The organism is Bacillus sp. FSL E2-8887 (assembly GCF_038007205.1).
GTDB classification, from domain to species: domain Bacteria; phylum Bacillota; class Bacilli; order Bacillales; family Bacillaceae_G; genus Bacillus_A; species Bacillus_A mycoides.
The window spans coordinates 1,268,772-1,384,114 of the sequence record NZ_JBBOWS010000001.1 but is presented as its reverse complement, the minus strand read 5'-3'; the positions used below and the strand labels follow the sequence as shown (position 1 = coordinate 1,384,114).

Below are 115,343 nucleotides of genomic sequence, written 5' to 3'. Positions count from 1 at the left end.
CGTATACAGGTAAGTCTTGCGTAATTTGTTTTTCACCAGTTGGAATATTCCCTTTAATTGTCCCTTGCGATGTTCGAATACCACCAATTGCCGTCCCCATTGGAATTTGCAATGGGCCTGGAATACCAGATAAATCAACTTCACCAGTCGCCTCATTAGCAGGGTATGCGAATACGTATTGACCTTCTGTGTTCGTAATATAATAATCTGAAGATATTCCAAACGTACCTTTACGCGTAAATTCCATGTTTCCGCCTTTTGAATCACCTACAACGAAGAAACCATTACCTTCCATTGCAGCTTGTGTTTTGCCACCTGTTAACGTAATTGTACCATCACTATAATCCGTAACCGTACCACTCATTTTCACACCGTTACCGATACTTTTCGGATTCGTTCCTGCGTATTTACCGTCACCTTTTGCACCAATTGAATTGTTATATAGTAAATCATCAAACATTGCTTTTTGTTTTTTATAACCAACCGTTTGTGCATTGGCAATATTATTTGAAGTTACACTTAATGCATTTTGTGTTGCGTTCATTCCTGTAATACTTGTATATAACGCTTTAATCATAACGTATGTACACTCCTTATGAATTGGTAGTTTTTACTTCTTCAGTTACTTTTTGATCGTCTTTCTTTGCATCTTCTGGATTCGTTTCTCCAATCGGTTTATCAGACACCCTCTCAACAAAGCGAAGAGATACAATCTTATTATCAATAACGAGCTGTACATCATTATTTTCCGCAAGGCGAACTGTCTCTACTTGACCAGTTACTTTTTTACCGTCACCGTCGATCCCTCTTACGTATTTCCCTAAAAACTTCATTCCGCCATCAAGCGCTGTCGAATACATCGTCGTTCTTAAAGAATCAACTGCTTTTGTCATATTTTGCACTTGTTCCATAAGAGATAACTGCGCTGTCTGATTCATCATTTGATTCATATCCATCGCATTGAATGGATCTTGGTGCTGGAAACTTGATAAAAATAATTTTAGAAAATCATCTTTCCCCATTACACCAGGAGTCTTTTGCTCTCCTGCTGAAACTCCATTTGTTTGTTGAACTGGCGATTGTACACCGTTAACAGGTACATTACTTTTTTGCGCTCCTGCTTGTAACGGAATATGATTTGTACTCGTTGTATTTAATCCAACTGTTGGCACGCTTTATTCCTCCAATAATCCCGCAAATTCTTTTGACTGTTGTTTCTCATGTTTCGTATTTGCTAATTTTTGTTTTTGTCTTTGCTCTTGTTCTCGCTGTTCTTTACGTTGTTCATCTTTTTCTGAATAACTTATTTGAATATTAATTTCTTTTTCTTTTAATTTCAGCTTCAATTCGTCAAAAATTATTTCAACACGCTTTTTCGCATCGTGTTTTTCCATTTCTACATGCACTTCAATTTGATCTCCATGCTTTTTCATAAATACAGTTAATGAACCAAGTTTCTCTGGATTTAGCTGGAATAAGACACGTTCTTGTTTCACTACAAACTTTTGCAGAGCCTCTACTTGTGCTTCCATTTTCTTGCCTAAGTCAGGTAATGTAACCTTCTCAGCTCCACTATTTTGTTTTCCTATTTGATCAGTCCCAGTTGCTTTATTTAATAACTCAGCTCCGGCCGAACTTGAGTCATTTAACTGATCGACTTTTGGTAACTCTACCTTCACATCATCGCTCTCTGCTTTCGGGAGTTCTACTTCCTTAGACTCCTCTTGTTTCTTTGCAATATTACAAGTTTCTGATTCTACGACTTTTAATACTTGCAACGTCTGCTCTGGCATCGTCACCTTGTCTAGCGCCATTTGCATTGTGTCTTCTAAACATATGGCATTTTTAATATTCATGTTAGAAAAAAGCTCTTGTAATTGCTGTAATTCAGCTGCGGGCAATTCGTTCAGTTTAATATTTCCGTATTCTTTATATAACGCCTGTATTTTTTGTATGTATTGATATAACAATTCTGGCTGCACACGCAATTGCTCAATTGCAACCATCTGCTCAGATACAGCTAACAATAACTGTTCTGTCTCTTTCTTTTCTTCTTTCTTTACAATCGGCTCTTCTTTCGTTACCGTTTTTTTTGCGAGAATATATTCTTTCTTCTCTTCTTCTGGTGCTTCTTCTCGTTTCGTTTTCTCCGTTTTCGGCTGTTTTTTATTTTCAATTCTCATTGTATTATCGAATGAAGAATTTTCATTTTTCGATTGTACTTCTAGCCCTTTTTCTTTTTGCGGAGGTAAACTTTGCTGCACCGGTAATACAAACTGTATCACTACATCCACCTCATCCGTTCATACACATTTTTAAATCAAGAAGCATTTTTTCTTCCAGCTTTTCTTTTACTTTCGCAAGCTTCTTACAATCTTCTTCATACATTTCATCAATGACACGTTCTTTTTCTTTTATTTGCTCTAAAAAGCTTTCATTTTTTTGAATAAAACCTTCTGTTTTTTTAATTTTTCGATTCCATTCTTCTATTCTTTCAGGTGAAAATGTATGTGATGAAAGCATACCAGCCATAATACGTTGTCCCGTTTGTACAACCTTATTGCGTGATTTCACAACATATAGATCATATTCTTTTTTTTGTTCTATTTTTCTTTTTTCAGCTGTTAGTTCGTACACTTCTTTCAAGATATGTTCTTTCTCTTGATTAATCTGCAATTTAATCGTGTCGTACTGCTGCTTATCCACCCGTTTTCATAGCCCCTTCCTATTATAACGTTACCTTTTTCTATTATATAGTTTTTTTACAAAAAAATCTGTGAAATATTAAAATCAAAAAAATAAGACCTCAAAGGGCGAGGTCCTATACAATATGGTGCATCGCTTGGACAACATCTTCAAACTGAAAACTATCCGTTCGACCTTGTTTTAAAAACGTATTTATAGCTTCTACTTTATTTTTACATTTAAAAATATAAGCATTTTCTTCATTCTCTTGAATTGTTCCAAGTTTAAAATACAATTCATTCTCTTTATAAATAGATAGAATTTTTCTCATTTCATTTGCAAGTTGCCAATGATTCGGCGATACGATTTCTTCCATAATCCTACTTACCGAATCTAATACCGAAATGGCAGGGTAATGACTAAGAGTTGCGAGCTCACGTTTTAATACAATATGTCCATCTAAAATACCACGAGCTAAATCTGGTACAGGACCATTTAAATCATCACCATCAACGAGTACTGTATAAATACCTGTTATGGATCCTTTTTGTGTTTTTCCTGACCTCTCTAATAACTTCTTCATATAACTTTCCATTAACAGTGTTTTACCACCGATTGGTAATTCCTTTACTGCAATATCAACACTTCGGCGTGCGTCAGCAAAGCGTGTAACAGAATCCATCATAAGTAGTACGTTATTACCTTGATCGCGGAAATATTCGGCAATTGATGTTGCAAGCTTTGCAGCGCGAAGTTGCATAAGATGACTTTCATCTGACGTCGCTACAACAACGACACTTTTTTTCATACCTTCTTCGCCTAATTCTTTTCGAATAAAGTCTTTTACTTCTCGGCCACGTTCTCCTACTAAACTAATAACGTTAATATCAGCTTTTGCGTTTTTCGCAATCATTCCAAGCAAGGTAGATTTACCAACACCCGATCCTGCGAAAATACCAATCTTTTGACCAATCCCAATCGTTAACATGGAATCAATCGATTTAATTCCCGTTTCAAATACATCTGTAATTTCTTCACGCTCAAATGCATGAATCGGCGGTGCATCTAATTTTATTTTTTGTAGTGGAATGTTTTCAGTGTTCTCATTTAACACTTCACCATTCGCACTTAACACTTTCCCAAGTAAATGATTACCACGAGGTACAACAACATCTTCTTCAATTAATGTAACTGCATCTCCGTAACATACTTTTTCTGTCTGTCCAAATGGAAGTAGCATATTATTTTCTTTTTCAATCGCAATTACTTCACATAAGACGCTATGCTCTCCAACGAGACAAACATCGCCAATCTTCGCTTTTGGACCTTTCGCTACAAAAAACTGCTCTTGTACACTATGAACTTTGCCAACTTTCGTATAAAACGGTGTTTCAATAAATGTATTCCATTTATTATGCTCATTCATTAGCTCGTTGTTCATATGTTTTGCTCCTCAAACAACTTCTCTTCTTCCCATTTATGGCGAAGTTTCGCAAATATCGGTGCAAATTTAAATTCAAAAAACTCTTTCTCTTCTTCCAGAACAAATTCGCCAAACTGTAAAGAAAAATCATACTTCCATTCTACTAATTGTAGTAGCCAATACTCTTTCGTATTTTCTTTCTCTTCTTGTATACGTTCAAATGTTTCTGGATGAACCGTTATAATTAATTTTTCAAATGAAGTAGGCAATGTTTGCACGATGCCTGTTAAAATCGGCAAAACGTCTAATAAGCGCGAATCTACCGCTTGATTCACTACTTTTTCTGCTAACTGAAAAGATTGATTCCATAATAACTCTGTCCATTCGTATGCTGTTTCTTGTTGTTCTTTTTGAAACTGTATACGCGCTGCTTCCATCTGTTCCATTTGTTCATGAATATGCATTTGAAACTGTTCTTTATCTTGCAACAACTGCTGACGCTCTCGTTCTAGCATTTGCTGCTGCTGCCTTAGCTGATTCATTTCAATATGTAATGCATCTTGCTGTGCAAGAAGTTCTGCATGATCCACTTGTATCTCTTCTTCAATGTGAACTGATACTGGTTTCGGAAATTGTAATTCATACGTTTCTTCAGAAAAAGAAACAGAATTCTTCGGAATTCTGTTTTTAAATAAGGACATCATCTTCACCTCTTTGAACGATAATTCTTCCTTCTTTTTCTAACTTTTTCACCGTACCTGTAATCGTTTGTTGTGCTTTTTCAGCATCCGTCATCTTAAGCGGTCCTAAGCCATCTAACTCTTCAAGAATCATCTCTCTACGGTTTGAAGACATACATGTAAATAGTTTCTCTTTAATTTCTTCTTTTGCAATTTTAAGTGCTTTCGCGATAACACCGTTATCTGTAATTTCCTCTAATACACGGCGAAGCGCAAGATCCTCAAGACCAAGTAAGTCTTCAAAGACAAACATATTTTCTTTAATTTTCTCAGATAACGCATAATCGACTTCATCCAGCTTTTGAAAGACTGTTTTTTCAACACCTCGTGAAACATTATTTAAAATGTTCACTATTGTTTTCAATCCATCTGTTTTATTAATAGCACTAAATGCCATATTATTTAATTTTGCTTTTAATAACTCACCAATTTGATTAATTAATTCACCATCTACTTGTTCAAGCTTTGCAATACCCATTACCGTCTCTACACGTTTATGATCTGGTAATCTCTCAATTAATTGAGAAGCAAGTTGCGGCTTAATATAAGAAGCAATAATCGCTATCGTTTGTGGCGATTCATCATTAAGCACTGTAAGAAGTGGCTCTAAATCTGTAAGTGAATTTAAAAATTCAAATGGATTATCTTTGTTGTACCAAAGGTCTTCTAATAATTTTTCCAAATCGTCTTCTGGCATATTTTTAAATATACGACGAATGTATTCTTTATCTGGAGTTACTAAATTCAACTCTTTTACATTTAGTTCGTACAAAAACTCCCCTAGTACATTTTCTAACGTTTCTGGTTTATATACACGAAACTTCGCGATTTCGCGAAGTAACACTTCTTTTTCCTCAGCCGTCATATATTCAATGACTTTTGCTGCCACCTCTTCGTTTAATGTACGAATGAGGATGGCAGCTTTCTCTTTGGAGGAGATTTCATCTAACATTGTTTTTCCTCCCTTACTGTCCGTTTAACCATTTTTTAATTACTTTTGCAGTACCTTCTACATGCTCTTTCGTAGCTTCCTGCACTTGATCATCTAATGTAGGTTCTGATGGTTCTACCGGTTCTGGCTTTGGCTCTGGTACTATTTTTTCTTCAGGAATTTCCAGGATACTTTCATTACTTGCAGCAATTTCTTCTTCTGCTAAGTATTCTTCATATTCCTCTTCCTCTCTCTTTTTCTTACGTCTTGCTAAGAAGAACCATACTAGGCCAATTAGTGCTAGCAAGCCAGCTGTAATTCCACCGAATAACCACCAGTTCATACCACTTTTTTCTGGCTCTTTCTCTTTTTCAACTTTCGGCTGGTCGAACTGAACAGTTACAACGTTAACTTGACCGTTTGTAAAGTTTCCATTCGGATCAGCTTGCAGCCCAGCTGCTGTGCCAATCGCTTCTTTAAATGTTGTCATATCAATTTTTCGTTTTACTAACGTATCGTTATCTACCCATACAACAACATTTGTTTTTGTTAATTCCGGATGTTTCTTAATTGTTTCAACTGTTTTATCTATTTCATAGTTTTCAATTTTGTTACCATTTTTATTATCGTAGACAACTTTACCGTTTTGATTATTGTTCGTACCGTAGTTCGGCACTTCACCGTTCGCTGTAATACCCGCACCTTGCTTCGTATCTGCTCCTTCTTGCGCAGTAGAGCTTTCCTCTTGCTCTTGTTTACTGCGAAGTACACCTTTATCGCCATATTTTTCTGACTGACGTGTAACTTCATCGTAGTTTACAGACACTTTCGTATTCACTTTATATTCATTTGATTTAAACATCGTCATTAACGTTGCGTCAATATCTTGCTTTAATTTACCTTCAATTTGATGCTGCATCTCTACTTCCTTTTCATAAGAAGAGGAGCTGTTAGAATGCGCTTCATCTGCTCCTTTTGAGATGATACCTTTTTTACTATCAATAACACTTACTTCTTCTGCTTTCACGCCAGGAACTGCCGCACTAATCATTTGCTGTATACCAGCAACTTGATCAGCTGTTAATAATTGTCCACGCTTCACACCAACAGTAATCGCCGCTGTTCCTTTTGCTTTTTCTTCATCAAAAATTGTTTCTTTTTCAGGTAATGTAATTTGCACATTTGCCGTTTCAATCGTCGCAAAATTTCGTACAATATCTTGCTCCAATTGCTTTTTCGTACCGACAATCTGCTTCATTTTCTTATCTTGTTCACTTGAACCGAGCGAGCTTTCTAATAAAATTTCCTCACCGCTTTTTGAATTAAACGGTAAGCCCATTCCATTCATTTCTTTTCGAACCCATGGAGCATCATTCTTTTGCACTCGAATCGAACCATCGGCTGCTAATTGGTAATCAACACCTAGCTTCGATAATTCTGCTGTAATCTCTTGCTTATCTGTATCATTTAAATTTTGATATACAACAACATATTTATCTGGCAAGGTGAAGTATAAAAGTGCTCCTGTTGCAATCGCTAAAAGCGCAGCACCAATCACTAACTTATGCCACGTTTTCAACGATTGGAAAACATTTTTTATCTTTTCCATTTAAATACACCCGTCCATTTTCCTAAATTTGCATATTAATTAGTGACTTATAATTTTCAATAAGATTATCGCGTACGAGAGCAGCTGTTTTCATTTGTGATTCAGCTTTCTTCTGCTGAATTAAAACGTCATGCGTTTCTCCTACCCCTTTTGTCAGTAAATCATATACTGCTGTTTGGGCATTATTTTGCGTTTGATTCATATCTTCCAATAAATCAATAAACTTTTTGCCTTCAACTACAGATGTTTCTGAAGTTTTCTGTGTGCCAATCGGCTGAATCGCTCCAAATGGCTGTGTATTTAACATTGGTTGAATTTTCATATTTCCCCTCTTCCCTCTTATCCTCGGCCGATTTCTAAATCTTTATCGAGCATTTTTTTGTTCGCATTTAATACACTTGTATTTGCTTCATACATTTTTTGAGCAACCATTACATTCGTCATCTCAGCTGTCACATCAATGTTCGGATAACGTACATATCCTTCTTCATTTGCATGCGGATGCGTCGGATCATACACAAGATTTTCATTTCGATCCGTTTCAATACTTTTTATTTTCACTCCGTTAGTAGGAGCTCCATCTAGCATACTTGCAAAATTATTGTTTGATTCTAACACCACACTTCGACGGTGATACGGCTCTGCACCCGGTGCTCCCGTCGTATTTGCATTTACGATATTGTTAGAAGTAACTTCCATCCATTTTCTCGCTGTAGTTAGCCCTGAACCACTTGCATTAATTGCCTGAAACATCTTTGTCTCTCCTTTTACTATTAACGTCCACGTGCTGCTTGGTTAATAGCGTATTGCGTATTAATTGCATTAATTGAAACACCGTATAATTGGTTTGTTTTCATTAAATCTAGCATTTCTGTCGTTACATCAACACTGTTTCCATCTTTATTCGTTTGCATTGATTTCGTTTGAATCTTTGCGTATGTATTTTTCGTATTTGCTGTCGGTAAGTGCATTACATTCGTTTGATATAAATCTGGATTACTCTTTAAATCCGTAGCATTTTTTTTGTATAATGCACTGCTCATATTCATTTTCTCAGCAAATGTTACATCTTGTGCTTTATAGCCAGGTGTATTCGCATTTGCAATATTACTAGAAACGGTATTTCGCTTCGTTACTAAATAGTTCATATAATGACTTACATCACTAACTAAATCTGGCATATTCCACACCCTTCCTTTTCCATCATGCTCGTTTAGCGCATGATCATCCACTGATGGAAGTTTCACTTTATTATTCATTTTCCTATATGTATTTATTTATTAAAATATTATCTATTATGTACCCTTACATATTTTATTCCATTTTTCCATTGTTGTCTTTAGAAAAATACAAAAATATAAAAAAGAATATAAAAAACTGTATACGCGTAGTAATCCATGTAACATTTTGATATATAAACAATAAAAAAGAGCTTCCATACACTTCTCTCTATAAAATAAAGACATCTTATTTTTCATTGTTTGGATTATTACCATTCTTTTTATTACAGTCATAAAGTGAAACCTCAATCAGCGGAACGCCTTATTCAAACAATGGAATGGATCCCCTTTTAAAAGGGGTATCCATTTCCATACTTCCCTATTAAAATTTACCGTAAAACGAATTCGCTTTCATTCGTCCATCATTTGTCATAATCATTTCTTCCAAAATCTTTTGCTTATCTCGAATATGCTGTGCTGCCTTAATTATTAATGGACTCACTTCCGCCGCAACATCTGCGCGCGTCTCTTCATCCAATGTCATCATCCAGCGATTTAACATTGCACTCTTCTCAGCAAATTCCCCATCTGATACTTGCAATTCTCCGATTTCATTAAAACAGCCGACAAACGCTCGATAAATATCATTGTTCATTTTCAAGTGCTCCGCGGTAACCGTCTATTAAATCTTGTAACACTTGCACAATCGCATCCATGTCTTTTACTTCACGCGTTACTTTCATCGTCTGAATTTGAATGCTAATCCAATCGTATAAACCGAATAGACTATCATATAAATCCTTAGTAATCTCTGGATTTAATTGAAGTTTTAACTCTTCAAAAATACGTTCTAATTTTTCAAGAAGTGCATCTCCTTCTTGTAATTTAAAAGTATTTAAAAGCTCTTCTAAATTACGAAACTCAACGATACATCTTTCATAAATAAAAATTGTATTTTTAATTGGATTACTCGTCATAATATCATTTTGCATATAACGTTGCCATGCTTGCATACAATCACTTCCTTAACTTTCATTAATCATCACTTTTTTGTTTTGTCATTGCTTTAATTGTTTTTAGTTGGCTATCTAGCGCCGCTAATGTACTTTCTAGTTTTTGATACTTCTTCACAATTTCATCTTGTTTTTGCAGATTTTGTGTTTCAATATCTTTAATCTTTTTATCTAAATCACTTACACGAGAATCGATGTTTTTTACTCGCTCTCCAACTACACCTTTATCACCAAATAGTTTATCAAGTGGCTCTTCCATCATCTTCCCTAAACCGTTAGAACCAAAGAAAAATTGCTTCGCTGCATCCGGCTTGTCTTTTAACGCTTTTGTTAATTGTTCATCATTAACTTCCATCGTCCCGTCTTGCTTTAATTGAATTCCAAATGAAAACAAATAATTACCGTCTTGAGAAAATGTTACAACATTATTCATCGCTTGACGTACACTTTGCATAATAGCTTGACCTTGGAAAGCTCCACCTTTTCCAGCAAAAATATCTATTGTAGAAACAGCTTTATTATAATCCGCTACCATCTTTTTAATAATATTTGATGCGTCTGTTACATTTGAATCACTTACTGTAAATTTTAATTCTACACCTTTTGCTTTTGGATCTGTTGTTGTACCCGCATCTGGTGTTCCTTCTACTTTCGGCTCAGTCACCTTTAACAATTCAATTTTCACGCCCGGAAGAGCCTCAATTGTATTTGTAAAACTTTCAGCTCCAATACCATTAATACTATATTTGGCATTTTGCGCTTCATTAATTGTATTGACTGCTGTCCCATCCGCCTTAGCTAAACCAATATCTTGAAACAGTGTAGATGTGTTCCCTGAAAAATCAATTTCCCCATCTGTTCCTTCTTTTTTCGAGGACATAAAAATTTTATCTCCAAGTGTATAAGCCGATACGCCATAATCTCCATCATTAATTTTATTTATTAAATCTTTATATGTCATATCAGTTGTTACTTTTAGATCTTTATCGCCTAGTTTTAATGTTTCATCTTTAGGAAGTTTTGCATTTATATCAGTAATAGGATTAGAAGCTATTTGATGACGCTGTGCAAGCTGTGTAATCGTCATATTAAAAGTTCCTGCAATCGCTCCACCATCAGCTTTTACATTAATATAACTGTCTTGTGATGTTGTAACTTTTTTCTCATTCCCTTTAAAAGCCGCCAAGTTTTTAAAAGTTTGTGTGAAAGAACTAAATTCTGATTTTAAGCTTGTATATAATAGTTTATCTTGTGAAAGTTGGTTCTTTTCATTAGTATATGGTGTTTTCCTCATATCTAACGCTTGCATTTCTAATTCTACAAAGTTAGAAGTATCGATCATATTATTTCCGAGGTTCCAAATCTGTTGTCTACCACCAATACCTGTTAACGTCCCTGCCATATTTCTCACTCCTTATTGTTTACATGTAATCTAAAATGCTCGTTTTACTCATCGTACTAACTGCTTTAAGCGTTGCTTCATAAGTTGCATTAATATACGCTAGGTCAGAAATTGCTACCGCTAAATCAACATCTTCAATTTCTTTACGATTTTCTTGAAGCGCTAAATTTTGCTCGCTTAAAATCGTTTTAAACGTCTCCATCGTGTTCATAGTTGAACCAACTTCAGTTGTACGGTTAATGACGCTATCTAAGTTTTTCTTATTTTCTCCTAATAACGGTTGCAAAGATTTTTGATCACCGTTATTCAGTGCTTCACTCATCTGTTTTAACGTTTTTATAACTGGGGATAATAATTCTTCTCCGTTACGAAATGCTTTTAATTGATAACCGTCATTTAGTTGCCAGTTCACATCATTTTTTCCACCTTGATACGTACCATCTTCTGTAAATGGAGCTTGTTCAGCACTATCCCCACCGAAAATATAACGGCCTTGCTCTTTCGTATTCGCTAAATATACAACTTGTTTTAAAATTTGATCAATCTCTGCACCGATTGCCTTCAATTCTTTTTCGCTATTCGTTCCATTTAACGCTTGCACTGTTAATTGATCCGCTCTTGTTAAAGATTTAAAAACACCTTGTAAAGTATTTTCAGTTTGTGTTAATACATTTTTCGAATCCGCTAAATCTTTTTGCATTTGTTCAATATTTGCTAACGAATGCTGAATCGCAAATGATTTACTTGCCGCAAGTGGGTCTTCGCTCATAAAAAGATTTTTTTTCCCAGAAGTTACTTGATTTCGATGATATTGCTGCTGCACATTCAAATCCATCATCTGATTCTTTGCCCAGTTTGCATTTTGAAATGTGGATACTCTCATCTTTACCTTCTCCTTTATCTATATTTGAATTGGCGCGAAGAAGAAACCTCACCTATATACAGCTATCCTCTTCCCTCATAAAAAAAACTTTTTCGTTTTCATTTAATTTACATGGGGGAGGACGCTTGCTAAACATGGCTATTCTCCCCCTTAACTCCCCATTCAACCATCTCATATCTCTGGTCTAACATGGGTTGGTCCACTAAAAGGCTCTGTCCGCTTCTACCCTGCGCCGGATCCTCTCTTCCATCACAAAAAAAGCTTTTTCGATCCTTCTACATGTTATCTAATAATCGAAAACAAACTATCAAACACTTCATTCATCGTCGTAATAGCTTTAGAGTTTGCGACAAAATATTTTTGGAAAGCCATTAAATTAACCATCTCTTCTTCCATATTTACGCCTTCAATACTCATTTTTTCTTGTTGAATACCTTCTAATAAATCTTTATGAATATTTTGATAAGCATTCACTGCACTTTTATCAGAAGCTACACCAACTATAAATTGGTCTAATGCTTGTTTATAAGAAAGACCTTCTTTATAATCTCCATCCGTAATTCCTGCTAGTTTATTTGCTGTTTCAGCGGAGATTTTCATTTTCGAAACATCTTTTGCGAATTCAGGGTTTAACTGAATATCTTTCGCATGATCTCCAACGAAGAAATCTTTTCCCATCACTGTATTCACTTGACCTTTTACAGAACTCATTAATTCTTCAAGGTTTTTCTTATAACTAGCAATCTTCGCTTTCGTATCTATCGCTGATTGAATTGCTCCACCATTTAAAGGAATATCCGATCCATAAATCGCAACAGACATTGGTTCTTTTTCTTTATTTAATTGAAGTGGATATGTATCTTGTCCATTTACTGTTAAAACACCATTCATTCTAACACTCGCGATATTAGGATTCATAGATTCATAAGATACTTCGATATTGGCATACTTAGACATCTCTGTAACGATGCGATCACGTTCGTCTAATAGTTGATTAGGTACTTGTGTCCCCGCTTGTCCAATTTTTTTATTCGCCTCTGCTAAACTAGCACCAAGACGATTAAATTCATTCACATGTGCTTCAATATCTTCTGTCGTCTGTGCTTCTGCTGTATCTAAGTTTTTCGCAAGACGATTTATCTGACTTGTGAACTTCCCAGTTTCAGAAACTAATGTATCGTAGTAGTTTGGTTGTTCTGGATTTTTTGCAACTTCACGAAAAGCATTGAAGAATCCATCCATTAAACTAGACAATGAATTTTTCCCTGTCGTTCCTACCATAGACTCTACTCGTGATAAAGTAGAATTCATATATGCGTAGTAAGAGAACTGTGACAACTGATCATTAAATTGCTTCGTTTTCACTTCATCTGTAATACGGTCAACTCCTAATGTTTGTACACCATAACCGATTCTCTGTTCAGGCGTATGACCGTTACTTGCTCCAACAGATCCGTAATTTACCATTTGACGAACATAACCCGGCGTATGAATGTTAGATAAGTTTTGTTTTGTCGTTTGTAATCCCATTTGGGCCGCTAGCATACCAGATAACGGCGTATTATAATCAGATAATCTCATAATGCTTCACTTCTCCTTTACAATAGTTCATTCATAAAGATTTGCGAATTATTGTTTTTCTCCAAATTGTATTCAGAAACGGAATCCACAATACTTTCTGTAGTTTTTAATAGTACGTTTAAGTAATATTGATTTTTCAAAAGAATCATTTTTACATTTCCTTCTAATTCACTTAAGTTTTTTTGTAATTCTTCCATTTTTTCAATTTCTTCCTGAGAAAAATACAAAAATAGCGAACGCATACGCAAAGGTTCGATTTTCTTTTCCTTACAAAGCTGAACAACCATTTCCTCAAAAGATCGCGATAATCCTTTAACACCTTCTATGTACTGCAATTGCTCTACTTGCAACTTTTGAACTGCATTTACATTTTTATTTTTTAAATTCTCATATATTTGTTCCCCAAGCGTTTGAACATTTTCATATGCCTTTTGAATAATAACGAGCTTTTCATATAATTGTATGTACATATAGCTTCCTTTCCTTTACAAGACTAAATTTACAATCAAACCATGAATTTCTCCAATTTGATTTAACATTTCTAAATGCCCTGTTTTCGTATTAATTAAATTCATAACATCTTCTAACTCAGTTAATCCCATTTCAGCTTGTTTTACGATCGTCATTTTCTGCGAATATCCGTAACGCGGATGACGAGACATAACATCTTTATACTGCAATACGTTATCAACGTAAAAATTCAAAAATGATTTTACAGTATTTTTGTATTCCATTACATTATCGAGCGTTAACTCTAATTCGATTTTCTCTTTAATTTCTCCAATGTTATCAACAAGTGCTTCCATTTGTTCTAACAATTTATCGTTTTTCGGATCTGCATGCAAATTATCCGAAAAAGCAAGTCCTGTCCTGACATTTGCTTCTTTCGGCATTTGAGTAGCAGGCGGTATATGCGATAAAATTGGATTATGTGAGATAGAACGCAGCATATATATCACCTATTTATTTTTTTATTTCCTTCTAAACTTAATCGTAAAATCTAGTTATTTATAATTATACTCTGTACAATGATATTTTGCAGTTATTTTTTATAGAAGATATGTTACAATTTAGCATGAGGTGGCACAAATCTATGAATATTTTTCTTTGTGGTTCAAATCAATTAACAGCATTAGATCAGGAAGAAATAAAAAAATTTTTAATTGACTATGCTCACAAACATAAAATTTACATATTATGTTATAAATCTATTGAAAATGAAGTTCTTCGTTTCTTCATTGAAAACGAAAGACTTGCTCAAAATTTATGTCTTTACACACTACAACCGTTACAAGTATTAACAGACGAATTTCAAGAAGTCGTTGATTACTTAAAAAAACACGGAGCCGAGTATATTGCTTTTGATCATCCTTCCGACTCCATTTATCGATCAGATTATATGTTTTTTGTAAAGCAAATTGTCGAAGATACCGATTTAGTTCTCTGTTTTTATAACGGAGATAAACATACGTCTGTCATTCCCGTTGACGTTGCAAAAGAAGCAGGAATTGATGCTGTTATTTATGATTTACCAGGCTTACATGAAAAGCAGATGAAAAAAAGCTTTGAACAAAAAATTCGTATGATGTAAAGGGGGAGGCACAATATCGTTATTGTGCCTATTGTAAATATGAAAACTGAACAAGATTATAATCATTTTATTACGAGTTTTAAACAGCACTTTAATATGGATATCGCTTCCTATAAGCAAGATAGAATGCGCCGAAGAATCGACGCTTTCATTTCGAGAAAAGGTTTTGAAAATTACACAAATTTTTTAAATAATTTACGCACCGATCAAACGTTATTTTTAAGTTTTATTGACTATATTACAATTAACGTATCAGAGTTTTTCAGAAATAAAGAGCGCTGGCAAACGTTAGAGACGAAAGCTCTACCAAAGCTACTTGAACAAAATAACGGTAAATTAAAAATTTGGAGTGCTGCTTGCGCTGCCGGTGAAGAACCATATACACTTTCTTTAATATTATCGAAGCATCTAGCTCCGTTTCGTTATGATATTCAAGCAACGGATCTTGATTTTCATGTTTTAGAAACTGCAAAACGCGGTCAATATACAGAACGCTCTTTAAAAGAATTACCTAATGATTTGAAACAGCGTCATTTCACAAAAGAAGATGATACATATATATTGCACCAAAACATTAAACAACAAGTCATATTCAAACAACACGATTTATTAATGCAGTCATTTGATACGAACTACGATTTAATCATTTGTCGTAATGTAATGATTTACTTTACAGAAGAAGCAAGAGTAAAGCTCTATGAAAAGTTTAGTCGTTCATTACGAAAGGGCGGCGTACTATTCGTTGGTAGCACTGAACAAATTTTAACACCTGAACGCTACAATCTTCAGCGCTTTGATACATTCTTTTACGAAAAAGTATAAAAGAAGGTCGTCATAATTAAAATGACGACCTTTTTTTATTATATAATACGAATCAATATGATACCTATAACCCACATGAAGAGAAATAGAGCCGTAACAGACCATTTATGCTCTTGAATCGTATGTTTCAACGCATGAGATAATTGCGTCATATTCATTTCTGCAAGTGCTCTCCACACGCTCACATCACGTTCTTTAGAAATACGATCTGTACCGCTAATTAAGATTGTTTCATTAGACAATTTCGTCATGTAAGCTGTAATAACCGTTATCATTAAATTTATATTTCCTTCTGAAGAATCACTTTCCACTCTAGAAATGAGAGCACTTACGTCAAGTAAAGGAATATGTACTTTTCGCCCGAATGAAAGCTGTACTTCAGCGAAATCATACGTCCCATCGAGTAACGGAATATCTTTTATATACGCTTGCTTAATAATCCCTTGTAAACTTCTAACAATTTGTTCATATATTTTTTCCGATTGCTTTCCTTCCTCGGACAACATATGTAACTTTGAAAACAACTGCAACACCGTATCCATTTCCTTAGAAAGCATTTCTTTTACAATCTTTCCATCACCTAAACTTGCAAGCAACATCCCTATTTCATTGTTTTTCGAAATGATTTTGGGCTGCCCAGTAAACACAAGGTTACTCCGCTTTCGTTCTTTCTGAATTTCATGTTCTGAAATAGCTGCAGGCTGTTTTAATGGTTGTAGCGTCTTATTTTCAATTGTCGTACGTTTAATTTCCATTTAAGCGCCTCCACTACTATCAAATTATTAGCCCCATTCTTTATTACTCTTTAAAACTAAAAACAGTACAAATAATCCTGACATAACAGCAAACACATTAGAAGCTTGTACTCCCTGCTCACTTTTTTCCTCTTTCTTTTCTTGTTGTTCTTCTATTTTCTCTTTCTTTTTAGAAACGACTTGATTGTCATTTTCGCTTTTTTTCTCTTTATGAACTTTCACATTATTTACTTCCTTGTTGTCTGTTAACGACTCTTTTATAACGTAGTTGATTTCCTCTTTTTCTTTCAACGGCTCTTTTATATAAGAGTTCACTTTCTCTTCTTGCTTTGGAATTTGAACAACTGGAAGTTTTTCTTCTGGAAGAGAAATCTCTATTTTCGGATCTTCCTGCTTCTCAATTTCTTTCTTATCTTCTACTTCCTTTTGATTCTCTTGCTCTTCTATCTTCTCATCATCTTTCACTTTTTGTTCGATAATAGAAACGATATATTCACTCTCTGTCACAAGTTTGTTACCTGCCCCATCTGTTACTTCCACAATAAGTTGATGCGGCCCAACAGGTAAAGCTTCTGTTATTTCAAATATTTTGTGCCAATCCATGTCGTGTTTATTATAGTCTAATAAAAAAGTAATATCGTTACCGTCTTCTTTTCCTTTTAATATAACGCGCACTTCTTTAACAACCGATTCTATATCTACCGTTTGTACTCGTATATGAACGGATTCTCCCTTTTTCCGTTCAATTAAGTTCCCTTTTACCTCATCAATAGTAACCTTCTCTAACTTTGGCAATTCTTTATCTATAGTTGGTGCTTCATTGTTTATACGAATGAGCGGGACATTTAATTCGTTCTCTATTACTTCTTCCTTCTCATCTTCTTTATAGCTTTCAACGAGCCTAAGGTTCCAATCACCTTGTAAATCATATATTCCGGCCTTATAATTAGCGATCCATCGCTTCGTTTTTTCTTCATACTCAAAAGATATTATTCTCTCTTGTCTGTACTGCTCACCATTTTTTTGTAATTGTAATATACCTTTTACACTTTGAATGTTTTTTTCATTTGGTTCTACAGCAATCCACACTTCTTCGCCAACCTTTAGCTCCTGCTTATTAACTGTAATAACCCCTCGGTCTGTTTCTATCGTTCTTTCTTCTTTTTGTTCTTTCCCTTGCTCATTTTCTACTGCTTTTTTTTCATCTTCAACCGAGGGCATTTCCACTTGTTCCGGCTGTTCCTGAACTTCTTTATTTTTTCCCTCTTGGTCATTCATTTCGCTTATATTTTGATCTTGTACACTTTTTTCTTCTGCCTGCCCTCGCGTTGGTAAAAATATACATATATGTAAGAATAGCCAACTAACTAGAAAAAACTTTACGTTTTTCATCTATTTGTTCAAACTCCTATTTTGACGCCTTATAGCGATTTCGTCATTTTTACTCCGAAAAACCCATCTACATTTACAAGTTCTCCATACGCCACTAATACATCGTTCACATAAATTTGAATCGGTTCATCAATATCTTCATCAAGTACGACCGCTTCATTTTCTTGTAGACTTAAAATATCTTGAATTGTTCTCACTGTACTTCCAAATACAAATTTAACATTCATTTCTACATTTTGTAGAATAGATGCATCCATATATACTGGCTCAACTTGCTTGACTTCTTTATATTCAATTGGCTGTACGACTGGTGCAGGAATTTCTTCCTCTTCAACAACTTCCTCAACTATTTCTTCTTGCTCTTCCACCATCGGATATAGAAGTCTTCTAACCATTTCTTTCGCTTCTGATATCGGTAGTATTTGATACATCTTTGATTGAAGGAGATCACCAATTTCAAGATTAAAAGTAATTTGAACGAGTTCGTCAACTGCCATCGACTCTCCCAAATATTCCATTTCTTCTTTTAAAGAAACAAATTTAACGTCTGGTGGTGTCATATCCATTTTTTCTTTAAACATTTCTGACATCGCTGTTGCAGCATGCCCCATCATTTGGTTCATAATTTCTTTAATGCCACTTAACTCTAATTCACTTAGCTCTTTCTCCGGATCAATTTCACCCGTTCCCATCATCATTAAATCTACCATTGTTAAAGCAACATCTTTCGTAAATACGAATACATTCTCATTTTTTAGTCCTTCAACAAAATCGACATTTAAAATAACAAACGGAACCGGTACTCCTTCATAATGACGAACATTAATCGCCTCTACATTTGGTGTACTAATAGTGACAGGCTGATTTAAAAGCGTCGATAGTACTGTTGAAGCCGAACCGATTGAAATATTCGCAATTTCACCAAGCACATCTTTCTCTTCTTGTGTTAATTGCTCTTTTTCTACATGCTCTTCTACAATCTCAGTTTCCTGCACTTCCGCCGGCTCATCTATTTCTTCTTCCACACCACCAGATAATTGTAACAATTTATTTATCATTCGCTTCGCATGTTCAACTGAAACAACCTGTACAAGCTGAGAATTCACAAGATTATCTATTTTTAATTCAAACGATACTTTAACAACCATATTATTCCCATTAATACCAGAAATCTTCTCCATCTCTTCTGTAAGTTGCACAACTTTAATTGTTGGCGGAGACATGTCTACCGTATCTTGGAAGAATTCTGACATAGATGTTGCTGCGAATCCCATCATTTGATTCATAGCTTCTTGTACTGCACTTAGCTCTAATTCACCAAGCTCTTTTCCCTCTTCAACTTCACCTGTTCCCATCATCATTAAATCAGCAATAGATAAAGCAACATCTTGTTGAAGAACAAGAAGATTTTCCATATCTAATCCTTTTGTGAAATGGATATTTAATACAACATGTGGAATTTCAACATCACTTGTATCATATAAATCTACCAATTCTACTTGAGGAGCAGTAATACTTACTTGCCTATTTAAAATTGTTGATAATACAGTCGAAGCTGAACCAAATGATATATTAGCGATTTCACCAAGAATATCGCATTCTTGAGGCGTTAAATGTTCATTTTCTTTTTCTAGCACAATTGTGCCAGTATCCCCTTTTGTGTGTTGCTCAGGCATTTTTCCTGCCTCCTCATTTTTGTTTTTCTATCAAATGATTTAAACTCTCTATTACACTCGTTATATTTTACCAAACTTATCATCCGAATTGTGAACATGTATTTATTTCCACAATATGTGTAAACGACGGTTTTCATATACTTATATTATTAGTTCTACCCAAAAAGCTCCCCAATTGTATACAAGTGGGGAGCTTCCTTCATTCCTATTATAAACCTTCTGGGTTTAAAATGAGGACCACTCGTCCATCACCGAGAATTGTCGCACCAGAGAAATAGTTAGAGCTCTCTGCAAAGAAATCACCTAATGACTTTAAAACTATTTCTCTTTGACCGATAATTGTGTTTACGATAAGTCCATAGCTACGATGTGTATTACGAACAATTAACACAGGAACCATTTGACTATCATATGATGCGAACGCCTCATCTACTGTTTTTTCACCAAATACAGTACTTAAATGTTTCACTTCAATAATTTGATTGCGATAGTTTAAAACGTCTTTCCCTTGTAACGATTGTATGTCTTCTTTCTTAATTCGAATGGCTTCAGCAATATTGCCAAGAGGCAAGGCATAACGCTTATCATTTGTTTGAACAAGCATTGATTGAATAATAGACAATGTTAAAGGAAGTTCAATTCTGAATGTACTTCCTTTTCCTTCTTCAGAATCAATAATTAAATGCCCACCTAAACTATGAATCGTATGTTTAACAACATCTAATCCAACCCCACGTCCAGAAAGGTCAGATACAACTTCCGCTGTACTAAATCCCGGTTGGAAGATAAGATCAAACACTTCACGATCCGTTAATTTATTTGCCTCTGATTCTGTTACAACACCATTTTTTATCGCTTTTTCTAATACTTTTCCTTTATGAATACCATTTCCATCATCAGTAATTTGAATTACGACATGATTTCCACTATGAAACGCCTCTAATTTAATAGTACCTGTCTCATTTTTCCCGGCATCACGTCGGTTTTCGACAGTTTCAATACCATGATCAATTGCATTACGAATTAAATGAACGAGTGGATCACCAATTTCGTCAATAACAATTTTATCAACTTCAGTATCTTCACCTTTAATTTGTAAATCGATTTTTTTACCTAAATCTTTCGCTAACATACGTACCATACGCGGAAAACGATTGAAGACCGTTTCAATCGGTACCATACGCATATTTAACAATACATTTTGGATATCTTTTGAAATATCCCCTAATCTATTTAAATGCTCGATTAACTCTTTATTTTGAATCGTTTCTGCTAATTCATCAATTCGTCCACGCTCAATTACACTTTCTTCAAACATATTCATTAATCTTTCGATTTTTTCTAACTGAACACGAATAGAACGATTCTCTACTTTAGCATTTTTCGTTTTTGTATTACTTTTAGCCGGTGTAGTACTAGCTGTTGGAGTTCGTGCCTCTAGAGATGGATCCAGCTGCGTTGCTGCAATAGATTGTACGATTCCTTCTTCAGCTATATTTCCTTGCTTCACTTCTACTTTCTCAATTTCAGAAACGTGAAGCACCACCTGTTTCAATTCTTCAACACTACGATCAGTATCCATATATACTGTAAACTCAAATCCAAAAGCATCCGCTTCGATTTCTTCAATGCTTGGAACCGTTTTTTGTATATCCCCTACATTTTGTAATGCTTCAATACACATAATGGCACGTACTGCTTTTAAAATGGCTTGTTGTTCGACGGTTATATATACTTCATGTGAAACTGTATCATCATTGTTTATACTACTTTGCTCTACTTGTTCCATAGAAACTTCTACATTCCCATTTAATAATGCTTCTAATTTATGCTTTGTAGATACAACATCAATATTACCCATTCCGCCCTGCTGCACATCTGTAACCATCTTTTCTAAATTATCGATGCACTCAAAAATAACATCAATAATATTAGCATTCACCATCATATTTCCATGACGGATTTCGTCTAAAACATTTTCCATCTTATGAGTTAAATCTGCCATTTCCGCAAATTCCATACTCGCAGACATACCTTTAAATGTATGAGCTGAGCGGAATATTTCCCCTACAACACCCATATCGGCAGGATTCTGTTCTAAATTTAGCACATTTTCATTTAGCGACTGTAAATGTTCTTCTGCTTCTTCAAAAAATATATTTAATAGATCTGTTTGCATTTTAATCCCCTACCTGTCTAACAAACATTTCATTTATGTATAACAATTTAGTGTTTTATAACGAGAAAAAAGGGGGCCACACGTCTATCCGCTATCATTGATTTGATTCTTTGTGGCACCCCTTCTATATTAGCTATTTGCTACTTTTGTTAAAGCTTCGATAACACGATCGGCTTGGAATGGCTTTACAATAAAGTCTTTTGCCCCGCCTTTAATTGCATCTAATACCATACCTTGTTGTCCCATTGCAGAACAAATAACAACCTTTGCACTCGAATCAATTTTCATAATTTCTTTTAATGCTTCAAGTCCGTCCATTTCTGGCATAGTAATATCTAGTGTTACAATATCAGGTTGAAGTTCTTTATACTTTTGAATCGCTTCTACCCCATTCTCTGCTTCACCGATAACTTCAAATTCCGAATTACTTTTTAATAAGTTTTTAATCATTGTTCGCATAAACATCGCATCGTCTACAACTAAAATTTTATGTGCCATTCTTTTTGGTTCTCTCCCTCTATGTATAAATATATCTTAATATTTCACCTTATCATTCTCACTCATTATACAAAATAAAACGAGAAAATTTAATATTTTTTTAAAAGAATTTCTGTATTTTTATTATTTTATTAATAAAATGGAAATATATTATTCTTTAATATATATTACAACGCGCCGGTTTTTCTCCCAATTTTGCGGTGAATCATTTGATGCTACTGGTTTTGTGTCCGCATATCCTACCGCTGCTAATCGTTTATCATCTACATTATACACTTCAATTAAGTGGTGAATCATATTAGCTGCTCGTGCTGAAGATAATTCCCAGTTGGAAGGAAATTTTTCATTATGAATCGGTCTACTATCTGTATGTCCTTCTACAACAATTGGGTTTGGTACCGATTGAAAGAACCCTACTAATTGACTAATTACTTCTTTTGCTTCCGGCTTAACATTCGCATCACCTGTATCGAATATTAAGTTATCTACTATAACGATGCTAACACCTGTATCTTCTCGATATACATTCACTTGACTAACACCATTATTATCTACATATGCTTTTAACTTTTTATACAATTCATCCATTCGTTTTTTTGAAACTGCTTTTTCATCATTTTTTTCATGTGAAATATCTGGTATTGTACCTTCCATTACTTTCGCATCCACTTGTTCTGCATCACTAAACTTTTCAAGCATCTTCGATAATTTTACTGTATCTTGTTTTGATGTAGCAACTAATAGTACAAAAAAAGTCAATAACAACATCGTTAAATCAGTAAAAGTCGTCATCCAACGAGGCGATCCTTTTTGCGGTCGTTTTATCATCACCATACCACTCCTTGAAATATTAGGCTGCTCGTTTTTCTTTTTTTATCTTCGTTTCATATACGTATGTATCAAGTTTTAACTTTAACTTAGAAGGAATTTGTCCTCGGTAAAGCTCTGTGATTGCTTCTATTACAAACTTCTTCTCTGTATACAAATCTTCAATGCCACGATACACTTTTTCAGATAACGGTATTGCAATCATGTTTGCAATAACAGATCCATACAATGTCGTCAACATAGCAACTGCCATTCCTGTACCAATTTGCGATGTATCTTGCAAGTTTTGAAGCATAATAATAAGACCAATTAAAGTTCCTATCATACCCCACGCTGGAGCGAAATCACCAATCTTATCTAATAATGTTGCTCCTTTTCTTAACTCATATACTTCTGTTTCAACATCTCTCATTAATACTTCTTTTAATTCTGCTTCATCATATCCACTTAACATTAAACGAATCCCCTTTTGAATAAAAGGATTGTCTACTTGCTCTCCATCAACTTCTAACGAGAGTAAACCATGTTTTTTAGACTTCTTTGAAAAATCAACGAACAAATCCGTTAACTGTTCTAGATTTTCCTCTCTTCTATGTAAAACAGTAAAAATACTTTTCGTATATTTTTTTATTTCTCCAAATCTATATGCCACAATAATTGTCGCTGTTGTTCCCCCTATAACGATCAAAATAGATGAAACATCTAAGAAATTTTTAAAAGCTTTTATTCCACCACCGCCAAGCATGATCGCTGCAATTAAAATAACGAAACCTACTACAATGCCAAAGGGGCTAGAAATATCAAACTTCCTTTTTTTCCTTTGCGGTCTAGCTAATCCTTGATTTTCGTCTCCCATATTCCTGCCCTTCCTTTTTCGTTTTCGTAAAACATTTTTTTATTTTAATAATGCGTTTTCACATATAACAATCATTATACGCGTATCATCTATTTATCGCAATATACTCATTAAATTGACACATTTCATTTCTATATTAGAATCATAGTATGGAAATATGAGGAGGATCACGATGGAACATAACATTTTACAAGTCATTGCATTAGCAGAAAAACTAAAATATGAAATGCGACATAGTTGGCTTTCTAACGGACGTCAAGAAAGTGTTGCTGAACATACGTGGCGTATGTCCCTAATGGCTATCTTAGTTGAGCCTTATTTGGATCAAAAAGTAAATATAGAAAAATTACTTAAAATGGTTATTATTCATGACCTTGTCGAAGCAGAAGCTGGTGATATTCCTGCCTTTGATACGATGAATAGCCGTGAATTACAATTACAAAAACAGAAAAATGAGCTAGAGGCCATTTTAAATATTAAACGTACACTAGAAGGTCCTCTCGGCGTGGAATTATACGATTTATGGATGGAGTTCGAAGCGAAAGAAACGTATGAAGCAAAAGTTGCTAACGCACTTGATAAACTTGAAGTGAAAATTCAGCATAACGAAGCTGATATTGATACTTGGCTACCAATTGAGCATAAAATGACTTTCCAAGTTGGTAAACATACAGATTTTGACTCTTTCTTATCTAGATTACAAAAAATCATTGAACAAGACGGAGAAAAAAAATTACTAGCTGCTGGCATTGACGTTGAAGCATGTAAACAATAACCATTTAATTATGAAATAAGACACTCAAAATGAGTGTCTTATTTCATAATTGTTGATATTGCCTGCTTATAAATAAGTTGTTGTTTTCCATCTACTAATATTAATACTGTAAATCTATCTACTCCAACTACTTCCCCTACTATTCTTACTCCGCTCTTTAAAAATATAGTAACTGCACCTTTTTCTTCTTTTATTTGTTTATACAACTCTTCTTGTAAATGTTCCAATAACTGTTCTCTCCTTTATCAGTAAATAATCCTAATATAAAAAATTAAAGATTAATCACTTACATACTTTGCCTTTTATATTCATAAACTTATTAATTAGTATATCTAAATCTCGACTAAATAACAAAACTTTATCATGATCTAATCCATGCCTAGCAACAAGTTGAATTAACTCTTTCTTTTTGTGTTCTATTTTATTGTGTAATTGTCCCATCTCCATCTCTATACTAAAACTCCCTTTTCCCATAATATTACTTGTAAAATTATAGTACATTTCCACTCATAAAAAAATAAAAAAATGGCTTTTTTTACAAATTTTATATTTATGAAAAGAAATTTTAATGTAATTGTAAGTTACATACCCCTTTCATTTGCAATACATTCACCTAGTATACACTTCCACATTGTTTTACCATTTCGCTATGAAACAAAGTAAATATCACATTTAAATCCGATCACAGGCTCTTGTCTAATTAGAAGTAAGACTTGCTCCTTTTCTAAATAAAAACATATCTTATAAAGTAATCCATTAGTTATATAGATTAATTTCCTAAAAAGGAGGAAAAAACATGAGCTTTGGTGGTAGTTGCGCTGGTTTCGGCGGTGGATTTGCTTTACTCATCGTGCTATTCATCCTTCTAATCATTATCGGATGTAGCTGTTGGGGTGGCGGCGGAGGGTTTTAAATATAATACGTATCCTTTTCGCTAAACTCTAAATGAATGAAATATGTTAACTAAAAACTATATGAAAACAGCTCATAATTGAGCTGTTTTTTCATACTTTCGTATGAGTTTATTCTCCTTCTATTTTGCGATTTCAATAAACAAAACATCGTTTACTATTGAATAAGAAAACGTTTTTACTAAGGAGGATTATAATGATTAAAGGTCTTTATGAAGCACATTTACCTGTCTGTAATTTAGAAATTTCGATACCTTTTTATGAATCACTAGGGCTGAAATTATATAAAAGAGACAAAGATATCGCCTTCTTTTGGATTGTAGAAAATGAAAGTTGGATTGGTCTTTGGGAAGGAAAAGAATACAAAGTCAATTATCATCCAGCCTTACGACATATCGCCTTCCAAGTAAGCTTACACGATTTAGAAAACGCAATACACTGGCTCAAACAGAAAGGAATTTCAGCACGAAAAGACTTTGGAATGGAACCAATTGAACCAATCGTTTTTCCAGAATTAGCACACGCCTCCGTATATTTTAACGATCCTGATGGAAATAGTTTAGAATTCATTACACAATTGCCTGTTGGACTACCTAAAGCAGAGAAAATGTATTTAAGTGAATGGAAAAAACAAGTACAGGCATCACTTATAGATAAGGTTTAATTTCTCATGTCAATTTCTTATTACAGGCTTCTTAAAACAAATACAAACTTCAAAAGACTATTTTTCGGTCAAACATTAAGTGTACTTGGGGATTGGTTTCATACTGTCGCTTTATTAACACTCGTCTATAGCATAACAGAATCTTCATTTATGTTAGCACTCACCTTTATGAGCAAAGGGTTACCTCAACTTCTTCTGAGCCCATTCATAGGCGGAATTGTAGACCGTTTTTCAAAAAAGAAAATTATGATTTTTACCGATATTTTACGAGGAATTATCGTCCTCACTTATTTATTAGCATTCTACAAGATTGAAATTATTTTCGTTTCTAATATATGTTTAGCGGTACTCTCTTGCTTATTCGAGCCTGCTAAGCAATCAACCCTAAAAAATATCGTACATCAAAAGCATTTAGTAACCGCTAACTCTCTTTCTAGTACAATCAATGGTTTTATGTCTATTATGGGAGCCTCTTTAGGTGGGCTCATTGCACAATCTTTAAGTATCGAGATTGCCTTTTTTATTAATAGCCTATCATACTTTATTTCAGCCTATATTATTTATAAAATAAAGATCCCTTCTCGTGACACTTTTAGCACGAAAAAAGCATTTTTTACTGATATAAAAGATGGTTATACATACATATTACAAAGAAAAATTATTTTATCATTAATTCTCGTCGGAATTTCATGGGGAATTATTGGAGGTGCTTATCAACTACTCTTAACAATCTATGCCGAAAGAATTTTCCACTCTAACATTGGAATTTTATATACGGTTCAAGGGGCTGGACTTATGATTGGTAGCCTTCTCGTTAACCTATATATATCTAAAAATGAAGACAAAATGAAAAGAGCATTTGGTTGGGCCTATTTACTACAAGGAATTTTCTTTCTCGGATTCGTTCTATCCGATCAACTTATTATCGGTATCATTACATTACTCTGTATGCGTATAGCAGGAGGAATCATCGTTCCACTTGATACGACATTGCTCCAAATGTATACAGAAGAAAACATGATTGGTAAAGTTTTTTCATTTCATTATTCCATTTATGGATCTCTTATTCAGTTATCTATGTTTATAACAGGATGGCTTTTAGAAATTCTTTCTCCGCAAGTTATTGGTAGCCTGTTAGCTATATGCTGTATTTTCGTTAGTTTTATATGGCTGTTCTTGTTTTATCATGGGGAGCTTAGTGAAGAATCTACTATCACTTAATGGCATGTATATGTACATGCCATTTTTATTTATGTCGAAATTCACAAGAAAAAGGCGATTTATTTCTCTTACAATCTAATTTTTTAGAACGTACAATAAATTTAGATTATAAGAAAGGAGCTAACATAATGTTTGAGGATCGACTTACCATTTCAGCAGAACAACAAAAGCTAATTTCCAATGCAACTCGCATTCAAATCCTTCACCTTTTAAAAGACGAAACACTCACTGCAAAACAAGTATCTACTAAACTAAATAAATCTGCTGGTAGCGTTCACTATCACATCCAAATTTTATTTGACGGAGGCTTACTTGAATTAGTAGATACAAAGGAAAAACGGGGGATTATTGAAAAGTACTATAAAGCAAAATCTGCTCACTTCTATATTGAAGAAGCAGGCACTGAAGGAACAAATACAGGGAGCCATATTGTATCTCATTTATTTTTAACTCCAGAGGAATTACAACAACTCACTTGGGAAATCTCACAAGTTTTATTACGCTGGGAAAGCAAAACCGCTCGTCAATCAGCCTCAGAAGAAGAATACGCTATTTCCTGCCGGATAAAAAAACAATGAAAGAAAGGTCCATATACCCATGAAAAATAAATTATTATTATTGTCGGGCACAGGCATTTCTCGTTTAGGTGATTTTATGTACCTCATAGCTCTAAACTTAATGGTGTTAAATAGTACAAACTCTCCCGCTGCTGTAGCAGGCCTATGGATTGTCGGTCCAATTGCCACCGTTGTTACAAAAATATGGTCTGGTAGTATTGTAGATCGATTAAATAAACGGTCAATTATGCTCATCACAGATATAATTCGAGCAGCTCTCATTGGCTGTATTCCACTATTTGATTCTATTTGGGTCATTTATATTTTTATCTTTTTAACTCGCATTGCTACATCATTTTTCGATCCAGCTTCATTTACTTATAAAACAATGCTCATACGAGCTGAAGAGCGCGCTCAATTCAACGCTTGGAATAACTTTTGTACAAGCGGGGCTTTTATTATCGGTCCAGCCCTTGCTGGAATACTTCTCACCACGTACTCAGCATCCTTTGTTATTTACTGCAACTCACTTTCATTTCTACTTTCTACCATTCTCATTTACTTCTTGCCAAACATTACATTACAAACAAAGCAAAACGAAGAGGTTTCAAATACTTTCTTACAAACATTACGAAGTGATTGGAAACAAGTTTTTTCATTCGCTCGAACGGAAACTTACATTATTCTCATATTCGTTTTATTTCAATCCACTATGCTTGTTTCTATGGCACTCGATTCACAAGAAGTTGTTTTCACAAATCAAGTACTGTTTTTATCCGATATAGAATATAGCATGCTTGTTAGTATAACTGGTGCTGCTTACGTTTGCGGTTCATTTCTCGTCTCTCTCTTTGCCAAACGATTAGCAATTCAACATTGTATCGGATTAGGTATGATTTTCACAGCAATAGGTTATGTGATTTTTGCCTTTTCAAATTCATTTATAGTCGCAGCGAGCGGTTTCATTTTACTTGGCATTTCTTCATCATTTGCTGGTACTGGCTTTATAACATTTTATCAAAATAACATCCCTGTACATATGATAGGACGTATCGATAGCGTGTTTGATTCAATAAAAAATTTCATCCAAATCTTTTTCATTTTAGCAATTGGAGCATCCGCACAATTTCTTTCCGTTCAAATTACTGTAATCAGTAGTTCATTACTCATTCTTTTCCTTTCCTGTTTATTAGCAATCCGGGTAATGACGCCTTCACGAGAAAAATATTTTAAAGCTACAGGATCATCTTTGGAATATTAACCGCAACATAAAAAGCGGCTATTTGCCGGGCAGCAAGATCCCAATTGGTGTGGGCTAATAATCAGTGAGGGATGAACAAAACCCCCACTGATTAAAATTTCACTTTATGTTAAAATATTTATTGGATTTGATTATGTAGGGGGGCTATTTTGGAGATTATATTCATTTTCATATGTATTATATTAGTAGCTTCTATTTTACAAACAAGTACAGGTTTTGGCTTTTCTATTATGGCAACACCTTTCTTACTCATGCTATTTCTACCACAAGAAGCTATACAAATAAATATCATTTTATCATTAATTATTTCCATATCACTCATTTGGAAAATAAGAATGGACATTGACTTTATTCTACTGAAAAGGTTAACTATTGGAAGTATAGTTGGTGTACCTTTTGGTATTTTACTCTTCATTTCCATTAATATAAACGCTTTTAAATTAGCAATTAGCATCCTGCTCTTACTATTAACATTGATGCTAATATGCAACTTTAAGGTTAAATCAACACCATTTAGAGATTTTATAGTTGGTGGATTATCAGGGCTTTTAACGACCAGTATCGGTATGCCAGGACCACCCCTGTTACTTTACTTTACAGGAACTGATACGAAAAAAGAGACGTTGAGAGCAACTACTTTAGCTTTTTATCTATTTATATATTTCATTAGTCTACTAACTCAAATACTCTTTACTGGCACAAACAAAACAATTTGGGAATCAAGTTTTTATGCTATTCCAATCGTATTTCTAGGTTTGTATATAGGTCAAATTATTTTCAAATGGCTTAATCAACGGATTTTCAAAATATTTACGTATATCCTTTTAAGTTGCACGGGGGGGTATCTTCTTATTGAAAGTTTGAACTTGTTATAGAGGGTGCTTTAGATAGTGGACAATAATAGATAGGTTCAAACGAAATTATTGCTGCATTTTCAAGTGCGATGGGGCATTCTATATCAAAACTTAAATAACTTTATTGGCAGTTTACAATTAGCAATAATCGTTCTTTCATAAGACAAATATTTTAAATCGAATACTAAATAAAACGATAAAAAGCGGCTATTATGCCGCTTTTTACATTAAATATTTTATAAAGCAAAGACCTGCACTTACTATCACGAATATATTAAAAAATAAGAAAAACCCTTTTTCAAAATCTGTATACTTTTCTACTTTTACTCCGCGTTTTTTTAACTCCATAACTATCATTGCAACTTCACGTGCATACTCAATACTTCCAAATTGTATATGAGTGTTATTATATTTAATCTCAAAGACATTTTTCATTTTTTTATGTTGCGAAATGGATTGTATATCCTCTATTGGCATGCTATGTTCATTTGTTTTTTTAAAATAACAATCTAATCCTTTCATAATCACTCTTTTATTTGTTAAAACGATATAATAATAAAAAGTAGCTCCTACGTAATATATATTTGGTATTACTTTATTATTTGCCATATATCCTTCGTCTACTAACAGTTCCTTCTCAATTTCTTCACCAGCTTGTAATTCGTTCCTGATTGATTCTTCTAACATTTGTAAAGTTAATTTTTTTAGTAGCTCTCCATTTTTCACATAATATTTATCTATATTTATAGAATCATTTGCTTCCTTCTCTAAACGTGTAATTTCTTCTTCTGAATATTGGAGCTCATTTAACATCGATAATAATCTTTTATCCATATTACACACTCCCCTTCCACAGTTTTTGAAGTTTTTTCTTCCCTCGAGAAATTCGGTTGTATATATAATCCGCCGTTACTTTTAATTCTTTTGCAATATCGTCAATGGAATATCCATCAATATACCTCTTTAAAAAGATATATCGATCCTTTTTATTTAAATCTTGTACTATTTCCATAATCTCTTCTTCTTGTTCTATTTCATAACTATCATGGATACCTTTATCTATTTCTGCGTCTTTATCCATTTTGTTCTCTCTATATACTTTCTTTTTATATTCCAATGCCTTTAATTTAGTAATACCAATCATCCAAGATTTTAAGTTTCCCTTTGCTATATCAAATTGGTCGATATGAAACCAAATGATAGTAAATACATCGTTATAACAATCATCTACATATTGTTTCTCAATAGGGGTACTTAATGATTTATGAATAATGTATAAAACTAATTTTCCATATTGATCAATGACTTCTTTCAAAGCATCTTGATCACGTTTTTTCATAGCTATAATTAAATCCTCTTCAGAATTGAAAATCATAAACATCTTCCTTCCTCAGTTCCCCTTTAGCAGCTGCTTTTACTTACTATTGGCATTTCATTCTCATTTTCTATCACTTTTGTAAAAATTTATTAATTTTTATTTCTATGTATATGATAGCAAAAAAATACATTTCTCCTCCAAAAAAGACAAACCCGCATTCCAGGTTTGCCTTTTTACTTATTTCTTATTTAATCCTTTTTCATTTAAAAACTCTTTCATATGCAGTCTTTTCTCTTTGGACATAAATGAGCTCATTGATTCCGTCCATGTTACGTTTTTTTGATTTGACGATCTTTCTTTGTAATACGCACTCATCGTTTCATCATATTCGTTTAATAATTCATCATATTTCTTTTCATCGTATCCATTTTCATGAAGAATGGCCGCTACCGGTAAACGCGGCTTAATTCCATGCTCTTCATTTGGTAAGCCCACTGTCATTCCGAATACCGGATATACTTTATCCGGTAAATAAAGCAATTCACTCACTTCTTTCGGGTTATTACGAATTCCGCCAATATAACAAATGCCGTATCCTAATGATTCAGCTGCAAGTGCTAAGTTTTGTGCAAATAATGAGGCATCTACTGTTGCTACAATAAAGTCCTCTACTCCCTCATGTTTAATTTCTGTTCCATGTTTCTCACATGCAGTTTCTAGACGTTTTAAATCCGCACAGCATACAAAGAATGCTGCGCAGTCTTTCACATGACGATTCCCGGATAATTCAGCTAGTTTAACCTTTAGTTCCTGATCTGTTACATATATAAGAGAATACGCCTGTACAAAATGTGAGGAAGCTGCATGCTGCGCAGCTTGCACCATTCTTTCTACTATCTCTTTTGAAATTGGTTCTTCTTTATATTTACGAACTGAAACGTGTTGCTCCATTTTATGTATCATCTCATTCATAAAAACCACTCCTTTTTTCTCTTCATAATAAAAAATTAACATATCTTTTTCATTATTCACAACTTATAAGCAAAAAAAGAGCACTCCTTTGTGAGTTGCTCTTTTTTAAATACATATTAATATGGTAAATGAAATTATATCGACTTTACACACATAACGACAACGTTAAGCTGCTTTCAATACTTTAATACCTTTAACAATATTCCAAATGAAGTAGTAAATCCCTACAAGAATAAACACTGCATACGTTATAACCATCCCAATTCCAACGCTCTCAGACTGATTGAAACTTAAACCGTATACTCCTGATAAAGCTAACCCTCCAAATAAAATTGCATATGGGAAAACATGTGACCAAAATGCTTTTTTCGCATGATATTTCACTTCATCTTCCGCAACGAAGTAAACGATAATTGGTAGTAAAAATGGTGCAAAAAAGATACTAAAATAACATAGCGAGGATAAAATATTATTTCCTTTCATACGATTCACCTCTAAAGTTTTTTGTTACCTTCATTATGTCAGGAAACCTTTCCAGAAACTATCGCTTTACCTTTCATGAACATGACATTTTTGTAAGATTTTCCTCGAAATAAATCCCGCCTCAAATTTCGGGCGGGATTACTTTAACTATATTCGATTCATAAACCAATATTGCGTAATCGCTAAATATTCTCGTACATTCGATGGAATGATAATTGGCTTCGGTGTTTTGGCCGGAAGCCCTTCTAATTGCAAACCTTGTTTTGCAGCTATTTTTTTCGCTCTAAACATATGGAAATCGTTTGTTACGATCATACCTTTTTTCATATTGGCTGGAATTAACGGTTTTGAAAATTTAATATTTTCATCTGTGCTCGTCGACTTATCTTCCATTATAATGCGGTCTTCTGCAATATTTTGTTTCATTAATCCTTGTTTCATCGCTAATGCTTCTGTAATATCTTCACCTTTTCCTTGGCCTCCAGATACAATAGCAATTGTTTTATCATGTAATTTTAAATACTCAGCTGCTTTATCAATACGATATTGCAATGAATAAGAAGGTTTCGTTCCATTTACTTTCGATCCTAGTACAATTATATAATCCGCATCATCAATTGCATTCATATGCCCATGCTTATAAATGTTATATTGTAAAAACCCCGCATATACGGCGCAAATCATTATAACAACTAAAATATACTTGATTATTTTCTTCTTTCTCATATCCATATACCCCTATTCCCTTTACTTCCTTCATCATAATATCCATTTATTCGTTTGTATACAGACAAATTCCAATTAAGCCTAATTTATCCTCCAAAAGGTAATATTTCTATTAATTTCGGGAATAGTAAGTACAACTTCGCACGAAGGAGTGTCCCTATTGCTTCTCTTTTTATGTAACGTATCATTCTTTTTCATCTTATTTTTACTATCACTTAAGCTACTTGGTAAATCTGCATTAGCACAACTAACTCCTCATGATTTTGGGGCTATTATCTTTTTATCTTATTTAGCTTTTCAAGCCATACCAGTCGCTGGTGCTTTACAAGCATTTCTCGGTATGGTCGTTATTACATGTTTGCATTTGCTTCTTACAAAATTAAGCCTACTCAACAAACTAAATCGTTTTATTCTCGGACACCCCATTATTTTAATTAAACATGGTGATATTATTTTTGAGAACTTACAAAAAAGTAGATATCCGATCCCTGAATTGCTTTCTAACCTTCGCGTCGCAGGATATCCAAGTGTTCATGAAATTGAGTATGCGATATTAGAAGCGAATGGAGCTATTAGTATTTTACCAAAAAGAGAACTTGTGCCTCTGACTCCAAAAGATTTGAATATAAATGTTAAGTATGCAGGCTTACCAATTGCTCTTATCGTTGATTCACAAATTCAATACGATAACTTAAAATTAATCCATAAAAATGAAAAGTGGTTACATGCAGAGTTAATGGAGAAAGGCGTTACAAATATTAAAAATGTGGCTTTCGCTTCTGTGCAGGAGACAGATGGATCTTTTGCAATTAGTTTAAAAGAATGAAAAAAAATCCCCTTACTTGTTCAAGGGGATTTTCTTCACTATTGCTTTTTTCTCTCTCGCCATGTTTAACGGAACAGGATGTTTCATACGATTCATCGTAAATACGATAATTGCTGTCAATACTTCCGCTACTGGCATAACGAGCCAAATTCCGTTTATACCAAATACTTTTGGCATAATCCATAACAATGGGATAACAAATAGTAAACCTCGGCTCATTATTATAAGTACTGATTTTTTCGTTTGTCGCACTGATTGGAAATACTCTCCATACACAATGTTATAGCCTAAAAATACATATTGAATAAAGAATAAACTAATACCTGTTAACGTTAACTCCAATAGTTCTGGCGATTGAACATTAAATAAACCTATAATATATTTCCCGAAGAATAAACCGACAACAATCGCAATGCCTCCGAGTACAAGCGCAATTTTCACAGCAAACTGTAATCCTTCACGCAATCTTTCTGATAAGTTTGCACCGTAATGGAAACTAGCGATTGGTTGTAACGCTGCACCAACACCGAAGAATAATAGTAATGTCATTGCATGAATACTATTCACCATCGCATAAGAAGCTACACCTAGTTCTCCTGCATATTGAACGAATGCAATGTTAAAACCGATCGTTACGATTGCAACTGTACTTTCTGCTGTAAAGCTTGGGAAACCGATCACCATAATTTGTTTAACCGTATCCCATTCAAAATGGAATTTCGTCCATTTTAAAATACTACTTTTTCTAAAGAAGTGAGTTAATAATACAAGGAAACCAATTGCCGCTGAAAGAATAGTAGCTGAAGCAGCACCAGTTACACCCCATCCAACGATGAAAATAAAAATATAGTCGAACACTATATTTAATACAGCCGTTACAACAAGACCTGCCATTGCTAAATTAGGATTTCCGTCATTTCGTATAAATGTACTTAAAATATTTTCTAAAACGTATATCATTCCAAATGTTAATAACACCTGTAAATAGTCTAATGCGTATGGTAAAATCACTTCATTCGCACCAAATAAATATGCTAAATCTTCTATTCTCCATAAGCAAATAGCCGCTAAAACGCCAACGATAACAACTGCTACTGTCATAGATTGAGTAAAGATAGACCTTGCTCTTTCCAGTTTATTTTCACCTAGTGCAATGGAATATAGCGTTGCTCCGCCCATTCCAATCCATAATGAAATAGAGAAGAAAATTGAAAATGCTGGAATAGCTACGTTTACTCCGGCTAAACCGTTCGCTCCAACTCCTCTACTAATCATGACTGCATCAATCACAATATTAACCGACATTAATACCATCCCAAGAACAGCTGGTATTAAATACGTAATAAATAAACTTTTAATTGGTTTTTCTCTTAATTTTTCTGTTGTTTCCATCATATAAATGCTCCTTTTTCAATGCTCTGTTCACAGTTTAAACCTTCAAGTTACTTGAAGGTCAATAGAGAATCGAAAAATATATAAGCCTATTTTTTAACAACAGGTATTTGAATTTCCGTTACTTGCTCCTTCGGGTTTTCTGTTACAGACCAATCAATTAACGCAAGCTCAAGCGCATCTCCGCACACTTCATATCCTTCGTTATCAATGTGCTTTAATAATTCCGTATACGTTGCGTCTGTTTCTTCATATGGTCCATGGTGATAAGAACAGGCAAATATCCCTTCTTTTATTTCATCTGAAGTATGCGCTTCAAAAGGCATGTAATCCAATAAAATAAACACACTGTTATATGCTTGAAACTCATTTTGCATTAATGCTTTTTTTGAAACTGTTACACCGATATCACCTGAAAATAAACTATTATCAATTTGCTTCATATTTTTTTGCAACGAATGGATATAATATTCAAACATATCATCCGTTGTATTTGGTGCAACTGCAATTGCTGTAATTTTTCGTTTCGGTATCTTTTTATAAATAATTTGATTTGCTTCAGATTTCGTCGCTTTCTTCATTAAATGGATTTTATGTTCCATTTTTGCCAAAGCATACTCGATTTCTCTTTGTTTTTTCAGCATCATTTCTTGTTGTTTTTCAAGTAAATTCAGTGCATAAGATGGATTTCGTTCATCAATATATTTCTTTATTTCCTTTAACGGGATGTTCAATTGGCGTAAAAATTTAATCGTATCTAATAGTGAAAACTGATCAATTGTGTAATAACGATAATTGGTTTGAGGGTCAACAATTGACGGATGAAAAATCCCTTTTTCATCATAATAACGTAATCTAGATTCCGCTATATTATGCATTTTCGCCATTTCCCCAATTGTAAAACGTTGATTTAATAACATTTTTCTTTCTCCATTCATTATATGTAAACTTTATTACTTCCTATTATATATCTATATCCCCCGTTTCTAAAACGAATCCTCTCATGAAAATCTGCTATTTTTTCATTGATTTTTAATAAATTTTATTATATATTAATTACAGGTTCAAATTACAAGTTCAAAAGAACTCGTAATGAGACCCTTTGTTTAATGGATCTTTACATATTATCATTAGGCAAATTCCGAGAAATCGTTTGATAAAAATAAAAAATGATGAGGAGAGGATCAAATGGAATTCGAATTTTTCTTTCAGATTGCACTTATTTTATTAAGTACAAAGCTCGCTGGTGACCTTAGTGTTAGATTAGGTCAACCTTCTGTACTCGGTAAATTAATTGTTGGTATCGTTATCGGTCCAGCTTTATTAGGTTGGATTGAAAATTCAGAGCTTCTAACACAATTAAGTAATGTCGGAGTTATTCTTTTAATGTTTATGGCTGGACTTGAAACAGACTTAGAAGAATTAAACGCAAATCGTAATTCTTCTTTAGCTGTTGCACTTGGAGGTATCGTTCTTCCATTCGTAGGTGGTTACATTGCCGGTCTTGTTGTCGGTATGGAACAAGGGAATGCTGTCTTTTTAGGATTACTTCTATGTGCAACAAGTGTTAGTATTTCCGTTCAAACACTTCGTGATTTAGGTAAAATGAAAACACGTGAAAGTACGACGATGCTTGGAGCCGCTGTATTTGATGACATTCTTGTTGTTATTTTATTAGCATTTGCAATGAGCTTCTTAGGTACAGATGATGTAAATTTAACAATGGTTATCTTGAAGAAAGTAGTATTCTTTGCTTCTATTATTTTAATCGGATGGAAAGGTGTTCCAGCGATTATGCGTTGGTTATCACCACTACGCGTATCTGAGTCTATCGTTAGTGCAGCACTTATTATCTGTTTCTCATTCGCATATTTCGGCGAACGATTAGGAATTGCTGGTATTATCGGTGCTTTTGCAGCTGGTATCGCTATTTCTCAAACGAATTACAAACATGAAGTAGAAAAGAAAGTAGAACCAATCGCTTACGCTATGTTCGTGCCAATATTCTTCGTAAGTATCGGTATGAATATTACATTTGATGGTATTGGTGATCAAATTTGGTTCATTTTAGCATTAACAGTAATCGCTGTATTCACAAAACTAATCGGTTGTGGATTCGGTGCACGAATGACTGGATTTGATGCAAAGTCTTCTGCAATTATCGGCGCAGGTATGGTTTCTCGTGGTGAGGTTGCTCTTATTCTCGCAGGTACAGGACTTTCTTCTGGCCTATTAGCACAAGATTACTTTACAGCTATCGTTATTGTCGTTATTTTAACTACAATGGTTACACCACCAATGTTAAAATACACTTTTGGTGCAAAAGATAAAGCAATGAAAGCAAGTAAATAAGTTTCATATAATAAAAGGAGATTGCTATCTTATAAGATAGCAATCTCCTTTTTCATTTTATCTTTAAACAATTCCATTCATTTTTAACCAGTTTTCAAACATAGTTCGCGCTTCTTCATCATCGATATCATTACTAAATGAATACACCTTAATGCCATAATCATCTATATATTCACCTAGCTTCATTTCCTCCACTTTTTTGTAAAAATCATCTACCTCATAGTGTGGAATATAGGCATCCCAAATTGGTTCATTTATTCTTTTATACGCTGTCACTTCTAAATCATATCCATCTTCATAATATCCGATGTGATAATGTTTACTAGGGTCATATTTCTCCATTAATATCCCTTCCTTTAAAAAGCTATCCTATTTCACGTAATAAACAAAAGCGAGCTGTATATTACAGCTCGCTCAATTAATTAAATACGCTCCATCGCCGTCTTCAACGTACCAACAACGAAAGCAATTTCTTCACTTGATATAACGAGCGGCGGTGCCAATGTTAAGACATTATTATATCCTGCTGTTGTCATACCGTTACGCCCAATAATGAGCCCTTTTTCTTTACAAGCATTTACAACACTTGCAATTTTGTCATTATCAATTGGTTCTTTCGTCGCTTTATCATTTACTAGTTCGATTCCAACTAATAACCCTTTCCCTCTAATATTTCCAACAAGCGGATGTGCCCCAATTTCTTCTTTTAATTGATTTAATAAAAGCGAACCCATTTGTGCAGAGCGCTCAATTAAATTTTCATTTTCCATAATCTCTAAGTTTTTAAGCGCTAATGCACAAGCCGCTGGATTTCCACCAAATGTATTAATATGGCGGAAGAATTCATATTCTCCTGTTCCTTTAAATGCCTCATAAATTTCTTTTTTTACAGCTGTTGCTGATAATGGTAAATATGCGCTCGTAATACCTTTTGCCATCGTAACGATATCAGGCTTAACGTCATAGTTCATAAACCCAAATGCTTTTCCTGTACGCCCGAAACCACAAATAACTTCATCACTTATAAGTAGTGCTCCGTGTTTTTGACATGTTTCGTGAATTGCTTTCATATAGTCTTGTGGTGGCATTAAAATACCTCCGCCTGTAATAATTGGCTCCATAATAAATGCTGCTATCGTTTCACTTAATTCCCATGTCATAACACGATCTACTTCTTTTACGCATTCTACATCATAAATATTTTGTGATTCCATTTCTGGCATGCGGTAACAATCTGGAGGCGTTACATGTAAAAACCCTGAAGCAAATGGCTCATATTGGTATCTACGTTGTGCTTGGCCAGTTGCCGCCATCGTTGCCATTGTGTTTCCGTGATAACCACGATAACGTGACATAAATTTGTAACGATGCGGTTCACCTTTTTGAGCATAATATTGTCTTGCTATTTTAAAAGCGGTTTCATTCGCTTCTGATCCACTATTAGAGAAGAAAATAACATACTCTCCACCAAGCCACTCGTTTAACTTTTCAGCGAGCTTAATTGCTGGTTCATGTGATTGTGACATCGGAAAATATGATAATGTTTGCAATTGCTTATAAGCTGCCTCTGCAAGCTCTTTTCTTCCATATCCGCTATTTACACACCAAAGACCACTCATACCATCTAAGTATCTTTTTCCTTGTATATCTTCAACCCAGCACCCTTCTGCTTTTGCCCCTACCATTGTACTACTTGGACTAAAGGGACGCATTCCGTGCCACACATATTGCTCATCTTTTGCTAATAATTCATCGGTTTGTTTTGTCTTCATCATTTCTTCCACCTTCCATAACAACTTATTTTTCACAAAGCTGCGCTGGTGCCATGATGAGTTAAATTTCTCCCTGCCTATTTTCATTCCACAAATACAAGACAAATCCTACCAAAATTAAAGTAATATTTATAAGAAAATGTCAAAAGAAAGAGGAGCTTTTCTTATATTTCGAAAAGCTCCTCTTTTTTTAATGCGAAGATGCATCACTAATACCATGACCAGTATTAGATTTCACAAGAATTTCATCAAATTTCGCTGCATCTTCTTTCTTACTAGAGAAAACAGTTCCTAAATATGCTGCAAGAAACCCGAGCGGGATCGAAATAATTCCAGGTGTCGTATATGGGAATATCGCTTCTCCAACAAAAATAGCTTTTCCAGCTACTGGGTTCCAAACATTTGGACTTAACGCTACAAGAACAATCGCTGATACAAGACCAACAATCATACCAGAAATTGCTCCTGTTGTATTAAAACGCTTCCAATAGATTGTAAATAATATAACCGGTAAATTTGCACTCGCTGCAACCGCAAATGCTAGTGATACTAAAAATGCTACGTTTAATGTCTGAGCAAATAAAGCAAGTATAATAGATACTATCGCTACTCCAATAGACGCATAACGAGCCATTGACACTTGCTCTTTTTCCGTTGATTTTCCTTTACGGATAATCTCATTATAAAAATCATGCGCGAATGCTGATGCTGCTGTTAACACCAGTCCTGCTACTACAGCTAAAATAGTTGCAAAAGCAATTGCTGATACGAAAGCAAATAAGAAATCTCCGCCTAATGCTTTTGCTAATAAAGGTGCTGCCATATTACCAGCAGGGTTTGCTTTAATAATCGCCTCATTTCCTACAAACGCTGCTGCCCCAAACCCTAAGAAAATTGTCATAATATAAAACGCGCCAATTAACCACGTCGCATATACAACAGATTGACGTGCAGTTTTTGCGTCACGTACTGTAAAAAAGCGGACAAGAATATGTGGTAATCCCGCTGTACCAAGGACTAGTCCTAAATTTAAAGAAAGTGTATCAAGACCATCCTTATACTTTACTCCTGGATTTAAAAACGAATCTTTTAATGGAGTAGCTGTTTTCATGTGAGCGAACATTTCAGTCACACTGAAATTAAATTTGGAGAAAACGATAACAGAAATAATAAATGTCCCTGCCATAAGTAGTACAGCCTTTACAATTTGAACCCAGCTCGTAGCTGTCATTCCTCCAAAAATAACATACACAGTCATAAGTGTACCTACGATTAATACAGATGTTGTATATTCAATACCTAATAATAGTTTAATAAGTGCACCCGCACCAACTAATTGTGCAATCATATAAAAAATTGAAATCGTCATCGTATTAAGCGCTGCTATACCACGAACTTTTTTCGCATCAAAACGTGCCGCAATCATATCCGCTAACGTGTACTTCCCTAAATTTCTAAGCGGTTCTGCGACAAGATATAGAACAACTAAATAAGCAACTAAAAAGCCGATACTATAAAAGAACCCATCAAACCCAGTTAATGCTATCGCTCCGGCTATACCAAGAAATGACGCAGCAGACATGTAATCCCCAGCAATAGCCAGACCATTTTGCCAGCCAGTTAATCCCCCTCCAGCCGTATAAAATTCACTCGCATTTTTCGTTTTTTTTGATGCAAAATAGGTTATGACGAGCGTACCAAGGACAATAATTAAAAATAGTGCAAACGCAGTAGTATTCAAATTCAGCCCCTCCCTTTTTGCATATCTTGCAGAATTTTTTGCGAAATTTCATCAAAGGATTCGGCTTTCTTGCTGTAAATCATACATAATGACCATGTCATAATAAATTGCGCAAAAGCAAATACCCATGCCCATGTCACATCACCAAACGCCGGTGTATTAAGCACCTTTGAATACGATGTTAAAATAGGTAGTGCTATAAAAAAACTTAAAAAGAAAATACTCATCGGAATGATAAACTTCTTTTTCGTATTTAATAACAATTGAAACTCTTCAGACTGAACAACTTCTGTATAATTCACCTCATTTTTTAACTTACGTGCTGACGTATCATCTCGTTTCATTCTCTGGTCCCCTCTCTTAACTTAAAATACAATTCACCTTGCATACGTAAAGACTAAATTTTATAAATATTCAGAAACTTATTTTCATTTTAGACAATCCGTACATTCCTGCAAAGATTTTTCGATAGACATTTTTCGTCATTTTCTCCTAAATTTTCAATATACTTTTTTAACATAAAATTTGATTGATTCGATTAAACTTTTATTCCCATTAATAGAATAAAAAAGTAGTGCTTATCGCACTACTTCCGTCTTTGTCTCCTTTTCTAAATTACGAGCTGTTTCACTTAATTCAACGTCTTTTCCATCTTTAAGTGTTCCAAATATAAAATCGAATACTGGATTTGAAACTCCGAACCAAAACTTTTCATTTTTATAATGGTGTAATATGTGCTGTTTTTTTAACCATCTTCCAAACTTAGTGAAGGGACGAATCGGTTTATGTGCAATATAATGTTTCCATTCATAAACGAGGAGCATGATAATCATTCCGATTCCGAATGAAAGTGTAACAGTAACACTTTTTGTAATACCATACGTTATAAGTAAATATATAGTAAAGCTAGGTATACTAAACCATACAGGCAAAAATAAAAGTTTTAAATCATCTGGATATACGTGATGATCATAATGTAATCTTCTTAACATTTTTAATAAAAATGCGTTTTTAGGCGGCTTTAAATGGAATAAAAAACGGTGTGTCATATATTCGTTAAACGTATAAAAAACAATCCCAAACATACACGCTAACATACCAACCCATGTGAAAAATTGCATTTTTAAAATAATAATAAAAATTAATAGAACACTATACATAATAACAATATCATGTTGTAAAAAAAACTCTTTCACCACTCTCTTCATCTTACTTCCCCCTTTTCCACAAAAACAGCCGCAACATATCGTTACGACCATTTTTTTCTATTTTATTCTTATTCTATTCACTTTACAAATTTGCCCGCTGTTCTATTGTCGAGAAAAAAGTGTTCGGACCAAATATATTTTGCTTTGGGATAATGTGTTCTACTGCAAACACTGTTACTTCTCCTCTTTGTACTTCTCCAATAATGAGACCAAATACTTCATGATTTACCGCAAACGTTGGTTGTTTCGTTTGCAGTAACCTTGCTGCATTTTTAAATACCGCTTCATATAGTGGATTCCTATCAGTAATTTCTTTTCGGATTTTTGGTGCTAAAGTGATGATAATTTCTTTTCCGTCAATAGTGGTTCGATACATAAAAATCTCCCCTTCAATCTTATATGAACAACTGTAAAGCTTTGTATGCAAAATGGATAGAATATCCTACTAAAATAATACCTGCTCCGGCTGTAATATAACCAAGTGCTTTTTTCTTTAATAAAGTTCTTCCAAAATGTACAGAAAAAGCAATATTTAAATTCCACAAAATAATACCAACAATAATACAAAGACTGTACAAAAAAGCTTCTTGTTTCGTTACCTTTGTAAGCAACGAGCTAAGTGTACTTCCATATATACCAAACCAAAAAACGAGATTTAATGGATTGGATATCGCAATTAGAAATCCTGCCATAAAAGATTGTTTAAGTCCACCTATCTCTTCTTGTTTATATTCCATATTAGAGTGAGAAATTCCTTGTTTTACACTTTGAAACCCTAAATAAAACAACAAGAAAAAACCAGCGCAATACATAAAAGCTTGTACATATGTATACATAAACACAGAAGATAAACCAAAATAAATAAGCAGCATAAACAAAATATCAGCAGTCATTCCTCCGATTCCAACAATCCACGCATGCCAAAATCCACGTTCAATTCCTCGTTTTAACATTTCAATATTAATCGGACCTACAGGCGCAGCTAATGAAATACCTAATACTATTTGTTGTATAATTGCTCCAAACATCGCTCTATCCTTTCTACTTCTTTTACTATTAAGTAATGATGCAAATAAAGAAAATAGACTAGCTTTCATAAAAATTATTCACTAATACAATACCCTTTTTTATCCAAAATATGCAAAAGAGCCATCCAATTGATGGCTCTTATTTCTCTACTCTATGATGAAAAGGACATTTACCTTTAATCGGCTCAATATCATCCCCTATGAAATATTGTTTCCATTCACGATGATTAGGATCGCCGTAGTGACTAATGTTAGGATGCTTCGGCAACTGATCCCACTTTTCAACTCGTTCACGGACCATTTGTCTTGAATACGACCCTTTAGGACGATCTCCTTCTAATCCATCGAAAATAGTTCGTGGCTGAAATCCAATAACGAGAGAATTTCCTAAATGCCTAGTCTTTCGCTGTTTATAAGCTGGCGCATTCCCAAATGCAAATATTGGTTCACCACCAAATGAAAATTCCCATAAATGATGGTCTGGATTTTTCGGGATTTGCTTTGGCCATAATTGATTATCTTGTTCATGCAAATATTGTAGTACTTTCCAAAAATAATCTCGATAATATTCGATTGATTTTTCTTCACATTCCGGTTCCACAAAAAGAAAAAATCCTCTTCTTACAATCGGCCGCTCTTTCATTAGCTCCAAAAAAGTTAACATTGTATTGGGCAAATGACTCCAATCATTATGAGAGAGAAATGAATAACGAAGTTCATTCTTCTTCAAAGCTGTTAAACCGAAATAACACGGGAAGGTTGGTTCTAACACGACACTCGAAAAATCATGAAATTCTTTTGCAACCCAATTCGGTATGTCGACTCTATTTTTCATCCCTTCATTATCTAATAAATAAGACTTATCCATTCTTTCACCTCATTATGTACAGCATTCACTTAAGAATATTACATACTCGGCTTGTCCTATACCTTTTTAAAAATTCGAGAAAAATTAATTCAAAATACAAAATTTTAAAAACGCTTACTTGACTAAATTCTACCAATTCATGTATATTTAAATTAATCATTTAGCAGAATATTCGATAATATAGCATTTTTTATTTTTATTATTTTTTAATGAATTTCACTAAATGAAAAAAGGAATCGTTTTTAGGAGGAATTGTGACATGCAAGGAAAAGTAAAATGGTTTAACAATGAAAAAGGTTTTGGATTTATCGAAATGGAAGGCTCTGAAGATGTATTCGTACATTTCTCTGCTATTCAAAGCGACGGCTACAAAGCTTTAGAGGAAGGTCAAGAAGTATCTTTCGACATTACTGAAGGAAACCGTGGACCTCAAGCTGCTAACGTAGCAAAACTTTAATCCCACATATGACAGGAGGTTACCTTACTTGGTAACCTCCTTTGTTATTCCTTTGTATATTTCCGTTTTCCAGAGCAAAAACTATGTGAAATGCGCAAAATACAAAGGAGGCAATAACAATGGGGTCACATGTAAATGATTTTGAAGAGGTAAAATTCCGTGTAGAAACTGCACAAAAAATGGTAGGTTCTGCAACAATTTCAATGGATCCAGACACATTAGAGCATGCCACTACTGCAGTAGAATCGGCTCGTTCTCAGCTTGAAATCATGAAATCCGTTGCAACGGATTTAGATGAGCCATTTCTAATGAATGAAGAAAAAAAATTAAGTAAATGCGAGCATCAATTACATGAAGCGAAGCACTAAAAAACATCCAGAGAAAATTCTCTGGATGTTTTTTTATGACAATTGCTCCCCATACTTTTTCAACTTCTCTCCAACCGTACATTGCCGTATACAAAAAGAATGGGCATAGTATTTACTATGATTTTTCCGATTATGTTCCTGCAGGAAACACCCTCCGCAATACGTTTCTAATAAGTCATTTACCTCTGTAATGAGTTGCTTCTTCTTCACGTGTGCACCTCTCTATTCGGTTATTTCTTTATGACTATCAATTGTCGTCCCTTCTAATGCTTGCGCTGCTAATTGATGTGCCTCTTTATTTTGTTTTCTAGATATCGGTTCACAAATAAGCTTTAATTTCATTTGCTTCGCTTTTTGTTCAATTTGATCTAAGTAATGATTTAAATGTTCATCATAGCAAGGCCATTCACCAGCTAATTGCTGCAGTACAACTTGAGAATCTCCACGAAGTGTAACTGCTTCATATTTAATTCCTAATTCCCCGAGTGTATTCATCCCGTATAATAATGCTGCATACTCCGCTTCGTTATTATCATATATGCCTTCTATGTATGCATTGCGACGAATTCGATAATTTGTATTTCCTTTTTTATAGTATACACATATACCAACCCCAGCTTCTTTCGTCTGTACATCATAACCGCCATCAAAATAAACTTGAATTTCTTGCGGATCTTCCTCCACTTGCTTACTCAGTTTTTTCATTTCTTTTAATGACCATTCCGCGTCCATTTCATCGAAAAATAAAAGTTCTTTCACCCTACCTGTTTTCTCAAAATCCTCCGCAAATTGAAGTACTTCTTCTATGTTCATATAATCTGTTGTTAATTCAGTCTGTAAACCACGCTTCGTTTTATACAACCAATGTATTTTATATTTCATACTAGATTCCCCTTTTATAAGACTTCTTATATTTATTTTATTATATTTTATCAAGAGTCACAGTATTATATACAATTTAATCACATACAAAAAGAGCCATCCTAAGTAAGGACAGCTCTTTCATCTATTGCATAAATCTTTCAAATTGCACTCGCTTATTAATCCAGTACATTACAGGCATACCAATTGCCATTACAACAAATTCACCAACTGCACAAGTTAGCCATGTCAATAAAAATGGCAGATCAAACGCAAGATGAAGTTCAATTGCAATCATAAACATTGTGACTGTAAAAATAACTGTATTAAAAATCATACGAGCCCAAACACCTTTAATGAAGCGCATAGAAATAATAGTTGCAAGTAATGCAAGAATGGATTGCCCTACTCCAAATACTAAATCATAAGCGATCATAGGTGAGAAAAAGAGATTCGTTAAAAATACACCTAATACAATCCCGTAAATTGCTTTCTTATTGAATACAACAAGATGATTAAACATCTCTGAAATACGAAACTGTACACTGGTAAAGCCAAATGGCTGAATAAGCATAGAAACAGCAATATATAATGCCGCTAAAATACCATTACCGACTAATGTCCTTATATTCATGACAAAATCTCCTTAGTTTTTTTACGTGGGATGGTTTCGAACCACGTTATTCGTTTTTTAAGCAACAAGAATATATTCTACGCAATAGACACTCTCTCGTCAATAGATTCCTATCATTAACTACCTTTTTTCTTTTAGAAAACGTATAATAAAACATATGAAAGTTTTAGGAGGTTTCACTTCATGACAGCAACAATTCAAAATGAAAAAGTGATCGTTTCCATTTCTGACAAAGGTGCAGAATTACAAAGCGTTCGCTTAAAAGAAGATAACACTGAATACTTATGGCAAGGCGATTCTACTTATTGGGGGCGCCGCGCACCAATTTTATTCCCAATTGTCGGCCGATTAGTAGATAATACATACTACGTAGATGGTAAACCGTATTCTTTAACACAACACGGCTTTGCTCGTGATCTTACATTCTCTGTACAAGAACAAAGTGAAACGAAAATCACTTATATTGTAACTAGTAATGAAGAAACATTAAAAAAATACCCATACGAATTCGAATTACTCGTTTCTTATGAGCTAGACGGACAAATCGTTCATGTAACATATGAAGTAAATAATCCTGCTTCAAAAGAGATGTTCTTCTCAATCGGAGCACATCCTGGTTTCAACTTCCCCTTATTAGAGGGCGAATCATTTACTGATTATCATTTAGCATTTAATGGTTCTGAACGCTTAGAAACAAGCGTATTAGAAGGACCTTATCTTTCAAGTAAAAAACAATTAATTGCTGAAAATACGAATGAATTACCACTTACATACGATTTATTCAAAAATGATGCGCTTATTTTTGAAAATATGAATACGGATGAAATCTCTATTCGTTCTCATAAACATAATAAATTTGTAAAAGTAGAATTTGACGGATTCCCATTTGTCGGCGTATGGACACCAGGCGAAAACGCACCTTTCTTATGTATTGAACCTTGGTACGGTATTGCTGATGAAGTAAATCCGGCAAAAGATTTCAAGGAAAAAAAAGGAATTCAATCTTTACAAGCGAATGAAACATTTACATGTCGTTATAGTATTACAATCGGCTAAAGTACTCTATCCCCTACTTCAAAGAAACATATAAGTAGGGGATCATCTTATAATTTGGAGGTTTCTCATTTTGATTGAAGTATATATTGATGGTGCATCAAAAGGAAATCCTGGTCCTTCTGGTGCTGGAGTGTTTATTAAAGGGGTGCAACCAGCTGTACAGTTATCATTGCCCCTTGGGACAATGTCCAATCATGAAGCAGAATACCACGCTTTACTTGCGGCATTAAAATATTGCACGGAGCATAATTATAACATTGTCTCTTTTCGTACCGATTCGCAGCTTGTCGAGCGAGCTGTCGAAAAAGAATACGCAAAAAATAAAATGTTTGCACCACTATTAGAGGAAGCATTGCAGTACATAAAAAGTTTCGATCTCTTTTTTATTAAGTGGATTCCAAGTAGTCAAAATAAAGTTGCTGATGAATTGGCTAGGAAAGCTATCTTACAAAATTAACGGGGGTATGAGTGTGAAAAAGGATTGGATTGCTCCTCTTGCTTTATTATTTGTCTCTTTTATTTGGGGAGCTACGTTTGTTGTCGTCCAAAATGCTATGTCTTTCGTTGGTCCATTTACTTTTAATGGGATTCGCTTTTTATTCGCTGGAATTATTTTATTATTCGTTCAAATGATTTTCTCAAAAAAAGCTTCAAAACAAGATATAAAACAGAGTAGTCTCGCTGGATTGATTGTTGGATTCTTTTTATGTGTTGGCTATGTATTACAAACATTCGGCTTACTTTATACAACTTCTTCAAAAGCTGGTTTCTTAACAGGGCTTAGTATCGTTATGGTACCAATTTTGGCTTTTATCTTTTTAAAACAAAAAGCTACCATTTTCATCGTACTTGGCATTGCTGTAGCAACAGCAGGTTTATACTTATTAACGGCTGGTGATTCTTTTCAATTAAACATTGGAGATATACTCGTTCTCGGTTGTGCAGTTGCTTTTGCTGCCCATATTCTTGTTAACGGTTTCTTTTCTAAGAAAATATCACCTTTATTACTAAGCACCTCTCAAGTATTAGCTGTCGGTATATTTTCTTCTATTTGCGCTTTTTTGTTTGAAGATTGGGAAAAATTATTTTCAGTTTCACTATGGACGAATCAATCCTTTTTATTCGCTCTATTTCTAACTTCCCTATTTGCGACATCCATTGCTTTTTTCATTCAAACATCGGCACAAAAACATACTTCTCCAACAAGAGTAGCAATTATTTTCGCAATGGAGCCCGTTTTTGCTGCATTAACAGGCGTTCTAGTTGCAAATGAACAGCTTTCTATTTCTGCTATTATTGGATGTCTATGTATTTTCCTAGGTATGGTTTTTGTTGAATTACCTTCCAAAACAAAAAAAGAAGCGCAGGCTGCGTGAAGTTATGCTTGTAACTTCCGCATAAAAGCCTTAGCGCTTTTTTTATCTGTAATTTCTTCTTCTTTCAATCGTTCTAATAACGCAACAAAATAACTGCCATCAAACTGTAATTGATGTTTAATCGTCGCTTCTATTGCTACGTTCACAATCCCATCAGATGCACCAGTATATCCTTGTCCGAACATAATAAATCCTTGTGCTTCCTCTGATAATTTAAATCCTTTCGTATGTAAGAATGAAAGATAATCTTCTACTGTTTGCATGATATTCCCACCTACTCAAAAATTCTCCACTTCCTATCATACATGTTTTTATACTCTATGAGAATGAAATTTATTTGACAACTTTGTAAATCTATCGTCTACTTCTTAGAAAAAAAAGGAGTTCCTTACAATATAAAAGAATATGTAAAGTGGAATTTATTTTATATTAAAGGGGATATCGAATGAAACAAGCACTATTAATTATCGATGCTCAGCAAGAATTAATGGATGGAAATGAACAAGAAAATGAAGTTTTTCGTAAAACCGAGCTATTATCTACACTAAATACAGCCGTACAGAAAGCAATAGATGCAAATGCCCTTACTGTTTTCGTAAGAGATATCGATGTTGCTTCTGGTAGCGGAGAAGGATTTGAAGTACATAATCAAATTAAAGTACCTCAGTCTGCAATCCTTATTAATAAAGCAGCAACAAACTCATTCTATGGCACTTCTTTACTTGAACTTTTAAAAGAAGAAAAAATTAATCATATTGTTATAGGTGGATGTAAAACAGAACATTGCATTGACACCGCAGTTAGAACAGCTACTGTACAAGGATTTGACGTTACATTAATTAAAAATGGTCATTCCACAACTGATTCTGACGTATTGTCTGCAGAGCAAATTATTGGTCATCATAATAAAACTCTACACGGTCATTATAATGTTGATCATTTTTCTATGGTGAGAGATGTCGAGGAAGACCTCTTTCAGCCAACTCACGACCAATATCGTGATTAACGAAAAAGAATCCTTTTCACAAAAGGATTCTTTTTTATCCAAAAATTTGCGCTGCAATACTGTATAGTTCTCCATTTCTTTTCAAAAATTGATCACTATTTTTTATCATAATTGGTGGGGTATTAACCTTTTGAAAACCAGTAATCTCTAATTCTTTCATGAAACCTTTCTTTCCTTCTGGTACATCAATTCTTAATTTACCATGATGCTCTCTTGCTAAATAATGTACCATTCTCATTGCCATCGCATCATTTTTAGCAACGACCGGTCCTATTATTTTATTTTCTGGCGTTTGTATACTTAAACCGTAACCTAATACATTTTGTTGTGCATCCTTTGTAACAATACATTGTTCACTTTGAATAATTCGATACTTTAAAAACTCTTCTCTATTTGTTCCAAATGCATCTTTATCTATTTGTATTATTTCTTCTAAATCACGTTCTTCATAATTCACAATATACTCTTCATTTCCTACACAATGGTAGTTCGCATTGTACGAGTTACATATGTATTTAGAAACATAACTAACAGCCCTGAATCCTAGTTTTTCATATAAAATTTTTCCCTCATCCGTGGCAATAAGCATAATGGGGGTTTGAGTTAATACGCTTTTAACACATAAATCCGTTATTATCTTTCCAATCCCTCTTCCTTTATAATCTGGATGTACAATTACCATTCCAATTGAGGCTAATGTCTCCCCGTATAGTATAATTGCTGCGCTAGCAATAAGCTCTTCTCTCTCATTTACTACACCATATACTATACCCGTATTCAAAATCATCTCAATTTCCTCTCTGTTGTAATCCCAGCCAATATGAGAAGATAATGCTACAATATCCTCTATTTTCCCTTTCCTAAGACGCTCCACCCTAATCTCCACTTCAATCATTCCCCATCTCCTTCTTTAGACGTTTGAACCATTCTGCATGAATCAACTTGTACATGTTTCCCTTTATCACTCACACACATATCCTATTTTGACCAAGACTATATTGTAAATGAGGTGACAACATGCCCATTACGAATCGATTTTCTACCACCACTAACGGCGCACTCGCTATTACAGGAAATACACTAGGCTTAAGTAAAATTAGTAATCTAAACCGTGCTGGTACAATCGGGGCAATTGGTGCATTCGTAACTACGAATACTGCTTTACAAGTACCTACTTTTCCTGCTGGTACAACGTTAAACTATACACAAAATAGTTCTACCGCTCTTTTAAATATCCCTGCTGGTAGCACTATTCTTTACGCAGAACTCGTTTGGGGTGGAAACTATTTATCTCGTGATCAAAACATTACGAGTGTATTAGGAAACCCAGTTTCTTTTACAACACCTGTGTCAACATACTCGATTACCCCTTCAGCTGTTACAGCTTCAAATCAAACATTCGTTTCTGGATCTGTCACATTTGGATTTTATACACGATCAGCGGATGTAACATCACTCGTTCAAGCTGCTGGATCTGGATCTTATACAACAGGTTCTGTTCCTGGACTTGTAGATCCTTTAGACGCTTCTAATGGAGCCATTAATTCTGCAGGATGGACGCTTATTGTCGCTTATCAAAACGGTTCATTACCCGCAAGAAATTTAACAATTTACGTAGCTGGTAACCGTGTTTCTGTAGAAACCGGTAGTGCAGATGTATCTGTCTCAGGGTTTTTAACACCTGCCGGGGGACCTGTAAGCGGGAGATTATTTTTAAGTTCTACTGAAGGGGATGCTGATTTAACTGGGGATCAAGCTTTATTTGGACCAAATTTCAGTTCATTAAATGCATTATCTGGGCCAAATAATGCTGTTAATAATTTCTTCGGTTCTCAAATTAATAATGCTGCAGGGAACTTAGATACAACTGGTACATTTGGAACGCGAAACCAGAGTGCCTCTACAAGTACAAATATCTCCGCTGGAAGACAAGGATGGGACATTACTTCCATTGATATTTCTCCTTATTTAACAAATTCCCAAGTATCTGCCGCAATTCGTTTAACTACTAACGGGGATGCATATATGTTAAATACAGTCGGTTTACAAATCAATATAAACTCACCTAATATACAAGCAACTAAAAGCGTGAATAAAAGTGTCGCTACAATTGGAGATATTCTAACCTATACAGTTACTGTTCCTAACACCGGGCTTCTTCCTGCAAATAACGTTACTTTTACAGATGTTCTCCCTAACGGTACTTCCTTTATACCTGGAAGCGTAACGATAGATAACGTACCACAAACAAACAAACGCAAATCCGGTCGCCGGTATATCTCTGGGGACAATTAATAATGGCTCTTCTCGTACAGTAGCTTTCCAAGCGACTGTCGTTTCTCTTCCAAGTCAAAATCCTATCTCTAACACTGCTAATATTACATTTCAATATACACCGATTGCCGGAGGAACGACTTTTAACGGTCTTGCAACAAGTAACTCTGCAGGAACACAAATTAACCTCGCAGATATTAATGGCACAAAATCAGTTAACAAACTTTTTACCGATATTGGTGAAACGTTAACTTACAGTATTGCCTTAGCTAATATAGGAAATATCGCTGCAACTAATGTTATATATACAGATCCGATTCCTAGCGGGACTACTTTCATTCCAGGGAGTGTAACTGTTAACGGAGTTACTCAAGGGGGAGCAAATCCCGCTAATGGTATATCAATTGGATCTATTGCTGCAAATTCTACTACTACTATTTCCTTTCAAGTATTCGTTCCTTCTATCCCACAAACAAATCCAATATTAAATAGTGGTACAACAACATATCAATACATTCCTGTACCAAACCAGCCGGCAGTAAGCGGGACTGACACGACGAATATTGTCTCCACGCAAGTGAATAATGCTACTGTAACAATGACGAAAGCAGTAGATAAAAACTATGCAGATATTGGCGATACACTGACTTACACTGTTGCCTTTACAGGAACAGGTAATACGAATGCGAACAATGTTATTTTTACAGATGTCATTCCTACAGGAACAACTTTTGTCCTAAACAGTTTAACAATAGATGGTACGACACAAGTTGGAGCAAATCCGGCTAACGGTGTGAATATAGGATCCATCGCAACTGGCACAACCAAAAACGTTTCATTTCAAGTAGTAGTTAATACAATACCCGCGTCAAATGTCGTATCTAACGGATCAAGCGCTTCTTATCAGTACACCGTCAACCCTAGCCAATCGCCCGTTACGAAAAACATTTCTTCTAATCTCGTTTCTACTCAAATTAATAATGCGAATTTATCATTAACAAAATCTACAAATAAACAATTTGCCACAATTGGCGAAACGATAAGTTATACAATCCTTATTACAAACAGTGGAAATACGCCCGCTAATAACGTTCAACTAACAGATCCACTTCCAAACGGAACGATATTAACATTAGGTTCTGTAACGCTCAACGGCGTTTTGCAAAATGTAGATTCTCTCGTTGCTTTACCTATCGGCACAATTCCTGGTGGAGCTACTTTCACCTTATCCTTCCAAGTAACAGTCATTAACATTACTGCACAAAACCCTATCATTAATAACGCTTTCTCCTCTTATATTTACACTGTAAATCCAAGCCTGCCACCAACTTCAAAAACAGCAAATTCTAATTCTGTTACATCAACAATTAGACTAGCAAATCTTCATGCTAATAAATCTGTAAGTCAAACGTTTGCGGAAGTTGGAGATGTATTAACTTACACCTTTGCTCTTACAAACGATGGAAATGTTACAGCGAACAATGTATTACTATCCGATTCCATTGCGAATGGCACTTCCTTTGTACCGAACAGTGTTATAGTTAACGGTGTTACTCAGCCGGGCGCAACACCAGCTAGCATCAATATTGGTAGCATCAATGCTAATACTACAATTACAGCTTCATTCCAAATATTAATAACTAGTATTCCAAATCCTAATCCTATTTTGAATAGCGCTTCCATCTCCTATAACTTTATCGTTGATCCAAACGCTTCTCCTGTAAGTACAAACACAACTACAAACACTACATTTATCCAAGTTAATGATGCAAATGTAATTTCGGCAAAATCAGTGGATCGAGAGTTCGCTACTGTTGGAGATATATTAACTTATACCGTTATTTTAACGAATGCAGGAAGCGTTTCTGCTGATAATCCTACTTTCATAGATATAAATCCAGATGGTACTACCTTTATTCCAAATACTTTTCTTATTAATGGCGTTTTGCAAAACAATGCAGATCCAAATATCGGTGTCCTGTTACCTTCTATTCCTGCTAGCGGATTAATTACCGTTTCTTATCAAGTAACTGTCACTGCTTTACCAGCCCAAAATCCAACAACTAATTCATCGAGTACACAGTATAGTTTCGTTCTAAATCCAGGTGATCCACCAATTATAGAAACATCTTTAAGTAATACTGTAAGTACACAAATTAATTTAGCAAATGTAGTTATTGTCAAAGAGGTAGATTTAACTATTGCCGATGTCGGGCAACCAATCACATATACAATTTCCTTAGCTAACCTTGGGAATACTACAGCAAACAATGTTGTTGTTACCGATATAATCCCTCCCGGCACCACTATCGTACCAAATAGTATTTTTATAGGTGGCGCTTTACAGCTAGGTGCAGACCCAAGTACCGGCCTTCAAGTCGGCTCCATTCCTGCAGGTGGTTTTACAACGATTGTTTTTCAAATAAGTGCAAATGGGCTACCTTCACCAAATCCAATTCAAAATAGCGCTTCACTTCAATATAACTTTATCGCTGATCCAAATTTACCTGTTGTTGTGAAAAACGCTACTAGTAATATAGTAACTACACAAATTAATACTGCTAATATTGTTGCTACAAAACTAACGAGCACAAATTTCGCTGATGTTGGTGATGTCATATTATATGCGACTATTTTAACAAATAACGGGAATATCCCTGCTCCTAATGTAACGTTTACAGATATCATTCCAGCGGGTACCCTGTTCATTCCTAATACTGTAACGATTAACAATGTCCCTATAGCAAATGCAAATCCTGCTAACGGTATTTTTATCGGTACGATAGGAGCGAATTCATCACGAACCGTTGCATTCCAGGTTCTTGTACCAACTATCCCTGCTGTAAATCCGATTACGAATCAATCAGGCACAACATTCCAATATACGTACGATCCATCCAAACCAGCTGTAATGCAGATGGTGGCTTCTAACACGGTACAGACAACTATTAATAACGCCTCAATTGCCGCTACAAAATCTGCAGATAAACAGTTTGCTAACGTAAATGATATTATTACGTACACGACTACTTTAACAAATAGCGGGAATACACTTGCATCAAATATAGTATTTACAGATGCCATTCCAAGTGGGACTTCATTTATTCCAAATAGTGTAACAGTAAATGGTACTACACTCCCTAATATAAATCCAGCAAATGGCGTAGCAATTGATCCAATAAACCCCAATACAAATACAACAATCTCATTTCAAGTAATAGTAAATTCCATCCCTAGTCCAAATCCAATCCCGAACCAAAGTAATACAACGTACCAATATTTCGTAAATCCTAACTTACCTCCAGCATCCGCCAATGCGTTAAGTAACGTAATAACAACTCAAATTAATAATGCTACGATCGTCGCTACTAAATCAGTGAATACACCGACAGCTGCAATTGGAGATATCGTTACCTATACGATTGCAGTTACAAACACTGGAAATATCCCTGCTAGTGCAAATGTTTTAACGGATGGGCTTGGCGCAGGAGCTTCATTTATCCAAAACTCCGTAACTATCAATAATGTTCCACAACCAGGATTAGATCCATCACTTGGTATTCACTTAGCAGATATTCCACCAGGTAATACTGTATTTATTTCTTTTCAAGCACAAATTTTAGCGATACCGCCTAGTGGCACATTAACAAATAACGCCCTTGTAAATTATGAATATACAGTGAATCCAAACCAATCACCTGCTGTTGGTAGTACAATTACAAACACAACAGTTACTCCAATCATTGATGCTACTCTATCTATAAATAAAACTGTCAATTCAACATTCGCTACTATTGGAGATACACTTACTTTCACTTCCACCATTACTAATTCCGGTAACACTACCGCAAACAATGTTATTTTTACAGATTTAATTCCAGATGGCACAACGTTTATTCCAAATAGTTTTACAGTAAATGGAACAACCATTCCTAATGCAAATCCACAAAATGGTATCAATATCGGTAACATAAATTCAAATGCATCAGTTATACTCAGCTTTCAAGTAAACATTGCAACGATTCCCAATCCTAATCCAATCCCTAATAAATCATCGGTTCAATATAGTTTTATTGTAGATATTAATGAACCACCTGTTTCACGAACAGTTAAATCCAATAAAACTTTTACACAAGTAAATACTGCTTCCGTTATCGCAACAAAAACTGCGAGTAGTGCATTTGCTGCTGTTGGAGATACAATTACGTATACAACAACCCTTACCAATAGCGGAAATACAACTGCAAACACACCTGTTTTTATAGATATATTACCACCTGAACTTTCATTCGTGCCTGATAGCGTACAAATTAATACCATCCCACAACTTGGATTTAGGCCAGATAACGGGGTTCCTTTAGACCCAATTCCAGTTGGAGGAACGACAACCATTACTTTCCAAGCCATTGTCGGTTCAATACCAGCTTCAAACCCTACGATGAACCAATCTAGCACAACATACTCTATTATTATTGATCCTACCGAGCCGCCTGTTACAGAAACGGCTACTAGTAATCCGGTCTTAGTTCAAATAAATGAAGCAATCATTCAAGCAACGAAAAGTGTGGATCGTATCTTTTCTGACGTAGCACCTGGAAATTCATTTTTAACGTATACTGTTTTATTAGAAAATATAGGGAACACGACTGCTACTAATATCATTTTTACAGATCCGATTCCAAATAATACAGTATTTATAGAAGATAGCGTTCGAGTAGGTGGGGTTTTATTACCTGGAGTAAATCCAGCGAATGGGATACCAATTGGAGATATTATTGCAGGAGATTTTATAAACGTCACCTTCCGCGTGCAAGTAGTTAGTATTCCAAATCCAATTTTCACAATTGGGCCTGGGGGACCAAACTCACCGGTTGTAAACGGTGCTTCTATTAATTACCAATTTATGACAGGACCTAATTTACCACTCGTTTCACGAAGTACAACATCCAATTCTGTTTCGACACAAATAAATTCCGGGGAAATTGTAGCGGTTAAATCCGCGGATAAAAATTTCGCAACGATCGGCGATACCATTTCTTATACAATTACATTAAATAACCCTGGAAATGTCACTTCACAAAATATAATTTTCACAGATATTTTACCTGACGGAACGACATTTATTTCCGGGACTCTTACAAGCGATTCTGGTACACAGCAAATTGGAAATCCAGCTAGCGGGATACAGATTGAAAATATAAATCCAGGTGGAACGGCCATTATTACTCTCAACGTACTTGTTACAAACATTCCAAGTATAAATCCAATTTCTAATTTTAGTTCTGTACAATTTGCACATGTGGTCGATCCTAGCCAACCTGCCGTATCACAAACGAATGTATCTAATGCGGTTTCGACAACTATTAATAGTGCAATTTTAACAACCCAAAAAAGTGCTGATAAATCTATAGTTTCAGTTGGAGATACGATTACGTATACCACTACTATTACAAATACAGGGAATACAGCAGCAACGAATATAACATTCACAAGCGCTATTCCAGCTAGCACTACATTCATACCAAATTCAGTTACAGTAAATGGAGTTCAGCAACCTGGTGCGCAACCAGCACTTGGAGTAAATTTACCAAATATCGCTCCTGGCGCGACAGTAACCGTTACTTTCCAAGTAAATGTTATTTCTATTCCCCCTTCAAGCTCGATTATGGATAATGACACAATTTTATATTCTTATACTGTTGATCCAAGCGGAACTCCTACTACAACTTCTACTTCAACGAATATTGTTACAAACCCTGTATTAGATGCTATGATTACGATGATTAAATCAGTCGATCAAACACTTGTAACGCTAGGTGATACCATTACCTATACGACAATTTTAACGAATAGTGGTAATACAAACGCAACTAATATTACTTTCACTGACCTTATACCAGATGGTACAACATTTATTACTGATAGCGTTACAATAGATGGCATCACGCAAATTGGTCTTAATCCTAATACAGGTATAACGATTGGAGCAATAGCTCCTAACAACTCAATATCAATAGCATTTCAAGTTACCGCTACTTCTACTCCCGTTCAAAATCCTATTGCCAATTCGGCTAGTGCTTCTTACACATTTATCGCTGACCCTAATGCCCCTATTGTTTCAAGGAATGTTACTTCAAACACAGTGTTCACTACAATTAACACAGCTACCATTCTTTCATTAAAACAAGTCGATAAATCCTTTAGTCGTGTTGGAGACACACTCACCTATACTGTTACTTTAACAAACAATGGAAACTCATCCGCACAAAATGTTATTTTCTCAGATACAATGCCGAGCGGAACTACATTTATTGCAAACTCATTTTCTATTAACGGGGTTTCTCAAAGTGGTGCGGACCCATCGAACGGTGTAAATATTGGGCCTATAACAGCTGGGTCTACAGTAACTGTTTCATTCCAAGTAAACGTGGCGTCATTACCAACCGAAAACCCAATTGTAAATTTCTCATCAACATCGTATCAATTAGTCTCACCGCCTGATACAGAAACTTCAATTAGTAATCCTGTTTCAACACAAATTAGAGAAGCTATATTATCTATGACGAAAAATGAAAGTCTATCCTTTGCAGATGTCGGACAAACTGCTTTTTACACTACTTCTATTGCCAATATAGGCAATACGGATGCAACTAATATTGTATTCACAGATGTATTACCAAGTGGACTCACATTTGTTCCTAACACATTAACTGTCGATGGCATTTTACAACCTAATGCGGATCCAAATACAGGTGTATTACTTGCAGCACTTCCACCAAATGAAATATATAGTATCGTCTTTCAAGTTACAGTGAACAGCATTCCACCTATTAATCCAGCACCGAATACAGCATCAACGACATATGAGTTTACTGTTGATCCAAGTAATCCGCCGGTATCGAATACAGCTAGCTCCAACACTACACTTCTTCAAATAAACAACGCAAATATTATTAGCACAAAAACAGCAAATCTTACTTTTGCGGATGTTGGTAATACAATAACATTTACACTTAACCTTCCTAATACCGGGAATGTGGCTGCTACTGATGTTACCGTTATCGATATACTTGATAGCAATTTAAGTTTCGTCCCAAACAGTTTCACAGTTAATGGGCAAACCATTCCAAACGCTGATTTATCTACTGGTGTAAATATCGGTTCAATTAATGGTGGAAACACATCAATCGTCACATTCCAAGCCATCGTTTCAACCCTCCCAATCAACAATCCTATTTCTAATTCGGCTCTTACCACTTACCGTTATATTGTTGATCCAGATCAGCCGTTCATTTCAACCTCTAATCAATCTAATACAACGACAACACAAGTTAATAGCGCTATCCTTACTGCACAAAAAAATTCAAATGTGGAAACAGTAGATATTGGGCAAGATATTGTCTACTCAGTTACGATTACAAATAGCGGAAATGTTAGTGCGACGAATGTTATTTTTACCGACCTTATTCCAGCCGGAACTTCCTTTGAACCGAATAGTCTTACACTTAACGGAATTAGCATCCCAAATGCAGATATCATTACAGGCGTTCCAATTGGTGATATCGCGCCAAACGAATCTGTCATCGTAGCATTTCATATTAATGCCAATGAAATTCCACCTATAAATCCAATTACCAATCAAGCTAGCGTTAGCTTCCAGCATATCGTTAATCCGGCTAATCCACCTGTTTCAAAAAATATTACTTCTAATAGCGTTACAACAAAAATTGAAAGTGCTATTTTAAACACTATTAAAATAGGAGATAAAGCTTTTGCAACGATCGGTGATACGATTACGTATACAACCACTATTACGAATACAGGAAATATCTCTGCTAACAACGTTGTTTTCTCAGACCCTATACCGACATGGACACAATTTGTTGCAGGATCAGTCATTGTTGATGGCACTTCATTACCATCCGCTTCTATCATTGACGGTGTTGGCATAAATACGATAACTCCAAATCAAATCGTAACAATTATGTTCCAAGTCCAAATAATAAGCAATCCAACAACCTTCACACCTGAACTCCAAAACTTAGGATTTGTTAACTTCCAATATAACGTAGGCAATTCATTACAGGCTCAGCCTGGCAATGTGGAGACGAACGTCTTCGTTACTTCTATTAATTCAGCAATACTTTCAGCTGTAAAAACTGCTAATACAGCCTTTGCGAATATCGGAGACACAATCACTTATACAGTTTTGATTCAAAACAGCGGCAATACAACCGCTACGAATTTAAATTTCTCAGATCTTATTCCAGCTGGAACGACCTTTGTTGAAAATAGTTTCGCTGTAAATGGAAGTACCATTCCAGGTGCAAATCCAAATAACGGAGTTAATATCGGAACCGTTAGTACGAACAGTTCCTTAACTGTTACTTTCCAAGTCATAGTCACATCTACTCCACCTTCAAACCCAATTACAAACGTTGCATCTATTCAATACGCATTCATTGTTGATCCGGCAGCTCCTCCTGTTACAGGCACAATAACTTCTAATAGTGCTTCCACACAAATTAATAACGCGACTGTTACAACTGTTTTAGAAGCAAATCGTACAATCGTATCTATCGGAGATATAATTACGTATACAGCAACATTAACGAATACTGGAAACTTCCCTGCAAATTCTGTATTACTCATTAACGGAGTTCCTGAAGGGGCATTATTTGTTCCAAATAGTGTCACGCTTAACGGGATTTCACTTCCAGATGCAAGTCCAACTCTCGGTATTCCAGTTGGTATTATCGCACCAGGTGATTCTGCTACTATTACGTTCCAATTTCTTGCAAGTTCTATTCCACCGCAAGGGGCGATTATAAATCAAGCCATTACAAGTTACACGTATATTGTCGATCCAAGTCAACCTCCAGTTACAGCAACATCCTCATCTAATACGGTTAATACAGCTGTCGTTGATGCATCGTTATCCGTAATTAAAAATACAGATTCTCTCGTACAATCTACTAACGGTACAATCACTTACACAGTAGTCGTTCAAAATAACGGAAATACAACTGCAAATACAGTTAATTTAACAGATTTGGTCCCTGAAGGAACTGCATTTATTCCTAATAGCGTGACCATTAATAGCGTTTCCGTTCCAGGTGCCGATCCAAACGTAGGAATACCATTAAACGCCATCGCGCCGTCAGAAATCGTCACCGTCACATTCCAAGTTATCGTTCAATCCATTCCAAGCGTGAATCCAATTTCTAATACAGCCCGTATTGACTATACTTTTATCGCCGATCCAACCTCTCCTATCATCTCTCGTACAATTACTTCTAATCCAGCTTTCACACAAATTTCGGATGCGAATGTTCTTTCTTTAAAAGCTGTCAATGTACAACAAGCAACAACCGGTGACATTTTGACCTATACGATAACGCTAGAAAATACCGGAAATATTCCAGCTACTAATCTCATATTTTCAGATACGCTTCCAGAAGGGACTACATTCGTAGAAAATAGTTTTACACTTAATGGAACAGCTATACTTGGTGCAAATCCAAATGTAGGGGTTGCTTTGCCTAACCTAGTAGCAAACGCTACTCACCTTATTTCGTTCCAAATTCTTATTAACGATTCATTCTCGCAAGAATCGATTACAAATCAATCCAATACAACATATTCAATTCAACCAGATCCAAGCCAGCCGCCTATTACTGAAACATCTACAAGTAATATTGTCATTACAAATTTCGTGCAAGCACAATTGACAATTACAAAAACGTCCAATCCAATAACTGTAGATATTGGCGGAACTATACTTTATATTTCTGAAGTGAAAAATATCGGCAATGTTGACGCAATAAATATTATTTTTACAGATTCTATTCCAACTGGGACTACATTCGTTTCCGATAGTGTCACAATTAACGGTGTCCTGCAGCCAGGTGTAAATCCAGAAAACGGAATACCACTTGGAACAATTCCAGCAAACAGTTCCAAAACGATACTATTTCAAGTGCAAACAAACAATCCACCTACTGAAACCGAAATTGTAAATCAATCTTCTGCAAATTACCAATATGTAAGTATTCCTACAGCTCCACCGGTGAATCGCTCTGCAAATTCTAACATTGTTACAACATCACTTCAAAATGCAAATATTATTTCTGTTAAAAGCGCGGATGTAACTTTCGTATCAATTGGGCAAATTATTACCTACACAAATACACTACAAAATATAGGAACCATTCCAGCTAACAATACCGTGTTTATTGATAACATTCCAGAAGGTACTATATTCATTGAAGATAGCTTATCAATAAACAATGTGATTCAGCCTGGCGCGAATCCTGAAAACGGAGTAACTCTCAGCACGATACAACCAAATGAAACAGTCACTATTTCATTCCAAGTACAACTTACAAATATACCGTCCGGCAATACAGTCATTAATATTTCAGACACTTCGTACGAATACCAAATTGACCCTAGCTCTCCGATTATTCAGCGTAGATCGTTATCAAATGCAGTAAACACGGAAGTGCGGACGGCAAATGTTAGTGCAATTAAATCCGCCAATAGATCCATTACACGCATCGGTCAAATCATCACATATACAGTCGCCGTTACAAACGCTGGTACAGTACCTATTACAAATACTCTCCTAATTGACGCAATTGCTGCTGGCACCACATTCGTTCCAAATAGCATCCTTGTAGATGGCATACCAAGACCTAACGAAAATCCAATTACCGGTATCAATCTTGGTATTATCCTTCCAAATAATACGATTATTGTTACGTTCCAAGTAAATGTAGTCTCTATACCTGCACAAAATACTATTAATAATATCGCTGTTATACACTATGAATATCAACCGGAACCAAGCGCACCACCAATTTCAGAAACGACCTCTTCCAATACTACAAATATACAATTTATTGATGCTATTCTTATCGCTACAAAATCCGCTAATAAAGTATTAGCTAACATTGATGACACCATTGAATATACAGTATTCATTCAAAATAACGGATCTACTACAACTAACTCCATCTTTTTTACAGATACTATAGAAGATGGAACAGTATTTATTCCGGGAAGTGTAACAGTTAACAACACTGTACTTCCTGCAGCAGATCCGAATATCGGCTTTTTCATTCCTAATATTGCGTCAGGGCAAGCGACTACAATAACGTTCCAAGTTTCCGTTACGAATTTACCAGCTTTAAATCCAACGCCTAATACTGCAAACATCGTCTACGACTTTATTTTCAATCCTGACTTTGCACCAATTCAAAAATCTACTACTTCCAATACTACTTTCGTCCAAATTAATGATGCCGATATCGTTTCACTGAAAACTGTTAATTCGACTTCTGTAACGATTGGCGACATTTTAACTTATACAACAACTTTAACGAATATAGGAAATACAGATGCTACTGCTGTTGTATTTACAGACAACATACCTGATGGAACAACCTTTATAGACGGTAGCGTTTTAGTAAATAATATTCCTCAGCTTAACGCGAATCCAAGTACTGGTATACTTGTAGGAACGATTGCACCTAACGTTTCTATCCCAGTCACGTTTTCCGTTACTGTATTAGCTCTTCCAGCTAGCGGTCGTATTCAAAATCAATCCACTTCTCGTTATACAATTAATGGTGAAGAACAAATATCGACTAGTAATATTACCTTCACTGAAGTTATTTCTGCTAATGTAATTGCAACAAAAACAACGCCTATCCAATATGCTGACCTACAAACTATCATCCCTTACACAATTTCCATCACAAACAATGGGAATATACAAGTAGAAAACATTATCGTTACTGATATCATCCCAGCAAATACGAGCTTTATAGAGAACAGTGTTATTGTGAATGGCACCGCTCGTCCAAATGACAATCCACTTAGCGGTATACAAATTGATAACATTCCGCCTAATACGACAGCAACTATTCTATTCCAAGTCCGGGTTACTTCCATTCCGCAAACAAATCCAATCTCTAACACGAGTACAATTGAATATGAATACACGGTACCAGATAGGCCACCTATTACCGCAACTATTATTTCATCAGCTGCCGTAACAGAAATTCATCACGCGAATTTAAATAGCAATAAAACTGTTGACCTTGCATTTGCAACGGTCGGTGATACGTTAACGTATACGATTACACTAAATCAAACTGGTAATGTTTCAGCAGATGATGTAGTCATTCAAGATATTATTCCTCAAGGTACAACGTTTATAGAAAATAGTGTCATTGTAAACGGAGAAACTGTTCCGGGAGTTAATCCAGTAAGCGGCATACCAATTGGTACTATAATTGTAGGTGGAGATGCCATCGCTTCCTTCCAAGTAACTGTAACTTCTATTCCAACACCAAATGAACTCAGCAACAAAGCAATTACTACTTTTAACTATATAGTCAACCCGAATAACTTACCTGTTACAAATACGACTACAACAAATACTGTCACAACAACTGTCCAAAATGATAATGTCGTTGCCATAAAATCTGTTAATGCCACGAATGCATTACCTAGTCAAACTTTAACGTATACAATTACAATTACTAATAGCGGTAATGTAACGATTGAAGACCTTCTTGCCATAGACACCGTACCAGTAGATACAATTTTCATTACTGGCAGTGTTACGATTAACGGGATCAATCAGCCTAATGCGAATCCTGAAAATGGTATTCCATTAGGAAACCTTGCTCCTAATGAATCTGTTGTCATTACGTTCCAAGTAACAATATCTTCTTCGACTCTTCAAACTGCAATCAATAACGACGCTTCTGTTTCCTATACTGTTACCATTGATCCGAATGAACCACCTATTACAATTACAAAGCAAACAAATACCGTTACAACAACGATCGTTGATCCAATGGTGCGCATTGAGAAAAACGCTGACAAATCTTCTGTCGTTATAGGAGATATTATTACATTCACATTAGAGGTATTTAATCATTCCCCAATTCCTACAGTAAGTACTTCCGTTTTAGATATGATTCCAGCTGGTACAACATTTATAGAAAACAGTGTAACAATTAACGGTACTCCGGTTCCAAATATTCGACCAGACACTGGTATTAACATTGGTTCCTTATCGGCAGATGGAGTAGCAACTATAACATTTAAAGTTCTCGTAACTTCTATCCCTTCAAACAGTACAATTATCAATTCCGCAACAGTTACAGCTGCTTTCCAATTGACACCACAGGATCCAATTATTATTTTCATTGTCAATTCGAATATTGTTCGTATACCAGTTCAATTTATAACGGCAGCAGTGATAAAAAATGCTTCCGTCAGCTCTGCTTATTTAAACCAATATTTTGATTATACAGTGCGTATTACGAATACTTCCGAGATTTCACTTTCAAATATTTCATTACAAGACACCATTCCAGTAGGTTTACAATTTATGAACGGTACGGTCTTCATTAATGGGGAACGCTCTCCACTAGCGAATCCGAATATCGGTTTCCTAGTCGCTACTAATTTGGAACCGAACGAAACAATTATCGTGTTATTCACAGTACAAGTGATAAGTCCACCTATTAATAATGAATTTAAAAACACGGCAAACGTTTCTTTACAACTTCAAGTCTCTCCTACTGATCCACCAATCACAGTAACCATTACAAGTAACGAAAACATCGTCACCTTTATTCCAGAAAATCCAGATGAAACACTTCCAAATTTAAATTGTTTCTTTGACGGTGAACGTTTCATACGCATTACTCCTCGAAATATACGAAATTACTTTTGGACTTGGATTTGGTGGCGTTAATCAAAAAAGAAAAAGCTTGTAATTCGGATAATATCCAAACTACAAGCTTTTTTCATAAACAAAATTATCAATTGCTAGCAGCACTATATGCTACATGTCGTTTCTCAATCCGTTCTTCAATTTCTTTCATATTCTCTTTATTAGTTAGTAGGGATTGTTTATTTTCTATTAATAATTGTTTAAAGGATTTTCTCACTTTTTTTCGCATGTTTATTTTCCTCCTTGGGGGATGGTTTATATAAAAGATAACTTGAAACTTTAATCAATGAGAGGATTTACCCTCACTAATTATTAGCCTACATCAATCGGGCTTTTACAGGGAGTTACTCTTCCATCATCACTCTTTATTCAGCTATAATACTGAGATAGAAGTCCTATCTCCCGTTAATGTGGGATAAGGATTTATCTGTGTGTCCTTATAATAATTGATTGTTGTGAATTCCATTTGAACTTCAGATGAAAATTCCGTTTATTTTCTGACAACTTTGTGAACAAAAAAAAGAAAGGTTAATCAAAAATATATTTGATCAACCTTTCCATGCTCTTTAAAGCATATTAATTAATATTTCAGGTCTTCCCCAATTCATTTCGTTACAAACAAAGCGTAGTTTTTCTTCGTCCATTGTGTGTAACCCTTCTTCTAATAAGCATGAAATTGGAACTTCACAATGAATTTGCGCTAATTGTAAAGAGATATTTAAATTTTCTAAATCACTTTCAATTTTTGTGCGCTGCGCTTTCGTTAATGATGCTATATTTTCTAGCACTGCCGATACTGTCCCGTATTCTTGAATCAGCTTATACGCTGTTTTTTCACCAATACCTTTTACACCCGGATAATTATCACTTGTATCTCCCATGAAAGCTTTCGCATGAACAATTTGCCAAGGTTCTACACCTTTCTCTTCCATGATTTTTTCCGGTGTGTAATACTCGTAATTTCCAATTCCTTTACGAAGAAGCATAACTGTAACATTCGTATCAACAAGTTGAAGTAAATCTGTATCACCTGTCAAAATATAAACTTCCGCTTCATTGCAATATTGTTTTGCAAGCGTACCGATACAATCATCCGCTTCATAACCTTTCATACCGATTACAGGCATAGATAATTTCGCAGTCATTTCTTGCACTAAATCAAATTGCGGAATTAATTCTTCCGGCGGTGCTGCACGATTTGCTTTATAATTCGAGAAAGATTCCGTTCTAAATGTCGTACTTCCCATATCCCAGCACGTTACAATGTGCGTTGGTTCGATTGCTTGTGTTGCTGTTAATAAATGCTTCATATAACCATGAATCCCATTCGTCGGGGTACCATCTTGTCGTTTCATAAATTGTCCATATACACTTGTTGCGTAAAAAGCACGAAATAATAGTGCCATACCATCAACTAATAATACTTTTTTCATAATTCCTCTCCTACTAACAAAAAATAATAACCTCACGTTATCACGTAAGGTTATATATAGATTACCATTCTACGTTTTTGTTCAACTTTGTCTATTATACATTGTTTTTGTATATTTAGCATCATTAACACATTAAGACATTCTACCGCAACAAGTATGAAGTATTCCTGAATACGTATTTTTACCTGTCGAAACAACTACAGCCTTTGCATTTCCGTCAACAATATACGTACCTTTGAAACATACATTTTCAAGTTCAAGTGGATTATAGTCTTTCATCCGTTTTAATGGAATAAATCGTTTACGTTCAAGATGATAGCAACTTTCAAATTTCTCAATACTAGCACCGTTTCCTGTCAGCATAGATTCATTTACTAATAAATCATTTGCATAAATAATACGTACATCTGCTGGCACTGTATCGCCCTCTGCAAGAAAAATCATATCTCCAGGTACAAGCTCTTGTACTGGTAATTTCATCATTTTTAGTTCACTGTTTAGCCCTGTTACGCTACAGCCAGCTACTCTAGAAACAGTAACTGTTTCACATTGTAATTCATCACCCATATTTTGTTTTGAAAGACCTGGGATCATTCCACTTAGCTTCATCATTACTTCCGCAATACGCGCTCTTTTTGAAGTTAATTCATTTCGTCCGTATACTTGAATACGCTTTTGTGCCTCTTTCATAGATAGTCCGTCTCTTGTTGTTTTAAAATACGCAAATACAGATTTTACATCTCTTGTTGCGATTTCAATTAATAAATCTTTATTTTTTTGAAGCATTGTTTGTTCTTTCATTGCTTTTTTACTTAATTTATACGAAGTGTCACCCACACTTTTATTTACATATAACATATTATCGTCTCCTCCTTTACAACATAGGAAGAAACGCTTTGTTTCTCAATTTATCCACTTTACTGTGAAAGTGTCTAGCGCTTAAATACTCGAATAAACGCTACATTATGATAAATATAGAGGGAGGAACAAGTCGTTTCCTGCCTACATCATATATTTTTGATTTGAAGTATATGGGTAACGGAACCGAGTCAGAATTTGACATGCTCCTCACCTCCTCTTTAATTTTTTAGTTATAATCTATACTATGAAATTACTCATAGTTTGCTAACAAAAAAGACCCTTACTCATAAGAGAGCAAAGGTCTTTGCATACACAAATAAGCGATTCCTAATATAATACAATTAGAAATCTATGGACCTCTCCCTCGCCGAGTTTTAGCACTGTATAGCATAGGTTCATTACCAGCTACGTTAAGAAAAACCTTAATTCGATCATTCCTGTTGACCCATTGGCGTCTCTCGACATTTTTGGGCAGTAGCATTTCTCTATACAGGAGCCTCACCTAACAGAGACTTATTATAATTACATAGAAAATGTTACTCTTATTTAAAATAGATGTCAACACTTTGTATGGAAACTTGTCCTTATTACAATAACTATCTCGAGTTTAGTACACTAATACGCATCCTGCTCAGCGTTCGGCTACATAAATTAATTGAACACATATTGCAAAAAATTAGCAAATGAAAAATAAAACCCTTACGTTAAAATGTAAGGGTTTTAATACGTTACACAACCAGCAATTACAATTCCGATGGAAAGTGATAAAAACATAAGGAAAAGACCAACTGCTTGATTATCTTCTTCAAGACTTTTATTAATATTAAAACGTGGTGTAAGCCATTCCGCTAAATAAAAGACAATAATTTGAGCTAAAATCCCAACAGCTCCCCATGAAACCATATCAAGAATTGAAATAGAATTAGCAGCCGTTGAATATAAAACGATAGCAAGACCAAGTAGTCTTCCTCCAAGTACATAGCTTACCGCTTTATTCCCTTGAGCCATTAACTTAAATTCCTTAACTTTCGTTGTCACTTCCATAAGAAAAAGACCGATACACAAAAGTACAAGTGATACTGCTAAATATAGTAAAAAATTAATCATTTATTTTCCTCCTTCTTAATACCTACCGGTAAATAATACGATTCATTTCCCGTAATTTTTTCTCCGGCACGTATACCGATGCTGCTCGCTTTTCCAGCAATTAAAAAAGCCCCAAACACGTACGACAGCTTCTCAATTCCTTTTTCAGTTTCCAAAAATACAACTGGAAGCTCTGTATATTTCTGAAATATAGGCAGTGACGATTTATACGTTTCATGTGCATTTCGAATCATAATATTTGTATCCTTATCACGAATCGTAATCGTGTCACCTTCCCTACCGAACGAAGGTTTTTGAACGAACGGACTTTTCCCAAAAAATAAATCTGGCTCTAAATATGTAGGAAGCATATATTCTTTAATCCACTTTTGTTCCTCACCTGTGTAAAAAGCACCTTCTTCTGCTAATCCCCAAATAAGACATTGAATTGATTTCGGCTGAAGTAAAAAGGCCGACAAAGGATTTATAATAAAAAGCTTTCCTTCTTTTACAAGTTGCAAAAGTTCTACTCCCACCAAATCCCCCGTTTCGGGATCTTGATCTTCAATTAAGTCTTCAATTGGATATGTTTGGCGATACAAAACATCAATTGGTACACCATCTCTATCTACTAAAGCATCATCTGTAATTCTAAGTTCTGTCATTGGCATTACTTTATTTTCAACATGACATAGCCTACTCAAATACATAGTCGTATTCCAATCTTCTATATGTTCAGGATGAGCTGTGAAAACAACATTTGGATCTTCCATTCCTTTTGTAAACTCCATTACGGCTTTTGTAATACCAGAAGAAAGTAAGCGCTCTTGATTTGCATTTGGATCATCATAGTCAAGTTCTTCACAAACTTTTCCATTCATTTGAAAGCATTCCACAATAAAAGTTGGAGTATCACTATTAAACTCAAGCATTTTAATACGATTATCCTCTGTTAAAGCAAAATCAAATCGTGAAATAACAGATTCAGGATACATCCCTTTCAGTCTAATAAAAGGCAAGCTTGCAGTTGGAAAACCGAGTTCAAGAAGCTGTTCATTAGATAAATTCCGAAGAATTCTAGCAGTCTTAAAAAATATTTTCCCCATTCGTTCAGTTGCTACTTGTAATTGTTTCATCGTTTGCTCTGTTATCGGGAAAACATGAAACAAACTATACTCACATTCATATAAATCCGACCAAAAATTCGGATATTTCGAATAAAACTCTTTTCGATCCCTTATGTATTGCGACATATGTTAGCCCCCAAATCCTCCCTTTGAACCGCTTCCAATTCCACCTTTAAATTCGGCCGAAGATTGATAAGTTTTAAACTCTGATGAATTTTTGAAGGTGGATTTATTTTGATAGTATGTACCACCATAAAAGTAATGTCCACGATAACCTGAACTACTATCATCACACTGCCAAACACCAAGCTCATCATCCCAATCCCAATCAGAACAACTATTATCATTCGGTTCGGGGGGAATATCTTGCGCGCAGCCAAATAAAGTGCCCGTCATTAAAGATGTTAGGACACCACCTACTAGCCATTTCGTTTTTGTCACCTTTGCACTCCCCTTTTTAAATTATATTTCTATTATATAAGATGTCATGATAAAGTAGAAGAAAAAGGAAGAAGAGGGATAAAATGCGATTGGAATATCGGCTCAATGATGAAACAAACGGGTATCCAGCTTTATGGAACTACGCAAATATTTCTAATTCTGAAATTGTCGCGCGCATGACTTGTGAATATTTTATAAAAGATGGAAATACATATATCGTTACTGCAACTTCAGTAGATCCAGACGGAACAGCAGTGTTATATATACAAAAAGAAGTTTTTTCCAACGACCCTTCAGATCCTACATACTCGCACATAGGTTTTGAAATTAGAGAACTAAAGGAAACCTGCTCAATTATGATAGAAAGTAAAGATATTTGGAATTACGAGGATATCTTACCCTCTCTCCATTCAGATATTATATATATTCAACGGGATGGAATACATTTGGAATTCACCCTCGATTCAAGAGAAATTGATGAAGACCGCAAGTGCTATATTTATTATGGGAACTTTACAGGTAAATCGAGATAACATGAGTATATTTATTCAACAAAAAAACCTTACGTATAAAACGTAAGGTTTTTTATATAGTCCCACATATGCCGTTATCTATAGATGTCCATAAACCTGCTCTCACAGGTGGATGTTCTCACAAATGTTTGTAACTTCCTTCTTAAAAAGATGGCCTGCTATCTACATTTAAATATTGAACTTCCGCATTATACTTATTGGTTTAAGACATACACAAGCTACGTACACCGTAGGAATTTTATATACTATTAGTTGAAATAAGACCCCCGCAAGTGCCGTCTCTCGTAAATGTCCAAAAACCCGCTACTCGCAGGTGGATGCCCTCACAGTTACCGTATATCTTCCTCCACAAGGAAGGCTTGATAATGGTCACTAAATATTGAGCTTCCGTAAAACTAACATCGGTTTTAGACATAAATAAGTTACGCACACCGCAGGATGTATTATTTACTTGTCGTTATATTATCACATTGTTTCCAATGTGTAAAATATAATTTTTTTGAAGCAATCTCTTGCTTGTGACCTTATTTTAATACAAATTATTTTTGCATGCAAGTGATTAATCTTCTTCTTTTGCAATTTGATTTTCTGGATAAGAAATCCAATCGCTCCAGCTACCTGTATACAATTTAACATTTTGAAAACCAGCTAATTTTAATGCAACTATGTTCGGACACGCTGTAACACCAGAACCACAATATACGATTGTTTCCTTCTCCTTATCAAGATTTTGGAAACGCCCTTGCTGTTCCTCTTCGTTTTTAAAGTGTCCCGATTCTAAAATCCCATCTTTCCAAAAATAGTTTACTGCCGTCGGAATATGCCCTGCCTTCGAATCAACAAGCTCTTCCGCACCAGCATAACGTTTTGGTTCCCTAGAATCAATTAATGTCATATTTGCACCTGCACGAATTTTCCCTCTCACATCTTCCATCGTTACAAGCATATTTTCTTGTATTTCCGGTATAAAAGGTTTTCGTGCAATAACTGGGATATTCGGCGTTGTGTGTAATCCATTCTCTTTCCAAGCTGGAAATCCACCGTCTAATATATACACTTTCTCATGTCCTACATAGTTTAATAACCACCATAAACGAGAAGCCATTGCACCAGCTTGACTGTCATACGCAATCACTGTCATATGTTCATCAATTCCGGCCTGTGAAAGCTTGTCTGCAAACTCCTCAATATTTGGCAACGGATGGCGGCCACCATGTTCTGCTACAGGACTTGATAAATCTAAATTTAAATCAAAATATAACGCATGAGGAATATGTTCTTCCTCATACTTCTCTCTACCCCAATTAGGATTCGCTAAATCAAATCGACAATCGATTATACGGACATTCTCATCTTCTATATGCTCACGTAACCATTCGACTGTAACAACCATCTTTAACGACCTTCTTTCTCTTGCAAACGACCTACATACTCCATAACCATATCTTTTGTAACAAGTTTACGCTGCAGTGTAACACCATTTTTTGCAAGATCATTAATTTGCTTTGTTACAACATTAATGATATCAACCGAAAATTCTTTCCCCTTTGACGCAAGAGATACGGCTGCTTCAATAGCTGCTTCACGCTGCGCATCTAATTGTAAACATGCTTTTACACTTTCATTTTGTTTACGAGAATGTGCTGTAATTGCTTTATGTACTTCCATCTTCTCTTCCCCCTAAATAAGTTATACGTTCTTATTCAATTCCATTGCAAGCCGAATCATATCACGACATACAATCCCATTTTCAATAATCTCTTCTTCATAATGCTTTGAAAAGTAATCAAAATCAATAGAAAAAATACGAAATCCACATTTTTGATATAAAGCAAGTTGTGAAACACTAGAATTGCCTGTACCAACTTCAAGTTTTGACATACCATATCCTTTAGCAGTTTCTACGGCATGACTTAATAGCTGCTTTCCAATCCCTTTTCCTTGCAAATGCTCTACAACCGCAATATTCATAATTTCCATTGTCCTTGGTCTTGTTTCCAAAAGCACATATACACCGATGATTCTTTCTTCTTGTTTAGCTATATACGTAAACCCACTCTGTACATATGCATCAATTTGGCTTTCACTTGGATCAGCAAGGAGTAATAAAGATTTCGGTATAGCTTCTTTCGAAATACGCTCTATGACAACAGACATAAAAATTCCCCCTCCTCTATTGTTCTAAACCCCCCTTGTCTACCATAGATAATAGAAAGGAGGGATTCACCATGGACAACAATGAGAAAAAATGCAACGTCATCTCTATTGATGGAAAGAAAAAGAAGAGCGACACATATTCCTATCCAAAATTAGTAGTAGAAAACAAAACGTATGAGTTTTCTTCATTCGTCTTATGCGGTGAAACACCAGACGGCAGACGCTTAGTTCTTACCCATATGATTTCTACTGATGAGTTTGCAGGGTTTGTAAAATCTTTAGATACTGTACTACAAAAGAAAATTGAACGAATCTTTTTTTCATAACAGCTATTTAATATAAATTTCTTTTTCAATTTCTACTAACTGCTTTTGTAGCTCTTCTTTACTTTGTTCGTATAGTGATACATCAATTGTTTCAGCTAAAGCGAATAATATACTTTCATAATAATTCTCAACATCTTGCTGCATCACCTTTTGGAATAGGTTCCATTTTGCATCCCATTCTTGCTTATAATGATGAACGAATAAATCTTCTTCATCAACTACATAGTTTGATACGAAAGGTTCTAACACTCCTTTAGCGTCTTCTTGCATAAAAGCTTTATCATTTTTTTCAAAAAAGCTTTTCTCATTTTTAAAATGTGCTAGTGCCTTTTTAAAATCTTTTATTTCTATTGAAGGAAACGGCTCTTTATGTGTAATAATTTTATATTCATAATCCACTGTTCCACCCATAGAAATCGATTCATTTTCCACTTTGCAATTCACAACAATTTCATCCTTTGCACGCTTCATCGCTTCATCTATCCATTTTTCAAGACGTAATGATGTCGCACGCATTTCTTGTAATAAATCATGTTGAATAAATGAAACTAATTCCATTACACATTGCTGCAACTGCATTTTCACATTCCCATCTGTTCGTAACGACGCCGGATTAATAAATTCAGTAAACACATCGTTATAGCGTAAAAATAGACGTTGGTGTACATAATAAAGCAATTCTTTCACTTCATTTTGCATTGCTTGCTCTTCAGCAAGTACACTATATGATGAAATAATATGAAGTAGCTGATTACGCTCTGCTTCATATTTTTTTGTTTGCTTCTCTTTCTCATCATTTCCCTGCTTTGCGCCATTTATCATATTTACAAGAAGCTGATTCGCTCCTTGCAATGCACCATATAAAGCATGCACAGATACAAGCATTAAATCCCTCATCATAAAGGACGTAAATGATTCTTCAAACTTAGTAATCCCGGAGTTTTGTAAAATACCATACTTTTCTTTATCAATACTTTTCCCTTGCTTTTCTTCAAGCGCACATAAACTTGAAATTGCAAATAAACGTGGATTTCTAATACCGTATTGCAGGAGCTGATCCGCAATATAACCTTTTACCATTTCAAGTTCTTCTTCAGATTGCGCTAAATCGGCAGCATTTATTAAGAAGAACATTTTATCAAGTGCAAATGTATCCTTTACACGACCGAGCTGAATTAAAAACTCACGATCTGCACGAGAGAAAACATGATTATAGTATGTTACGAATAAAATAGCATCTGCGTTTTTAATATACTGGAATGCAACATCCGTATGACGCGCGTTAATAGAATCCGCCCCTGGTGTATCTACAAGAGCTACTCCTTGCCTTGTTAAAGCACAATCATAATAAAGCTCCATATACTCAACAAAGCATGATTTTTCTTCATTAGCTACATAATCAGAGAACTCCTCTAACGTAACTTGTAATTGTTCCCCTAAATGATTAGCAACTGCCTCATATCCTTTTTGTACCGCTCGCAAAAAGCTAAATGTTGTTTTTTGCTTCCCGCTTGGTGAAGGGTATTTCATAATTTGATCAATTTTCGTTAACGCTTCTTCCAATGTAGCAATTTCATAGTGAAACATTTTATAAACAGCTTTCATATCTTCTAACAGCGCTTGCTCTGATTTAAACTGGACAATTACCGTTCCATGTTGTTTATCTTCTGTAACTGGCAAAATTTGATTTATTGTTGCTGTCGTTGGGTTTGGCGATACAGGAAGTACCTTTTCACCGAGCAATGCGTTAGCAAATGATGATTTCCCAGCACTAAAAGCTCCAAATAACGCTACTGTAAATTGCTTCGTTTCTACACGCTGTCTTTTTCCAACTACTTCTTGCTGTAGATGTTTCAGTGTAGGCAATGGATCTAATATCGTTTCAGCTTTCTTCACTTTTTCTAATATACGCTGAATATTTAAAGCTTTCGTTCCTTTAATCTCTTCTTCACTAGCCGCTACGTTATCATTTACAATTTCTTGCTCTTGTAGTGTAAACTTCTCACTAACAACTTGTTTTTCACTTTGTAATATTTCGTCTATTTGCAATCCATCTGGTATAGAAACATTTTCATTCCAAATATCTCCTAAATAGCTCTCATATTCCTCATACGTCTTAATGTACTGTAATTTTGTTTCTTTTGCTGTTTGTAACATCGTATATTTTTCAATTTCTTCTTCAATACGAGCAATCTCTATCTTCACTTTCTTCTGCAATATACCCGTACTTTTTCCAAAGATTTGCTGAGATTTCATAAAGTATCTTTTCTTTAACTCATTTGCAACGTCAGCAGTATAAAGAAGTAAGTAATCACCGGTAAATCCAGCCCCCTGTTTAATTGTTTCAGCCAACACTTCCGGTCCGAAAGCAATTTCTAACGCATATATGTCTTTCCCTATTTCCTCTGTAAATAACCCTTCTTCTTTTAAGAAGGCTACAATAAATTCTTTCACATGAAAATCAAGTTGCGTTTCAACAGTCTTTTGAAGAGCAGAATAAAAAGCATCTACACGTCTCTGTTTTTCTTGCTCCGTTTTTCCTTTCGCAAATAACAAGCCAACTTTAAACTTCGTTAATTTCGTTTCTAAATATTTATTTGCCAATTCTCTCATTTCAAATGGCATTAAATACGCGTTATCTAATATGGCTTGTAAACCTTTTATAAATTCATTTCTCACATCAGATTCTTTACTAGCCACCCGATTTTTATTTTCAGTTAACTCTTCCTTTTTTTCAACTATCTCTGAAAGTGACAGTGGTGATGTTAATTCTTCTTCATATTTCATGAGATGTTTTTCATTTTCAGAAAGAATAAACGAACAATGTTCTTGCAGTAAATATTCTGTTTCTCGCTCCATTCCCTTTCTTACATACTGCTCTTTTTCTTTCATGATAGAAAAGATTAATGCTTCTAAACTTTGAATTTCATTGTATGGATGATTCATCATTCGCAATGATGTATAGAAAATACCATCTACTTCAATATCCCAGTTAGAAAAAGACTGTTTTACACTATCTCTATACTCTTCAAACGATAACTCATTTGCTTTATGTTTATCTATTTGGTTTACAACGAGATAAACCGTTTTATTACGTTGTTTCAATTCTTTAACAAACTGTAAGTTAACCTCTGATTGGACATGGTTATAATCCATCATATAGAAAATAACATCTGCTAGATGCAGTGTTGATTCCGTCGCTAATTGGTGGGCATCATCCGTAGAATCAATTCCGGGCGTATCAACTAACATAACCCCATCAGGAATTGGCGCATCATTTCGATAAATATGAACACCAATTACTTCATCACCGTCTTTACATATTTGTTTTAATTCTTCTGCTGAATATGCGCCGTCATATTCGTACTGTTCTCCAGACTTAATCGTTACAACAACACGATCAGATCCTCTTTCAATTTTAACAACGTTAGCACTCGTTGGAATCGGACTTGTCGGTAATAATTGCGCTTTATATAGGTGATTCATCATTGTCGATTTCCCAGCAGAAAAATGACCACAAAAAGCTAGCATAAGCTGCTCTTGTTTATATTTTTGAATCACTTCAAACAACTTCAAACTATTCTCTACATCGCCGTTTTTTTGCCACTCTTCATAAAAACAAACAAGTTTTTTCATACCGTTTGTCTGTACTATGTTTGTCATCCCCTTGTTCCCCTTTATCCAAGATGTATATACTTTATCCCGCTATTTGTGGGCAGTAAAAACCCGTTTCGTGCAGGCTATTAATCAGTGAGGGATAGACCTCCCCGCTGATTAAAGTTTCACTTTATTATCATACTAAATTTTCAGCATATTCACATCAAAAATAAAAAATCCCTTTCATTCTTTTTACAAATGAAAGGGATTTTATGTAATATTATTCATTTTGTTGTTCCTACTCCATTTAATACATACTTTGTAACACCAACATATATAGCAATCGTTCCTACAACAAGTGCATACACCATATTAACACACCAACCTTTTTTGATAATGATTATCACTTTTGAATACATTTTATCATTAAAGAGAATCATTATCAACAAATTTCTAAAAAAAGAAAGCTCCTTCGGGAAAAGGAGCTTTACTGCCTGTTTTAAAGAAGTTTAAAACTTGCTGTGCACTCTTATTATATCTCATAATGCACATCTTAGCAGTTTTAAAAATTGGAAATTACCTATATACCCTCCTCTTTACATTTTGTATAATAGAGTGAAACTGTAATTAGTGGGGATATTTCCCATACCCACTAATTATTAGTTGAACCAATCGGGCTTTTACAAGCAGTCGATCTCCCACCTAACTTCCTCGTATTCACTGAATTTTGAGGTGGGAGTCTTACTGCTTGTTAATGCGGGATAAAAGGGAATTACTTAACAAGGAGGAAAATAATGACACAAAATATTTCACAAGGCGAGAGGATACATTCCATCGATATCATTAGAGGAATAGCTGTACTAGGTATTTTTCTTGTTAACTGGCCAGTTATCGCTGGTGTTGATTCTCGAGACATTTCCGGCGTTTATGATGGATTAGACAGCTATATTCGCTTGTTTTATGACATGTTTATTCAAACAAAATTTTATACTATTTTTTCATTTTTATTCGGATTAGGTTTTTATATCTTTATGAGTCGTGCTGAGGCGAAAACAGATCATCCGAAAACTTTATTTGTTCGCCGCTTGCTCATTTTATTATTATTTGGGTTCTTGCATTACGTTCTTTTATGGGACGGGGACATTTTACATAGTTATGCAATCGCTGGATTTTTCTTATTGTTATTTTATAAGAGAGAACCTCGTACTATTTTGATTTGGGCATTAGTTTTACTAAGCATTTTTCAATTTTTAATGCTAATTACTAGCATTGGAATTGCCTTAATGCCAAGAGATGAGCTAGGACTCTCCTTACCAATCATGCCATTAGAGGACTGGATGTTACAAATACAAAATCGTTTCCATGCGTTTTATTCTGAAGCAATTGGGCTAAGTGCATTCATGCTTCCAGAAACAGTTGGATTATTTTTGCTTGGTTTATATGCTGGCAAAAAAGATATTTTCCGCCGCTCAAAAGAATTAGATCCAAAACTAAAAAAATGGCAAATTATTATGTTCGTTTTAACATTACCAATGTGGTTCTTTATGGTTCGTTATTTCTTGTCAAAACAACCTTATGATCCGATTTACATGAGTGCCTTTACAATGTTTAGCGGAAAAACATTATTCATCTTCTACATTTTCACACTCATGCGCTTATTACAAAAAGAAAGATGGCAAACATTATTACGTCCGTTCCAATATGTCGGACGAATGGCGTTAACAAATTACATCACGCATACGATTGTTACGTTACTTGTATTCGGCCTATTTTTCAAAAATTATTATCCCGCTCCATTATGGGTGGGACCACTATTTTGCATCGGCTTTTATACGTTACAAATCTTTATTAGCCGCTGGTGGCTGTCACGTTATCAATATGGGCCACTTGAGTACATTTGGCGTCTTGGTACGTACGGGAAAATGATGCCACTTAAAAAGAAAAGCAAGGTCTCATAATGAGACCTTGCTTTTTTACGCTTCTCTTACTGCACTTTGCATAGACACTGGCTCTTCTTTTACTTTACGCTGTGGCACCATATTAAATACGATATTTAATAGTACTGCTGACGCACTTCCAAGTACAATTCCGTTATCTGTTAAAATACGGATGTTTTCCGGAAGCTGTGAGAATAACGTTGGAACGACTGTAACTCCAAGTCCGATTCCGACAGAACATGCAACAATTAATAAATTTTCTTGTTTTCCAAAATCAACACTGCTTAACATTTTAATGCCATACGCCATTACCATGCCGAACATTGCTAGCATTGCACCGCCAAGTACTGATTTCGGAATAATTGTTGTAATGGCTGCGATTTTAGGAATAAACCCAAGAGCAATTAACATACCACCACAAGTATAGATAATGACGCGATTTCTTACTCCAGTTAATTGAACAAGTCCTACGTTTTGAGAATATGTTGTGTATGGAAATGCGTTAAAAATACCACCTAGAACCATCGCTAATCCTTCTGCGCGATAGCCTTTTGTTAATTCTTTTTCACCGATCTTTTTATTGCAAATATCAGATAATGCGAAATATACACCTGTTGCTTCTACAATCCCTACGCAAGCAACTAAAATCATCGTAATAATTGGCGTTAATTCAAATGTTGGTGTACCGAAGTAAAATGGCTGAATACCGTGGAACCAATCCGCTTCTCCAACCGCTTGCAAACTTACTTTCCCCATAAATGCTGCAACGATTGTACCGAACAATAGACCTAGTAATATAGAGATTGAACGGATAAATCCATCAAAGAAACGATACATAATAATGATAAATAATAAAACACCAAATGCTAACGCTAAATTTTCTAGACTTCCGAAATCTTTACTTCCAACTCCTCCAGCCATATCATTAATAGCTGCTGGAACAAGTGTAACCCCAATAACTGTAACGACAGATCCTGTTACAACAGGAGGAAACAGTTTTACAAGCTTCCCAAATAATTTCGCGAAAATAACAACAAATAATCCCGCAGCAATAATTGCTCCATATATAGAGGACACGCCGTATTGTTTACCAATTGCAATCATCGGTCCAACCGCTGTAAATGTACAACCAAGTACAACTGGAAGTCCAATACCGAAAAAGCGATTTGATAATGCTTGTAAAATTGTCGCAACGCCGCACATTAATAAGTCAATCGATACTAAATACGTTAATTCTTGTTGATTTAAACCCAGTCCCCCGCCGACAATAAGAGGAACAATAATTGCGCCAGCGTACATGGCAAGCATGTGCTGAATACCAAGCGATGCGATTTTAAATGGGTGCTGCTTCATCGTTAGTTCACCTCCGCAGTTTCTTGCTGTACAAATGTAACTGTGCCGTTATCAAGTGATGCAATTTCTGCTAGTGATTCAACACGAACACCCTGTTCACGCAGCTTCTTTCCTCCATCTTGAAATGCTTTTTCAATAACAATACCAATTCCGGCAATACTTGCTCCAGATTGCTCTACTAAACTCATTAAACCTAAAGCAGCCTGACCGTTTGCTAAAAAGTCATCGATAATTAATACATGATCATTTTCATCGATATGATTTCGAGATAATGAAATTTCATTCGTTTCTTGTTTCGTAAATGAGTATACGTTTGCAACGTACATATTATCTTGTAACGTTAACGATTTACGTTTTCTTGCAAAGATTACTTTTACACCAAGCTCTAATGCAGCCATAACTGCTGGTGCAATGCCTGAAGATTCAATCGTCACGATTTTTGTAATGTTCTCTTCTTTAAAACGTTTAGCAAATTCTTTTCCGACCTCTTGCATAAGTACTGGGTCAATTTGATGATTTAAAAATGCATCTACCTTTAATACGTCACCAGATAAAACCTTTCCTTCGTTCAAAATCTTTTCTTGTAATACTTTCATGTTTGTTCCCCCTCTTATGCAATAAAAAACTCCAAAAGCCGCCACCACTCGTTACAAGTGAGAGACGCGCTTTTGGAGTTTCGCAAAAAAGAATGCTAAACAAGCAAATATATTCGTCCTCACTCATAGTCAAAGTATTTACGGTACTTCGGTAGAAACTTGCAGGCCATATCCCCGCGATTATATGAGTGTAGCTAACTATTTATTTTATAGAAGGATTATAACGCACTTTTTAAATTTTGGAAAGTATTTATTAAAAAAACACGTACGAATTTTATGAAAATACTATTTTCGTTCGACTTTTGCAAACTCTTACATTTCATATTTAAGCGTCGTTAAAATGATTGGACCATCTTTTGTAATCGCAATTGTATGCTCATATTGAGCTGATAATTTACCGTCCATCGTTCTTGCAGTCCACCCATTTAAATCTACTTTAGAATATCGCATACCTACATTTACTATGGGCTCAATTGTAATTACCATTCCTTCTTGTAACTTAGGCCCTTGTCCTTGTTTACCAAAATGAAAAATCGCTGGTTCTTCATGAATCTCTTTACCGATCCCGTGTCCCGTAAAGTCTCTTGCGACAGAAAAACCTTCATTTGCTACATAACTTTCAATTGCATAGCCAATGTCTCCTACATGATTACCGATTACCGCCTGATCAATCCCTTTATACAAAGCATTCTCAGCTACTAACAATAACCTTTTTGCTTCATCAGAAATATCTCCAACTATATACGTCCATGCAGAATCCGAGAGCGCACCATTTAAGTTTACTACCATGTCAATTGTCACAATATCTCCTTCCTGTAAAGGTACATCACTAGGGAAACCGTGACACATTTCATCGTTTACAGATGCACATATCGCATATGGATACCCGTTGTAACCTTTCTGTTCAGATATTGCACCATACTTTTCTAAATACGCTTCAACAAACGTATCAATTTCTTGTGTCGTTATTCCTGGTTTCATCATTTTGGCAATTTCCCTATGACAAGAAGCTAGTAACTTCCCAGATTCATGCATCAAATCTATTTCATTTTTCGTTTTAATTGTAATCATACTACCTCTCCTTACTAAACTTGCTATTTGCTACTAAACTTCAATCATACACATCCTCTTCCAAAATTTCAAAACTTCTAATTACAACAAGTACAAAAACAAACATCATTTATTTCTACATCAAAATAAAAAAACAGAAGCTCTCCTCTGTTTTTTAATCATTTTTACATATATAATTCATTTTCAAAAACTCAAAACAACTACCATTTGTTTTCTGTATAAACGTTCCAACAGCTTCGAATCCTGCTCTTTTATACACGTTAATCGCTCTTTCATTAAATGTCGCTACTGATAGCGTTATATAATTGCATCCGTATTTTTCTTTACTAAAAGCTAGTCCAGCTTTTACGAACTGTAGACCAAATCCATTCCCAGTTATATCAGGTCTCATTCCGAGACCTATATCAACCGTTTGATTATTTATGTTACTAAAACTAAAGAAACCAATGAGAGTACCATTTCCCTTCACAGAAAATGTATGATTCCCTCTACTCTCATCCTCTAAAAACTCAGCTAAATCTTCTTCATCTGCCTCTATATCATAAAAGGAATACTCCCCTTCATAATGCCAGTTATATGCAATTTCTTCTGCTTCCGCTTGCGACATTACTGTAAACATATAACCCATTTCTCTCACTCCCTCATAAAAAAAAGCTGCAATTAAGCAGCTCCTGTTTTATAACTCATAAATCTCTTTATATTTAGCTTCTAAATAATCAGCTAAGTAGTTTGCATTTAAACCTTCACCTGTCACATCTTTTAAAATTTCAAGTGGTTTTTTCGTTTTGCCATATTGGTGAATATTTTCTGTTAACCATTCACGAATTGGTGTCACGTTTCCTTCTTCTAATAATGCATCAAAGTTTGGAATATCCTTTAGCATCCTATGTTTAAATTGCGCTGCATACATATAACCAAGCGCATAAGATGGGAAGTATCCAAATGAACCACCAGCCCAGTGAACATCTTGCAATACACCTTGTGCATCGTTTTCCGGACGAATTCCTAAATATGCTTCCATCTTATCATTCCAAGCCGCTGGCAAATCCTTCACTTGTAATGTACCATCAAATAATTCTTTCTCAAGTTCATAACGAACCATGACGTGAAGCGGATATGTAAGCTCATCTGCTTCTATACGAATAAACGATGGCTTCGATTCGTTAATCGCATCATAAAACTCATCTACTGATATATCATTGAATTGACCATCGCTATACTCTTTTAATAAATCATAATTTTTCTTCCAGAATGATTTATTACGACCGATAAAGTTCTCAAAGAATAATGATTGTGACTCATGAATACCCATAGAAGTTCCACTACATAGCGGTGTACCTTCAAATTCCTCCGCAATATTTTGTTCATATACAGCATGGCCACATTCATGAATTGTTCCAAACACTGCCATACGGAAATCTTTTTCATCGTAACGAGTCGTAATACGAACATCCCCTCTATTTAATGTAATTTCAAAAGGATGTACCGTTTCATCAAGACGACCCGCTTCAAAGTTATAGTTCAATTGTTTTAATAACTCTAAAGTAAAATTCTTTTGTTTTTCTTTTGAAAAATGTTCAGCTAAAGCATTTGTTTTTAATTCTTTTTTAGACTCAGAAATTTCTTTCACAAGCGGAACGATACGTTCACGTAGTTGACCAAATACATGATCTAACACTTCTACTGTGATTCCCGGCTCATACATGTCTAATAGCGTGTTATATTTGTACGTTTCGTAACCCCAATATGTAATAAACTTCTTTTTGAATTCAACAATTTTTTCTAAATACGGACGGAACATTTCGAAGTCAGATTTTTCGCGAGCTTCTTCCCATACACTTTCCGCTTTCGCTTCTAATTTCACATACGCTTCATATTCCGCTTGTGGAATTTTCTTATTTCTATCATATTCTTTACGACACTCTTCAACCATTTTCTTTGTCGTTTCAGAAAGTTTATTTTCAACAATTAAAGATTCTAGTTCAGTTAAATAGTTCCCCATCTCATCTGAAGTCGACATCGCAAACACTTCGGATGAAAGCATTCCAATTACTTCTGAACGCTGGTCTACTCCTTGCTTTGGTGCACCTGTTCTTAAATCCCAAAACATTAAGCTTAATGCCTCTCCGTAATTCTCTATCTTCTTGACATATGTTAAAAATTGTTTTTCCACTTCATATGTAGCAACTGTCATAGTATAAAAAACCTCCTTTTTCTACCTCAAACTTATTTCGACACTGAAACATAAATTCCTTTTCTAATAGAAAAAAAGCTTGGCAAATGCCAAACTTTTCCCTACAACATTTTTTCGCTTAAAGTACTTTTCCTTCTACCGGAAGTACTTTCTTCACTGCTTCTATCACTTTTTCATCTTCATTATCTGATAAGAATAATGATATAGCACCTTTATCTTCACTTGTACGAATTAAACGTCCAATTCCTTGGCGAAGACGTAAAATCATATAAGGCACATCTACGTCCCAGAATGGATCATTCACATGTTTACGCTTCGCCTCAAACACAGGATCGTTTGGAGGGAATGGTAATGACCAAATAATAACATGTGATAATGATGAACCTGGAATGTCTAAACCTTCCCATAAATGAACGGCACAAAGTACAGTCTCTTCTTCATTTTGGAAACGAGAAACGAGCTGACTAATTTCTTGATCTCCTTCATATAGGAACGGAACTGACATTTGCTCTTTACTTACATATTCTTTAAACGCTGCAAGTTCTTGCGTTGTACGGAATAATACGAGTGTACGTCCATTTGTTTTTTGTATATTTTCAAGTGTATATTGACACTTTCTTTCCCATTCATTTTCTTTCGTATACGGAAGTAAGTTTACTGTCATTTGCTCTTCATAATCAAACGGCGAAGCAACTGAGAATGATAAGTAATCTTTTACCCCTAGACTATTTGCAGTAAATGCGAACGAATCATTGTCAGATAATGTCGCAGAAGAGAAAATATATGGAATCTTCTTCGAGAATACTTTTTCTTGTAACACTTCTTCAACTGCACGCGGCATAATAACTAACGTGAAAGCACCATCGCCTTCTTCACCCCACGTAATTACATTTTTCTCGTGCATGAAAAGACGAAGTGAATGCTCTAACACATCTAAATGCTCATCAACAATATTTAAATCGTATGTGTTTACTGTATGCATTTCACTTTCAAATACTAATGCATCACCGACTTCACCGATTTTCGCATAAAGTCTTTTCGCTTCTGCAGTTACCTTTTCTGTCACAGTAATTTCTAAACGATCAGAACCTTCAATTTCCTTTTTATTCTCTTGTAGTACCCCAAAGAATTGTTCAGTTTGCCAAATTGTTTCTTCTACTAAATGTGCGAACTCTTCACGAATATCATTTTGTAATAATCTCGTTAAAAGTTGCTCCATCATCGTTTGTTTTAAACGGTACGTTAAAGCTTTTTGAGCTGCATATTCTACAAGATGCCCTTCATCGAATACAACGCAGCTACTTTCTGGTAATAACGGAATTTGTCCTTCACGTTTGCGAGCTTCGTACGTCCAAATATGATCCATATAGAAATCTTGAGAACAAATGATTAAATCTGCCGCTTTACGATAATGCTCGCGCGAAAGAGTTTGACCACAACGATGACGAGAATCACAAGTGAAGCAATCTTGGAAGTAATCCCAGTTTACCTTTGACCATTCCTCGTCATTTAACAGCGGAAATTCTTTTCGATCACCATAGTGAGTAAAGTTCTGCATCGTACCATGATCGAATACGAACTGAGGTAATTCGTAATATACATCTTCAATTACTTCTGGAGCTCGTCCACTCATAACATCTTCAAGTTTACGTAAACATAAATAATTATCCATTGACTTCGCAAGTCTAACATCAACAGATAGCCCTAATGCTTCAGATAACTTAGCAATGTCTCCTTCTTCTTTCACAAGCTGCTCAATTAACGTTTCATCTGCACAAGCGATAATAGCCGGCTTCCCTGTATAACGTGCATAACAAATTGCATATAGAAGATATACAATTGTTTTCCCTGTTCCTACACCCGCTTCTGCAAACATAACTTTCTTCTCTTGGAAAGCGCGCTCTAACTGAAACGCCATAAAAATCTGTTCATCACGCTCTTCAAAGCCCTTTTCCGGAAGAATGTCGTAAAACACATCTCCAATCCACTCATTCAACTTATCATAAAAATTATCTTGTTTTCCTACTTCAAATGGTAACCTATTCTCAGTAAACATCCTTAGCCTCCAACCAAACAGTTTTTCTATAAAAAGATATAGCAACTGCTACTCACATGTGCGCAGCCACTTTCCCCTGTTACAATACATAGAAATACACGAAAAAAAATTTTCCTTTCGAAAAAGGAAAATTTTTTTCTATATTAATGACCTTAAATAACGTTTATCAATCGCTGTTTCATGTGAAAGAGCTGACAAATATTCTTCCTGCGCTTTTTGTATTCCATCTACAATTGCACCTTGACTATCCACTTCTTTTCCGAGCTCATCATACGTACGGTGAATAGCTTTTTGAATCATCGATAATTGGAAACTATCCATATCACTTCCTCCTTTACGCATTACATAATAGCCAGTATATGCGTGCTGGAGGAGTTTTATACTATGAATTACGCGGTGGACGCTTTCCAAAGTATTGATAGTAATCTGTACGGATAAATCCGTTAAACAGTTTACGCTTTTTCGATGCATCTTTCCCATAACATTTCTCAAATGCTTCATAACTTGTTAATAAATACATTGACCACGTATCTAATGGGCGGAATACCTCTCCCATTTCTTTATATAATTTTTCAACAAGCGCTCTTTCACTTAAACGTTCTCCGTATGGAGGATTCGTTACAACATAGCCATATTCCTCTTTTGTCGTGAAATCTTTTACTTGCATTTGTTTAAATGATATAAGATCCCCTAATCCAACTTCTTCTGCGTTATCTTGGGCAACTCTTATCATACGGTGATCGATATCTGATCCAATGATTTGCAATGGTTGATTATAATTAGCTAAATCTTCAGCTTCTTGACGAGCTTCGCGCCAATTTTGTTTACCAACCCAGCCCCATTCATCCGATGCAAAGCCTCGGTTAAATCCTGGTGCGATATTTTGTCCAATTAATGCAGCTTCAATTGGAATTGTACCAGATCCACAGAAAGGATCAACGAAAGGACGATCCGCCTTCCAGTTTGTTAACTTAATTAAAGACGCAGCTAATGTTTCTTTTAAAGGCGCTTCACCTTGCTCAAGACGGTATCCACGTTTATGAAGACCTACACCACTTGCATCGATTGTTAACGTCGCAATATCCTTGAGCATTGCAATTTCAATACGGAATAACGGTCCATCTTCTTCAAACCAAGTTGTGCGTCTATACGTTGTTTTTAATTTCTCAACAACAGCCTTTTTAACGATACGTTGGCAGTCTGAAACGCTAAATAATGTTGATTTCAAAGATTTCCCAATAACAGGAAATTCTCCGTTCTCTGGAATATAATCTCCCCAGTTTAACGCTTTTGTTTTTTCAAATAACTCATCGAATGTTGTTGCTTTAAATTCGCCGACTTTAATTTTCACACGGTCTGCAGTACGTAACCATAAATTCGTACGACAAATCGCTTTTTCATCCGCTTCAAACGTTACCTTCCCGTTTTCCACTTCACATTCATAACCAAGATCGCGAACTTCTCGGGCAACTAACGCTTCAATACCCATTGCCGCTGTTGCAATTAAAGTAACTTTTCCCATTTGCATTCACCTCTTATGTATAATCAAACAATAATTAATAACATGTTGTCCTATTAATTATCACATATTACGAAGAATATTCTCACTTACCATTTTAACTCACAACTTATAACTTCATACAAATAAAAAGCCCTCCTCTAACAAAGGAGAGCTGAGTTATTTCATAGTTGGTTCATAACGTTCTGTAAGCCATGTTCTGTTCCTTTGTACTGCAAACGGCCCACGCCTCGTACTCCGGTGGTAATCATCTATCTACAGGTTACGAAAACCTGTCCTTTTCCGTCGTTCATTTCCTTGGAAAAGATTCCCCTACCATTATTTGGGTTTCTCGCTCGTGGGGTTTACCTCGTTCCACTCCTATCATTTCTTCAAGGACTTCGTCACTGTGGCACTTTAAAGGTAGTCAAACCATATCCGAAAGGACTTAGGTTTTTTCCCTGCCGTTAAACCAGCCTTGCAGCCAGAATACCCTAGCTTATGACTTGACTAGGCACGAACACTACAGCCATCTCAGGCCGTGCGAGCATGGACTTTCCTCTACAACGTTGGCGTTGCAGCGATTACCCAAACGTTATGACAAACATTAGTATAGTGGAAACAAAAAGATTTTGCAATGTTTTTTTCTATGTAAAATGCTTTAACCTTTTTGTTACCTTAATTTATTCGTATAACTTACTTCCAAATACAGCTTTTTCTAAATTAGATAGACGTTTTAAAATATCCGTATTCGTATTGTTATACACTGGTTGTGCAACTGGTGTTTGTACCGGTTGTTGCGGAACTTGTGTTGCCGCTACTTTTTGTTCTTCTAATTCACGTTTCAAACGAGCATTTTGTTGTTTTAATTGATCAAATTCCTTATGAAAAGCTTCATAATCTTTAATAATCATATCAAGAAACTTATCTACTTCTTCTTGTTGATAACCTCTCATACCTGTTTTAAATTCTTTTTCTAAAATATCTTTCGCTGTTAATTTAATTTTATCCGAAATCATTTTCTTCACCTCAAATTTTTGCCAAAGCTTTCATTAACTAAATTTTTTCAGAAACAACGCCTTTTGTCAATCAAATATACGAGTACTATATTACATATTACTCTGCATTATTCCACTGTTCCTCTTCCATTATATCTTGTAAATCAGAAAAAAGAATGAAATAACTGTGATAATTTTCTATTTCTCCTTTTTTCTTAGCTGCTTCTACAATATATTTAGGGCTCCCAGACTTTTCTTCATCATATACAGCTAAAAGTGCATCGCTTTTTTCAATAAAAAATTGATTCTTTAATTTAAATTGCTCTGGGCTTTCGTACTTCCGTTTCGTAATACTATCAATATGATCTGCTTGTGAAAGAATAAATTCGTAATATTCACGGTTATCTTCCTTCCAATTTTCCTCTTGTTCTAAAAAAGGAGTAAATACAGCTAATTTTAAATTTGGATATTCTACTTGAATTTCAAAAACAACTTCAGCAGCCCATAGCTCTACTCCTAACTGACCACTTATAATAACCCACTCCAAACCTTCTTCTACAAAAACAGTTAATTTACGACGCAGCGCCTTTTTTATACACTCTACTCCTGGATGATCATTTTTAAATATTCCAAGTTCAAACGGCTTATATCCTGTTACAGCAACAACCTTCATATCAACACTCCAATTACAAAAAAAGAACTAGCATTTCGCTAGTTCTAACATATCATTTACTTTTTAAACATTCCACCAACGTTTGGTCCGATATTTGGTCCAAATGGTGATACATTCGGTCCTGGTCCAAATGGTGATACGTTCGGTCCTGGTCCAAATGGTGACACATTCGGTCCTGGTCCAAATGGTGATATTTGATGCCCATGGTGATGATGGCCATGACCACATGGTCCACATCCGCCGCCAAATCCACCAACAGATCCTGGATCACCAGGGTCTACAACGTTTACGTTCGAGTTTGTTTGTGGGAAGAAGCTTTGATTTTTAATTTGTTGATGATGAACATGCGTTGTATGAGTTGGAAAAATGTGTGGCACCACCGTTGTTGAAAAAGAATGTGTTACGCATTGTTTCGTTGGGTGAATGACAGGAGCTGTCGTACAAATAGGTCCTACAGGCTTATGCCCTCCAAAGCAAGGATGACAATGATGCATAGTTTTTTCTCTCCTCTCTCATTAAAAAAATCTGACTACACTTTACAATATGAGCGAGGGGCTAAAGCCGCTTGTTATATATACCCATTTATTTCATGGAAATTTGTCTAGTATCCAATTTCATACGTAATACCTATTATAGACAACCCCCTACTATTATTTACCAAAAAAGCCCCCGACTTGCTTAACAATCCCTGTTACTTGATTCATCGCGTTCATCATTTGTCCAGCCGTGTTCATCATTTTATTTACATCGTAGTTACCATCTGATGATTTAAATTGTGAAACAAAACTAGAAAACTGACTTGGTTGCTGTTGCTGTTGCTTTTGTTTATTCATCGTTGGATATGGTTGTTTTGGTGGATAAAACATAGCTTGTTGATTTACATATTGAGCTGGCGACATGTAGTTTTGTGAATTCATATACGCTTGCTGTGGTTGATTCGTATACATTTGCTGCGGCTGATTCATATGCGGTTGTTGCGACTGATCCATGTGCGGTTGTTGCGGTTGATTCATATACGCTTGTTGCGACTGATTCATGTGCGGTTGTTGCGGTTGATTCATATGCGCTTGCTGTGGTTGATTCGTATACGCTTGTTGCGACTGATTCATGTGCGGTTGTTGCGGCTGATTCATATGCGCTTGCTGCGGTTGATTCCCAAACGACACTTCAAATGGTTGATAATAATTTTGGTTTCCATAATGAGGCTCGAAAGGATACATATTATATCGTAAATATGTATCCTCATTATATTGGTACATATTTTGCTGTGCATATGAATTTGCTTGCTGATATACATTAGGTTGTTGAAACATGCATTCTCTCCTCCTTGGCATAAGTTTCTACATATAGAATATGTACCTATAAAATAAAATGTGTGACGGAGTACCTGTCTGTTTTTGTCGGAAGTTTAAATTTTTAAAAAAATTAGAAAGTAAACCCTTCCATGCTATGATAATAAGGAAGAAGATTCTCATGGGGGAGGAATCAACATGGTATTAGGGGATTTAAAACAAGCGTTTTCTCAAAAAAAGGGGTATTACACAGAAAATTCGAATGAACTGTTAGACTTTGCAAGACATTGTTATCTTGAAGGAAAAGTATGCATATCAGATTACCGAACATTAATACGAGAGTTAGAAATAAACGGTGCAACAAAACCTACAACAGTGACAGAGGCATAAAAAAACAAGAGGGTTTTCCCTCTTGTTATTTACATTGATCTACGATATTTTGCAAAGTGTACGAAATAGCTTGATGAGTTTCAAAGAAACGTTTGCCTTTTCCCTTATTAACAAAACATTGTAGCACATTAGTTTGTAAATTATCATACACTTGATCAATTTGTTGTACATGTATATACTTAGGTCGTTCTTCCTTTATCCACCTATAAGCTAATTCTTTCCACATCTCTAACTCCGCATCTACAATATCAACAAATGGCTTCATATCCTTATAAAAATCATATTCAGCCATCTCTCTTTTTTTCACATTCGCTTCATCATTATACTGCATTAACTTCTCCGAAGACTGGATTAATGCTTCATGTCCCATTTTGTTCCCACCTTATTATGCACTCACTACGACGTTTTGAAATGTCTTTACCCAGCTCCCTTTTTCTTCGTGATGCACTAATTTATTTTCCATATGTTCTATATGCATTTCTGTTATTTCTATCTTATTGCGTATTTTTTCACCTTTATCCTTCAATGCATGATTCATTCTAATCCCAATCTTCATTTCCAGCAAATCGAGAGAACTTAACATTTGATCCATTTTTTTCATAACATCTTCCTTCTGAACCATCGCCATATTTAAAACGCCCCCTTCTTTGCCTTTCCTTTGTCATGTAATTTCGCCGATTGATTAATTACTCCTTCTCACATGACAAAACTAGTTGATATTCGTCAAAGAAATCATTTAGTATGCCATTATTAGAAATGGTAACAATACAAAAAGGAGGTGTATTACGATGGCAAAAAATAAAAACGAAAAAAAGAAAAAGCAAAACAAACAACAAAACAAACCTGAGACTGGTAATCCAAAGCTTGATGGTCCAAATTTCCCCGCTACATAAAGTGAAACTTTAATCAGTGGGGTTTTATTCATCCCCCACTGATTATTAGCCCGCACCAATCGGGTGTTTACGGACAGCAGGGCTTCCACCTACCTTCTTTGCTCCAGCCAAATTTTGAGGTGGGAGTTTTACTGTCCGCAAATAGCGGGATAAAATGACACTTTAACCAAAGTGGCTTTTACAAACAACTATTTTCTAGTCTACCTTACCTCTTCGCTTTCGATAAGTGTTGAAGTTAAAGTCGTACTGCCGGCAAATAGCCGATTAGAAAGTAACTTGTTGTAGAGCATATTACTTTTAATAAAGAAGTCCCGCCCTCATTTAAGAAGGCGGGACTTCTTTATTATATCATGAACTCATCCATTCTTTTAACAAAACTACTTAATATAGAAAGAGTATGTATTTGCTCCCTCTTCTTTCTATACCATTCTGTTATATTAATTTCCCCCTTAGGTTTTTCAAGTAAAAATAATGAATCTATTTCCAACCCTTCACTAAACCAATCTTTTTCAATTAATTTTTCATGAGTGACAATAGAATACACATCCCGAAGAGCCGGCGTACATGATTTTCTAATTCCCCTTATATTACATTCATAATCCATCCTTGATCCTGTATGCCTAGTTTGCACTGCAAATTTATAAAAAGAAGCCTTATACTTTGAATGAAATAATAACCAAGCTAATTGCTTCCCCAGTTCTATACGTTTTTGCAACGTTTCAAATTGATAAACTGAAAATCCATACATTCCCCCTTCCACCATTGGAAAAATAACTGCACTAACGTGAAATATTTCTTGAAATTTGAATAGTGCAGTATCAAATACATGTTTTTGAAAGTATGCATTCTCAATTACTGGTTTTTGAATTTTATTTTGTTCATTAATAATAAGTGCCGTCATAAGCCTATTTATATCTTTTTTCTCCCAAAACGCGACCCATTCTTTTTCCATAAAAATTGATATGTTGAAAAATTGTAACAAATGAAAGAGCGGCGCACATCTCTTTTTACTTTCCTCATACAGTAATAGTTGAGGAAATGCATCTAAAAAAATGAGCCAATTGGCTTTCTCATACAAATGAAATAATCGTCTCTTAACTGTTTGAGATAAAAGATTAGAATAATATTCTCCTTCTAAATCTGTCATGTTCCATCCCCCATTCCTTGAAACCATGCTTGCTAAAAAAGACCATCTAATTTCTCTATTTCTCAAATAATATTCTTGGTAAGATTGTGTACGTGAAATATTATCTACGTTAGCTACATCCGTGCTCTCCTTAATATTAAGAACTATAGCTTTTTCCTCTTCTGTACAAAAAATATCATTACGGGTCTGTTTAATTTTTTCGTAATCATTCCATCGAAACATGAGTAAGTCACCATACCTTTCTTGAAAAAGGTCACATCTTTTTTCATTTTTTGATATAATCACCTTTGTAAGTAAATCTTATCAAGTTGGGAGTGGACAAAATATGACCATTCGTTACCCAAATGGAAAAAGGTACGATCAAGCTTCACAACCTCATAAAACACCAATAAAAAAACATACTTACAGTAATAGAGGTATGTCCCTTGAAGAGGAATTGAATGACACCAATCAATATTACTTAACCCATAATATTGCATGCGTACATAAAAAACCTACACCTCTTCAAATTGTAAAAGTAGATTACCCCGCTCGAAGTGCTGCAGTGGTAAAAGAAGCGTATTTCAAACAACCTTCTACAACAGATTACAACGGTGTATACAAAGGGAAATACATCGATTTTGAAGCGAAAGAAACTAAAAATAAAACCAGTTTTCCACTTCAAAACTTCCACCTTCATCAAATTGAACATATGAAGCAAGTAGTCGCTCATAATGGAATTGCATTTGTTATTATTAAATTTACACTTTTTGATGAATTTTATTTATTAGATGCAAAACATATTATTGCATTTTGGAATCGTCAAAATACTGGTGGACGTAAATCGATTACAAAACAAGAAATAGAAGAGCATGGGTCTTTATTATCATGCGGTTATCACCCTCGAATTGATTATATCCGCGTACTAGACACGGTTTATTTTTCGTGATAGAGTCATCACTAAGGCTCTTTTTTCGACTTTTGGGGGAGAGAATGAAAGGTAGGAGAAAGTATAATGTCAGATAATTATCGTTCTCGTACAGAACGAAATCATGTAAAAAATCAAACGAAAGAAACAAATAATAAAGAAGAAAAACCAAAGAAAAAAGGTTCCTTTTTCAAGAGATTTCTTATAGGTTGTCTACTTCTTGGTATCGTGGGTCTCGTAGCTGGCGTTTCGGCCTTCTTTGTTATGGTAAAGGACGCTCCAAAACTAGACAAATCAAAGCTAGTCAATCCTTTATCAACAAAATTCCTTGATAAAAACGGGAATTTCTTCTATGAATACGGTGCTGAAAAACGAACCCATGTTACATACGATCAAATTCCAAAAGTAATTGAAAGTGCATTCCTTGCGACTGAGGATGCTCGTTTCTACGATCATAATGGAATTGATTTTAGACGTACTGGAATGGCAGTCATGGAAAATGTCACTGGTGGTTTTGGATCACAAGGTGGTAGTACGATTACACAGCAAGTAGTTAAAAACTATTTTCTAACGATGGACAAAACTGCAAAAAGAAAAGTGCAGGAATGGTACTTATCTTATAAGTTAGAGCAACAGTACTCAAAACATGAAATTTTAGAAATGTACTTAAATAAGATTAACTTAGGTAATCGCTCTTATGGTATTTCCACAGCTGCCAAAAAATATTACGGCAAAGATTTAAAAGACATACAACTACACGAAGCTGCAATGCTCGCTGGTTTACCCCAAGGTCCTAACATTTATGATCCAACAAAACCAGATAACGTTGATAGAGCAACGAAACGTCGTAATATCGTATTAACATTAATGAACCGACACGGGTATATAACGAAACAAGAAATGAATGACGCAATGCAAATCTCTGTAACACAAGGACTTCTTCCATCTTCAGAAGTGACTGAAATGAAGTATCAAGCATTTATAGATGCTGCTGTAAAGGAAGTTGAAAAAGAATACCCTGATGTAAATATCGGTTCAGATGGTTTAACGATTCATACAACACTTGATCAAGATGCTCAGGATTACGCTGAAAAAATTATGGATGGGAATCTCATCAAGTATCCAAACGATCAATTCCAAGGATCATTCGTATTTATGGATACTCAGTCTGGAGAAGTTCGAGCAATCGGCGCTGGTCGTAAAGAAAGTAAATCTACTTTCAAAGGTCATAATATGGCAGTTGATTTAAAACGCCAAGTTGGTTCAACAATGAAACCAATTTTCGACTATGGTCCTGCAATTGAAAACCTTCAATGGTCTACTTATCATCAATTAAATGACTCTGAATATACTTACTCTGATGGCACAAAGATTAAAAATGCTACGGGTAATTTTAAAGGTGACGTTTCACTTCGTGAAGCATTGAAGAAGTCATTAAACATCCCGGCTTTAAAAACAGCTCAAACAGTCGGTATTCCTAAGGCACAAGAGTTTGCTGAAGGTTTAGGAATGACGTTTAAAGATGGGAAAGCATATGAATCTACTGCAATCGGTAGTAATGAAGGCTCTCCGTTAGATGTCGCTGGAGCTTATGCAGCATTTGGAAATGACGGTGTATACAATAAACCTCATTTCGTTAAAGAAGTTATTTTCCCAGATGGAAAAAAGAAAAGCTTTAAACCGAAAGAACAACGCGCAATGCATGACTATACAGCTTACATGGTTACTGACGTTCTTCGTGACGTAGTAAAACCTGGTTCTGGCGGTACAGGTCCAACAGCATATGTTTCTGGATTCGACGTTGCTGGTAAAACAGGAACACAAAACTTTGATAAATCTGTTATTAAAAAATACGGTATTCCAGCAGATGCCAACAGAGATAGTTGGTTCGCAGGATATACACCACAATATACAATGGCTGTATGGACTGGTTATGAAAAAGATAGCCCAGAAAATTACATTAGCGATCGTTCTACTAGAATTGCTCAGCAAATGTTCCAAGCAATGATGAGCAAATTTGCTACGGATAAATCTCGTTTCGAGCGCCCTTCTTCTGTACAAGAATTAAATGGAGAACTGTACATTAAAGGTGCGAAAAAAGATGCAGTTAAAGAAATTAAAGTAGATCCACCTAGTGGCCTTAATGTCGCTTTCGATGGCGCTAGCACAGTGACACTGAACTGGTCTGGACCATCATCAAATGTTGATGCATACGCAGCAAGCTATAAAGCTACTGACGGTTCTAGTGGTAGCTTATCAGTAAGCGGTACGACAGCTACTCTTGGTGGTATTAAACCAGGTATTACTTACAGTTTCTCTGTAGTAGCGAAAAAGGGTACTGGAACAAGCCCTGCAGTTGGTGCATCCTTCACTGCCCCTGGCGGAACTCCAGATGCGAAAAAAGCTGACGAAGAAGCTAAGAAAAAAGCTGACGAAGAAGCCCTGAAAAAGACCAATGAAGATAAACTAAAACAAGAAGAAGCTAAGAAAAAAGCTGATGAAGATCAGCGTAAACAGCAAGAACAACAGCAACAGCAACAGCAACAGCAACAGCAACAGCAACAAGAACAACAACGTAAACAACAAGAACAACAGCAGCAACAAGAACAACAACGTAAACAGCAAGAAGAAGCTCAAAAGAAAGCCGCTGACGAAGAGGCTAAGAAGAAAGCTGACGAAGAAGCTAAGAGAAAAGCCGACGAAGAAGCTAAAAGAAAAGCTGACGAAGAAGCTAGAAAAAAAGCTGAAGAGCAACAACAGCAACAAAATACCGGAGGAGATATACCTCACGCGGACGGAAATGTTGTTACAACAGAGTCTTAATAAACAAAAAAAGAAGTCGGTTTCTCTTAATGAGAAATCGACTTCTTTTTTGTTATCATTTTCTTTACATATAGCTTTTCTATTTCGATATACAACTGTACTAATTGAATATACGAATGGTAATTACTCGGTTTCTTTATAATAAATGAATATCGCTCCATAAAATTAACAGGTTGTACTTCCAATTTATTCGTATTTACTTGCATCTCATTCAAACTATGAACAGGCTGCTCATTTAACCAATATATAACCGATAGAAAGTGCGCTGCAAAAAGAATCATCGGACCCTCAGCTTCTTGTTTTTTTCTGTTCCGAAATAGTATAGCAATTTCTTCATGCTTGCTTTTCCATATATTTAACACCGCTGGAATACTTGTTTCAATTTCATTCCATGGCTCATATTTTCTTTCAATATCAAATATAAAGTAAGTATTTTGTATTATCTCTTCAAAAGATTGGTCTGTGTGATACGTAATCGAATTTGCACTCTCTTTAAAAAATGGTACGCACCGAAACTCTTTCGGTATTTCTATAACTCGCTCCATCCTTTATTTCCCCTTCATTCGTTTCTTTCCTTCGCGACATATTTCTAGTAATCGACACTCTTCACATTGTGGTCGCTGCGCCTTACAGTAATAACGTCCGAAGAAAATCATACGGTGGTGTGTAACTCCCCACTCATCCATTGGAATTTTCTTCATCAATGTCTTTTCCACTTCTAACACAGAATCTTTCCATCTACAAATTGCTAACCGTTTACTCACTCTCTCTACATGCGTATCAACAGCAATCGCTGGAATCCCAAACGCTACCGAAACAACTACATTCGCTGTCTTTCTCCCTACTCCTGGTAATTTCGTCAGCTCATCACGGTCTTCTGGAACTTTCCCGTTATAATCATCTAGTAACATCCGGCACAATTTTTGAATATTTTTCGCCTTATTTCTAAACAATCCAATGGAACGTATATCTTGTTGTAATTCTTCTAAAGACACACTTAAATAATCTTCTGGTGTTTTATATTTTTGAAATAAGTTTTTCGTCACTTTATTCACAAGTGCATCTGTACATTGCGCAGATAATGCCACTGCGATTACAAGTTCAAATGGATTATCATGAATTAATTCACAATGCGCTTCTGGATACATATCCGCCATTGTATCTAAACAATAACGAATTTGCGTTTTGTTCAACATATCTTTCCTCCTACACTACTGCTCCAACCAATTATAAAAAGGCACTTTCCCAGTAAATTTCGTCTCTTGTTTTGTCGTTTGTTGTGTGCGTTGTTGATTCGCTCTAAATTTCTGGCCTTGATTTTGCGCTTGATCTACCGTTTTAATTCCGTTCTTTTTCCACTCAAACAAAATACGATCAATATACCGGAAATTAAGTTTACCACTCATAACAGCTTCACGAAGAGCCGCTTGAATTAAATTCGGATGGTGTTGATCTTGATCTTCCCACATCCCTAATGTTTCACATTCAAATGGCGAAAGTGGTCTTCCGAATTCTTTTTCAAATACTGTATATAAATTTACTTGAATTTGTTTTTGTTCTTTTTGCTCTTCCTCTATAGATTCATTCATTAAAAAGTGCAATATTTTTTCCCACAGTGGTTGTAAAGAATAACTTTCACACATCATCGCTTCAGATCTTCGTCCACCTTCTAGTGCTAAAAAACCTTTTTGGATTAAAGTCTGAATCACTTCCATGCATTTCATTTCTGTTATCGTCATCCGTTCTGAAATCTCTGAAGGAGTCGGGAACGAATTACCTGATTCTAAAAATGTGTGTACATGAAGTACTACCATAAATTCCGTCTCATTTAAACCTAGCTTTTTATAATGCATCATAAGCAATTTAGGAATCGCTATGCTTCCCTGTTCAAACCATTGTAACATCATTTTCTTTTTCATCACCAAACACCTCGTTCTCTAGTATAACACACCTTTAGCCATTTCTTTTTGCCACAATTCGTCAAAAAAACCTCCCTATATATAGGGAGGTTTTTTGCCATTTACTACAAGAAACAGACGATTAAGCCTGTACTTTACTTTTCATGAACGTATGAATTCGTTCTAATGCTTTCTCAACTTGCTCAAGAGATGTCGCATACGATAATCGAACGTTATTTGGTGCACCAAATCCTGTACCTGGAACAAGAGCCACCTTTTCTTCTTCTAATAATGCTTTTGCCCACTCATCAACTGTATCATACCCAGCTAACGCTACGGCTTCTTTTACATTTGGGAATAAGTAAAAAGCACCTTGTGGCTTAATGCAAGTGAAACCAGGAATTTGAATTAATTTATCATAAATAATGTTCAATCTTTCTTCAAACGCTTGACGCATTGTTTCTACAGGTTCTTGTGAGCCTGCATACGCAGCAATTGCACCGTATTGAGCAATTGAAGTAGGGTTTGACGTACTATGACTCGCTAAGTTCGTCATCGCTTTAATAAGCTGCTTATTTCCTGCTGCATATCCAATACGCCAACCTGTCATAGAATGTGATTTAGATACACCATTAATAATAAGTGTTTGTTCTTTTAATACATTAGAAAGCTGGGCAATTGAAGTATATTCCGCGTCACCATAAATTAATTTTTCATAAATCTCATCTGAAACGATTAAGATATCATGCTCTAAACATACTTCTCCAAGCTGTTGTAATTCTTCTTTGCTGTAAATCATCCCTGTTGGATTGCTCGGTGAATTAATAATAACAGCTTTCGTTTTCTCTGTAATTGCCTCACGCAGCTGCTTTGCTGTAATTTTGTACTCATTGCCTTCTAGACCTTCTACATAAACTGGCTTACCACCAGCAAGCTTTACTTGCTCAGGATAACTTACCCAATAAGGAGTTGGGATGATAACTTCATCTCCTTCATCAAGTAACACTTGGAATAATGTATATAATGCATGCTTGGCACCATTACATACAATAATTTCAGATGGATCATACGCAATTCCTTGATCACGAGTAAACTTCTTCACAATTTCTTGTTTTAACGCTTGTAATCCACCTGTTGGTGTATATTTCGTATGTCCTTCTAACATCGCTTTATGCGCAGCATCCATAATATGTTTTGGCGTATTAAAGTCAGGTTCTCCTGCTCCTAATCCAATTACATCATGACCTTCTGCTTTTAATGCTTGTGCCTTTGCTGTAATTTCTAAAGTTGCAGATGGTGTTAAAGCAGCTACTCGCTTTGCTAATTTCATTTGTAGTTCCCCCTACATCTATTTTTCAATGCTGTAGTGTCCAGCATAAACCCCATTTTGAAACTCTAAATAGTAATACGTATAACGATCTTCCTGATCAATATATGTAATTTCCCACAATGGAATATCGTTTTGAGCACCTAATTTTACTTTTATAATTTCTTTTGGTTTCGGCTTCGGCTCAGCACCTTCTCCTGTAGCTTGTTCAGCCAATTTTTGCAAAGCTTCTTTTTTAGAAATACCTTCGCTCTTTTTCTTCACAAGGACATTTCCTTTTTTATCAGGCACCCAAACGATAAGTTGTTCTCCTTTTTCATCTGTACCTTGTACGACTGTATATGAAGATTTCCCATTATAATAATCAACAGTATTTACCTTTGTAAGCTTTGCCTTTTCTTTCGCAATTTCTACAGACTTTGACTCTTTTGGAATTTTCTTTTCCATCGCTTTATTATAAACATATGCCCCATATATTCCGCTAGCAACGATAACGATAATGATTGTAAAGATCCACTTTTTCATTGTATCACTACGTTCTGTAAATCGTAAATACAGCTGTTTCTTTATCTTTTTCGTCTAATGCTAATCCGAACATGAGGTCCTGCTCTTTTAACGTACGATTCAAACCATCAACAATTTTATACAAGTCAGACGAATATTTAATACGCGTCGTTGATAGGACTTCGATTTTCTTATCCATGAAAAAACTCCTCCGTTACACAAAAATTTCTAATTATAGAAGAACGCAATGCGGTTACAATAAGAGTACATTCTTTACAACCCCTGCTTCATCACCCATCTATTATAGCAGGACATGTACAGCAAAAAAAGGTTTCAAATCGAAAAGCAATATATTTTGTATACAAGAAGTAAGAAAAATAAAATTCCTCCTACCCACATTTTTTACGCCTGAAGTTTAAATGTACTTCAGGCGTATTTTTCTTCCAATTTTATTCATTTGACGATTCTTCTAACTGTACTAACAATTCTTCTAACGGTCCTTCATAGAGCGGTACAGTTGGGATTGATTGTAAAAATCGTTTTCCATAGGAAGAACTTGTCAAACGACGATCTAATACAAATACAGTTCCCGTATCTGTATTTGTTCTAATAAGACGACCAAACCCTTGTTTGAAACGTAAGATTGCTTGTGGGAGCGCCAACTTATCAAATACGTCTTCTCCTTGATTTTTTAACCACTCTCCTTTTGCTTCCATCATCGGCTGATGAGGAGGGGTAAAAGGCAGACGGACAATGACAAGACAACTCAGAGCATCTCCAGGTATATCTATCCCTTCCCAAAAACTACTTGTTCCTAACAAAATCGATTTGTCGAACTCCTGGAATTTGCGGATTAGACGACTTCGGCTCTTATTATTCACACTTTGCGTTAATAATAAATATCCTTCTAATGTCTCATCATTTTTCAAATTCGTATACGCTTCTTTCAACATTTCATACGAAGTGAATAAAACGAGCATTCTACCTTTTGTAGCTTTCGCTATTTTCGCAATATGTGCCGATATAGACTCAATATATTCTTCATTACTTGCTTTCTTAATAAAAGGTACATCCGTTGAAACCATTAATTTCATTTGCTCTTCAAAACGGAATGGTGATGGAACCTTTAATGTATTGGGAGCAAAATCATGTAAACCTAGCTCCTCTTTTATATAGTCGAATGAATCATTAACTGTTAACGTTGCTGATGTGAAAATAACACTCTTTTTCTGGGTTAAAAATTCATCAGCAAATCTTTCACCAATATGAACAGGCTGCGCATATAGAACTGTTGAATGAATCGTTCCCTTCGTTTCAGTCTCCATCCATGTCACGTATGAATTTTTTTCTAAAATGAGTAATTGTAAAGATTGTGCCATCTTTCTCAACAACTCAATTAAATGCATATATTCACCTGTAACGACATGCATCTCCCATTCTAATTTACTTTGCAATATTTCAGCTTGCTTCTCAAGTGTAGTCAATAACTTTCTTACATCATACACAAATCGATTTGTTAACTCGGTAATGCTATCCCATAACTTACCTTTCTCTACTTCCGTGTTATATCGATAAATGAGTGGCATATTGCTCATCCCTTGTTCCTGCTTTGTTTGTTTAAATACGAAAGTCCGTAACATTTGAAATAGTTCATCCGCATCAAATTTCAATTCCTTCAAACTATGACTCACCATACGGAAAGTCGAACGCGATGCTTGCTCTGATTTTTTCATCATTTTATATACTTTAGAAAGTACATCATCTGTTTCTAGCGTACCAAGACGAGATAAAGCTAATTGAAAATACATGCATGAGAACTGTTCACCTAATGTTCTACTCGCCGCTTCCTCGATATGATGAGCTTCATCAAAAATAATATGTTCACATGAAGCAAATAGTGGTTCTTCACTTGAAAAATCTTGAAATAATAACGCATGATTTGTAATAACGATATCTGCAAATAATGCTTTATTCTTTGCTCTTTGATAAAAACAACGACTATACCAGTTACTTTGCATCCCGCCTGGACTATGTACATCACTACAAATACGGTTCCAAAGTAACTTGCCGCCCTCAGGAATATTCAATTCATCACGATCGCCAGTTTCCGTTTGCAATAACCACACTAAAATTTTTGCCTTTGTGAGCGCCATATCATAATTTTTCTCTTCCTCTTGCAAAGCATATTCAAATTTGTGTAGACAAAGGTAATGCTTTCTTCCTTTCAGAAGAGCTACTTCAAATGAAAATGGCATTATTTTCTTTAATAAAGGAATTTCTTTTTCTAGTATTTGTTGTTGCAATTGTACAGTTTGTGTACTTATAATGACAGGTTCTTCTTTTTTCTTTGCGAAATAAATACTTGGAAGTAAATATGCAAGCGTCTTCCCCGTACCTGTTCCTGCTTCAATCAGTGAAAACCTAGAATCTCTTAGCGCTGTATATATTTCCTTCATCATAATCTGTTGGCTTTCTCTTTTTTCAAACTTTGGCATATTCAATTCAAGTTTATCGATTGTCTTATGTAAGAAAGCATCAAATTTAGATGAGTATGTTTCACTGAGGCTTAAAGAATAATTCCGCTTTCGAAGCGCAATATTTCGATACACCTCACACTCCTCTGCCTCTTCTTTACCATGCATCATTTTCTTTAAAATATTTTCAGAAAGTACATCAGCTATATCACTTTGGAAAACATCACTTAATTCATAAAGCGATTGTAATGTGACAAGTGGTAACTTTTCAATTTCACTTAAAAATTGTAAAAACAACTCCGCTGTTGCAAGAGCATCACTATCCGCACGATGTGGTTGATCGTGCTCTAGTTCATGCTGCTTAGCTAAATCACGTAATTTATAACTATCAGCTGTCGGCAAAAGAATTTGCGCCAATTCAACTGTATCAATTTTAGGACAATGTACTTCTGTATATCCAGCTTGCCTTAATTCTTCATTTAAAAAATTCCAATCAAAGTGAACGTTATGTGCAACAAAAGCCGCACCTTGTAATAGCTCAACAATCATCGGGGCTACATCTCGAAATAACGGGGCTTGTTTTACAAGATCTTCATCAATCCCAGTTAATTCTGTAATAAATAGGGGAATCTCTCTCTTCGGATTAATAAAAGATGAAAAAATCTCTAATATCTCTCCATCTTCCACTACAACAGCTGCAATTTGGGTGATTTTATCCTTCCCATCCTTCCAGGAGTTCCCTGTCGTCTCTAAATCAACAACGACATAACGCTTACTCATATATGTAACACCTCAATTTCTTACCTATCAAACACAAAAATTATATAATGTTACTATACCACGTTTTACCTCATCTTAATGAAAAGATGCACAAAAAAGCTATCTCCTTAATTAGAGATAGCCTTCCTACTTATAATATCGTGCCAGCTTTTTCAGCACCTAACATTTCAATAATTTGATTATCATCGTCTAATACTGCAATTTTCGGCTCTTGTTTATGAATATTTTCTTCTGCCACTAAACCATAGCAAATAATAATAACTTTATCACCCGGTTGTACAAGCCTTGCAGCTGCACCATTTAAACACACAACACCGCTACCGCGCTCTCCTTTAATAACATATGTCTCTAAGCGTGCTCCATTGTTGTTATTTACAATTTGTACTTTTTCATTTTCTACAATATTTACCGCATCCATTAAATCTTCATCAATTGTAATACTACCTACATAATTTAAATTTGCTTCTGTTACAGTTGCACGATGTAACTTCGCTCTCATCATTGTGCGAAACATAGATGCTCCCCCTTATTTCCCCATTAATGTTATATTGTCAATTAATCGTACATTTTCAAACTTAACCGCAATCGCTAAAATGATTCTTCCTTCAATTTTATTTATTGCTTTTAATGAAGGATATGCATATAAATCAGCATAATCTACAGTGCCTTTCGTATACTTCTCAATATGCTCTTTCACAAGATTCATAATGATTTCCGGATTACGTTCGCCTGCCTCAATTCGTTCTTTCGCTATACATAGACTGCCGTATAAATGAGGAGCCTCTTCACGTTCTTCTAATGATAAATACACATTACGAGAACTTTTCGCTAATCCATCTTCTTCCCTTACAATATCAACTGGTACGATCGTAACGGGAATATTAAAATCAGTTACGAATCCTTCAATTACAGCTACTTGCTGTGCATCTTTCATACCGAAATAAGCACGCGTTGGCAATGTAATATTAAATAGTTTCATTAGTACAGTCGCCACACCAGCGAAATGACCAGGTCTTTGTTTGCCACATAATACGTCGGTACGCTTCACAACTTCTACTGTTGTCGTTTGTTCTGCTGGATACATCTCTTCTACACTCGGATAAAATAAATAATCAACACCATTTTCTTTTGCTACATTTTCATCTCTAACAATATCACGTGGGTATCGATCTAAATCTTCATTTGGTCCAAATTGTAGTGGATTTACAAATACACTTAAAACTACAATTTCATTTTCTTCCCTTGCCTTACGTAGTAACGTAGCATGCCCTTCGTGTAAATACCCCATCGTTGGAACAAAACCGATACTTTTTCCACTTGCATGCAGTTCGTTTGTAATTTGCTGCATCTCTTGCACTGTAGTTATGATTTTCATTATTGTTTTCCTCCGTATAACGCTAAGCACTCTTCCTCTTTCATTGTAAATGAATGTTTTTCTTCAGGAAATTGCCCTGTCTTTACTTCAGTAACGTATTGCGAAATCCCTCGCACAATCTCCTCTTGAACAGACGTATATTGCTTCACAAATTTCGGAACACGATTTACGCCGTACGAGATAAGATCGTGGTATACAAGAACTTGCCCATCTACTTTTTGTCCTGCTCCAATTCCAATTGTAGGAATTGTTAACTGCTCTGAAATAAGTTCTGCTAATTGCATTGGCACACATTCTAGCACAAGTGCTATCGCACCAGCTTCCTCACATTTCTTTGCATCTTCTATTAATTTTTTTGCACTTTCAGCATCTTTCCCTTGTACTTTATACCCACCTAGCACTCCTACAGATTGAGGAGTTAAACCTAAATGCGCCACAACGGGAATTCCCGCATTCGTTAAGTAGTGAATAGTTGATATAACTTCTCCAGCACCTTCTACCTTTAATGCATGTGCCCCGCTCTCTTGAACAATGCGACGTGCATTAATCATCGTATCTTGCAATGAGACATGATAAGACATAAATGGCATATCAGTTACAATAAACGTCTCTTTCGCTCCGCGGCGTACAGCTTTCGTATGATGAATCATATCCTCTACTGTTACTGGAACTGTTGAATCATACCCAAGTACAACCATTCCTAGAGAATCACCCACTAAAATCATATCGACTTTAGCTTCTTCTGCTAATTTAGCAGATGGATAATCATACGCCGTTAGCATTGTAATCGGCTCACCTTGCTCTTTCATTTTCAAAAAATCTGTTTTTGTTTTCAAAAACTACTCCTCCTTTATGCAGGAGAGAGGAGATGGCCGAAATCATATAAAAAACCCCTCTGGCCATAAAAGGGCAGAAGGGTTGTGTGTTAGTCGGCATTATTCATCCCTCTGTCCCAGTCCATTATTGGATCAAGGCAGAATCCAAATTATTATTTTTTCATACTGCGTAAAATAATGGTGCAGTTCGCTTTGATACTGCCCATATTCGAACTAATTATAGCAAACTCTGAAAAGGAATTGCTACATTTTTTCGAAAAAATAATTTTTTATCCCTATTACGGTATGTGAAATTTATTAGTATCTAAATGACAAAAAGAAGCTCCAAAATAGGAACTTCTTTTACTTAATTTCTATATCAGCAGAATGAATGTGGTGCACTTGTCCTTGATGATCCTCAAGTAACAATACACCATCCTCCGTAATTCCTTTTGCTAGCCCATTAATAGTTTCCTTCATTGTTCGAGCTGTAATTTCTTTTCCGATACTTACTGCGTAACTTTCCCAAAGAATTTTAATAACAGAGAAGCCATTTTTTAAATACTCTTCATACAATTTCTCTAGTTGCAAGAAAATTTGTTGCATAAGTTCCGCACGAACAATCGGCTTACCCGATTCAATTGCTAATGAAGTTGCAATTTGCTGAATTTCCTCATCAAAATGTTCTTGTTTCTGATTTGCATTAATGCCAATTCCCATAATAACCGCATTAATTTTATCTGGATCAGCTTGCATCTCCGTTAATATACCGACAGCTTTTTTACCTTGAATTAAAATATCATTCGGCCACTTAATCCCTACGTTTACACCGGTACATTTTTCAATTGCTTGCGCTACGCTAACAGCTGCTAATAAAGTAAGCTGTGGTGCATGATGAACTGGAATCGAGGGACGCAAAATAATACTCATCCAAATTCCTGTTCCTTTTGGGGAATACCATTTTCTACTTAAACGTCCTCTACCTGCTGTTTGTTCTTCAGCAACGACAATTGTTCCCTCTTCTGCACCTTCATAAGCAAGTCTCGCTGCAATATGCTGAGTAGACTCAACCGATTCTTCAAAATAAACCGTTCTACCGATACGCTCTGTTTGTAATCCTAATTGAATCTCATTCGCAGTTACTTTATCTGGTTTACTAGCAATTCGGTACCCTAAGCGGCGTACAGCTTCTAGTTCATACCCTTCATTACGAAGGTCCTCCATATGCTTCCATACAGCGGTTCTCGAACAGCCAAGTTTGTCACTAAGTATTTGACCAGATACAAATGCACCATCTGCTTCAGAAAAAACTTGTAATAACTGCTTTCTTATAGTAGATTGCATCTTTGTAGCCACTCCCTTATATCCTCTTTCTTATTAACTAAATCTCCTTGTACGATTGCTTCTTCAATATTTTGAAGCATTTCGGCAACCCACGGACCTGGCTTTTTATCTGTCCAGCTTAATAAATCATTACCAGTCACATTCATTTCTTGACGATTTTTTATCGGCAATGCATGAAATAATGATTGTACTTGCTTAACAGACGCACTATTATAACTTTCTATTATCGCTTCATATACTCTTTCCGCCATCTCAGCGATGCGAATCCCAGTTTTATAAAGAAGGATTGTATCCCACTCCTTCTCCTTTCTAGAACGAATTGCTAATAAAACCGCTACGATATCTTTAATCTTTTTATTCGAGAACTTCCATTGACGCAGAAAGACAGATGGATGCTCTTCTCCGATACAATATAGGAAAAATGCCCACGCCTCAACGTCTGTTTCGAAAGAATCCCATTTATACTGCGTAGCTTTCAAGAGTCTTTCTTCTGACATTTGCAAATATGGCAGATGAGAAAATAGCTTAGTTTCTACTAACTCTTGAAGACCATTCACACAATATGTACCGGTCAACAATTTTTCAAATTCAACTGTAATTCTTTCAATCGCTATATGTTCGAGCAAATGCCCATACGTTTCAATTGCTTGTTTCGTCTTTATTTCCAAAGAGAAACCTAACGTACTTACGAACCGAATACCACGCATCATTCGCAGTGCATCTTCTTGAAAACGGTCTGCAGCATCTCCAACCGTTGTAATTTCCTTCAGACGAATCGCTTCTTTCCCAGCAAATAAATCAACCATTTCGCCTTCCTCTGTCATTGCAATTGCATTCATCGTGAAATCACGTCGTTTTAAATCCTCTTCTAATGAACGGACAAATTGAACACTACTAGGTCTTCGAAAATCTTCATATTCGCTTTCTGTTCGAAAAGTAGTTACCTCATACGGTTCACCATTTTCTACAACAATTACAGTTCCATGCTCAAGACCAACCGGAACATGTCTTGGGAAAATAGCCATTACTTCTTCTGGTAAAGCAGATGTTGCGATATCGATATCTCCAATCGGTCTATCGATAATTAGATCGCGTACACTTCCACCAACGAAGTACGCCTCATGTCCGTGCTGTTTTAACATCTCAATAATTGAACTAGCTTTTTTAAATCTTTCCATTCTTGTCATCCCTTAGTATGTCATAATAAATCGCCTCATACTGTGAAACGATTTTTTCCGAACGAAACTGCTCATATACAGATTTCATCGCTCGCTCTCCCATATTACGGTGAAGTTCTTCATTTTCTAGTAGCTGAATTGCTTGCTTAGCTATTCCGTCTGTATCTCCAACTTCACATATATATCCTGTTTCACCATGTTGAATGACCTCTGGAATACCCCCAACCCTCGTTCCGATACTAGGCACACCACACGCCATCGCTTCTAATATAACAAGACCAAAACTTTCCTTTTCTGATAAAAGTAGCATTAAATCACTCATCGCAAGAAGCTCTGCAACATTATCTTGCTTTCCTAGGAATAAGACACGTTCCTCAATATGTAAACTTTTCACCAATTGTAAAATAGTACAGAACTCTGGTCCATCACCAACAAGAAGCAATTTCGCATCTACTTCCTTTACAATTTTGGCAAATGACTGCACAACATCCTGTACACGCTTAACCTTTCGGAAATTTGAAATATGAATCAACACTTTTTCATTTTCTCGTATACCATATTCTTTTTTTAATTGAGACATATCACGTTTGAAATAAACACGTTCATCTACAAAATTGTATACCGTCTCAATTTCTTTATCTGGTTTTACAAGTTCATTTGTTTCTTCAATTAACGAATGTGACACAGCTGTAACAACATCAGATTGTTCAATACCAAAGCGAATTAAATTATTTAACGAAGGGTCGGAACCTAACACAGTAATATCCGTTCCATGTAAGGTCGTAACAATTTTAATACGCTCCCCAATCATTTGTTTTGCTAAATATGCACAAATAGCATGAGGGATTGCATAATGCACATGTAAAATATCAAGGTTTTCTCTTTGAGCAACCTCTGCCATTTTACTCGCTAATGCTAAATCGTAAGGTGGATATTGAAAAACAGAATATTGATTTACTGTTACTTCGTGAAAATAAATGTTCGGGTACACTTTATTCAACCGAAATGGTACACCCGATGTAATAAAATGAATTTCATGCCCGCGTTCCGCCAATTGCTTTCCTAACTCTGTCCCAACAACCCCAGAACCACCTACAGAAGGATAACATGTAATACCTATTTTCAATTTCATTTACATCCCCCTATTAAATCAGCATGTAATAAAACCGGTTTCTTACTCATAAATCCTTCGGCATACAGCACTCCAACTTCTTTCCCAAACATCTTCTCCCTAGCGATTACAGTTTCAACGTATCCTTCGGTTAATGGCGTCTTAACACCATCACTCCCTGTTGAAAACTGACTTTCATACGCTTCTAACGCTTCCACCTTTTTAGAAAGGTATTCACTAATATCTATACAAAAATTCGGTTTATGAAAACCATTAATCATATAATTATAAAACGACTCTACACGGTGCGGCGAAAGTTCAGGCATATATTTACGAATTCCCGCTGAAAAGATAGCTTCTTCCACAAGTTTCGCGCAATTAGCATGGTCTGGATGACGATCTTCGTAATATGGTGCGAAAATTAGTGCTGGTTTATATGTACGAATAATCTTTACAATTTCACGTATATATTCTTCTTTCATATACAAACCACGATCTGGCATTGCTAAATTAATTCTCGTTTTTACTCCCATAATACGAGCTGCAGCCTTTGCTTCTTCTTTTCTTAGTTCTACCGTTCCATTTGAAGAAAGATCAGCTTCTGTTAAATCGCAAATGCCTACTTCATATCCTTGCTTCGTATACTTTGCAATGGTACCTGCCATGCCGATTTCAACATCATCGGCATGAGCACCAAACGCTAATATATGTAATCCACTCATAATTGTTCCCCTCATTTTCTTAACTTTCGGTAATCTAAATCTCCCCGCTCTAATGCATGCATTAGCATTTCAGCACTTGCCATATTTGTTGCTAATGGGATGGCGTATACATCACATAAACGAAGTAACGCATTAACATCTGGTTCATGCGGCTGGGCTGTTAGTGGATCCCGGAAAAAAATCACCATATCCATCTCATTTTTTGCAATCATTGCACCAATTTCTTGATCTCCACCAAGAGGACCGGATTGATATCTTGTTACAACTAAACCAGTTGCCTCCATAATACGAAGTCCTGTCGTTCCTGTTGCAAAAAGTTCATGTTTTTCAAAAATTGGTTTATATGCGTATGCGAACGAAACCATATCATCTTTCTTTTTGTCATGTGCGATTAAGGCAATTTTCATCCGTTGTCTCCCCTTTAGTCGATAATATTTTCTAAACCGTACACAAGATGATCAAGGTTCATTACTGTTTCAATTGATAGTTTTACACCTGACATAAATGATGCACGGTTGAATGAATCATGACGAACTGTTAACATTTGTCCATCTCCGCCGAACATTACTTCTTGGTGTGCAATAAGCCCTGGTAGACGTACGCTATGAATGTGAATACCGTCTACATTTGCACCACGTGCCCCTTCTAATTGTTCCGTTTCATTAGGATGCCCTTGCTCTTTTGGTACACGATTTTGGCGGATTAATTCTACTGTTTTTACAGCTGTACCAGATGGTGCGTCTAATTTTTGATCATGGTGTAATTCAATTACTTCAACATCTTGGAAGTACTTCGCTGCCATTTGTGAAAATTTCATCATAAGAACTGCACCAATCGCAAAATTTGGAGCGATAATTGTTCCTACTTCTTTTTCTTTTGCATTTTCTGTTAATTGCTTTAGTTCTTCTTCAGTAAATCCAGTTGTACCAATAACTGATCGAAGTCCACGTTCAACTGCAAGTGTCACATGTTTCTTTCCAATTTCTGGTGTTGTTAAATCTAACAATACATCTGCTTCTACTTCATCTAAACAAGTATGTAAATCCGCGTAAATAGGTGCATCTAGCGCTGGCATTCCCGGTACATCAGAAATTTTTTCTCCGCCATGCTTATAATCAATTGCTGCTACTAAATTGAAATGCGCTGTTCTTTCCATAAGAAGGACTGCTTCATATCCCATGCGTCCTCGTGGTCCAGCGATAATTACTTTAATTTCTTTCATGCGTCTTTCTCTCCCTCATCAATACGTGTCCAACGATCTTTATCACGTGTATTAAATTTATTCATTACAATGTTATGCGCTGTTTCTAAATCAATATTTAAACTATTTGCCATACAAATCATAACAAATAAAACATCTCCAAGCTCTTCCTCAACACTTCGTTCTTTCTCAGTCGTTTTCTTTGGTTTCTCACCATAATAATGATTAACCTCTCTTGCAAGCTCTCCCATTTCTTCAGTTAAACGAGCCATCATTGCAAGCGGACTAAAATAACCTTCTTTAAATTGACCGATATATGCATCTACTTCTTTCTGCATATCTTTCATCGTTTTTGCTTCCATACTAGTCACCTCTTATTCCTTCCTCTTTCATGTTAGCCAATTCATCGCGATTTGACAAATATTATTCCCTCATATCACTATTTACGACTCTTTTTAGGATAGACTATAATAAAGTGAAACTTCTTTTGCGTGATTTTTACAAAAAATCAGCCTGAACCAATCGGGCTCTTACGGCTGGTTCGACCTTTCTTCACTGTTTTACCCTCTACCAGCCGTTAGAGCGGGGTAAAGTGAAACTTCTTTTGCGTGATTTTTGCAAAAGATCAGCCTGAACCAATCGGGTCCCTGCGGCTGGTTCGACCTTTTCTTCTTTGCTTTTCCCTCTACCAGCCGTTGGGACGGGATAAAGTGAAACTTTCTTTTGCAGTTTTTCCGCACAATATCAGGCTGAACTAATTAAGCTCTTATACCATTCTCTATTTTTACTATCAACTAGAAATAACTTATTATTATGTTCTATCGTTTAAGAGGAGCAATGCAATCATTACATAATTAGGGGGATTTCTAAATGACATCAAATTTGAAGATTCGGAATATCATTTTTATTTTAATCGGTTCCGCTATTTTTTCTTTCGGTATTGTGAATATCAATATTGAAAACCATCTTGCAGAGGGTGGATTTACCGGCATTACGCTATTATTATATTTTAAATTTTCACTTGATCCTTCCTATACAAACTTAATTTTAAACGTCCCTCTATTTTTTATTGGCTGGAAATTACTCGGCCGAACAACATTTTTATACACATTAATCGGTACATTTAGCGTCTCTTTATTCCTTTGGGTGTTTCAGCGCTACGAGGTTCTCAACTTACATTTAAACTTGCAAAATGATATGACACTGGCTGCTTTATTCGCTGGGGCATTTATCGGCATAGGACTTGGAATTATATTCAAATACGGCGGGACTACTGGCGGTGTTGATATTATCGCAAGGCTAGCTCACAAATATGTTGGCTGGAGTATGGGAAAAACGATGTTTATGTTTGATGCGGTCGTTATCATTATCTCTATTCTTACATATTTATCATATCGCGAGGGCATGTATACGTTAGTTGCTGTTTTTATCGGGGCTAAGGTTATTGATTTCATGCAAGAAGGTGCTTATGCAGCAAAAGGAGCAACTATTATTTCTGATAAAAACGATGAAATTGCTTCAAAAATTTTATCAGAAATGGAGCGCGGAGCAACCTTTTTAAAAGCAGTTGGATCCTATACAAAAATAGAACGTAATGTACTATATTGTGTTGTTGCTAAAAATGAAATCGTAAAATTAAAAAATATCATTATTTCAGTAGATCCACATGCCTTTGTCGCTGTAAGTGATGTACACGATGTTGTTGGTGAAGGATTTACATTAGATGAAAATAAAAAACCGTTACATAATTAAATTCAGCTAGAAAAGCTCTGTAGCTTTTCTAGTTTTTTATTATAAATCTTTTAAGTTTCTCCAAATCCTCATAAATAAGCTCCAACAAACTCCGATTATAGAAAATAGAAGCTGGATGAAAGGTCGGAAAAATATGATATTCTTTTTCTGACCAAATAAATTCTGTACTGCTGCTATCTTTCAATCGCTGCACAGGTTGCTTTAACAATTCTCCATGAACATCCGTAATTTTATTATTTTTACCAACTAAACGCTGTAATGCAATATTACCAAGTGTGACAATAACCGGCTGCTGTATAAATTCCAGTTCATAATCTAGCAAAGGTGCATGGGCAAGTATCTCACCTTGATTCGGTGTTCTATTGTACTTCTTCTGTATTATTTCGCCATTTCGTTCCCTTTTCTCTCTCCATTTATAAGGTCTACTCCGGACCGCACTCGTAATATATACTTCTTCCCTTGTAACGTGAATACGTTCTAAAAATTCCATTAAATGTTTTCCCGATCTCCCACTAAATGGAATCCCATTATGAATTTCTGTTTCACCAGGTGCTTCTCCAACAAGCATTAATTTCGGGTTTTTAGGGCCCTGTCCACTTAAAAAACCTTCTAATTGGTATGTAGCACTACGCTCCTTCACTTGTTTAACTAAATAATATGGATATTCTA

116 protein-coding genes, 3 other RNA genes, 1 pseudogene and 3 riboswitches (2 of these 123 cut by a window edge) are annotated in these 115,343 nt (G+C 35.4%); of the genes and pseudogenes, 26 read left to right on the top strand and 94 right to left on the bottom strand.

The features are described from left to right. The 18 genes from NSQ08_RS06955 to NSQ08_RS06870 form a co-directional block, all read right to left on the bottom strand. Positions 1 to 577, bottom strand: the start of a protein-coding gene (locus NSQ08_RS06955) for a flagellar hook protein FlgE (protein WP_002086478.1). 647 nt of this gene lie to the left of the window's left edge; 577 of the gene's 1,224 nt are visible here — the first part of the coding sequence; it begins with the start codon at positions 575 to 577; its stop codon lies beyond the left edge, outside the window. Between the two features lie 16 nt (positions 578 to 593). Continuing rightward, a complete protein-coding gene (locus tag NSQ08_RS06950) occupies positions 594 to 1,172 on the bottom strand; it encodes a flagellar hook assembly protein FlgD (protein ID WP_002012033.1) in 579 nt (192 codons plus the stop codon). A 3-nt stretch (positions 1,173 to 1,175) separates the two neighbouring features. Beyond that, the gene (locus NSQ08_RS06945) at positions 1,176 to 2,285 is read right to left on the bottom strand and encodes a flagellar hook-length control protein FliK (protein ID WP_002126592.1); all 1,110 of its coding nucleotides are present in this window, start codon (positions 2,283 to 2,285) and stop codon (positions 1,176 to 1,178) included. Between the two features lie 10 nt (positions 2,286 to 2,295). Beyond that, positions 2,296 to 2,706: a hypothetical protein gene (locus tag NSQ08_RS06940; protein WP_002012036.1), complete on the bottom strand. Its 411-nt coding sequence runs from the start codon at positions 2,704 to 2,706 to the stop codon at positions 2,296 to 2,298. 115 nt (positions 2,707 to 2,821) lie between these two features. Continuing rightward, on the bottom strand, positions 2,822 to 4,126 hold the full coding sequence (fliI, locus tag NSQ08_RS06935; protein ID WP_016094396.1) for a flagellar protein export ATPase FliI: 1,305 nt from the start codon (positions 4,124 to 4,126) through the stop codon (positions 2,822 to 2,824). Beyond that, the gene (locus NSQ08_RS06930) at positions 4,123 to 4,809 is read right to left on the bottom strand and encodes a FliH/SctL family protein (protein ID WP_340772858.1); all 687 of its coding nucleotides are present in this window, start codon (positions 4,807 to 4,809) and stop codon (positions 4,123 to 4,125) included. The genes fliI and NSQ08_RS06930 overlap by 4 nt, the downstream gene beginning before the upstream one ends. Then, positions 4,796 to 5,800, bottom strand: a complete 1,005-nt coding sequence (locus NSQ08_RS06925) for a flagellar motor switch protein FliG (protein ID WP_085310193.1) — start codon at positions 5,798 to 5,800, stop codon at positions 4,796 to 4,798. The genes NSQ08_RS06930 and NSQ08_RS06925 overlap by 14 nt, the downstream gene beginning before the upstream one ends. 13 nt (positions 5,801 to 5,813) lie before the next feature. Then, on the bottom strand, positions 5,814 to 7,388 hold the full coding sequence (gene fliF / locus NSQ08_RS06920) for a flagellar basal-body MS-ring/collar protein FliF (RefSeq protein ID WP_340772854.1): 1,575 nt from the start codon (positions 7,386 to 7,388) through the stop codon (positions 5,814 to 5,816). Between the two features lie 22 nt (positions 7,389 to 7,410). After that, the gene (fliE, locus tag NSQ08_RS06915) at positions 7,411 to 7,710 is read right to left on the bottom strand and encodes a flagellar hook-basal body complex protein FliE (protein WP_002064631.1); all 300 of its coding nucleotides are present in this window, start codon (positions 7,708 to 7,710) and stop codon (positions 7,411 to 7,413) included. 17 nt (positions 7,711 to 7,727) lie between these two features. After that, positions 7,728 to 8,141 carry a flagellar basal body rod protein FlgC gene (gene flgC / locus NSQ08_RS06910; RefSeq protein ID WP_016094399.1) on the bottom strand — a complete coding sequence of 138 codons (414 nt, stop codon included), beginning with the start codon at positions 8,139 to 8,141 and terminating at the stop codon, positions 7,728 to 7,730. Positions 8,142 to 8,161: 20 nt separating this feature from the next. Continuing rightward, positions 8,162 to 8,647 (bottom strand): flagellar basal body rod protein FlgB, encoded by a 486-nt coding sequence (flgB, locus tag NSQ08_RS06905; protein ID WP_328068795.1) that lies wholly within the window; start codon positions 8,645 to 8,647, stop codon positions 8,162 to 8,164. 343 nt (positions 8,648 to 8,990) lie between these two features. Continuing rightward, entirely contained in the window at positions 8,991 to 9,263 is a 273-nt protein-coding gene (locus NSQ08_RS06900) for a hypothetical protein (RefSeq protein ID WP_002086494.1), read from the bottom strand. Beyond that, positions 9,253 to 9,621 carry a flagellar export chaperone FliS gene (locus tag NSQ08_RS06895; RefSeq protein ID WP_016104388.1) on the bottom strand — a complete coding sequence of 123 codons (369 nt, stop codon included), beginning with the start codon at positions 9,619 to 9,621 and terminating at the stop codon, positions 9,253 to 9,255. Before NSQ08_RS06895 ends, NSQ08_RS06900 begins: the two co-directional genes overlap by 11 nt. Before the next feature lie 22 nt (positions 9,622 to 9,643). Continuing rightward, positions 9,644 to 11,023, bottom strand: a complete 1,380-nt coding sequence (locus NSQ08_RS06890) for a flagellar hook-associated protein 2 (protein ID WP_340772839.1) — start codon at positions 11,021 to 11,023, stop codon at positions 9,644 to 9,646. A 19-nt stretch (positions 11,024 to 11,042) separates the two neighbouring features. Further along, positions 11,043 to 11,906, bottom strand: coding sequence for a flagellar hook-associated protein 3 (locus NSQ08_RS06885; RefSeq protein ID WP_085310185.1), 864 nt, complete (start codon positions 11,904 to 11,906; stop codon positions 11,043 to 11,045). A gap of 282 nt (positions 11,907 to 12,188) precedes the next feature. Further along, entirely contained in the window at positions 12,189 to 13,487 is a 1,299-nt protein-coding gene (gene flgK, locus NSQ08_RS06880) for a flagellar hook-associated protein FlgK (RefSeq protein WP_002141110.1), read from the bottom strand. A 17-nt stretch (positions 13,488 to 13,504) separates the two neighbouring features. Then, entirely contained in the window at positions 13,505 to 13,957 is a 453-nt protein-coding gene (locus NSQ08_RS06875) for a hypothetical protein (protein WP_085310183.1), read from the bottom strand. Positions 13,958 to 13,972: 15 nt separating this feature from the next. Continuing rightward, positions 13,973 to 14,437, bottom strand: coding sequence for a YaaR family protein (locus tag NSQ08_RS06870; RefSeq protein ID WP_002141107.1), 465 nt, complete (start codon positions 14,435 to 14,437; stop codon positions 13,973 to 13,975). 143 nt (positions 14,438 to 14,580) lie between these two features. Between NSQ08_RS06870 and NSQ08_RS06865 the strand changes: the two genes are divergently transcribed. Next, a complete protein-coding gene (locus tag NSQ08_RS06865) occupies positions 14,581 to 15,078 on the top strand; it encodes a flagellar motor switch protein FliG (protein ID WP_002030924.1) in 498 nt (165 codons plus the stop codon). A 39-nt stretch (positions 15,079 to 15,117) separates the two neighbouring features. Next, positions 15,118 to 15,900, top strand: a complete 783-nt coding sequence (locus NSQ08_RS06860) for a CheR family methyltransferase (protein ID WP_085310181.1) — start codon at positions 15,118 to 15,120, stop codon at positions 15,898 to 15,900. 38 nt (positions 15,901 to 15,938) lie between these two features. On the opposite strand, the gene NSQ08_RS06855 is transcribed toward NSQ08_RS06860, so the two are convergent. The 7 genes from NSQ08_RS06855 to NSQ08_RS06825 form a co-directional block, all read right to left on the bottom strand. Next, entirely contained in the window at positions 15,939 to 16,655 is a 717-nt protein-coding gene (locus NSQ08_RS06855; protein ID WP_085310179.1) for a hypothetical protein, read from the bottom strand. A gap of 27 nt (positions 16,656 to 16,682) precedes the next feature. Next, positions 16,683 to 18,047: a transglycosylase gene (locus tag NSQ08_RS06850; protein WP_340772820.1), complete on the bottom strand. Its 1,365-nt coding sequence runs from the start codon at positions 18,045 to 18,047 to the stop codon at positions 16,683 to 16,685. Positions 18,048 to 18,076: 29 nt separating this feature from the next. Beyond that, complete coding sequence (locus NSQ08_RS06845) at positions 18,077 to 19,723, bottom strand: flagellar motor switch protein (RefSeq protein ID WP_340772818.1); 1,647 nt, start codon at positions 19,721 to 19,723, stop codon at positions 18,077 to 18,079. Positions 19,724 to 19,931: 208 nt separating this feature from the next. Further along, positions 19,932 to 21,902 carry a chemotaxis protein CheA gene (locus tag NSQ08_RS06840; RefSeq protein WP_002126563.1) on the bottom strand — a complete coding sequence of 657 codons (1,971 nt, stop codon included), beginning with the start codon at positions 21,900 to 21,902 and terminating at the stop codon, positions 19,932 to 19,934. 129 nt (positions 21,903 to 22,031) lie between these two features. After that, entirely contained in the window at positions 22,032 to 22,400 is a 369-nt protein-coding gene (locus tag NSQ08_RS06835; protein ID WP_000940577.1) for a response regulator, read from the bottom strand. A 150-nt stretch (positions 22,401 to 22,550) separates the two neighbouring features. Next, positions 22,551 to 23,228, bottom strand: a complete 678-nt coding sequence (locus NSQ08_RS06830) for an OmpA family protein (RefSeq protein WP_002012067.1) — start codon at positions 23,226 to 23,228, stop codon at positions 22,551 to 22,553. A 22-nt stretch (positions 23,229 to 23,250) separates the two neighbouring features. After that, positions 23,251 to 24,084, bottom strand: a complete 834-nt coding sequence (locus NSQ08_RS06825; protein ID WP_002012069.1) for a flagellar motor protein MotP — start codon at positions 24,082 to 24,084, stop codon at positions 23,251 to 23,253. Between the two features lie 172 nt (positions 24,085 to 24,256). Here NSQ08_RS06825 and NSQ08_RS06820 point away from each other — a divergent pair, with 172 nt between their 5' ends. Then, positions 24,257 to 24,859, top strand: coding sequence for an HD domain-containing protein (locus tag NSQ08_RS06820; protein ID WP_002030912.1), 603 nt, complete (start codon positions 24,257 to 24,259; stop codon positions 24,857 to 24,859). 38 nt (positions 24,860 to 24,897) lie between these two features. Here the strand turns inward: NSQ08_RS06820 and hfq are convergent, their stop codons facing one another. Together hfq and NSQ08_RS06810 are read right to left on the bottom strand one after the other, a co-directional pair. Then, on the bottom strand, positions 24,898 to 25,086 hold the full coding sequence (gene hfq, locus NSQ08_RS06815; protein ID WP_002012071.1) for an RNA chaperone Hfq: 189 nt from the start codon (positions 25,084 to 25,086) through the stop codon (positions 24,898 to 24,900). A 55-nt stretch (positions 25,087 to 25,141) separates the two neighbouring features. Then, positions 25,142 to 25,360, bottom strand: coding sequence for an aspartyl-phosphate phosphatase Spo0E family protein (locus NSQ08_RS06810; protein ID WP_002141097.1), 219 nt, complete (start codon positions 25,358 to 25,360; stop codon positions 25,142 to 25,144). A gap of 295 nt (positions 25,361 to 25,655) precedes the next feature. Here NSQ08_RS06810 and NSQ08_RS06805 point away from each other — a divergent pair, with 295 nt between their 5' ends. The 6 genes from NSQ08_RS06805 (at position 25,656) to NSQ08_RS06780 (ending at position 30,348) form a co-directional block, all read left to right on the top strand. Then, the gene (locus NSQ08_RS06805; protein WP_000007805.1) at positions 25,656 to 25,772 is read left to right on the top strand and encodes a YjcZ family sporulation protein; all 117 of its coding nucleotides are present in this window, start codon (positions 25,656 to 25,658) and stop codon (positions 25,770 to 25,772) included. A gap of 194 nt (positions 25,773 to 25,966) precedes the next feature. After that, positions 25,967 to 26,434 (top strand): VOC family protein, encoded by a 468-nt coding sequence (locus tag NSQ08_RS06800; protein ID WP_016094410.1) that lies wholly within the window; start codon positions 25,967 to 25,969, stop codon positions 26,432 to 26,434. Between the two features lie 6 nt (positions 26,435 to 26,440). Further along, on the top strand, positions 26,441 to 27,655 hold the full coding sequence (locus NSQ08_RS06795; RefSeq protein WP_002141093.1) for an MFS transporter: 1,215 nt from the start codon (positions 26,441 to 26,443) through the stop codon (positions 27,653 to 27,655). A gap of 128 nt (positions 27,656 to 27,783) precedes the next feature. After that, a complete protein-coding gene (locus tag NSQ08_RS06790) occupies positions 27,784 to 28,233 on the top strand; it encodes an ArsR/SmtB family transcription factor (protein WP_000461279.1) in 450 nt (149 codons plus the stop codon). A gap of 19 nt (positions 28,234 to 28,252) precedes the next feature. Then, entirely contained in the window at positions 28,253 to 29,473 is a 1,221-nt protein-coding gene (locus NSQ08_RS06785) for an MFS transporter (protein ID WP_061675165.1), read from the top strand. A 149-nt stretch (positions 29,474 to 29,622) separates the two neighbouring features. Further along, a complete protein-coding gene (locus tag NSQ08_RS06780) occupies positions 29,623 to 30,348 on the top strand; it encodes a sulfite exporter TauE/SafE family protein (RefSeq protein ID WP_340772785.1) in 726 nt (241 codons plus the stop codon). 201 nt (positions 30,349 to 30,549) lie between these two features. Here the strand turns inward: NSQ08_RS06780 and NSQ08_RS06775 are convergent, their stop codons facing one another. The 5 genes from NSQ08_RS06775 to NSQ08_RS06755 form a co-directional block, all read right to left on the bottom strand. After that, complete coding sequence (locus tag NSQ08_RS06775) at positions 30,550 to 31,161, bottom strand: PH domain-containing protein (protein WP_340772783.1); 612 nt, start codon at positions 31,159 to 31,161, stop codon at positions 30,550 to 30,552. A 1-nt stretch (position 31,162) separates the two neighbouring features. Continuing rightward, on the bottom strand, positions 31,163 to 31,708 hold the full coding sequence (locus tag NSQ08_RS06770) for a sigma-70 family RNA polymerase sigma factor (protein WP_113708948.1): 546 nt from the start codon (positions 31,706 to 31,708) through the stop codon (positions 31,163 to 31,165). A gap of 174 nt (positions 31,709 to 31,882) precedes the next feature. Beyond that, complete coding sequence (gene nfsA / locus NSQ08_RS06765; protein WP_340772778.1) at positions 31,883 to 32,617, bottom strand: oxygen-insensitive NADPH nitroreductase; 735 nt, start codon at positions 32,615 to 32,617, stop codon at positions 31,883 to 31,885. 165 nt (positions 32,618 to 32,782) lie between these two features. Further along, the gene (locus NSQ08_RS06760; protein ID WP_002011879.1) at positions 32,783 to 33,100 is read right to left on the bottom strand and encodes a DUF4870 domain-containing protein; all 318 of its coding nucleotides are present in this window, start codon (positions 33,098 to 33,100) and stop codon (positions 32,783 to 32,785) included. Positions 33,101 to 33,247: 147 nt separating this feature from the next. Next, on the bottom strand, positions 33,248 to 33,784 hold the full coding sequence (locus tag NSQ08_RS06755) for a YdcF family protein (protein ID WP_306475273.1): 537 nt from the start codon (positions 33,782 to 33,784) through the stop codon (positions 33,248 to 33,250). A 202-nt stretch (positions 33,785 to 33,986) separates the two neighbouring features. On the opposite strand from NSQ08_RS06755, the gene NSQ08_RS06750 reads away from it, so the two are divergent. Beyond that, positions 33,987 to 34,652, top strand: a complete 666-nt coding sequence (locus NSQ08_RS06750) for a DUF421 domain-containing protein (protein WP_002126540.1) — start codon at positions 33,987 to 33,989, stop codon at positions 34,650 to 34,652. 12 nt (positions 34,653 to 34,664) lie between these two features. Here NSQ08_RS06750 and NSQ08_RS06745 read toward each other — a convergent pair whose 3' ends face one another. Both NSQ08_RS06745 and NSQ08_RS06740 read right to left on the bottom strand, forming a co-directional pair. Further along, entirely contained in the window at positions 34,665 to 36,044 is a 1,380-nt protein-coding gene (locus NSQ08_RS06745) for an MATE family efflux transporter (RefSeq protein WP_340780050.1), read from the bottom strand. Between the two features lie 89 nt (positions 36,045 to 36,133). Then, positions 36,134 to 36,964, bottom strand: a complete 831-nt coding sequence (locus tag NSQ08_RS06740; protein ID WP_340772773.1) for a MerR family transcriptional regulator — start codon at positions 36,962 to 36,964, stop codon at positions 36,134 to 36,136. Positions 36,965 to 37,232: 268 nt separating this feature from the next. Here NSQ08_RS06740 and NSQ08_RS06735 point away from each other — a divergent pair, with 268 nt between their 5' ends. Next, a complete protein-coding gene (locus tag NSQ08_RS06735; protein WP_340772770.1) occupies positions 37,233 to 38,396 on the top strand; it encodes a cation:proton antiporter in 1,164 nt (387 codons plus the stop codon). A gap of 63 nt (positions 38,397 to 38,459) precedes the next feature. Here the strand turns inward: NSQ08_RS06735 and NSQ08_RS06730 are convergent, their stop codons facing one another. The 8 genes from NSQ08_RS06730 to NSQ08_RS06695 all read right to left on the bottom strand — a co-directional run bounded on the left by NSQ08_RS06730 (position 38,460) and on the right by NSQ08_RS06695 (position 45,013). Further along, positions 38,460 to 38,738 carry a DUF3986 family protein gene (locus NSQ08_RS06730; RefSeq protein ID WP_002030895.1) on the bottom strand — a complete coding sequence of 93 codons (279 nt, stop codon included), beginning with the start codon at positions 38,736 to 38,738 and terminating at the stop codon, positions 38,460 to 38,462. Positions 38,739 to 38,818: 80 nt separating this feature from the next. Beyond that, positions 38,819 to 40,168 carry an aspartate aminotransferase family protein gene (locus NSQ08_RS06725; protein ID WP_002126530.1) on the bottom strand — a complete coding sequence of 450 codons (1,350 nt, stop codon included), beginning with the start codon at positions 40,166 to 40,168 and terminating at the stop codon, positions 38,819 to 38,821. Between the two features lie 190 nt (positions 40,169 to 40,358). Continuing rightward, positions 40,359 to 41,909 (bottom strand): solute symporter family protein, encoded by a 1,551-nt coding sequence (locus NSQ08_RS06720; protein ID WP_002011892.1) that lies wholly within the window; start codon positions 41,907 to 41,909, stop codon positions 40,359 to 40,361. Positions 41,910 to 41,911: 2 nt separating this feature from the next. Further along, complete coding sequence (locus tag NSQ08_RS06715; RefSeq protein WP_002011894.1) at positions 41,912 to 42,253, bottom strand: DUF485 domain-containing protein; 342 nt, start codon at positions 42,251 to 42,253, stop codon at positions 41,912 to 41,914. A gap of 234 nt (positions 42,254 to 42,487) precedes the next feature. Then, positions 42,488 to 43,117, bottom strand: coding sequence for a sterol desaturase family protein (locus tag NSQ08_RS06710; RefSeq protein ID WP_340772765.1), 630 nt, complete (start codon positions 43,115 to 43,117; stop codon positions 42,488 to 42,490). An 82-nt stretch (positions 43,118 to 43,199) separates the two neighbouring features. Continuing rightward, a complete protein-coding gene (locus NSQ08_RS06705) occupies positions 43,200 to 43,493 on the bottom strand; it encodes a cytoplasmic protein (RefSeq protein WP_340772763.1) in 294 nt (97 codons plus the stop codon). 19 nt (positions 43,494 to 43,512) lie between these two features. After that, positions 43,513 to 44,145: a LysE family transporter gene (locus tag NSQ08_RS06700; RefSeq protein ID WP_002030886.1), complete on the bottom strand. Its 633-nt coding sequence runs from the start codon at positions 44,143 to 44,145 to the stop codon at positions 43,513 to 43,515. A 139-nt stretch (positions 44,146 to 44,284) separates the two neighbouring features. Beyond that, positions 44,285 to 45,013: a YqcI/YcgG family protein gene (locus NSQ08_RS06695; protein WP_002141079.1), complete on the bottom strand. Its 729-nt coding sequence runs from the start codon at positions 45,011 to 45,013 to the stop codon at positions 44,285 to 44,287. A 259-nt stretch (positions 45,014 to 45,272) separates the two neighbouring features. Here NSQ08_RS06695 and cspB point away from each other — a divergent pair, with 259 nt between their 5' ends. Beyond that, on the top strand, positions 45,273 to 45,470 hold the full coding sequence (gene cspB, locus NSQ08_RS06690) for a cold shock-like protein CspB (protein ID WP_002011904.1): 198 nt from the start codon (positions 45,273 to 45,275) through the stop codon (positions 45,468 to 45,470). 119 nt (positions 45,471 to 45,589) lie between these two features. Then, positions 45,590 to 45,838, top strand: coding sequence for a DUF2564 family protein (locus tag NSQ08_RS06685; protein ID WP_002011905.1), 249 nt, complete (start codon positions 45,590 to 45,592; stop codon positions 45,836 to 45,838). 33 nt (positions 45,839 to 45,871) lie between these two features. Here NSQ08_RS06685 and NSQ08_RS06680 read toward each other — a convergent pair whose 3' ends face one another. The 3 genes from NSQ08_RS06680 to NSQ08_RS06670 form a co-directional block, all read right to left on the bottom strand. After that, complete coding sequence (locus tag NSQ08_RS06680) at positions 45,872 to 46,048, bottom strand: zinc-finger domain-containing protein (RefSeq protein ID WP_002011906.1); 177 nt, start codon at positions 46,046 to 46,048, stop codon at positions 45,872 to 45,874. A 12-nt stretch (positions 46,049 to 46,060) separates the two neighbouring features. Beyond that, positions 46,061 to 46,720 (bottom strand): ribonuclease H family protein, encoded by a 660-nt coding sequence (locus NSQ08_RS06675; protein ID WP_012260647.1) that lies wholly within the window; start codon positions 46,718 to 46,720, stop codon positions 46,061 to 46,063. Positions 46,721 to 46,844: 124 nt separating this feature from the next. Beyond that, on the bottom strand, positions 46,845 to 47,333 hold the full coding sequence (locus tag NSQ08_RS06670; RefSeq protein WP_002011909.1) for a QueT transporter family protein: 489 nt from the start codon (positions 47,331 to 47,333) through the stop codon (positions 46,845 to 46,847). Positions 47,334 to 47,339: 6 nt separating this feature from the next. Then, positions 47,340 to 47,384: riboswitch (PreQ1 riboswitch) on the bottom strand. 132 nt (positions 47,385 to 47,516) lie between these two features. On the opposite strand from NSQ08_RS06670, the gene NSQ08_RS06665 reads away from it, so the two are divergent. The 3 genes from NSQ08_RS06665 to NSQ08_RS06655 all read left to right on the top strand — a co-directional run bounded on the left by NSQ08_RS06665 (position 47,517) and on the right by NSQ08_RS06655 (position 49,765). Continuing rightward, positions 47,517 to 48,389, top strand: coding sequence for an aldose 1-epimerase family protein (locus NSQ08_RS06665; RefSeq protein ID WP_002141077.1), 873 nt, complete (start codon positions 47,517 to 47,519; stop codon positions 48,387 to 48,389). A gap of 70 nt (positions 48,390 to 48,459) precedes the next feature. Next, positions 48,460 to 48,846: a reverse transcriptase-like protein gene (locus tag NSQ08_RS06660; protein ID WP_000573873.1), complete on the top strand. Its 387-nt coding sequence runs from the start codon at positions 48,460 to 48,462 to the stop codon at positions 48,844 to 48,846. A gap of 13 nt (positions 48,847 to 48,859) precedes the next feature. Beyond that, entirely contained in the window at positions 48,860 to 49,765 is a 906-nt protein-coding gene (locus NSQ08_RS06655; protein ID WP_340772752.1) for a DMT family transporter, read from the top strand. 2 nt (positions 49,766 to 49,767) lie between these two features. Here the strand turns inward: NSQ08_RS06655 and NSQ08_RS06650 are convergent, their stop codons facing one another. Then, positions 49,768 to 50,028 (bottom strand): DUF6123 family protein, encoded by a 261-nt coding sequence (locus tag NSQ08_RS06650; RefSeq protein WP_001195213.1) that lies wholly within the window; start codon positions 50,026 to 50,028, stop codon positions 49,768 to 49,770. Positions 50,029 to 50,210: 182 nt separating this feature from the next. Here NSQ08_RS06650 and NSQ08_RS06645 point away from each other — a divergent pair, with 182 nt between their 5' ends. Further along, positions 50,211 to 50,771 carry a cysteine hydrolase family protein gene (locus tag NSQ08_RS06645; protein ID WP_137076495.1) on the top strand — a complete coding sequence of 187 codons (561 nt, stop codon included), beginning with the start codon at positions 50,211 to 50,213 and terminating at the stop codon, positions 50,769 to 50,771. A gap of 34 nt (positions 50,772 to 50,805) precedes the next feature. On the opposite strand, the gene NSQ08_RS06640 is transcribed toward NSQ08_RS06645, so the two are convergent. Next, entirely contained in the window at positions 50,806 to 51,666 is an 861-nt protein-coding gene (locus tag NSQ08_RS06640) for a GNAT family N-acetyltransferase (protein WP_002126512.1), read from the bottom strand. Positions 51,667 to 51,788: 122 nt separating this feature from the next. Here NSQ08_RS06640 and NSQ08_RS06635 point away from each other — a divergent pair. Further along, positions 51,789 to 66,825: pseudogene (locus NSQ08_RS06635) on the top strand (DUF7507 domain-containing protein). Positions 66,826 to 66,892: 67 nt separating this feature from the next. Here the strand turns inward: NSQ08_RS06635 and NSQ08_RS06630 are convergent. The 6 genes from NSQ08_RS06630 to NSQ08_RS06605 all read right to left on the bottom strand — a co-directional run bounded on the left by NSQ08_RS06630 (position 66,893) and on the right by NSQ08_RS06605 (position 71,752). Next, positions 66,893 to 67,033: an FbpB family small basic protein gene (locus tag NSQ08_RS06630; RefSeq protein ID WP_001228051.1), complete on the bottom strand. Its 141-nt coding sequence runs from the start codon at positions 67,031 to 67,033 to the stop codon at positions 66,893 to 66,895. Between the two features lie 337 nt (positions 67,034 to 67,370). Then, positions 67,371 to 68,237, bottom strand: coding sequence for a 5'-3' exonuclease (locus tag NSQ08_RS06625; RefSeq protein ID WP_002135339.1), 867 nt, complete (start codon positions 68,235 to 68,237; stop codon positions 67,371 to 67,373). Positions 68,238 to 68,369: 132 nt separating this feature from the next. After that, on the bottom strand, positions 68,370 to 69,095 hold the full coding sequence (locus tag NSQ08_RS06620; protein ID WP_340772743.1) for a P-type ATPase: 726 nt from the start codon (positions 69,093 to 69,095) through the stop codon (positions 68,370 to 68,372). 354 nt (positions 69,096 to 69,449) lie between these two features. After that, positions 69,450 to 69,615: riboswitch (M-box (ykoK) riboswitch) on the bottom strand. 203 nt (positions 69,616 to 69,818) lie between these two features. Then, the gene (locus NSQ08_RS06615; RefSeq protein ID WP_002086561.1) at positions 69,819 to 70,205 is read right to left on the bottom strand and encodes a DUF350 domain-containing protein; all 387 of its coding nucleotides are present in this window, start codon (positions 70,203 to 70,205) and stop codon (positions 69,819 to 69,821) included. Continuing rightward, the gene (locus NSQ08_RS06610; protein WP_340772739.1) at positions 70,202 to 71,437 is read right to left on the bottom strand and encodes a glutathionylspermidine synthase family protein; all 1,236 of its coding nucleotides are present in this window, start codon (positions 71,435 to 71,437) and stop codon (positions 70,202 to 70,204) included. The genes NSQ08_RS06615 and NSQ08_RS06610 overlap by 4 nt, the downstream gene beginning before the upstream one ends. A gap of 3 nt (positions 71,438 to 71,440) precedes the next feature. After that, entirely contained in the window at positions 71,441 to 71,752 is a 312-nt protein-coding gene (locus NSQ08_RS06605) for a hypothetical protein (RefSeq protein WP_002126505.1), read from the bottom strand. A gap of 83 nt (positions 71,753 to 71,835) precedes the next feature. On the opposite strand from NSQ08_RS06605, the gene NSQ08_RS06600 reads away from it, so the two are divergent. Beyond that, positions 71,836 to 72,285, top strand: coding sequence for a hypothetical protein (locus NSQ08_RS06600; protein WP_002030848.1), 450 nt, complete (start codon positions 71,836 to 71,838; stop codon positions 72,283 to 72,285). A 55-nt stretch (positions 72,286 to 72,340) separates the two neighbouring features. Here the strand turns inward: NSQ08_RS06600 and ssrS (NSQ08_RS06595) are convergent. From ssrS (NSQ08_RS06595) to NSQ08_RS06575, 5 genes are all read right to left on the bottom strand, one after another. After that, positions 72,341 to 72,524, bottom strand: a non-coding RNA gene (ssrS, locus tag NSQ08_RS06595) — 6S RNA. A gap of 21 nt (positions 72,525 to 72,545) precedes the next feature. After that, positions 72,546 to 72,728: non-coding RNA, 6S RNA (gene ssrS / locus NSQ08_RS06590), on the bottom strand. 116 nt (positions 72,729 to 72,844) lie between these two features. Beyond that, a complete protein-coding gene (locus NSQ08_RS06585) occupies positions 72,845 to 73,678 on the bottom strand; it encodes a sulfurtransferase (protein WP_340772730.1) in 834 nt (277 codons plus the stop codon). 2 nt (positions 73,679 to 73,680) lie between these two features. Beyond that, positions 73,681 to 73,953: a YpbS family protein gene (locus NSQ08_RS06580; protein WP_002030845.1), complete on the bottom strand. Its 273-nt coding sequence runs from the start codon at positions 73,951 to 73,953 to the stop codon at positions 73,681 to 73,683. 21 nt (positions 73,954 to 73,974) lie between these two features. Continuing rightward, positions 73,975 to 74,442, bottom strand: a complete 468-nt coding sequence (locus NSQ08_RS06575) for a GNAT family N-acetyltransferase (protein WP_002189027.1) — start codon at positions 74,440 to 74,442, stop codon at positions 73,975 to 73,977. Between the two features lie 71 nt (positions 74,443 to 74,513). Between NSQ08_RS06575 and NSQ08_RS06570 the strand changes: the two genes are divergently transcribed. Further along, positions 74,514 to 74,768: a DUF3931 domain-containing protein gene (locus tag NSQ08_RS06570; RefSeq protein WP_000369740.1), complete on the top strand. Its 255-nt coding sequence runs from the start codon at positions 74,514 to 74,516 to the stop codon at positions 74,766 to 74,768. 3 nt (positions 74,769 to 74,771) lie between these two features. Here NSQ08_RS06570 and NSQ08_RS06565 read toward each other — a convergent pair whose 3' ends face one another. Together NSQ08_RS06565 and NSQ08_RS06560 are read right to left on the bottom strand one after the other, a co-directional pair. Further along, on the bottom strand, positions 74,772 to 78,431 hold the full coding sequence (locus NSQ08_RS06565; RefSeq protein ID WP_340772723.1) for a dynamin family protein: 3,660 nt from the start codon (positions 78,429 to 78,431) through the stop codon (positions 74,772 to 74,774). A gap of 218 nt (positions 78,432 to 78,649) precedes the next feature. Continuing rightward, positions 78,650 to 78,805, bottom strand: coding sequence for a hypothetical protein (locus NSQ08_RS06560; RefSeq protein ID WP_165689454.1), 156 nt, complete (start codon positions 78,803 to 78,805; stop codon positions 78,650 to 78,652). Positions 78,806 to 79,159: 354 nt separating this feature from the next. Here NSQ08_RS06560 and NSQ08_RS06555 point away from each other — a divergent pair, with 354 nt between their 5' ends. Further along, positions 79,160 to 80,323: a DUF418 domain-containing protein gene (locus tag NSQ08_RS06555; protein ID WP_340772717.1), complete on the top strand. Its 1,164-nt coding sequence runs from the start codon at positions 79,160 to 79,162 to the stop codon at positions 80,321 to 80,323. A gap of 15 nt (positions 80,324 to 80,338) precedes the next feature. Here the strand turns inward: NSQ08_RS06555 and pbuX are convergent, their stop codons facing one another. The 13 genes from pbuX to NSQ08_RS06490 form a co-directional block, all read right to left on the bottom strand. After that, on the bottom strand, positions 80,339 to 81,655 hold the full coding sequence (pbuX, locus tag NSQ08_RS06550; protein ID WP_002168774.1) for a xanthine permease PbuX: 1,317 nt from the start codon (positions 81,653 to 81,655) through the stop codon (positions 80,339 to 80,341). A 2-nt stretch (positions 81,656 to 81,657) separates the two neighbouring features. After that, positions 81,658 to 82,251 carry a xanthine phosphoribosyltransferase gene (locus NSQ08_RS06545; protein ID WP_340772713.1) on the bottom strand — a complete coding sequence of 198 codons (594 nt, stop codon included), beginning with the start codon at positions 82,249 to 82,251 and terminating at the stop codon, positions 81,658 to 81,660. 106 nt (positions 82,252 to 82,357) lie between these two features. Beyond that, a riboswitch (purine riboswitch) is annotated at positions 82,358 to 82,459 on the bottom strand. Positions 82,460 to 82,563: 104 nt separating this feature from the next. Beyond that, positions 82,564 to 83,322, bottom strand: coding sequence for a type I methionyl aminopeptidase (locus tag NSQ08_RS06540; RefSeq protein WP_340772709.1), 759 nt, complete (start codon positions 83,320 to 83,322; stop codon positions 82,564 to 82,566). 154 nt (positions 83,323 to 83,476) lie between these two features. Beyond that, entirely contained in the window at positions 83,477 to 83,950 is a 474-nt protein-coding gene (locus tag NSQ08_RS06535; RefSeq protein WP_340772704.1) for a GNAT family N-acetyltransferase, read from the bottom strand. 48 nt (positions 83,951 to 83,998) lie between these two features. After that, entirely contained in the window at positions 83,999 to 85,516 is a 1,518-nt protein-coding gene (gene ypwA / locus NSQ08_RS06530; protein WP_002030824.1) for a carboxypeptidase, read from the bottom strand. Positions 85,517 to 85,634: 118 nt separating this feature from the next. Next, complete coding sequence (locus tag NSQ08_RS06525; protein WP_002011942.1) at positions 85,635 to 87,572, bottom strand: ATP-dependent DNA helicase; 1,938 nt, start codon at positions 87,570 to 87,572, stop codon at positions 85,635 to 85,637. 138 nt (positions 87,573 to 87,710) lie between these two features. Continuing rightward, on the bottom strand, positions 87,711 to 87,893 hold the full coding sequence (locus tag NSQ08_RS06520; protein ID WP_002126488.1) for a DUF3921 domain-containing protein: 183 nt from the start codon (positions 87,891 to 87,893) through the stop codon (positions 87,711 to 87,713). 61 nt (positions 87,894 to 87,954) lie between these two features. Beyond that, positions 87,955 to 89,094, bottom strand: a complete 1,140-nt coding sequence (locus NSQ08_RS06515) for a THUMP domain-containing class I SAM-dependent RNA methyltransferase (RefSeq protein WP_002011868.1) — start codon at positions 89,092 to 89,094, stop codon at positions 87,955 to 87,957. Between the two features lie 180 nt (positions 89,095 to 89,274). After that, positions 89,275 to 89,666: RNase P RNA component class B (gene rnpB, locus NSQ08_RS06510), an RNA gene on the bottom strand. An 87-nt stretch (positions 89,667 to 89,753) separates the two neighbouring features. Beyond that, complete coding sequence (gene gpsB, locus NSQ08_RS06505) at positions 89,754 to 90,089, bottom strand: cell division regulator GpsB (RefSeq protein ID WP_000622426.1); 336 nt, start codon at positions 90,087 to 90,089, stop codon at positions 89,754 to 89,756. 97 nt (positions 90,090 to 90,186) lie between these two features. Next, complete coding sequence (locus NSQ08_RS06500; RefSeq protein WP_002030808.1) at positions 90,187 to 90,741, bottom strand: DUF1273 domain-containing protein; 555 nt, start codon at positions 90,739 to 90,741, stop codon at positions 90,187 to 90,189. A gap of 56 nt (positions 90,742 to 90,797) precedes the next feature. After that, entirely contained in the window at positions 90,798 to 91,235 is a 438-nt protein-coding gene (locus tag NSQ08_RS06495; RefSeq protein WP_002189016.1) for a CotD family spore coat protein, read from the bottom strand. A 156-nt stretch (positions 91,236 to 91,391) separates the two neighbouring features. Further along, positions 91,392 to 92,054 carry a YppG family protein gene (locus NSQ08_RS06490; protein WP_078175657.1) on the bottom strand — a complete coding sequence of 221 codons (663 nt, stop codon included), beginning with the start codon at positions 92,052 to 92,054 and terminating at the stop codon, positions 91,392 to 91,394. A gap of 177 nt (positions 92,055 to 92,231) precedes the next feature. On the opposite strand from NSQ08_RS06490, the gene NSQ08_RS06485 reads away from it, so the two are divergent. Beyond that, a complete protein-coding gene (locus NSQ08_RS06485) occupies positions 92,232 to 92,423 on the top strand; it encodes a YppF family protein (RefSeq protein ID WP_002030817.1) in 192 nt (63 codons plus the stop codon). A 25-nt stretch (positions 92,424 to 92,448) separates the two neighbouring features. Here NSQ08_RS06485 and NSQ08_RS06480 read toward each other — a convergent pair whose 3' ends face one another. Then, positions 92,449 to 92,793 (bottom strand): YppE family protein, encoded by a 345-nt coding sequence (locus tag NSQ08_RS06480; protein ID WP_002011864.1) that lies wholly within the window; start codon positions 92,791 to 92,793, stop codon positions 92,449 to 92,451. A 15-nt stretch (positions 92,794 to 92,808) separates the two neighbouring features. Next, positions 92,809 to 93,051: a hypothetical protein gene (locus tag NSQ08_RS06475; RefSeq protein ID WP_002030820.1), complete on the bottom strand. Its 243-nt coding sequence runs from the start codon at positions 93,049 to 93,051 to the stop codon at positions 92,809 to 92,811. Positions 93,052 to 93,169: 118 nt separating this feature from the next. On the opposite strand from NSQ08_RS06475, the gene NSQ08_RS06470 reads away from it, so the two are divergent. Beyond that, positions 93,170 to 93,316: a phage portal protein gene (locus NSQ08_RS06470; protein WP_306302660.1), complete on the top strand. Its 147-nt coding sequence runs from the start codon at positions 93,170 to 93,172 to the stop codon at positions 93,314 to 93,316. Between the two features lie 343 nt (positions 93,317 to 93,659). Here NSQ08_RS06470 and NSQ08_RS06465 read toward each other — a convergent pair whose 3' ends face one another. Further along, positions 93,660 to 94,685: a DUF2515 domain-containing protein gene (locus NSQ08_RS06465; protein ID WP_340772679.1), complete on the bottom strand. Its 1,026-nt coding sequence runs from the start codon at positions 94,683 to 94,685 to the stop codon at positions 93,660 to 93,662. Positions 94,686 to 94,788: 103 nt separating this feature from the next. Between NSQ08_RS06465 and recU the strand changes: the two genes are divergently transcribed. Both recU and NSQ08_RS06455 read left to right on the top strand, forming a co-directional pair. After that, complete coding sequence (gene recU / locus NSQ08_RS06460) at positions 94,789 to 95,391, top strand: Holliday junction resolvase RecU (RefSeq protein ID WP_002030800.1); 603 nt, start codon at positions 94,789 to 94,791, stop codon at positions 95,389 to 95,391. Between the two features lie 66 nt (positions 95,392 to 95,457). Continuing rightward, positions 95,458 to 98,193, top strand: a complete 2,736-nt coding sequence (locus NSQ08_RS06455; RefSeq protein ID WP_340772670.1) for a PBP1A family penicillin-binding protein — start codon at positions 95,458 to 95,460, stop codon at positions 98,191 to 98,193. 26 nt (positions 98,194 to 98,219) lie between these two features. On the opposite strand, the gene NSQ08_RS06450 is transcribed toward NSQ08_RS06455, so the two are convergent. The 17 genes from NSQ08_RS06450 to NSQ08_RS06370 form a co-directional block, all read right to left on the bottom strand. Further along, positions 98,220 to 98,738, bottom strand: a complete 519-nt coding sequence (locus tag NSQ08_RS06450) for a YpoC family protein (protein ID WP_002086586.1) — start codon at positions 98,736 to 98,738, stop codon at positions 98,220 to 98,222. 3 nt (positions 98,739 to 98,741) lie between these two features. Continuing rightward, positions 98,742 to 99,389, bottom strand: coding sequence for an endonuclease III (gene nth, locus NSQ08_RS06445; protein ID WP_000933020.1), 648 nt, complete (start codon positions 99,387 to 99,389; stop codon positions 98,742 to 98,744). A 15-nt stretch (positions 99,390 to 99,404) separates the two neighbouring features. Next, positions 99,405 to 100,112 carry a DNA replication protein DnaD gene (gene dnaD, locus NSQ08_RS06440; RefSeq protein ID WP_000728546.1) on the bottom strand — a complete coding sequence of 236 codons (708 nt, stop codon included), beginning with the start codon at positions 100,110 to 100,112 and terminating at the stop codon, positions 99,405 to 99,407. 121 nt (positions 100,113 to 100,233) lie between these two features. Next, on the bottom strand, positions 100,234 to 101,421 hold the full coding sequence (gene aspB, locus NSQ08_RS06435) for an aspartate transaminase AspB (RefSeq protein ID WP_002011860.1): 1,188 nt from the start codon (positions 101,419 to 101,421) through the stop codon (positions 100,234 to 100,236). An 18-nt stretch (positions 101,422 to 101,439) separates the two neighbouring features. Beyond that, entirely contained in the window at positions 101,440 to 101,943 is a 504-nt protein-coding gene (locus NSQ08_RS06430) for a cell wall elongation regulator TseB-like domain-containing protein (protein WP_002086588.1), read from the bottom strand. A gap of 7 nt (positions 101,944 to 101,950) precedes the next feature. After that, on the bottom strand, positions 101,951 to 102,121 hold the full coding sequence (locus NSQ08_RS06425) for a YpmA family protein (RefSeq protein WP_002086589.1): 171 nt from the start codon (positions 102,119 to 102,121) through the stop codon (positions 101,951 to 101,953). Between the two features lie 250 nt (positions 102,122 to 102,371). Then, complete coding sequence (gene dinG, locus NSQ08_RS06420) at positions 102,372 to 105,176, bottom strand: ATP-dependent DNA helicase DinG (protein WP_328068167.1); 2,805 nt, start codon at positions 105,174 to 105,176, stop codon at positions 102,372 to 102,374. A 130-nt stretch (positions 105,177 to 105,306) separates the two neighbouring features. Then, positions 105,307 to 105,690, bottom strand: coding sequence for an aspartate 1-decarboxylase (gene panD, locus NSQ08_RS06415; RefSeq protein WP_000490176.1), 384 nt, complete (start codon positions 105,688 to 105,690; stop codon positions 105,307 to 105,309). A gap of 12 nt (positions 105,691 to 105,702) precedes the next feature. After that, entirely contained in the window at positions 105,703 to 106,551 is an 849-nt protein-coding gene (gene panC / locus NSQ08_RS06410; protein ID WP_016101475.1) for a pantoate--beta-alanine ligase, read from the bottom strand. Beyond that, positions 106,551 to 107,387 carry a 3-methyl-2-oxobutanoate hydroxymethyltransferase gene (gene panB, locus NSQ08_RS06405; RefSeq protein ID WP_002011854.1) on the bottom strand — a complete coding sequence of 279 codons (837 nt, stop codon included), beginning with the start codon at positions 107,385 to 107,387 and terminating at the stop codon, positions 106,551 to 106,553. The genes panC and panB overlap by 1 nt, the downstream gene beginning before the upstream one ends. A 342-nt stretch (positions 107,388 to 107,729) precedes the next feature. Continuing rightward, entirely contained in the window at positions 107,730 to 108,710 is a 981-nt protein-coding gene (locus tag NSQ08_RS06400) for a biotin--[acetyl-CoA-carboxylase] ligase (RefSeq protein WP_002086594.1), read from the bottom strand. Further along, a complete protein-coding gene (locus NSQ08_RS06395; RefSeq protein WP_002086595.1) occupies positions 108,695 to 109,888 on the bottom strand; it encodes a CCA tRNA nucleotidyltransferase in 1,194 nt (397 codons plus the stop codon). Before NSQ08_RS06395 ends, NSQ08_RS06400 begins: the two co-directional genes overlap by 16 nt. Beyond that, entirely contained in the window at positions 109,875 to 111,020 is a 1,146-nt protein-coding gene (gene bshA / locus NSQ08_RS06390) for an N-acetyl-alpha-D-glucosaminyl L-malate synthase BshA (protein ID WP_002086596.1), read from the bottom strand. Before bshA ends, NSQ08_RS06395 begins: the two co-directional genes overlap by 14 nt. Beyond that, entirely contained in the window at positions 111,017 to 111,721 is a 705-nt protein-coding gene (bshB1, locus tag NSQ08_RS06385) for a bacillithiol biosynthesis deacetylase BshB1 (RefSeq protein WP_340772646.1), read from the bottom strand. The genes bshA and bshB1 overlap by 4 nt, the downstream gene beginning before the upstream one ends. Before the next feature lie 11 nt (positions 111,722 to 111,732). Beyond that, on the bottom strand, positions 111,733 to 112,128 hold the full coding sequence (mgsA, locus tag NSQ08_RS06380; RefSeq protein ID WP_000684753.1) for a methylglyoxal synthase: 396 nt from the start codon (positions 112,126 to 112,128) through the stop codon (positions 111,733 to 111,735). 14 nt (positions 112,129 to 112,142) lie between these two features. Further along, positions 112,143 to 112,943, bottom strand: a complete 801-nt coding sequence (gene dapB, locus NSQ08_RS06375; RefSeq protein ID WP_002188996.1) for a dihydrodipicolinate reductase — start codon at positions 112,941 to 112,943, stop codon at positions 112,143 to 112,145. Next, the gene (locus tag NSQ08_RS06370) at positions 112,940 to 113,284 is read right to left on the bottom strand and encodes a nucleotide pyrophosphohydrolase (RefSeq protein WP_002011846.1); all 345 of its coding nucleotides are present in this window, start codon (positions 113,282 to 113,284) and stop codon (positions 112,940 to 112,942) included. Before NSQ08_RS06370 ends, dapB begins: the two co-directional genes overlap by 4 nt. A gap of 508 nt (positions 113,285 to 113,792) precedes the next feature. Here NSQ08_RS06370 and NSQ08_RS06365 point away from each other — a divergent pair. Then, on the top strand, positions 113,793 to 114,674 hold the full coding sequence (locus tag NSQ08_RS06365; RefSeq protein ID WP_002011845.1) for a YitT family protein: 882 nt from the start codon (positions 113,793 to 113,795) through the stop codon (positions 114,672 to 114,674). A 28-nt stretch (positions 114,675 to 114,702) separates the two neighbouring features. On the opposite strand, the gene NSQ08_RS06360 is transcribed toward NSQ08_RS06365, so the two are convergent. Continuing rightward, on the bottom strand, positions 114,703 to 115,343 hold the 3' portion of the coding sequence (locus tag NSQ08_RS06360; protein WP_340772636.1) for a uracil-DNA glycosylase. It continues 10 nt past the right edge of the window; the window shows 641 of its 651 coding nt (coding positions 11-651); its start codon lies off the right edge, out of view; its stop codon occupies positions 114,703 to 114,705.

Bases quoted from the DNA above. Each gene is read 5' to 3' on its own strand.
- fliE (WP_002064631.1), bottom strand. From the start codon at position 7,710: ATGAAAATTCAACCAATGTTAAATACACAGCCATTTGGAGCGATTCAG.
- flgC (WP_016094399.1), bottom strand. From the start codon at position 8,141: ATGTTTCAGGCAATTAATGCAAGTGGTTCAGGGCTAACTACAGCGAGA.
- panD (WP_000490176.1), bottom strand. From the start codon at position 105,690: ATGTTTCGCACAATGATGAGAGCGAAGTTACATCGTGCAACTGTAACA.
- NSQ08_RS06875 (WP_085310183.1), bottom strand. From the start codon at position 13,957: ATGTACATACAATTATATGAAAAGCTCGTTATTATTCAAAAGGCATAT.
- NSQ08_RS06895 (WP_016104388.1), bottom strand. From the start codon at position 9,621: ATGCAAGCATGGCAACGTTATATGCAAAATGATATTATGACGAGTAAT.
- NSQ08_RS06520 (WP_002126488.1), bottom strand. From the start codon at position 87,893: ATGGATAGTTTCCAATTATCGATGATTCAAAAAGCTATTCACCGTACG.
- NSQ08_RS06735 (WP_340772770.1), top strand. From the start codon at position 37,233: ATGGAATTCGAATTTTTCTTTCAGATTGCACTTATTTTATTAAGTACA.
- dapB (WP_002188996.1), bottom strand. From the start codon at position 112,943: ATGAAAGAAATTAAAGTAATTATCGCTGGACCACGAGGACGCATGGGA.
- cspB (WP_002011904.1), top strand. From the start codon at position 45,273: ATGCAAGGAAAAGTAAAATGGTTTAACAATGAAAAAGGTTTTGGATTT.
- aspB (WP_002011860.1), bottom strand. From the start codon at position 101,421: ATGAAATTAGCAAAGCGAGTAGCTGCTTTAACACCATCTGCAACTTTA.
- NSQ08_RS06785 (WP_061675165.1), top strand. From the start codon at position 28,253: ATGAAAAATAAATTATTATTATTGTCGGGCACAGGCATTTCTCGTTTA.
- fliI (WP_016094396.1), bottom strand. From the start codon at position 4,126: ATGAACAACGAGCTAATGAATGAGCATAATAAATGGAATACATTTATT.
- NSQ08_RS06565 (WP_340772723.1), bottom strand. From the start codon at position 78,431: ATGACAAACATAGTACAGACAAACGGTATGAAAAAACTTGTTTGTTTT.
- NSQ08_RS06855 (WP_085310179.1), bottom strand. From the start codon at position 16,655: ATGGAAATTAAACGTACGACAATTGAAAATAAGACGCTACAACCATTA.
- dnaD (WP_000728546.1), bottom strand. From the start codon at position 100,112: ATGAAAAAGAAAATGATGTTACAATGGTTTGAACAGGGAAGCATAGCG.
- mgsA (WP_000684753.1), bottom strand. From the start codon at position 112,128: ATGAAAATTGCCTTAATCGCACATGACAAAAAGAAAGATGATATGGTT.
- NSQ08_RS06865 (WP_002030924.1), top strand. From the start codon at position 14,581: ATGAATATTTTTCTTTGTGGTTCAAATCAATTAACAGCATTAGATCAG.
- bshB1 (WP_340772646.1), bottom strand. From the start codon at position 111,721: ATGAGTGGATTACATATATTAGCGTTTGGTGCTCATGCCGATGATGTT.
- NSQ08_RS06825 (WP_002012069.1), bottom strand. From the start codon at position 24,084: ATGGGAGACGAAAATCAAGGATTAGCTAGACCGCAAAGGAAAAAAAGG.
- NSQ08_RS06425 (WP_002086589.1), bottom strand. From the start codon at position 102,121: ATGGATAAGAAAATCGAAGTCCTATCAACGACGCGTATTAAATATTCG.
- fliF (WP_340772854.1), bottom strand. From the start codon at position 7,388: ATGGAAAAGATAAAAAATGTTTTCCAATCGTTGAAAACGTGGCATAAG.
- NSQ08_RS06835 (WP_000940577.1), bottom strand. From the start codon at position 22,400: ATGGCACATAAAATTTTAGTTGTAGACGATGCGATGTTTATGCGAACA.
- NSQ08_RS06710 (WP_340772765.1), bottom strand. From the start codon at position 43,117: ATGAAGAGAGTGGTGAAAGAGTTTTTTTTACAACATGATATTGTTATT.
- NSQ08_RS06715 (WP_002011894.1), bottom strand. From the start codon at position 42,253: ATGAAACGAGATGATACGTCAGCACGTAAGTTAAAAAATGAGGTGAAT.
- NSQ08_RS06730 (WP_002030895.1), bottom strand. From the start codon at position 38,738: ATGGAGAAATATGACCCTAGTAAACATTATCACATCGGATATTATGAA.
- NSQ08_RS06500 (WP_002030808.1), bottom strand. From the start codon at position 90,741: ATGAAGGTTGTTGCTGTAACAGGATATAAGCCGTTTGAACTTGGAATA.
- NSQ08_RS06555 (WP_340772717.1), top strand. From the start codon at position 79,160: ATGACACAAAATATTTCACAAGGCGAGAGGATACATTCCATCGATATC.
- NSQ08_RS06805 (WP_000007805.1), top strand. From the start codon at position 25,656: ATGAGCTTTGGTGGTAGTTGCGCTGGTTTCGGCGGTGGATTTGCTTTA.
- NSQ08_RS06515 (WP_002011868.1), bottom strand. From the start codon at position 89,094: ATGGGAAAAGTTACTTTAATTGCAACAGCGGCAATGGGTATTGAAGCG.
- NSQ08_RS06740 (WP_340772773.1), bottom strand. From the start codon at position 36,964: ATGTTATTAAATCAACGTTTTACAATTGGGGAAATGGCGAAAATGCAT.
- NSQ08_RS06645 (WP_137076495.1), top strand. From the start codon at position 50,211: ATGAAACAAGCACTATTAATTATCGATGCTCAGCAAGAATTAATGGAT.
- NSQ08_RS06860 (WP_085310181.1), top strand. From the start codon at position 15,118: ATGAAAACTGAACAAGATTATAATCATTTTATTACGAGTTTTAAACAG.
- NSQ08_RS06585 (WP_340772730.1), bottom strand. From the start codon at position 73,678: ATGGTTGTTACAGTCGAATGGTTACGTGAGCATATAGAAGATGAGAAT.
- NSQ08_RS06840 (WP_002126563.1), bottom strand. From the start codon at position 21,902: ATGCAAACAGATCTATTAAATATATTTTTTGAAGAAGCAGAAGAACAT.
- NSQ08_RS06665 (WP_002141077.1), top strand. From the start codon at position 47,517: ATGACAGCAACAATTCAAAATGAAAAAGTGATCGTTTCCATTTCTGAC.
- NSQ08_RS06850 (WP_340772820.1), bottom strand. From the start codon at position 18,047: ATGAAAAACGTAAAGTTTTTTCTAGTTAGTTGGCTATTCTTACATATA.
- NSQ08_RS06370 (WP_002011846.1), bottom strand. From the start codon at position 113,284: ATGGAAGCAAAAACGATGAAAGATATGCAGAAAGAAGTAGATGCATAT.
- NSQ08_RS06675 (WP_012260647.1), bottom strand. From the start codon at position 46,720: ATGAAATATAAAATACATTGGTTGTATAAAACGAAGCGTGGTTTACAG.
- NSQ08_RS06800 (WP_016094410.1), top strand. From the start codon at position 25,967: ATGATTAAAGGTCTTTATGAAGCACATTTACCTGTCTGTAATTTAGAA.
- NSQ08_RS06625 (WP_002135339.1), bottom strand. From the start codon at position 68,237: ATGAAAAAAGTATTATTAGTTGATGGTATGGCACTATTATTTCGTGCT.
- dinG (WP_328068167.1), bottom strand. From the start codon at position 105,176: ATGAGTAAGCGTTATGTCGTTGTTGATTTAGAGACGACAGGGAACTCC.
- NSQ08_RS06610 (WP_340772739.1), bottom strand. From the start codon at position 71,437: ATGTCGCAATACATAAGGGATCGAAAAGAGTTTTATTCGAAATATCCG.
- NSQ08_RS06900 (WP_002086494.1), bottom strand. From the start codon at position 9,263: ATGAACAATGATATTTATCGAGCGTTTGTCGGCTGTTTTAATGAAATC.
- NSQ08_RS06685 (WP_002011905.1), top strand. From the start codon at position 45,590: ATGGGGTCACATGTAAATGATTTTGAAGAGGTAAAATTCCGTGTAGAA.
- gpsB (WP_000622426.1), bottom strand. From the start codon at position 90,089: ATGATTTCGGATAAAATTAAATTAACAGCGAAAGATATTTTAGAAAAA.
- NSQ08_RS06670 (WP_002011909.1), bottom strand. From the start codon at position 47,333: ATGAATATAAGGACATTAGTCGGTAATGGTATTTTAGCGGCATTATAT.
- NSQ08_RS06365 (WP_002011845.1), top strand. From the start codon at position 113,793: ATGACATCAAATTTGAAGATTCGGAATATCATTTTTATTTTAATCGGT.
- nth (WP_000933020.1), bottom strand. From the start codon at position 99,389: ATGTTGAACAAAACGCAAATTCGTTATTGTTTAGATACAATGGCGGAT.
- NSQ08_RS06430 (WP_002086588.1), bottom strand. From the start codon at position 101,943: ATGAAAAAGTGGATCTTTACAATCATTATCGTTATCGTTGCTAGCGGA.
- NSQ08_RS06560 (WP_165689454.1), bottom strand. From the start codon at position 78,805: ATGATTCTCTTTAATGATAAAATGTATTCAAAAGTGATAATCATTATC.
- NSQ08_RS06450 (WP_002086586.1), bottom strand. From the start codon at position 98,738: ATGGAGCGAGTTATAGAAATACCGAAAGAGTTTCGGTGCGTACCATTT.
- NSQ08_RS06535 (WP_340772704.1), bottom strand. From the start codon at position 83,950: ATGGGTTATATGTTTACAGTAATGTCGCAAGCGGAAGCAGAAGAAATT.
- NSQ08_RS06925 (WP_085310193.1), bottom strand. From the start codon at position 5,800: ATGTTAGATGAAATCTCCTCCAAAGAGAAAGCTGCCATCCTCATTCGT.
- NSQ08_RS06525 (WP_002011942.1), bottom strand. From the start codon at position 87,572: ATGTTTACTGAGAATAGGTTACCATTTGAAGTAGGAAAACAAGATAAT.
- NSQ08_RS06790 (WP_000461279.1), top strand. From the start codon at position 27,784: ATGTTTGAGGATCGACTTACCATTTCAGCAGAACAACAAAAGCTAATT.
- NSQ08_RS06485 (WP_002030817.1), top strand. From the start codon at position 92,232: ATGGTATTAGGGGATTTAAAACAAGCGTTTTCTCAAAAAAAGGGGTAT.
- NSQ08_RS06620 (WP_340772743.1), bottom strand. From the start codon at position 69,095: ATGTTATATGTAAATAAAAGTGTGGGTGACACTTCGTATAAATTAAGT.
- NSQ08_RS06870 (WP_002141107.1), bottom strand. From the start codon at position 14,437: ATGCTGCGTTCTATCTCACATAATCCAATTTTATCGCATATACCGCCT.
- NSQ08_RS06640 (WP_002126512.1), bottom strand. From the start codon at position 51,666: ATGATTGAAGTGGAGATTAGGGTGGAGCGTCTTAGGAAAGGGAAAATA.
- NSQ08_RS06475 (WP_002030820.1), bottom strand. From the start codon at position 93,051: ATGGCGATGGTTCAGAAGGAAGATGTTATGAAAAAAATGGATCAAATG.
- NSQ08_RS06600 (WP_002030848.1), top strand. From the start codon at position 71,836: ATGCGATTGGAATATCGGCTCAATGATGAAACAAACGGGTATCCAGCT.
- NSQ08_RS06700 (WP_002030886.1), bottom strand. From the start codon at position 44,145: ATGTTTGGAGCAATTATACAACAAATAGTATTAGGTATTTCATTAGCT.
- NSQ08_RS06795 (WP_002141093.1), top strand. From the start codon at position 26,441: ATGTCAATTTCTTATTACAGGCTTCTTAAAACAAATACAAACTTCAAA.
- NSQ08_RS06725 (WP_002126530.1), bottom strand. From the start codon at position 40,168: ATGAAGACAAAACAAACCGATGAATTATTAGCAAAAGATGAGCAATAT.
- NSQ08_RS06695 (WP_002141079.1), bottom strand. From the start codon at position 45,013: ATGGATAAGTCTTATTTATTAGATAATGAAGGGATGAAAAATAGAGTC.
- NSQ08_RS06930 (WP_340772858.1), bottom strand. From the start codon at position 4,809: ATGTCCTTATTTAAAAACAGAATTCCGAAGAATTCTGTTTCTTTTTCT.
- NSQ08_RS06400 (WP_002086594.1), bottom strand. From the start codon at position 108,710: ATGCAATCTACTATAAGAAAGCAGTTATTACAAGTTTTTTCTGAAGCA.
- NSQ08_RS06545 (WP_340772713.1), bottom strand. From the start codon at position 82,251: ATGAAAGTATTACAAGAAAAGATTTTGAACGAAGGAAAGGTTTTATCT.
- ypwA (WP_002030824.1), bottom strand. From the start codon at position 85,516: ATGACAGTTGCTACATATGAAGTGGAAAAACAATTTTTAACATATGTC.
- NSQ08_RS06830 (WP_002012067.1), bottom strand. From the start codon at position 23,228: ATGATAAAACGACCGCAAAAAGGATCGCCTCGTTGGATGACGACTTTT.
- NSQ08_RS06705 (WP_340772763.1), bottom strand. From the start codon at position 43,493: ATGTATCGAACCACTATTGACGGAAAAGAAATTATCATCACTTTAGCA.
- pbuX (WP_002168774.1), bottom strand. From the start codon at position 81,655: ATGAAGCAGCACCCATTTAAAATCGCATCGCTTGGTATTCAGCACATG.
- NSQ08_RS06760 (WP_002011879.1), bottom strand. From the start codon at position 33,100: ATGAAAGGAAATAATATTTTATCCTCGCTATGTTATTTTAGTATCTTT.
- bshA (WP_002086596.1), bottom strand. From the start codon at position 111,020: ATGAAATTGAAAATAGGTATTACATGTTATCCTTCTGTAGGTGGTTCT.
- NSQ08_RS06615 (WP_002086561.1), bottom strand. From the start codon at position 70,205: ATGATTAATTTTTTACTATATTTAGCAGTATCACTTGTACTTTTGTGT.
- panC (WP_016101475.1), bottom strand. From the start codon at position 106,551: ATGAAAATCATAACTACAGTGCAAGAGATGCAGCAAATTACAAACGAA.
- flgK (WP_002141110.1), bottom strand. From the start codon at position 13,487: ATGAGATTATCTGATTATAATACGCCGTTATCTGGTATGCTAGCGGCC.
- NSQ08_RS06570 (WP_000369740.1), top strand. From the start codon at position 74,514: ATGGACAACAATGAGAAAAAATGCAACGTCATCTCTATTGATGGAAAG.
- nfsA (WP_340772778.1), bottom strand. From the start codon at position 32,617: ATGAATGAGATGATACATAAAATGGAGCAACACGTTTCAGTTCGTAAA.
- NSQ08_RS06810 (WP_002141097.1), bottom strand. From the start codon at position 25,360: ATGTACTATAATTTTACAAGTAATATTATGGGAAAAGGGAGTTTTAGT.
- NSQ08_RS06540 (WP_340772709.1), bottom strand. From the start codon at position 83,322: ATGATTACAATTAAAACGAAAAATGAAATAGATTTGATGCATGAATCT.
- NSQ08_RS06495 (WP_002189016.1), bottom strand. From the start codon at position 91,235: ATGCATCATTGTCATCCTTGCTTTGGAGGGCATAAGCCTGTAGGACCT.
- NSQ08_RS06890 (WP_340772839.1), bottom strand. From the start codon at position 11,023: ATGGCAGGGACGTTAACAGGTATTGGTGGTAGACAACAGATTTGGAAC.
- NSQ08_RS06630 (WP_001228051.1), bottom strand. From the start codon at position 67,033: ATGCGAAAAAAAGTGAGAAAATCCTTTAAACAATTATTAATAGAAAAT.
- NSQ08_RS06650 (WP_001195213.1), bottom strand. From the start codon at position 50,028: ATGCAAACAGTAGAAGATTATCTTTCATTCTTACATACGAAAGGATTT.
- NSQ08_RS06745 (WP_340780050.1), bottom strand. From the start codon at position 36,044: ATGGAAACAACAGAAAAATTAAGAGAAAAACCAATTAAAAGTTTATTT.
- NSQ08_RS06480 (WP_002011864.1), bottom strand. From the start codon at position 92,793: ATGGGACATGAAGCATTAATCCAGTCTTCGGAGAAGTTAATGCAGTAT.
- NSQ08_RS06820 (WP_002030912.1), top strand. From the start codon at position 24,257: ATGGAACATAACATTTTACAAGTCATTGCATTAGCAGAAAAACTAAAA.
- recU (WP_002030800.1), top strand. From the start codon at position 94,789: ATGACCATTCGTTACCCAAATGGAAAAAGGTACGATCAAGCTTCACAA.
- NSQ08_RS06395 (WP_002086595.1), bottom strand. From the start codon at position 109,888: ATGGAAAGATTTAAAAAAGCTAGTTCAATTATTGAGATGTTAAAACAG.
- flgB (WP_328068795.1), bottom strand. From the start codon at position 8,647: ATGAATAATAAAGTGAAACTTCCATCAGTGGATGATCATGCGCTAAAC.
- NSQ08_RS06455 (WP_340772670.1), top strand. From the start codon at position 95,458: ATGTCAGATAATTATCGTTCTCGTACAGAACGAAATCATGTAAAAAAT.
- NSQ08_RS06770 (WP_113708948.1), bottom strand. From the start codon at position 31,708: ATGTTTATGATTTTCAATTCTGAAGAGGATTTAATTATAGCTATGAAA.
- NSQ08_RS06575 (WP_002189027.1), bottom strand. From the start codon at position 74,442: ATGTCTGTTGTCATAGAGCGTATTTCGAAAGAAGCTATACCGAAATCT.
- NSQ08_RS06885 (WP_085310185.1), bottom strand. From the start codon at position 11,906: ATGAGAGTATCCACATTTCAAAATGCAAACTGGGCAAAGAATCAGATG.
- NSQ08_RS06580 (WP_002030845.1), bottom strand. From the start codon at position 73,953: ATGGAAGTACATAAAGCAATTACAGCACATTCTCGTAAACAAAATGAA.
- NSQ08_RS06755 (WP_306475273.1), bottom strand. From the start codon at position 33,784: ATGATTTGCGCCGTATATGCGGGGTTTTTACAATATAACATTTATAAG.
- NSQ08_RS06775 (WP_340772783.1), bottom strand. From the start codon at position 31,161: ATGGATAAAAGATTATTATCGATGTTAAATGAGCTCCAATATTCAGAA.
- NSQ08_RS06845 (WP_340772818.1), bottom strand. From the start codon at position 19,723: ATGCCTGAGCAACACACAAAAGGGGATACTGGCACAATTGTGCTAGAA.
- NSQ08_RS06465 (WP_340772679.1), bottom strand. From the start codon at position 94,685: ATGTTTCGATGGAATGATTACGAAAAAATTAAACAGACCCGTAATGAT.
- NSQ08_RS06490 (WP_078175657.1), bottom strand. From the start codon at position 92,054: ATGTTTCAACAACCTAATGTATATCAGCAAGCAAATTCATATGCACAG.